This is a genomic window from Sporosarcina sp. P25 (genome assembly GCF_002743235.1).
Classification (GTDB): domain Bacteria; phylum Bacillota; class Bacilli; order Bacillales_A; family Planococcaceae; genus Sporosarcina; species Sporosarcina ureae_B.
Genome location: NZ_PDYV01000006.1, coordinates 1 through 115,343, shown reverse-complemented (window position 1 = coordinate 115,343; position 115,343 = coordinate 1). Strand labels below are relative to the sequence as shown.

The following is a 115,343-nucleotide window of genomic DNA, read 5'->3' as shown; positions in this document are numbered from 1 at the left end:
ATTAAAGACAGAAGTATGAATGTTGTCGCTACCAATCGTACGATAATAAGGTTTTTAGGATGTTTTTTATTATCCAAATTACTCTCCCCTTTTTAAAAAAATGGCCCGATTGTGGAAAGGACGCAAATCCTTCTTCAAGAATTGCGCCCGATAATCGAATACGGCTATCTTTTTCTATTCATTTGAAAGGCTGTCATGGATGCCGAGAACATCAACAAACCTCCTCCAAAATTCATTATTCTATTGCCCGTGTCCCCGAAACTATTAATCGTCAAGGAAACCATAAATACCCCGATTACCATTGCGAAAACTATTAATACCTTTTTCCACACGCCAATCCCCCCTAATATTTACGTCAGTATGCTGCAAATTGGCCCGATTGAGGCATAATTCTTATTCAACAACGGCTCCCGTTCGTTGAAGTACACACTTTCTAAAATCCTTTATTTTTCTTCGGTTTTTTAAGACTGAAGTATGCTCCTAAAATTAAACCTACCGCCGACAATCCATAGATCACAGATTTACTATCCGTATGAATATTTAAATTAGATGTAACCACAGCCAATATAAGTGAAATCAATATGAGTAAATAGAATGTAGATTTCATTTTCTCACGACCCTCTTCTACTAAAATTTGCTATTGCTAAAAAAGCCCTAACTATATTAAATTGGCCGCTTCCTTGTATACGTTGTACCACCATCACGCCATTTTCTAGCTCATCAAATTCAAATTAAAAGCACAACTTCCACTTCACATTCCCCTAAACTCATTTGGCACATGAACCAGTACATACTTTTTCGTCCACATTTGTGTTGTAACGAGTAAGGATTCACCTTCTTTTTCAAAGAAAAGGCCTGAACCCTCTTTTGCTGTAAATACCCAACCTTTGGAGCTTATCATTTCTTTAATCGCTTCATCAGCTACTGAAATTCCATCATTCTGACTTCTTGTGATATACCAAGTGAAGTCTTCGTCCGTGTCGATTTCTATAATCTTTTGATCCGAATCATTCAATTGTCCAATGACTTCTTTTGCCGATCGGTTTTCTATCGGTAGAGAAGGATAATAGGATTTATTCACAACCATCCACACAGCTGCCATAACTGCAAATACCGCTGCGATCATGCCAATCCATTTCACACGCGCTCACCCATTCCTACAAATTGTCGATACACATACACCACGTTGTGTCATTCACTTCTTCCCAACCGAAGCGTCTCAACCATTTTGCTCCTGTTTTTCCCGTTCTTCTCGCTCAAGAATATATCTCTCGTATGCATCGTTCACGCCATCGTACGCATCGACTGGAACGGTATGTTGATGTATTTCCTTCAACAACCAAAACGACCTGAAAATCACTCCGACAATGATGGCAGCTAACACATACCAACCTAAAGGTCCTATAAACGCCAAAACCCCTAAAACACCCGCCACCAAAATACATCCTACCAACTTCATACTCTCTCTCCCTTACTCTGCAAACAACATCAGATTTTCTACCACGATCATCTCATCTATTTTCATAATCCCATCAACTGAATATGCGTTTCCTCATCGTCTTTAAACACTCGCATATATTCATACGTCCGATCCAATGTAATGGTGTATAACTTATACTCGTCTTTTGTCGGTCCATCATTCTGATTCAAATAAATCTGGAAAGAATCTTCATCCGTTCGTATATCCAAATCACCAAATCCTTTTCCACTATCCAAGAAATCTTGATTCAGATACACATATCGTTTCATTTCTTTTTCTGAGAACATATAGATGCCGTTGCCCTCAGCCTCTTCAGACGTTTCTATGCCATCAATGAAACTTTTCACATCTGCATTGACTTGGTCGATGGACACTTCAGAATAGGTTAATTGCTTCTCACCACACTCTACCAACACACCCATAACCAGCAGCAACACGAATAATTTCTTCATGTTATATACGCCTCCTGTCAGTTTAATGCCAAAACCATCGCATAAATACTTCCAACAAATATACCATTATTTCCAAAGATTACATATAGTACGTTTAATATTTTGCAATAAAAATTCAGAAGACGTTTGATAATTCGCAATCTTCTACTCCGATATGGTAAAATGGAAGTGAAGTCAGATTCTCTTTCTTGAAAAGCATACTAGTTTTTTATTATAAGGAGGAATGGCAAATGACTAAAGATGGTAGACAAGAGATTATTAAAAAGAACGAAATGCGGTCGAAGGAAATTTCCAAAATGATTGGCGAAGGCGGAATCGGAGCGGAAAAGTATTACGATATTAGAAAAAAAACGTCTACAGAATATGTATCAGAAGAACATAAAGAGAATGAATCTGACGGCAATAAATAATCTAGTTAACTGCTACAGAATTCCTTAGTACAACCAACGCGCTACTTTCCTATTTCATGGAAAGTGGCGCATTATTTTGTGTGAAGACAAAAAAGACTTCCACAGTACACTATCGAGTTCGGTTGCTGGGGAGAAAACATGAAAAAGCAATTAAAAATGAGACATCTATTCACATGTGAATGGGTGTCTCATTTTTCGTTGTCATATCAATATATTAACAGTTTTAGAAGATGAATTAATACGTCAATTCCCACATAAATTTATGTGGTGTTGCAACAACCAGTCTTATACAGATGAGGGATAAGGAAGAAGTTCATTAAACCCAAAAATCACAATGCCGAAAAGGTAGATTAGCTCATATTAGAACGTGCGTGAAATATTTTAAAAGGTTATAAATATTCCAACTTCAATGCTATTATATACTTATCACAAGGAGGTACTGCATGAATAAAAGTTTTGCCATTTTATTGATACTAGCTTTATCTTTGTTTTTTACCGAAACAATTTATGCTAATGAATTTACAACACCATCCGGCATTCCATTATCCAATGTAGAACGTTTCGTTGACGATTATGTAAATGAATATATTGGTGAAACAACTGCCGGTGCGAGCATTGTTATTTTGAAAGATAATAAAGTTGTTTTATCAAAAGGATATGGTTATGGAGATATTGAGAATCAAATTAAAATAAATAAGAATGATGCTGTTTTTGAATGGGGTTCAATTAGTAAATTGTTTGTCTGGGTGTCAGTTATGCAATTAGTCGAACAAGGGAAAATCGATTTAGATGAAGATATAAGGATCTATTTACCGCAAGGATTCTTAACAAAACTAACCTATGATGTTCCTATCACAATGTTGGATTTAATGAATCACACTGCTGGATTCGAGGAAAATATCTTTGATTTGGGATACGCTACTGAATATCCTGTAAAATCTTTAGAAGAAGGATTGAAAATCGCTGAGCCACGCCAAATATATCGTCCAGGTAAAGTCGTTGCTTATTCTAATTATTCAACTTCTCTAGCCGCATATATAGTTCAATTAATCTCCGAAAAAGACTTCAATGAATATGCGGAAGAACATATTTTTCAAAAACTAGGCATTCTAGATTCAACTGCCTACTTGCCACTAGCAAGAAATGAGCAGATAACAAAAAATAAAGTAAATGGATATGAACTTATTGAAGAAGGAAATTTCAAACCATCGATACCATTCTATATGTCCATGTATCCTAGTGGTGGATTAAATGGAACATCTCAAGATCTAGCTAAGTTTGCAATGGCGCTTATGCCGAGTTCCGATAATGAAAACGTTTTATTCAAGGACGAAAATACGCTAGGTACAATGTTTTCGCAGAGTTATGCTATTAATGAAAACGTTCCTGGCATTGCACATGGTTTTTGGGAGTATGATGGGAAGTTTAAAGGTTTAACACATGGCGGAAATACAGTTTCCTTTTCAAGTAATTTTCATATCGTCCCTGAAGAAAATTTCGCTGTAATAATATTAACGAACCAAGCTTCAGAACTTGATATTTCCTATGGACTGATGAAGGAATTGGTTGGAGAAAAAGAGATAGATGAAGTAAAATTAGCAGACTTACCAAACTCGCAAGAAACAGAAGGAAAGTATCTTTCTGCTCGTAGGATAAAAAGTGGCTTCCTAAACTTGTACTACTACTTACTACCACTTACAGTGAAATCAATAAATGAGAATGAAATTGAAGTAAGTTTGGCAGGCATGAAAGCTAACTACGTCCAAACATATCCAAATGTTTATAAAATGACAACAGGTAGTAATATGTTTATTCTCACAAATGTTCTTTATTTTTCAATGAAGGACGGTGAAGTTAAACAAATTTCTACATCGATTTCAGATTACCTCCCTGTAGATAAAAGTACGTTTTGGTTAACCATAAGTGCTGTATTATTCATTTATTGTTTAATATACTTTATCGCTTCACCATTTGTTTTAATCGTAATCAGTATTTTAAATCGAAGAAGAAAAATACCCTCTGTAAAAATAAAAAAATGGGTTTACCTATTAAATATTGTTGGTACAGCATTTATAGCAAACCTTTTTATATTAGTAGTTAGGATGTTAAATAATAATGCTCGAAGTTATTCTGAAGTATTCCCACAAATAGTTGTCAATTATATTTTGACTATTACAAGTGCTGTTTTCATTGTTTTCATTCTACTTAATTGGAAAAAGGAAACTTTAATGAAATTCCAAAGGGCTATTTATCTTCTATCAATCGTTACTATTGTTATATTAATCTTTTTACTTATAACATGGCAGTTTTATTCTTAAGTAATACTCGCAATAAATTATTGAGTCACTTTTTTAACTACGAGAAGAATTTCACTTAAACTTCCATCAAAATTAAAAAACGCTCAGATTTCTGAGCGTTTTTTCTTGCCATCTATATTGTCGATTTGCGGTTGAAACTGATGCTGATGCTTTGGGGTTCATCCTATTTGTTTACGAAAATAGGTCTTGATTCTTTTCAGGAGTTTAACTTGATAGCATTACGTTTTGGCATAGCCTTTATATTAGCCGGCGCTGTATTCTACAAGCGTTTAATACGTATAGATCTCAAAACAGTGTTTTATGGATTTCTACTAGGGTCCATCTTGTTCTTATTATTTACTGTTGTTACTATCGGATTAAAATTCACGTCTATTTCAAATGCAGGGTTTTTATTTAGCCTCTCAGTTGTATTTGTTCCATTGTTACTAGCAATCATTTTTAGAAAAAAACCTGAAAACAAAGTGATTTTTGGTGTGGGCATCTCCATTACCGGGATTGCTCTATTGACGTTAAATAATGATTTGAGGATCAATTCCGGAGACTTCCTAATCATTTTAGGTGCATTATTTTATGCCATTCTCATCATTGTGACAGACAGGTTGACGAAAAACGTTGATTCTATCGCACTCGGGATTTTACAACTCGGCTTTACTGGGGCATGGGGGCTGCTATTTTCATTATTTCTCGAAAGGCCACGTCTTCCTGACACAACAGAATCATGGGTTTCTATACTAGCTTTAAGCATACTTTGCAGTGCAATTGGATTTATTGGTCAAGCATGCGCACAAAAGTATACTACACCAACAGATACAGGTCTTATATTTTCATTAGAGCCCGTTTTTGCAGCATTATTTGCTTTTATTTTCGTACATGAAACACTACAAGCTACAGGATATGTAGGGGCAATTCTTATCTTAATAGGCATCTTAACCGCTAAGTTTAAATTTAAACGGCCTTTCAGAAAAAAATTCCACCAAACAGTTGATGGTTCTGAAGTCTAGCCTACTATCCACGATTACCATGGTAAAGGATATGCAATGGCATGTAATTATTCATTGCAAGAGTCCGGCTAGCATCTTTAGTGTATTGTGAGATATTGCACCTTAGTATACGTGCAGTATCTCACATGCAACATGTTAGTATTCACGTAAATACGCAACATCGCTTAGGTTTCTTCCTTCATAAAATATCCCTTTATAAGAAAAATAAGCGCTATTCTTTATTACAGAATAGCGCCCGATTGAGGAACAGATATAATATCTTTACAAACCCGCAATTCACTTTTTTTGTTTCTTTAATTCCTTTTTAATTCCTGTTAGGGTGACACCGATCCATATGAGTAGCACCAGACTAATGGGAAACCCAAAATAAAGAACATATGCTATTGTATTTAAGGCTTCTTCGCTTGAAATCATATACATTTATTCACCCTCCTCTATTCCGTAATCTGGCCCGATTGTTGAAGATGAAGTGATATAAAACCTTATTCTGTAAATTCCCAAGCTGGATTCCAAACTACTTCCCACAAATGTCCGTCTGGGTCTTGGAAGTATCCGGAGTACCCTCCCCAAAAGGTATCGTGTGCCGGAACTGTAATAAATGCACCAGCTTTCTTTGCCTGTTCCATTACCATATCGACCTCTTCCTTACTCCCAACATTATGACCAATCGTAAATTCGGTAGGACTTTTTGGCGTCTGATTTATGCTTGTGTCATGGGCAATATTCTTACGATTCCAAATGGCAAGTTTTACTCCTGATTGTAAATCGAAAAATGCAACTGCACCATACTCAAATTCTTGGCCTACTATTCCTTCTGTTGGTAGTCCAAGTCCATCCTGATAGAACTTCAATGACCTTTCCAAATCATCTACACCCAATGTTATAACCGAAATCCGTGGTTTCATCTAATGCCTCCTAAAAATAATATTTTGTACGTTTTAATATATTGGAGTTAACAAATAACATATTTATTGAATGAAACTGCCCCGTTTGTTGAATAAGTCGACTTCTTATATCTCCATTTTATCCAAAAATTATTTGTTCCCTTCAATGTAATCAGTTATTTCAAATACAATGTTCGAAACTCCTATTAGCCGTGCAATTAGCAGGGGCACATAGATTTACGTGTTGCTGTTTATTGGTTTACCAATTGCGTTGTGATTTTTTGCTGATAACCGCTTTAAGTATTGATATAGGAACAAAAACAGGGACACTAATTCATATAAGAATTGTGTCCCCTATTGGTATGCTATTTACTGCTTTCTCCTCGTGTTCCGTACCCATTAACACTACACGGAAGTCACTACTTACAATATATACTTATCAATCTTCAAAACCAATTCTGCAATTTCTGGCTTACTCACTTGGTCGTCCGCTCCAACACTTTCCCCTTTATGTTTCAAGTCATCTGTGATGAGTGAAGAGAAAATGATAATCGGCAGCTCGGTAAGTTTTGGCGTCTCACGAATACGCTTCGTGAAATGATGGCCGTCCATTTGTGGCATCTCGATATCTGTGATAACCAACTGGACTTCCTTCTTCACATCGATGCCATCCGCCACTAGCGTCTCCAAATAATCAAATGCATCTTTGCCGTTTTCATAGAAGTCGAGATTCGCGTAGCCTGCTTCACTGAGTGTGTCATACAATAACTTCCGCAATAACGGGGAATCTTCCGCAATCAAAATGCGTTTATCTGAACGCTCACGCTTCCCTAGCTTCTTCACTTGCTCCACGTTAATGCCTGCATCCGGATTAATATCCATAATGATCTTTTCGAAATCGAGCAACAGCAACATATCACCATCGAGCTTAATGACGCCAATTACCTGAGAGTTTTCTGCCGCATAAATGCCAGACGGTTTCTCGATCTGATTCCAAGAAATTCGGTGGATCTGCGTCACGTTATGTACGCGGAAAACGACCGTTTGTTTATTGAAAGAAGCGACGATATACTTTGCATCTTCTGGGTGGCTTGAAGGGGCCATTCCTAAGATTTTTTCCATACTGACAACTGGTAACACTTCACCACGCAACTGAATAATTCCTTCCACTGCAAAATGGGCATGGGGAATCGGTGTGATCTTCAATGGCATGATAATTTCCTTCACTTTGATTACGTTAATGCCATAACGGTTACCTTGCATCTCAAATCCGACTATCTCCAGCTCATTTGTGCCGCTTTCCAATAAAATTCCTGAATCATTGGACACATTCTTCCACCCTCTCAGACGATATGGTCTATTGCTAATATATGTATTCATGGAATATACAATTCCTTGGTGCGATAGAACTAGTATATCACACCAATTGACTATCAATCTATGACAGGTTAAATAAATCTTGTAGTGAAATGAGGTTAGGGATGTACCAATCCTTGCTTATCGGACTCCGCCAACCAGTTTTCGAACTGCGGCACCGTCAATGGTTTTGAGAAATAATACCCTTGGAAAGTCAAATCCGATTTCAAATCAAGCAAGAATTCCACTTGTTCCATTCTCTCTACTCCTTCAACGACTACCGTAAGATCCATTGAACACCCCATCACAATGATCGCATTCAACACCGCACACTTCTTCGCTGGCGCGGGTACTTCATCCGTAAAGGATTTATCGATCTTCAGCGTCGAAATGGGCATCTGCTGTAAAAAGGATAATGACGACACGCCTGTCCCGAAATCATCAAGCGCGATCGAGAAGCCATAACGCCTGAATCGCTTCATTGCGGCAATCGCTTGGGTAGTGGACTTCGCCGTACTCGTTTCCGTCATCTCCAGTTCAATACGACTTGGATCTAATTGGTACGTATTGATTTCCTTCCATAATAGATCGAGTAAATGTGGTTCGATCACGTATTCGCCGGGAATATTAATCGCTACTTGCGGTACATGAATACCTTGCGAATCCCAGTTATGAATCTGTCTGCACACTTCGCGAATAACCCAATCCGTCACTTCCCCCATTCGCCCTTCTTGCTCCAGAATGGGAATGAACGTCGCTGGGGAGATCGCTCCAAGTTTCGGATGCGTCCAACGAAGCAATGCCTCCACCCCGACGAACTCATGGGCAGCCCCTTTGACTTTCGGTTGATAGACGAGATAGATATGTTTTTCATCCAACGCTTCGGAAATATCGCGCAAGACATCTTGCTCATAAGACATGCCATGGATGGCAGGATCGAACGTCAGCAATCCCCACTCATGTGAAGCCGCCGCTTGTTCCACCACCATTGACGCTTCTTTATATAACGTCTTCACAGATTTGTTCTGATCAGCCTTCGCTAATCCACATATATAGCGCATCTCTTGGTTTTTAATAGGGAGTAGTTGATCGATATCACGTTGCATGACAACTAAGTTTTTATAAAAATCTACTGTGCGTCCCGTTTGATCCACAAAAAACAAATAACGATTTCCACTAACACGATACAAATGTGCATACGAAGGTTTCCACTTCGCAAGCAACTCACCAACTTGCTGCAGAATGATATCTCCTTCTGAGTAGCCATATAGTTGATTGATACGCGGTAGATCAGGGAAACTCCAAATCGCCACATCTCCGGCTGCGACTTCATCGGTCAAACAACGCTCCCAATTTCGGCGATTCGGTAGCTTCGTCAGAACATCGAAATACTTCAGCCAATAATCGACATAGCCGTCAATATAGGAAGTCAATAACATGCCAAGAAGCAACAGCCCAACTCCGACGCCGATCAATGTATTCATCACTTGCATATGCATAACGGACTCACGTAACGCTTGTCCGTCTTCTATATAATAGTCGGTACCGATTATGACAAAATAATGCATCGCTAACGTACCTACTGTCAAATACAATGTAGCAAACACTTTCGATATACCGCCTTGCTTCACCTGATTCACACCGCGAATCGCTAAGTAGGCAAATAATCCACCTACTATATTACTCGCCACCACTAATTTCCAATCAATGCCGATATAAGCATCCAGCTTGATCGCTTTCATGCCAAGCAAATGCATAGTACTCATCCCGATCGCAATAAGGATCGCAGCCATGATATGCCGAGAGCGTGCTTTCAACGGACTTTGAACGAGTTGAAACGTCAGCAACATCGCAAGAAAGATAGGAAAGATACAAATAATGGCCCAACCGTAATGGACATGGATTTCAATAGGTAGCAATAGCGAATTGATCGTCAGAAAATGAGTCGACCAAACCCCAAATGCCAACGACAAGGAAGTGAGTACGAGCCATACTCCCCGTTTGAAGATGCTTGGTTTTTGCATGCGTTCATATAATACGAGTGTGGTATAGGAAGCGAATCCCATCACTAAAAACGACAACAACATCATCTTCAGTGAATACGTTCCGAATATTTGTGTGTATTCTTGGTAGTCAGTCATCGAAAACATCCGCTTCACCTCCTCAGCCTATGCGATAGGAAAATTCATACTTTATCATGTTTCTAAGTACTTACAACTGACGTAGTACAAAAGACAGTACTTCCTATTTATTATTTACTATTTGCCTATGGTAGTCAATCGTTTTTGAGTTACTTAGGATATAAGTCTACATAAATCATAAACAATACGATAATTATATACTGTTTTCTGATAATTATATAATCATACCCTCTATGTTGGAACAGAAAACGTTGGATTATGGTAGAATAAAGCAAATTACGGAATTGAAGGAGAGATACATATGCCCGTCTATAACAAACTCGTCCGCGACCTCATCCCGGAGATCATCGAGGCGGATGGAAAGACTTGCGTGACTCGCTTACTGAACGATTCAGAATACATAGCTGAAATCAATAATAAGATGCACGAAGAATTGGCGGAGTACGAAGAAGCGACTAACGCGGAAGATGCTGTCGAAGAACTATCCGATTTACTAGAACTGATTCATGCAGCGGCTGCCTATCATGGTGTGACGGTAGAGGAACTCGAAACCGTACGCGCGAAAAAAGCTAACGCACGGGGTGGATTTAATGAAAGAATCTATCTAGCGGAAGTAACGGATGACTAAACTGCGCCTGCTGACGAAAAACTTGTTGGATGACTTGAAGCGGCTAACTGCGGAGGCGGATACGATTTACTGGATGACAGCGTTCATGATGAAGTCTGGAGTGAACGAAGTACTCCCCGCTTTACGTGACGCCTCTATGCGTGGTGCCGATATCAAAATTCTGACCGGTGATTATTTATCCATTACACAACCCGACGCCCTGCAAATATTGAATGAAGGATTACCAACTGCCGAACTTCGCATGATCGAAAGTGGCGGCACTTCTTTTCATCCAAAAGCGTATCTCTTCAAATCACAAACTAGCTCTACCGTCATCATAGGATCGTCCAACTTATCGCGTTCCGCTTTGACGAATGGAATCGAATGGAACCTCTACGCACCATCGACAGTAGACGAAGACATTTTCGAAACGTCTGCGAATGAATTCATGAAACTGTTCTTGTCGCCGAGTACGGTACCCATCAACAATGAACAAATCGATTTATATAGAGCACGATACGAAGAGACGAATCGGAAACTCCCCTTTAGTTCGGTATGGGAACCCAAGACGGAAATTGAAATGACATTTGGGGCAACTGAACAAGAACAAAGCAGCACCGTCGATCCAACAGCACCTTATCAATCATCTGTCTTAGATCCACGACCTGCACAACAACTGGCTCTTACTGCGCTCAATCAAACCGTTGAAGCCGGGTATGAAAAAGCACTCGTCGTCCTTGCGACAGGACTTGGAAAAACGTATCTAGCTGCTTTCTTTGCAGAGTCATACAAGCGTGTCCTATTTATCGCGCACCGTGAGGAATTACTCACACAAGCACAAGCTTCATTCGTACGCGTCTTTCCAAACCGTACAAGCGGAATTTACAACGGCCAACAAAAGGACGCAGATACGGAAATCATCTTTGCATCAATCCAGACACTGGCAAGACAATACCATTTACACCGATTCTCAAAGACTGCGTTCGATCTGATTGTCGTGGATGAATTCCATCACGCGGCCGCCACTACATACGAACGGGTACTCGAATACTTCACACCCGAATTTCTGCTCGGTCTAACCGCAACACCCGACCGACTCGACAACAAAGACGTCTACAGTCTATGCGACGGCAATGAAGCGATCTCGATCCACTTCCTTGACGCCATCCGGCAAAACTGGCTCTCCCCTTTCGTCTACTACGGCGTGATGGACGAAACGGATTATAGTCAATTGAAGTGGCGCAATAATCGCTACGATGAAGAAGAACTATTGCGCTTGCAACTACGTGACAGTTACGCACAAGCGGTACTTGATGCATGGAATGCAAACAAACAAACCCGCACGATCGGATTTTGTTCTTCCATTAAACAAGCTATTTACTTAAGCGACTATTTCACAAAAGCCGGCTACCGATCACTTGCCTTACACGGAAATACGGATCGGCAGACACGCACCCATGCACGGAACTTGCTGGAAACAGGCCAACTCGACATCATCTTCACTGTCGATCTATTCAATGAAGGCGTCGATATCCCGAGCGTAGATACACTCCTATTCGCCCGCCCTACCGAATCACTAACTGTCTTCACCCAGCAAATCGGACGCGGCTTGCGTTTAGCTACCGGCAAAACGCATTGCGTAATCGTCGACTTAATCGGGAACTACCGCAATGCACGGAAGAAGTTTGAAGTCTTTAACGAAAATAAAGAATTGCCCGCGAAAATCAGTAGCGAAACATTTAGCGAATCCGGCTATTTCGAGTTCTATTTCGAAACGACCCTCATCGACTTGCTGGAAGCGATGAAACAAAACGAACCGATACAACAACGACTCATTAACGCGTATTTCGATTTAAAAGCAGAACTTGGCCACCGCCCGACGTATCTCGAATATCATTTGAAGGCAAACGAAGATGCGAAGGCTATTCAGCAGAAGTTTAAGACGTATCCTGTTCTGCTAGATCACGCCAAAGAATTGAGTGCCACGGAGAAGGAAGTACTCGCACAACATAAAGACCTTCTCATTGAAATCAATAAAACCTTGATGAATAAAAGCTATAAGATGATTCTACTCAAGTACATGCTGACAAGAGGAGCAGCTGATTGGTATAAACCGGTGACACCAAATGAAGTAGCCCCCTTCTTCCATACGTATTTAATGGAGAAACCTTATCGCCGTGATGCGGACTTATCGGATAGACAAGGTCAGTCACTTCGAGAATATGATGAAGGTCAGGTTGCGAAGTTGATTGCTACCATGCCGATGACGAAGTGGAGTGGATCTTCGAAAGGTTTGTTTGTATTTGAGGGTGGTGTGTTTGGAACGCAGATAGCAATTGAAGCGCAGCATGAGGATGTTTTGTTTGGTTGGGTACGGGAGATTTGTGAGTATCGGTTGCATTGGTATTTTGAGAGGAAGAGTTTTAATTAAAGAAGGCTGAATAAATACTAAAGAACTTGCCTCAATTGAAGAAGTAAAATTTTATAAAAAAACGTCCAATTTCTCTAAAATCGGACGTCTTTTTATTGAGTAGATTCTCACTTGATATTTACGGCTTTTGTCCAACGAACTGGATGACATGGGACAGTCCTTTATGGAGGTCGCCTTCATGGCGTGTGACCTCTCCTATAAAAAAGTGAATGATTCGCCAATCACTGAATGCGTCTAGAAAGTCTTCCGGTCGGTAGAGAAAATCCAGCTCTTTGGGGCCTCCGCTTTGATACGGGATTTGGTATTGTGAATAGACTTCCGCTATAAAATACCCTCCAGGTTTTACGGCTTCTTTGACTCCATGAAGGGTTTTCAGTCGGACTTCTTCTGGGAAGTGGCCAAAAATATTCACAACGCCATCCCAATGATTCTGCTGCCACTGTGCTTCTGCCAAATCGACCAGTTGCGTGTTCACCTGGACACCTTGTTTTGCTGCCAACTTTTTCGCCTTATCCAATCCGGATTCGGCATTGTCCCATGCTGTGACGTGCAGCCCCTGTCTGGCCAGGAAGACGGCGTTTCTTCCTTCCCCTTCCGCGATGGTCAAGACCTCCCCAGATAAATTCCCCTGCATATCCTTTAGAAATACATTCGGTTCGGTCCCATAGATGTACTTCTCGTCATTAAAGCGTTCATTCCAGTTCACCATTGTACTGCCTCCTTAGTTTTGGAGTATATTCTGCAACTCCCAACAACGGTGAGTTTGCGATCGGCATTGGGCGAGCAAGTCCTTTTGCATCAAATGATTTATCTGTCTAAATCATTTAAATCCCTCTATACTGCGCAGTTGTTCGGGCCCGTCTCCATTTCCTTCGCTTCTTCAGGCGGTGGATTAATCTTGCCCATATTTGTCTGTCGGATTTCTTCATATGCATTCGGCTGATCTTTGAGACCTTCCGTTACCCGCTTGATAAACTTTTCTTCATCTTTTATCTGCAGGCCTTCATTGTTCTGATAAAGAACAGACAGTTTCGCTGACACACTACCGTCTTCATTGAGCTCACTGACATCCGAGTAATGAGCCGGAAGCACAAGCAAATCATCAGCCAATTTTTTGTAGCGGCTGTAGAGGGTTTCGTACAGATCTTCTGCCCAGTCGCCCGCTTTACCGGCAAGATCTGGGCGGCCGATGGATTCTACAAACAGAATGTCACCCGTGAGCAAGTACTGATTGTCGACCACGAATGTCGTGCTGCCTATTGTATGCCCTGGAGAGTATACAGCTTCGATCTCTGCGCTACCGACTTGAAGTTTCATGCCGTCAGTGACTGGTTCAAATTTAAAAATAACTTCTTCCGCATCATCTGGCGGCAAGTAATAGGTAGCATCCGCTGAACCCGCCAGTTTTTTACCGCCTGAAATATGGTCCGCATGCAAATGCGTATCCATGACATGTGTTATCTTCAGACCTTTTCCCCGCGCAAACTCTTCGTAGGTTTCTGTCATCCGGCTAGCGTCAATAATTGCCGCTTCCCCGTCGGATTCGACCATATAGGATAAGCATCCTTTGCCAAGTCGCACAAATTGATAAAGAGCGCCTCCAGGCAATTTACCAATTTCGACTGCTTCCAGCTGTTCACTCCAGGCTGCCATGCCGCCTTCAATCGAGTAGACATTGTCAAAGCCCTGGTCTTGCAAATAGGAAGCCGCTTTTTGGGAAGTGTTCCCTCTTGCACAGACTGTATACACGTTCTGGTCCTTCGGCAAATCCTCCAGACTCGTTGAATTGGGATCACTCAGCTCCTTGAAAGGAATGTTGATGTATTTGACTTGATCTCCTTCAATCTGCCAGTCAGCCGCTTCGTCTTTGCCCCGTACATCCAGCACATAAATCGGTTCTTTTTGAAACACCTGATTCGCCACTTTCTTTGGTGATACTGATTTAATTTCCATAAATAATTCCTCCATACCATAAACTCTTATTTACCGTCTGAGGTATACTGTACGGTAAAAAATAGCTTAAACTGTCTTATCAATACAGCCAATCAATCTTTTTTCAATATCCACCGCAATTTCCTTCAGCGAGTCGTTATTAGTCATTTCTATCAGCGCACTCGGTTTCGGCATGCCTATTTTTGTTGTACCTTCCTCTTCAAAGATAACAATTTTGCATGGAAGGAAATACCCAACGAGCAGATCTTCGGACAATACGCGGTTTGCTTCCTGCGGGTTGCAGACTTCAAGAATCGTATATGGTGTATCGAAATCAGTGCCTTTTTCCTGTAGTTTCGCAGTCAAATCGAAATTCCAGAGCACACCGAATTTTTCGTCCTTCAGATTCGCTTCCAGATCCTTCACCGCTTCATCCTTGCTCTTGCTTGTTTCCACTGTGTAATCAAACATTTGTATTGCTCCTCTCTTGTGTACTCATTCTCTTCTTAAACTTCCCGTATTAATCCCGCCAAAACATTTCTTCTGGAAATAAGCCTCTACTACTTAGTGAAAATAACAAAGAACAAACGCGGTCATCACTTTATTTGCTATTTTAAGATGGTGTGTTTTGTTTGGTTGGGTTCGAGAGATTTGTGAGTATCGGTTGCATGGGTATTTTGAGAAGAAGAGTTCTGTATAATACACAAAGAAGTTGCGGCTATAGCCACAACTTCTTTGTGTTCGGTGTTTGTTTAAACTCTTTAATTACTTACGAAAAGATTTGTACATGTAATGCTCAAGTTTCTAAATAAGCATCTTTTTTCAATCCACACTCCCAGCAACGGGAGTGACGTTGTATTGTAATACCTCACTCCAGATGGGCATTATTTCAATCCACACTCTAAAAAACAGAGTGACAATGAAGCTAAACAATAAAAAACATCTTTTAATTTATCTAAATATATCATATCGCACCTCGGAAAGCGAACGTACATACCCGTAAAATAAAACTTTTGTCTACAGTCTAAATTCATGATTTAATAGCAAGTACAATAACTATCTTCTGATTAATTGTATTTTCAAAAACTGTAATATTTACCCGCATTCAACTTTTTTAGTTGTCCTATATCCACTTCATAGGTACTTTTATATGTCCTTGCAATTTCTTCAACAAGTGTTTTCGATCCATAGTATAGAATGTGGAAATCATTATCGCGGTAGTGGACAACGAACACGTCATCGAACTTCTCAAATGTATTTTTATTAAATACTATAAAACCATTACTTTGTTGCGCAGTCGTTTTCACGCTAATCAACCGCCCTTGGCTCACTACGTCGAAACCATGCTGGTTCGTCTGGCGGGCAAGATGTCCATTTGTCATCATGGCACAATACAATTCTCCAATCCTTCCAATTAGATGGCGTAACTCTGTAGGTTGGCATGACAAAACATGTAACTCAAAACGCAGCACTCGAATATATTCTTCGTACAGTTGTTTAATCTGATCAGCACTAATCGTATCGTTGTCCTGCATTTCAGCTGGATAGATGGTTTTCACGCCCTCACGCCATTCCCCGATCACTACTTCTTCCTGCGTACTTTTCGACTTATGAAAAATCAGCCCTGTGTATGTAACATTTTCACCAAGATACTTATAGGTACTCTTTGTAAGATACTCGAATAGATGTTTAGTAAATGTAATACCAGTATTAAAGCGGTTATAGCAAAAATCTGATGGAATCACGCTTCCCGGTTTTGTACCATGCAATGATTGAAGTTGATGTTTCAAATCACCTGCGGTAATGAATTGAATTCCATCGGCTTCTCACAACTGGGTAGACGTCTTCGGCAAGTGCCGACGGAATTCTTCCAGGCCATTTTTCTCGATTCGGTGTCACAGATCCATGAAGCGATGCGGAAGCTTGGTGCGCTGGTATCATTAAACAAATATTTTATCAAACGGAGCGCCTTCTCTCATATAAAACATAATAAAAGAGACAATCATTATGTATTTGGAACTGCATCAGAAATGTGCAAAACAATTACTAGTATTAATAAAGCCAATGTCTTACGTTATTCGATAATCTTCAGGGATCAAGCGTTCGAAGAAGTGAGTCAAGAGTACCCACATGTGGAGACGGCGAGCTATTCGGTGATATTTCAACAGATCTAAGCGCAGCACTCGCTGGTGAAATGGGACTGTCTACAGAAGCGAATATCAATCCTGAAAAGACATACCCTTCCACATTCGAACCGATTCACGGATCCGCCCCCAATTACTGCAGGTTAACATATCGGGGACGAATCCGTTGTCTACGATTTGATCAGTTAACCAAATGTTTGATTTCTTCAGGTTAGCAGACTATCGACCAGTTACCTAGAAAAAGTACCTAATCCCCTACCCTACTAAAACTTCTCATCCTTCGAATTTTTCAATACGCTGCCAATCCAGTTTTTCTTTTTTAGGTAGTAATATAAACCCCACGTAGATAGACCGATGACGATGATTGCTCCCAAATAGCCGTATTTCCACTTGAGTTCTGGCATGACGTCGAAGTTCATTCCCCATAAGGCGCCCCAAGCTGCTACAGGGGTGAAGAACATCGTGATGACGGTCAACGTCTTGACGATTTCATTGCCCCGGTGGGAGGATATGATGGATTCCAGATCAATCAGATGTCCTATTTCTTCGTTGTATTCTCGGATCGTCTGGTGGCATCGGTTGATACGCCGACATGTCCGCTTGTAGAAACTACCTTCTAAAATGGTTTCACCGAACGCCTCCACTGTCGCTTCTTGGATTTCCATGAACGGAATGACGAGATTTTTCCAAACCAGTATTTCGTATCGATTATCCATAATCTGATCAAAGACTGGTTCATCATTCTTTGCTTTGATGCTCCACAGTAAATCATGCATCTGGTCTTCAAAGTATTCAATTTTTCGCAGGAACACGCTAGTGATTTCTCCGATGAGAACCATGAATCCTTCGATGGCATTCTCTGCTTTGTCCATGTATTTCAGCACTTTCTGTTCGGAATCCTTAAAGAACGACGTATCCATGCCGTATGTCAGTAGAGTATCTTTCGTGAGATAATAATGAAGCATCTTTTTTTCGCTACGGATTTCAACGTTCTGGGAGTAGACGATGGAACCCCACATCGCTTCCTGTCCTTCTTCACTCGCGTCCATTTCCAAATTGCTGTTTTGATGTCCAGATAACAGCATTGCCCAGCGTTTGCTAGCAGATGGAAGATCCGGGAACTCGGAAATCTCCTGTTGTGTGGCTTCATCCATACGGACCCATGTCCAATTCTTATTTGCACGAATAGGTTCCACTATCTGACTACCTCCTTTTCCTGTTGCCTTTAACTTTCCTTGTCTAGAAACAAATTAAACATGTTGGAACAGGTAGCAGGTCTCCCACACCATTTATTTCATAGCAACTAAATAAAGCTTTTCAAAATAGCCGGCAATATCACCAATCCATTAGCTTTGAGTTCTCTGAATTTGAAGACCATAGAAAGCTTTTGTTGGATTCAATTGAAGAGTTATTAGTGATGAAATCTGTTTTTGACTCCTGATTTTGCTGGTAGTGCTTCTATAAGTGAGGTTGTAAATGCGATAGTGACATTAATTGAATCCAAGTAGGCGTAAGGATCAATCTTTTACCTATTAAATCAGCACGCTATACTTGGTCTTAAATTGTACTTACCAACGAGCTGTAATCTTTTCCCGAATTCAATTTTTTCAATTGTCCTAAATCCACTTCATACGTATTTTTATAAGTCCGCGCAATTTCTTCAACAGGTGTTTTCGATCCATAGTACAGAATGTGGAAATCGTCATCGCGGTAGTGGACAACGAACACGTCATCGAACTTCTCAAATGTGTTCTTATTAAATACTATACAACCATTACTCTGTTGCGCAGTCGTTTTAACGCTAATCAACCGTCCTTGGCTCACCACGTCGAAACCATGCTGGTTCGTCTCGCGGGCGAGATGTCCGTTTGTCATCATGGCACAATACAATTCTCCAATCCTTCCAATCAGATGGCGTAACTCTGTTGGTTGGCATGACAAAACATGTAACTCAAAACGCAGCACTCGAATATATTCTTCGTACAGATGTTTAATCTGATCGGCACTAATCGTATCGTTGTCCTGCATTTCTGATGGATAGATGGTTTTCACTCCATCACGCCATTCCCCAATCACTACTTCTTCTTGTGTACTTTTCGACTTGTGATAAATTAGCCCTGTGTATGTAACATTTTCCCCAAGATACTTATATGTGCTCTTTGTAAGATACTCGAATAGATGTTTAGTAAATGTAATACCAGCATTAAAGCGGTTATAGCAAAAGTCTGATGGAATCACGCTTCCCGGTTTTGTGCCATGCAATAATTGAAGTTGATGTTTCAAATCACCTGCAGTAATGATATCTCCTTCTCTTCCTTCAAGCACTTGCTTAATCTGGTCATAAATCTTCAATATATTCGCTCCCTACTAGTTTTTTGTAAGCATCTTTTCGTTGAGTAGATAGTGACTGTGTTTTCTCCTCTATTCTATAATAGTTGGCCTGCCTACCGAACAGGTGCGGTAAGTAGTACGTCCATCTCCTCTTTATTCCGCTCAGCCAATTCCTCTAATAACCGGTTCCTTATCGATAAGTTCAGAAAAAATAGCGTAGATTGAAGCGTCCGAGTGCAAACACCATTCATCTTCATTCAACAAACTAGACAGATTATTGAACAAAAAAAACGCCGCGGCATCTACATACCACGACGTTTCATTTCTTCTTCAAGAAGTTTAATAAATGCTGGCTCTACACGTATTTCCTTTGTACGCTCATAGGCCTCGAGCAACGCTGCGTTTGATAAATTCAACATAAGGCACCTACTTTCTTGTTTATTAACTTTGTTTGCTTACCAAACGCCTTACATTGGAACAGGTACCAGGTCCCCGTACAATTACTCTACCCACATCTACCTACTGCGTGAATAGTGTTTTTTGGCTATTTCTTGCTTGAATCCTCTTTTGAATATTTCCTGCACGTTGTTGATTGTGACATACGCATCTTCATCTATATGCTGTAAAATGCGTCTGAGCTGAACGAGTTCTGATTGGTTGATGATTAAATATAGAATATCTTTCTTTTCCAATGTATAGCCGCCACGCCCCTCTAAGATGGTGACACCTCTTCCCATCGTAGTGAGTAGCTCCTGTCGAATTACTTCCTGGTGATTGGAGATAATCATTACGGCTTTTCGATCATCTGCTCCATCAACGATTTTATCAATCACAATGGCGCCAACATAGACAGCAACCAATGTATACATAGCCTTTTCTTTTCCTATCACGTAAACCGAGAGTAAGATAACTACAATATCAATGACGAGTATGGATTTACCTACACTCCAGCCAAGTAATTGAGACATGAGTCTCGCTAAAATCGTTGTTCCTCCGGAAGTTCCACCTACTCTAAAAACAATTCCAAGCCCTCCGCCAACGAACACTCCCGCGAACAGCGCAGCTAAAAACGTATCATGGCTGAATTGCACTCCCCAATTGACGGTCAGTTGCAAAAATATCGACATGAATACTGTCGTGATTAGTGTATAGATAAACGCCTTTCTGTCTAAAAACTTATATCCTACTAAAATTAAGACCAAGTTCAACACAAGACTTGCTACTGCCGTTGACCAATTGAATACATAATGCGCGATAATGGAAAGGCCAATTACACCGCCTTCAGACAGCATGTTCGGAATAGCAAAGTAGTTAATTCCAATTGCAAAAATAAGAGATCCTAAAATCAAGGCTGCGTAATCAATCCACCTTTGTTTCATTTCTTCACCCCTTCTACTTCATCATATAATTAGTACGCTTCATGCGGATAAGCTGCTGTGAACATAAAATAGTCCCCACCTATTGTTAGATGAGGACCATAAGATGATAGATGAATTTCTCGGATCAAGACAAGAAGTGTTCTTTACCCTTTACTATTCAATAGAAGATAATTAGTTGTTGTGGTTAAATAATGAAATGACACAGTATTGCACTCATTAAAGGATATTTTCGCTATCATATTCATCTCTTACCTACTGACTCATCAATTAATACTTTTGGAAAACGACAAGACGGATCGCATCAAAAGTTCCATTCTAGGAAGGAATGTATCTAATTCCATATACTCATCGACCGCGTGCCAGTTGCCGCCCACAGGACCCATTGCACATATAGTAGGGATTCCAATTGATGATGCAAACCCTGCGTCTGCTGCTCCTTTAGTTTTCTGCTCAGTTATATTCAGTGACATTTCTTGCGCACTTTTTTTCACAATTTCATAAAGATGTGCTATGCCATCGTTATATTCCATCGGTAAAATACTCACTCCACCTGATAAAGTGCTTTTTGTTCCTGGAATATAGGATGTATTTACAATTTCTTCAATTCCTTTATACAGTTCATCGAAATCTTCCGTTTTCCAAAATCCTGAATGGATCGTAGCTGTAGCATGTGGCGATACCATATTATTGCTGACACCGCCCTTAATGATACCAATATTAACGGTTACATCTTTATCATTCTTCATTAGTTCTTTGATTTTAATCATTTTCAATGCCAGTTCATCATTCGCGCTAATGCCGTTTTCAATAAATGCGCCGGAGTGAGAAGCTTTTCCTTCTATCTCAATCTTTAGATGCGCAGAACCTTTTCGCGCGGTTACAACTGAACCATCGGGGCGTCCTGCTTCAAGGTTGAAGACAGCTAATGCATCTTTAGCTCTCTCTTCAATAACTGCTCTGGAGATCGGAGAACCGATTTCCTCTTCCGGTGTAAATAAGATTTCAATATCGCATAAATCCTTTGCTGCAAACTCCTTAAGCGCTGTTGCTGCATAAATCATCGTAACTAGGCCTGCTTTCATGTCTGACACTCCAGGCCCGCGCAGAAGATTACCCTCTATGGCGAAAGGTCTTTCTTTTGTCGTTCCATCTGGATGAACGGTATCCATATGACCCATCAATAAGATTTTTCCATCTTTCGAACCTTTAATCGTAGCAATTATATGGTTTCCAAATTCCTCATTTTCTCTTACTTCATAAGGAATTCCTTTGCTATCTAGCAATCCCATAATCTTCGAAGCCACATTATTGACTCCTACTTTATCGTAAGAAAAACTATCAGTGTTCACAATAGACTTTAGAAAATCCAAAGCCTCTTGTTCATTTCCTTCTAGATATTCGGTAAGTTTTGTCATTACTTGAGTGCTCATCGTTCAATCACTTTCCTTTGCTAGTTTCCTTGCTAACGTATACTTTTTAAATTCATTAAATATAATTTTTCCAAAAACGAGGATTGTGATGATTAAAATGACCGCACTTACTGGTCTAGTGAAGAAAATACTCAAGCTTTCTTGGGACAATAACATAGACCTTCTGAAGTTCGTTTCTGCAATAGGCGCTAGAATCATTGCTAACAGTAGAGGTGCTAATGGTAATTCGACTTTTAGCATCACATATCCCAATAAACCAAAAATCAGCATAATCATTACATCAAACATTGAATTTGCGATAGCATATGAACCTAGTACACAAAGAACCACAATCACCGGCATTAAAATCCCTTCAGGTATGCGTAGTAACTTAGGGAATATCTTAGTAGCACCAAGCCCTAATACTAGCATGAAGATATTCGCTACAATTAAAGCCATGAATATCCCATATATCACATCTGCATTTGTTGTAAATAGCATTGGTCCTGGCGTTAGCCCTTGAATCATCAATGCACCAAGCATTACAGCTGTGATAACATCACCCGGTATACCTAATGTAAGTAGAGGTACTAATGCTCCACCTGTTACTGCACTATTGGCAGATTCAGTGGCGGCCAACCCATCTACGTTTCCTTTTCCAAACTTCGTTTTGTCTTTCGAAGCACGCTTCGCTTCATTGTACGCAACGAAAGAAGCCACACCTGAACCTGTTGCTGGAATAATCCCTATAAAAGTTCCAATCACTGAAGAACGAAGTAGGTTAAACCAGTTTCTTTTTAAATCTGATATTTTCAAGCCGATAGAAGTAGATCCAATTTTACTCCTGAGCTGTTCGCCCTTTCCTTCCACCCTTGTCAGAACTTCTGAAATCGCAAATAATCCAACCAACGCAGGCACAACATTAATTCCATTTAATAAATCTACACTGCCAAACGTAAATCTTTCTGTTCCTTTTACCGGATCTAATCCGATAGATGCAATGAATAAGCCTATTAAACCTGCAATCACGCCTTTTAATAATGATTTACCTGAAACACCTGCCACTATCGATAATCCAAATAGTGCTAAAGCAAAGTATTCAGGCGGTCCGAATGTCAGGGCGAATTTCGCTAATTGCGGTGAAACTAGGATTAGTACCACGCAACTGAATATTCCACCGATAACAGATGCTACTGTTGTCATAGTCAAAGCCTTTTTTGCTTCGCCATTTTTAGTCATGGCTGGTCCTTCCAACAACGCTGCCGCTGCTGCCGCCGTTCCAGGTGTTCCTACTAGGATCGCAGTGATTGATCCGGCGTAAACAGCACCAACATATACCCCTAATAAAGCACTAAATGCGACTACAGGTGGTATGCCAAAGGTGAGCGGTATTAATAACGCAAGACCCATTGTCGCTGTAAGTCCAGGCAATGCTCCAAATACAATCCCCAGTGCGACTCCTGCTAAGTTAGCAAGGAGCGCGGCTGGCGCCAAAGCGAATAGTAATCCTGCAAGAATTTCTGGGGACACATAATCCCCTCCTTTTTAAAGTTTAAGGTAATGGAATTTTGAAAAGGAAAGTAAACACAAAATATAAAACAAAAGGTAATAGTATAGATGTTCCGATCAAAACGGGAATCTTCCGAATTCCAAATAACCATTGCCCAATAAAAAGGAATATGATGGTAGATATAATGAACCCCGCAAGAAAGAACAACGCAATATAACCAATTAACAACAGAATGAAGAAAGCAACACCAAAAATCATCTTTCCGCTAATCGTTATTATTTCTGTACTGCGTTTGAACCTCAGAATTGCGGTCAAAAGTAAGAGCACAGCTGTAATCATCAATAGAAAAAATATTAATCTCGGAAAGAAATCGGGTCCATACTTAGTCGTAGAATCTACTGCTAACTTCGCTGAATAAAAATAACCAATCACAGAAAACAACAATAGAACAATACCTGTAGAAATATCACTAACTTCTTTTTTCATAGATTCCATACCACCTATGTCGTGTTATTTTAATTTAACGACTGAATTACTTTTGCGTTTTTTTCGTTTTCCACTAGTACTTTTTCTTTAAACTCATCAGAGTTTAGGTATTTAATTGGAAGTCCTGCATTTTCGAATTGCTCTTTAACCTTGTCATCTTCCAATGCCATTTTGATAGCCTCATCCAACGTATCTACAATTTCTTTAGGTGTATCTTTAGGTGCCATAAAGCCAAACCATGCACCTTGGCCGACCAATTCATATCCTAATTCTTTGAATGTAGGAACGTCAGGTAAGCTTTCCAATCTCTCATCTGTAGTCACTGCTAGAATTTTGAGTGCATTACTTTCCGCGTGTGGAATAATCTCAGAAATAGTATTAACAGCCGCGGTGATATGATTACCAAGTAGCGCACTAACTGCTTCTGCTCCTCCATCGAACGGGACATGCTCCATTTCCACATCCGGGAGTTGGTTCAAGAAATCTGACGTAACAACATGTTGGTGAAGTCCAGCTCCTGTTGTTCCATAAGTTGCTTTACCAGGGTTCTCTTTTGCAAAGTTCAATAAATCGTCCAATGATTCAATACCGGAATTTGTATTAACAGCTATGCCATATGGAGCTTCCGAAACCTGTGCTATCGGATAAAAATCTTCCGATACGTTATATCCAACTTCATTTGCATTTGGTGTCAGTGTTGATGGTCCTACTGCTGTCAAAATAATAGTATAGCCATCTGGTTTAGAACCTTTCAGTGAGTTCATACCTGTTGCACCAGCTGCCCCCGGCTTAGATACGACATTGACCGTTTCACCAAGTTGTTTTTGAAGGGATTGACCGATCAAGCGTGCTTGTACATCCGCACTACCTCCCGGGCCATATGGTATTACCAAACTAATTGGACGTTTCGGGAAATCCGAACCATCCTTTGAAGCGCTTTCATTTCCCGCCTCTTTAGTACAAGCAGTCAGAATAACAAGTGCCAATGCAAGGAATAGCACGGTGAATCTTTTACTATTTTTCATCATATATTTCCCCCTTATTTTCATTTTTAGTTTAATATTCTACCTTTTCCGCCATGAATTCCTCATCGAGCTTTCAGAAGATTTAAACATAGTGTTATACTATATCTATATCTTATAAATGTAAAATATATATAAAGTGTATTCTATATACTTTTTCCCTATATATAAATAGAGGAGATTATTGACTATGAATATTCAAAAACTAAAATATTTTATAGCAGTCGTTGAATATGGAACTATTTCAAAGGCTGCCATAGCACTCAATATCACTCAGCCACCATTAAGTGCATCCATTAAAAGCTTCGAGGAAGAACTCGGCGTTGATTTATTCAATAGAGTGGGTAAAAGAATGCATCTCAACACTACTGGAGAGTTGTTGTATGAACGCGGGAAAGAGTTATTAGCCTCTACAGAAGTAATTACTCAAGAAATTAACGAACACCACCAAGGCCAACGAGGCCATGTCACAATAGGTTGTTCAACCATTGCTAATCTCACTATTATTCCTGAGGTAGTCCATTATTTTAATGAACATGACATTCCTATAACCATTCATGTCAAAGAAGGGAATGCCGCTTATATTTTAGACCAATTACGTCACCATAAAATGGATATTGGTATATTACGTAATGTCTTCAATAAAGAGGATCTACATACAACAGCTTTACTATCGGAGCGATTGTTAGTCGCCCTCCCCCCATCTCATCCTCTGTCCAAAAACAAATCGGTTACATTGGAAGAATTAAAAGACGAAAAGTTCTTTTTGCAGCATACGACTTTTGGTCATGGAATCTCAGACGATATCTTGGAAGAATGTCATCTTCGTGGATTTAGTCCTAACGTCATTTATTGGGGAACCGAAACACTACCTATGCTCAGTATGGTAAAGAGAGGCATGGGCATAGCTTTTTGCCCGGAAGCCTTCTCGAAATTAGAGGGATTCAACCCTCCCCCACTTTTAGAGTTATCCGATCCCATTATTCACACAAAACTAAATTTGGTCATATCAAAAAATAGCGTAAAGAAAGCGGCAACAGAACATTTCATTAAAGTTACAAAAGAAATACTAAATGGTTTAGATACTCAGTAAGACCTTTTACATTAAGTGTATGTAAAAGGTATCGAGGTAACATGAATATACAGTCCCCTTTTAAAGTTGTAGTTTTAAAAGATTGTACGATTACACAGAAAAGAGTAGAGAAGAATATACGTTTGTGGAATCAATGGAATCAAAATACGTGTAACGTTGAATTACTCCCCGAAAGACCTATTTTCAGTTAAGTGCTAAAAAAGTGGATATACTAAGTATTGGAAGATGTAGTGGGTACATGATATTCAACAAACGGACACTAAGATTGTATATATGTCCACTTGTATACACTACATACAAGAGTGAAAAGGAGAGAATAAAATGATTAATAAAATTGGTCAAATTATGTTATATGTAGATAATCAAGACGAGGCAGTAGATTTTTGGACGAAGAAAGTTGGCTTTACCGTAATTTCAGATGAAGACAATGGTCAAGGAATGAGATGGATTGAAATAGCTCCAACAGAAGAAGCTGAAACGAGCATTATACTTCACAACAAGGCAATGATTGCTGAAATGCAGCCAGAAATGAATCTTGGCACCCCTTCTTTGATGTTTTTCTCGGACAATCTCGAAACGTTACATCACACGCTGTCCAATGAACATGTTACAGTCGGAGAAATTGTCACGATGCCTTCCGGAAAAGTATTTAACTTTGCCGATCCTGAACAAAATTATTTTGCGGTTATGCAAAAGAGTCAATAACTAATCGAAACGTGTTGCATGAAAATACTATACGTTACATTCATGTAATTCTGAACAGCTTGCGAGTAGAAGATGAGTCCAGAAAAAATAGCGTAGGTTGAAGTGCAAGCACCATTCATCTCCGTTCAACAAACCGGACATATTATGGAACAAAAAAACGCCACGGCATCTATATACCACGGCGTTTCATTTCTTCTTCAAGTAGTTTAATAAATGCTGGCGCTACACGGACTTTCTCTGTGCGCTCATAGGCTTCGAGCAACGCTGCGTTTGATAGATTCACCATTAAGGCACCTCCTTTTAGTTATTTGAACTTTATTTGCATACCATACCCTTTGCATAAAGTATTTAAACCATTTTGCAACTTTTTTATTTTTTAAAGTGCGGCATGAGGAGTGAGTCTTTGCTGTCGAAATATGGTGTAATGCTTCCGACGCACAAAGTACATTAAAGGTACTGAAATTTCGAATAACTGTCAACCAATATAGCCATAAAAGTGTATAATAGAACTAGTTAAAATAGAACTTGTAATATGGAGAGGAGTTTTTATATCACGCAATCAGTCGATACTGACGGGAAAATGGAAATTACTAAAGACATCGAATCCTTACTAGTAGGTCATGTGGTGTATACGTACACAGACAACAGCAAATATATAGAACATGCTACTTCATATGTAGCGGAAGGATTGGCTAAAAATCACATCATTCTGTATGTGGACCAACCTACGAATTTTGCTTCCGTTAAAGAAAATCTTAGAAATGCAGGTTATTCGGAAGAGCAAATGGCCAATATTTATTTTGTTGATACCGACATGGCCTATGAAACGCATGAAGATTTTAATGCCGAGGCTGTTTTAAACAATTTGAATGACTTTTTCGATCCGCATGTGAAAGAAGGAAACATACTTCGCGGGTGGGGATTGGTGACTTGGCGTCCTCAAAGTAAAAAAACGTTAATTCCTTCTGTCGCTTTACACGAACAAAATTTTGACGACTTTTTCTCTAGAGTAGCGAATATCACAGGCAATTACATTAATATATGCGCGTATGATAGTTTATCTTTATCTGGTTCACTGTTAATTGAGCTTTTGCAAACGCATGAATACCATATGACGGATACGCATTTCCTACCTTCTCATTTATATCAAAAAGGGCCTGTTCCTTTTACAGGAGTAACAAAACAACTCCAGTTTGAAAATGAACTACGAAACCATGATACGCGTAGAGATAAATTAGACATAACCGGGAAATTGGCTTCCATCATTGCCCACGAACTTCGCAGCTCCCTTACTGTCATTCAAGGGCGTTTACAATTATTGGACTTAACTACTGGTGATTGTAGTGAAGCCAGTCAAACACAATTTGATGGCATCAAAAAAGGTTTAGCAGAAATAGAACAAATCGCATCTAAATTTTTATCGTTAGCTGAAACACATGTAGTCAATCTAAAAGTGATCAATATTACGGAATTAATCGAAGTGGTGAAGGTTCAAATGGAATCGGATATGGATATGAAAGCCATTAAGATGCATGTAAAATCGGATAATACTAAGATGACCATTTTTGGTGATGAATTAAAAACAAAACAAGTATTTATTAATTTAATCAAAAATGCAATAGAGGCTATGGAAACTGGAACTATCACGCTTCAAGTGAAAGACGATCATGATCACGTGACTATTGATGTTTCCGATAATGGCCCTGGTATCCCTGATGACATCCTAAGTCAAATAGGTGATCCCTTTATGTCATCAAAAGTGGATGGAACCGGGTTAGGATTGTTGATCTGTGAAAAAATCATTAGAGATCATAATGGTAACTTATTATTAAATACCGAGATGGGAAAAGGGACAACCTTTACAGTTAGTTTGCCGAAATTATAACTAGGCGTATAACGTTGAATGGTCCCCTTTTAGAAAGTATTTTCACACATTCACTTAGTTGATTGAAGCGAAAAAGAAGCTGAAGCCAGATCGGGCTCCAACTTCTTTTTATTTTGAAGTTTCGAGTGAGGTGCAGTCATCACTAGAACATTGGAGGGGAATATTATACGAAATCGTCAATTTGAGATCGTTCTCTATTTGCTGAAAGTGAAAAAAGCTACTCATAAAGAGTTGGCAGATACATTTGAGGTCAGCATTAAAACCATTCAAAGAGATATTGATAAGTTATCTATGATGGGTATACCCGTGACGTGTAAACAAGGAAATCAAGGAGGGATATATATAGAAGAAAGCTATAAGTTATCCAAAAGTTTTTTGACTAATGAGGATCTACTAACGATTACATTTGCGTTATCTATGTATGATAGTATCTCCACAAAAAAACATAAGGATCGTGTGATGAAAAAGCTGGCGCTTATTTCACCTGAGTTAGTCCATCTATTCGAAAGTGATGCGGACGATTATTTGGTTGTGGATCTTGTAGAAGAAAAGATTGATATGACGGAAAGTATCTATGAGAAAATAAATCATGGTCTGGATGAAGAGACATTTCTTACGATTGAAGTGAATGAACAGCAAATGATGGTTGCGCCTATTAGTTATGTATTACGGCCGGAAGGATTATATTTATATGGTTTTGCGAAAGAATATGTACTGATTAAGATCTCTACCATTATGCAAGCGGAAATCACTGACATGGAATTTGAAAGGAACTTTATCCCGTATAAAAATAATAAAGAGATTATTCTCAAATAAGACATTAGGTGTCCTATTTCAAGTGTTATGATGAAGCTCGGAGGGATACATGATGAACAATACTATATATGAGAGCCAATCAGTAAATAAATTAATTATGACATTCTCACTTCCAGCCATATTTTCTTTAATCATAGAAACGATGACTTCAGTTGTGGATACATCCTTTGCGGGACATTTAGGAAGCCAAAGTGAAAGCGCATTGACTGCGATGGGATTATTATCCCCACTTCTCGCTGTGTTTGTTGCCCTTCAAACACTTTTTGCGATTTCTACAGCCATTATGATTTCCAAATATTTGGGTCGGAATGACCGATTGAAATTGAACAATTATTTCAAGAGCGGGTTCATCATGACGCTCGTTGTCAGCATTAGTACGTCCTTACTTGTTTACTTGTTTATGGATTCAATCCTATCCGCTCTTGGTGCTGAAGCGGAAGTATACACTCTCGCTCAGGACTATTTGAAAATTATTATTGTAAGTAATATATTCAGTGCTGTTGGCTACACACTGACAAGTACCATACGGGCATTTGGAAATCCAAAAGCCGAAGCCATTATTATTGTTCTTTCTGTAGTGATCAACATCGTATGTAACGCAATCCTCACATTCGGCTTTCAGTTAGGTATGGTAGGCATTGCGCTAGGGACTCTCATTAGCGAGTTGGTATGTGCTGTACTGGCAGTCATGTATCTTGTGAAGAACAAAAATTGGTTTACATCGAATCGATTTTCCGTTCGAGCGTTCGTCACGATGTCGTATAACATGTTTAAAATCGGATTTGCTCAAACCACTATTCAATTGTTGGCAGGAGTCACTGCATTTATTGTGAATTACCAGCTACTAACGGTTGGCGGCAATTCCCACATCGCATTGTGGAATATTGCCAATAAAATGTACTTGCTCATGTTAATGCCGATCATAGGGATTACACAAGCTGTGCAAACCATTATTGCTTATTTCAATGGAAAAGGCGATGAAGTGAAAAAGCTGATGGTCGTGAAGAAAACTGTACAATATTGTTTCTTTTACGGTATCGGCATTACGGCAATAGTTTTCTTGTTCGGAAAGTATATCCTCTTACTATTCACAGGTGATCAAGAAATTATAGAATCAGTCATGTCCATTATCCAAGTGATTTTCATCACGTTCCCGGTACTTGGCGTTACGTATACCATCATGACGTTGCTGCAAGTTACAGGAAGCGAAATGAAAGCAGTGATCATCGGGATGACGAGACAAGTCGTTTCCGTTATTCCATTAGTTGTGCTATTACCATATATATTTGAGAAATATGATATTTTCAATATTACTCCTTCATTTTCTATCTTCTTTGCGATTCCGCTAGCAGATATATTGACGCTTGCTATTGCTTTACTATTCTTTAGGAAAGCTAAAAAAATCCCATATGTAGATCATGATAGGTAAATAGTGCGTGAAAAACTGTACACCAAAAGAAGTTGAAGCCATTCGTGGCCTCAACTTCTTTTGTGTGTCGGGGTCTTAAACTGTCATCACTTTCATTCCAACTAGTCATTTCAAAGAATACTGTTCAACAGTATACTTAACGTCACAATACTAAGCAGTGTAGATAGTAAAGTAATCATCGAAACCAGTTCCGGCTCGGTATCAAATTCAATCGCATACATAGTCGTCGTGGCCGCTGTCGGCATTGCTGAAATAATGATGAGGACGGTCCCTACTAGAGGATCCATACCTACGAACAGCACGAAAACAAACGCGAGTATAGGCGCAATGACCATTTTCAGTACTACGCCTGAAATGACCACTTGCCAATTGGGCTTCTTACGGATCACTGTTCCTAGTTGCATGCCTAGCATGATCATCATGACCGGAATCGCGGCATCCCCGACCATGGACGTCGTAGACATAATCGATTCCGGCACTGTAATGTTGAAATACTGGAAAACGAAAGCGAAAATCGCCGCATACGTTGTCGGCATTTTAAAGACCATTCTAATAGATCGACCTATGCCGCTCGTACTGCGTGACGCGTAATATACACCGAAGAAATTGTTTTGTAGTGATTGAATTACCATGATGAATATGGCATAAGGCAGTGCTTTTTCCCCTAAACTGAATAACACGACCGGCAAACCATAGTTTCCCGAATTCATGAAACCTGTGGCCAGTATAGAAGCACTTTCTACTTTTTTATCCCATTTAAAGATTTTCGCAATGATTTTATTGAGTGCAACCATCGCATAAAAAAGTGCAAACATATAAATCAGGATCGTCATATAACTTGCATTAAAATCAGCCTTATATAATGACGAAAAGACAAGAGCAGGCGATAGTATGTAAATCGAAAGTGAAGAAATTGATTTAATGTGTAGGCTTTTGACTCTTTGTAAAATGAATCCTACTATGAATACTGAAATAATCGGTAAAATAACTGTGAAAAATAATCCCATTTATACACCTCTAACGATCCTATCATCTCACTAGCTGGATGAGACGTACGTGTCTTGGGTGAACTTCCAAAACACCTTACAGATTCCATACTAATAGTAATCTTGTAGATTGTCTCCTTATATGAAATATTCATGAGAAAACTACATACAAAAGAAGTTACCGCTCTGTTTGAGGTGTAACTTCTTTTGTGTACTATAATGACATCAAATTTACTACGACGTAGCAGATTTCCATCATCCCTCTGCTATAAGTCTGTCATAGATTGCTTCCAACTCGTCGTCCCCCATCTTCTCTACGTAACTCATCGAATAAGTTGAGCGCAAGCAGATCACCAAGATCAGCACTCCGCGTTCTTCCACGGTCATGCACCCACCTCCACCAGATACAGCACACACTCTCCTGCTTTTGCATGGCCCACATATGCGGGGTAATTCATGATTTCTTTCTTATGCTCATACAGGCATTCCTCGGCGCCCGTTTCCATAAAGGTCATGCGTTTGATCATCAGTCGGTCCGCTCGTGTGATATTGCGTTGTGGTTCGCGAAATAATTCTTCATGTAGTCGGTAGACATCCAATGAATGCTCTGCCAAATAAAAAGCGTACCAGTCATCGGGACCGTCCATGACGAATAATTTTATGTTGCCGATATTCAAGTCGTTTTTCTCCATCATTCGCTTAATTTCCACTTCGTCAAATTCGATTGCTTGTAGTTTTTTACTGTCATCCTGGAATGTCACTTGATCTTTCAGTAAAGCCCAGTAGATGCTGTGCGCTAAGTGGGATAAGTCCATTTCTAGTGCGTAGTCGAACATGTCTTGAACGGTGATCATCTGTTTTCTCCCCTTTTGTAGTACTCTGTATCGACATCATATAGCTTGCCAGTTTCTTTGCTGTAGATGGCCGTGATCGTGCCGGTCGGTCCATTGCGGTGTTTGGCAATATCAATTTCCAGTAGATTTGTTGGCGCTTTGTCTTTTTCGTAATAATCTTCACGATGGAGAAGCGCAATGACGTCGGCGTCTTGTTCAATATTTCCTGAATCGCGCAAATCACTCATGACGGGATGTTTGTCGTGCCGCATTTCAGACGCTCTTGATAGCTGCGATAAGACGACGACGGGACAGTCGAATTCTTTTGCCATCGCTTTTAATTCATTGCTGATCTGTCCGATTGCTACCGTTTGATTGTTTACATTGCCTTCAGGACGGATGATTTGTAAGTAATCGATGAATATGATCGGCCGTTTCGTCGGATTGGTTTTGATGATATATCGAGCTTTTGCTTTGATTTCTCTGACTGTCATACTGCTTTTGTCGTTGATGTGGATCCCCGCACCGTTCAAGTAATTCAGCGTTGGCGTCCATCGATCTTTTTGTGGTTCGGTAAAATATTCATACGGGTCACGCATTCGTAATCGATTGTATTCACCTGTCGAAGCGATCATTCGGTCAATCATTGTGTTACGATTCATTTCAAGCGAGAAGACAATCGGCATATGTCCATCTCTGCTAGCTTGCAGTGCGAAGTGATTGAGCACGTCCGTCTTTCCCATAGATGGCCGACCCGCGACGACGATGTACTCACAGTCTTGGAAGCCGTTCAGGATTTTATCCAAATCGATTAATCCTGTCGATATGCCAGGTTCTGTTTGATCCGGCAAGAACGGTCTTTCGAATTGAGTAAGTAGATAGTCCGATAATATAGTCACCTCTCTACCGCTATTCAATTCATCCAGTTCTTCCAAGGCATGCACTACGTCATCCGTGCTCCAATCATGTTCAATCGCTTGCTGTAATATCCGTGCCGTTTCTTGCTTTTTCCATTGGTCGATGATCATCTCTTCGTATTCGTCAAAACGTACGACATTCGCAAATCGTTTGAGTCCATATACGTAATTGACTCCTCCTAGTTCGCTCGGTTCTCTCCTTGTCAGAACGGTAATATAGTCTACCGGTTTCCCTTCTTGCGCCAATTCCCGCATGACCGTGTAGATCGTTTGATGGACATGCCCTTGGAAGAATCTCGCTTGCATGTGGCTATCAAGAATTAAATAATTTTCTTCAAACATCGCACCTAGCAAGCTTTTTTCAGCAAATTCGTAACTCATATTCATTCTCTCCCTTTTCGAAATCTAATGTGGGTGACGCATAGGCTTCCAATCCGTTCGATCGAGCCATTTCAGATGGAGCTTCATTTAAGTAATTCTCAAATTTCTCTGCTTTGAATAATGTGGACGGTTGCAAGTAATTGTGAAACTGCGGATGATGTAGCCACTGCGCCGCCTTGGTATCGATCACTAGTTTGAAATCGTCCAGTGTGTAGCCTTCTTCGATCCGCTCATGGAGAAGGTCCATCGTTGTATTCGTATGATGCTTGAATCGCTTGAACGCTTTTTTGTTTAAATACTCAATGACAGAAGAAATAGTGGCGAGATCTTTCTCGCTATATCTTTTTTTCTTTGTAGTCTGTTTAAGTTCTTTGGTTATTGCTGGGAGCGAAATGTTCTCCTCAGACAGACTTTTTTGTTCAACTCGATCGACCGTTTCTGTCTGCTCGAAGGGTACAAATTCGCCGCACGTCTGTGACAGCTTTTCGTAATCAATGCGATACCATTTCGTTCGATCCATCGGCATTTTGTTGTATGCAGAAGTAATGATCAGTTGGTCTGTTTCCAATTTTTTCACTAGCCTCTTTACGACGTGCATCTTCCAACACGGGAATTCACACGTCCACTCTTCATACGTGTTATACACCCATCTGTGGCCTTCTTTGTGGTTTTTAGATATTTGCAATCGGTAATGCAATTGCTGGAGAAACAGCGCTTCGTTCGTACCGACTATCGCTGCAAACTGTGGCGAAAATGGTATTTTGATATCTCGGCTATGTTGTTTCATAATTCCGTGCCTCCTGTTCAGTTGCTTGATGATTTGCCCTTTCATTAGTCATATAGAAGAATTATTCAAAAAGGATACTGATTTTTTATTTTTATTTTTATAAAGTTGAAAATTACACACAAAAAAGAAGTTACAGCTCGTGTTTTGAGCTGTAACTTCTTTTTTGTATGATCTTTTGACTACTTATAGTATGTACTGAACTTTATTTCCAATTCACTGTTGGATTTTTCGTTACGCAATCTATATGCACATTCGTTTTAATCTTTCCACCAAATGTATGATTGGACCCAAATGCGACGTGAATCGTTTCATAGGCTTTTTCATCTTCAAGAATATTGCCGGTTAAACGAGCTGCGTGATTTGTTCCAATGCCTAGTTCGCATAAGTATCGTCCGTCTCCATCGCCTAGCAATTCTAGTAATTTCTTTCCATCCTGTCCACTAGCGTCGATTAATCGGCCTTTTTCTATCGTTAACACAATAGGCTTCGGCACTAGCCCAATACCTGAAATCGATCCATTTATCTCGATTGTTCCTTCCGCTTCACCTTCAAGCGGTGCAATATATGCTTCACCAGATGGGAGATTGCCAGATGCGGCTTTTCCACGGAATACCCCTGTACTTGGCACTCCATTACGACCGTTTACTGGAATGACTAGCTCATGTGCAGCTCCCGTTTCAATAATGACCGTATGGGCATCTGTTAATTTGTCTGTCATACTAAGCGTTTCTTTTTCTACACGGCTGTAATCTGCAGACATTGCACCATTTAAGAACATATCTTCTGTAATACCTGGCATCGTGATAACGCTGATTCCATGAGTGTTAGCATTCTTTCTAGCGACTGTATGAGTCAATGAATGTTTCGTTAAACAGAACACTAAATCATATTTCAACATTTCATCTGCAGCTTCTTGCGGTGGTTCCTCTCCAGACCTAGTACGATCTTCCATAAGATACGTGCGTACTTTCCAGCCATCCTTTTGCAACGCATCTGAAAACTTCTTACCCAACTCCTCAGTACTCATATCCATCAGCACCAAAGCATTAATGTCTTTTGTCACTTCAAAGTTATTTACCATTAACGTAGAAACTGTTTCTTGAAAGCTTTTCAATCTGCTACACCCTTTCTTTTTGATAAATATACACTATATAACACAAATACTAACGCAATAAACGTTCCCGCTCCTACTGGCTCATGCAATAGGAAATAGCCTAATAAGATCGTCGTAATAGGCATTAAATACGTAATCGATAGTGCAAAAATTGCTCCACCTGACTTTACTATATAATAAAACAATAAATTCCCTATACCAGAGTTGACCCCGCCTAGTAACAGAAACCAATAGACGTTTTGGCTGTCTGTAAATCCTTGTAGACTGTTAGCATCCACCGCCAACATAATAGGACCTGAAAAGAGAATACCCGCTGTCATGGAACAAAGAGAAATCGTCACGACTGAGTACATCTTTAAAAACTTCCCTGTCAAAACAGACGATAATGCATAAAAACTTACCGCTAAGAGTAGTACAATCGCACTCCCTATTTGGAAGCTCTTCGTCTCCGCCGAACCAATTGCAAAAGCTATAAAAACTCCTGTAAATCCAACTATGACACTAATAACAGCTGGCTTTTCTACTCGTTCTCTTAGTAAAAATATAGTGATTAGCACGCCAAAGATTGGGCCAGTGGCATTTAATACAGCACTGATTGTCGTGTCTAAGTTCTGCAGACTGATGCTCATAAGTATCCACGGAATTCCTGCACTTAGTAAAGGGATGCCCAATAGTAAAGGAACCTTATCCCATGTAAACTTTCCTTTTCCTTTTTTCGTTAGATAGAAAGGTAATAACGTCAGCGCACCGAATAAGCAGCGGTAAAATACAATAGACACAGGATGGAAGTCCGGCAACAATAGCTTGGTAAAATAGAACGTCGAGCCCCATAGTATGCTGAGCATGAATAAAGCGATAACCGGCATGTTACTCCCCCCTATGAAAAATAGACCCGGAAAAACCGGGTCTATCCAGACAGATACTCAGATAGGACTCGCGCAATCAAAGTACGAGGTAAGATAACCGGTAGCCCACTGTTCTCTACAGCATCCAATTTATGCTCCTCATTGTATCCCATGCAATCAAGCACAATCATATCTACCCCTTGTTCTTGCAAGGCGCGAGCAGCTCCTGCAATATCACTCTTTTCATAGGGGGATGCCACTTCAGCAAACAATTTTAGTTGTTGCTGATTCCACTTTGCTAGTAATTTCTCTCGTTGTTCTTCTAATGGAATGATCAGCCCAAGTGAACCTGTTGGTAACATGGCGCTAACCATATGATTTAGCACTTTATCGGGATAAATAATAGGTTGTGTCGTGTGCAAGGTTGGGAAATCACCCGTACATAACATCAACGTGATATCCGTTTTACTCTCCAGTTCGGTTAATTCTTTTTGCAATAAAGGAAGGAGTTTGCTTTTCCCGATTTTTACGGACTGACCATTTCGCATTCTGGAAATATAGATTGTATCAGTGTCATCGGGTTGGACAGAATGAATAGTTTCGTCCGTCAAGCTGTCCAATCCTCCACTTTCTATAATGGTGACGTCTGATCCCATAACGATTTGAATAGTTGGCGTCACATCTGTTCGCGGCGACTGTCCGATTGTCAAGACACCTACGACTTTCTTTGTCATTTCCCTTCACTACCCAGTGTTTGAAGATGCTTCATGGAACCATATAGCATTTCCAGACGCTCGAATTCTTTTTTATCGTAGAATTCGATTTGACCTCTTGTAAATTCTTTAGCAATTTCGATTGTAAATCGGACCGCTTGCGCTATGTCCACTTCATGACTTGCACCCGTTCCGCTACCTGGCACAGCCGTTTTTGCAGTGATTGCCAGTCCCACAACGGGTGCATCAGTAGCGACTGCAGGCTGTAGAATACTGTTGATGTGATAGACATCATTCCCGTAAGGTGTAATATCCTGTGTAGTCACTGCAAATGTTACAGGTAGATCCCCTGTTGTCATTTCCATGATTCGAAGTAACTCATCACTGAATTTCAGTACATATCCAGATTTCACAGTGGGTGATAGCGCAATACCCCGATGGTTAAATACGCGATTTCCTTTTGTCGTATCGATGGAAACTACCGCTTCCATCTCGGGAACTACTTCATATTGATTCATCGTCAAGATATCTACTGGCGATCCCATGAAATCAACTGGTTCGTGTGGTTGTGTAGGGGCAGTTGGACAAATGTGTGTAGTGATAATGACGTCACCAGGTAAACGATCGCCTTTTATTGACATATTAGCAAGTTTGACGCCAATTGCGACCGCAGCTGCTGCTCCATCTCCATCTGATACAAATCCTATTCTGTGAGGACGGGCACCTAATCCCCCTAAACGCCCAACGATTCCTAGTGTTTGTGCTTTTCCACCGCTAAGTTTACCTTCCGTTCCTTTGATAACAATTTTTACGAAGTCTGTAGAACCTTCAACTCCTGTAACTGTTTCATAAGAGGCGTCACAATGTTCAAATCCCTCAAATAAATCGACTACTCGTTTTCCGCTGGCGTTGATATCATCTAAGACTTCCATAACGTCCATTGTATATTTTAATGACATAGGTATACATCCTTTTCAAATAATATTTTTATTAATAATCGGTTCAATCACACGTAATAATTTTTCATTAAACATCGTCGAGCTTAATTTCAAATACTCTTTCGGTACTGAAATGACTGCGATCTTCATTCCTTCTTCTAGCTCTGCACTGACAACAGGCATGCCGGTTTCTGCGTTAAATGTCATAATGAGGTCAGGGAACGTACCTTTTCTTTCCCCATTCATTTCCACTGTCATGTATTCATTCCAAAACGTCACTTCAAGATCATCTACTTGTACGAAACCAACGTCAAATCCATTTACTGCTTTTAAATCAAATTTGCTGATGGTACCTGAATGAATGACCCGTCCTTTTAAATGGGTAGCTACCGCCTCAATACGGTCAGGACCTTCTACCGAAAAGAAGACTTCACCAAGTTCTATAGCTTGTGAAATGCCACCGACCGCGGCATGTTCTTTAATATGACGAATAGATACAGGGTTTCTGCAAACCCCTACCATGCCACCTGCTTCTACCGAGACTGACCGCACAACGTTGGATGAAATGTCTAGCGTACTAGAGATGACACCTTCTACTCGTCGATCGCCTTCTCCGCCCGCAAATGATTGAATGGATACGTAGCCTTCCTCTTCCGATAAATTTAAAGATCCCATGGAACCCGTTGGATGGGCTCTACCGTTACATGGTGCATCCAAAAATGGAAGTCCCGTTGCAGCTGCTTGGAGCCAGCCGTTGATAGTGGTAGCCGCTCCGTTTTCATTTGTCATGAGTGCTTTAATTGGTTCTGAAAACTCTTGCTGGACTCGTTCTACTGTTGAGACAAGCTGTTCACTATTGATATACACATCTCTTGCGGATGGTGCGCCAACTAGTGATACACATGCTACATAATCTCCATCCTCTAATTCATCTATGGTAATAAGTTGTGGTGAACCAAGAGTAAAGGCTTGCTCTGTTTTTTCTAAGCCATCTGATATCCAGCCACCGCCACCCCCGCCTAAAATACAGCCTCCATAAACTCCATTAATTGCATCATCTTTTGTAAGTGTTCGTATAGTCATAATTGTTCCTCCATTACTTTACTTTCCATAGTGACGTAAAGAAGCTGTAGATCGCATCCCCAGCGATAAATCCTGCTGCCATGGTGTACATTGTAGATTCTGCTTCTGGACCTTTTACCTTCAATACAATAAATCGAATGGTAATACCAGCAAGTACCGCCCAGCCGGCGATTGGATTAATAATCAATAGACCTGTCGCGAACAAGATACCCATTTGTCGTTTAGGACCGCCGATTAATTGGATGAGCGCGCCTGGAATTGCCCATAGAAGAAGTAACATGCCAACATTTCCGCCCAAGCCACTTTCAATCGTAGTGGCATAGACAAGATCTACTGGCGGTACAAGATCCTGTGCAAAGAAGGAATCATGGAAAAGTGCTACCATGACAATCGCTACACCAAAACCGATTAATGAACTTTTTAATTGTTGTCTACGACCAAATAACTCAATTGCTTTCTTTTCGTGACTACGCAAGATCGCACCTGACTTAAAGTCATAACCTAAATCAGCAAATGCTGGACCAGTTGCAGCTGTAAAACCAGTAAGTAGTGCAAGTGCAATCGGTGGGAAGCCTAACATCATACCGATAAGCAAGGCAATCAATGTCACCGCGAATGCCGGGAACCAACCGGAATGCATGGCTGCAATTCCGACGATAATTTCACTAGCTAATGCAGCAAATGCCGCGAACAGTACAAACATAATTGTTTGTGTTACTGACATGTCCCCGATGATACCGCCAATAACCGCTAAAATAAGAGCCGCCACTAAATACAGTAGAAAACCGATACCAAATCCTTTTTTCACATCATTGTCTGAACGTGTGTAGCTATAGTCGCCTTTCTCTTCACGCTGTGTATTCTTTTGTTTCTTCGCCTGCCAAAGCGTGATGACAAATTGTAGTAAAGCAACTGAGCCCGCACCAATCATCATGCCGTGTGGAATATAGAATTCATTTAAATCTACACCAAACATCGGTATGGAATAGCCACGAAGCAATAAGCCAATACCGAACATAAGTAACGCCCAAATATTTCCGATGAATGCCACGCCAAAAGCCGACATCGCGATACCAAAGTACGATCCGATTAAGCCAACTCCAATACCGATACCAAGGAACTTTGCTTTTGAACCACCTTGGTCTCCAGCTTTTAATGCCTCAGCTGTCGCAATACCAGGTGGCCATGCTTCGTTGGCTCCAAATAATTTCGAATCAAATACTTTGTAGAGAATGAATACATCGATGAACAAAGCAAGACCCGCACCGATCAGCATCGGTGTAATTAGTTCTGGCATTCCCATTACAAATGGAAGGCCAATCGGAATGAGCAAACTATTCGCCGCTCCGAATGTTGCCGCTGATATGGAAGTCTGGATAAGATTTTGATTCTCTATGGAACGATACTTATAAAACATCTGCATTGGTATTCTAGCGATTAGCATCGCAACCAATGCACCGATAATCGATGTATTCGGCGTGATTCCTAAAGTTGTAATCAACTGCATCCCGATTATTGCACCAAATATTGAAATGATAATCGAAAAAATAACAAATGGTAAATCAAATGTTTTTGTCTTTGTATTCATCCCTTACCCTCCTTTGTAAATTGCTTATATACGAATGCCTGCGCTTCTACCAAATCAATGATTGGTATATGGATTTCTTTTGATAAATACTCTTTAAGTCGGATCGTAGAGAACCCTGTACAAGCAAACAATATGACATTTGCCCCCCACTTCACTGTTTCATTCGCAAGTGCTAGTAATTCTACTTTTGCTTGTTCTGTAAATAGATCTGTAGTTTTTTGTAAGTTTGGCGAATATGAATAGGTATAAAAGCGGTCACCTAATTCATCGATGATATTTTTCGGAATCGTATTCGTAATTCCTATCACTGCGACTTTTCGCCCTGCTTGCATAGCCGCCTTTGCTCCACATTCACCTGCACCCATTACATAAAAATCTACTAACTCCTTTAACTCTTGTAACGCTGGATCGGCTGCACAACTAATCGTTATTGCGTCCACGCCAGGTTCTCTGATGAGTTCTTGAGCGAGAGAAATGATCTTTGGCACAGCTTCTGCTAGCGTCGTAGGATCGTAAATGCCATTTGGCTGATCTTGAATACAGCGTGTAATCGTTTGAATTTGATCTGTTTCCCACATGTGTCTTCCATGCTCGAGCAAGATCTTTTCATCATCTATCGTGAGCACTCGAATGATTCCCAACATTCCCACCACTCCTTTGACCAACTATAAATAATTAAACTATTCAATGTAATGCCAGTAGTGCGCAATATTCAGTCAACTATATTGCACATAATTTACACAATAAAAAATAGACGTTCTAAGACGCCTATCTATTTAAAGATTTTATTCGCAAACAAAAGTTCAAAATAAAACGATTTTCTGCTTCATCAATATTCATTTGCAATAGTTCTTGTATTTTCTGCAGTCGGAATGTCAGTGTTCTTCGGTGTATGAACAATTTTTCCGATGCCTTTGTAACATTACCATTTTCATTCAAATATACTTCTAACGTATGTAGTAACTCTTTATTTTGATCGACAAATAATGGTTCTAAAATACTTTTAGTATAGTTTTTCACTACATTTTGAGATGTTAAATTAATAAGAATTTCATATATACCTAATTGATCATAGGTGTAGAAGGTCTCTTTTTTTCTAATAAGTCGTCCGATTTCCATGGTTTTATCCACCAACCGAATACTATCCGCCAACACGCGATTGTCTTTTTCTATCGGAGCTACTGCAATTGTCAATGAGTGGATACTATCTGCAATCACTTTTTCAAGTGTTTTCATAACAGATACATCCTCATTTTTTGCGCGATCTACTAGTGCATAGTAGTGCCCATGCTTTTCGAACAATGTAAAAGAGCACTCTGGAATGTCTTCCATAATAAATAGCAACTCTTTCAATACTATATTTGAATAATCAATGACATAATGCGTTAGTGTATCATGTTTTTCAAACCAGCTTGCATGGAAGCGAATAATGAAGTGCTCTTTCATTTGAAATTCTTGCTCATCCGCTTGGTTGAATTGCTCCAGACGTTTAAGATGTTCAATTCGCTTTTTTTGTAGGTAGAGCTGTTCATTCATAAATAACTCTTCTATCTTTTCCACGATCTCTTTCAGATTTTCGATTGGACTATTGCTGGCTTCTAGTTTTTCAGTATACGGTATATGAAGCATTCCAAAGATATATTTGTTAGATAGTAACGGCATGATCAAGATATTGCGAAAACCATCTATTTTTAGCAATGTTCCACCAGTTTGTATAAGTGATGTCTTTAATTCTTCGGAAAGCTCTTCATAATTCGTATGGATTGGTTTAGAAAATAGGGTGTTGGAATTGCGCCAACCATTCGGAAGAAATTTTCTTGTGCAATAGAGCAGAGAACACTGTACATCTTCTATATATAATGGCCCTCCAATAATTTCACTCAATTCTTCCATTGCTTTTGAAAGTGAGGCAAAGGATTTGGATTCAAAATCTATGAATGGTTGATAGGAGTTTTCCTTTAGCTGCTTCTCTTTGTATAGTCGCTCATATAGGGGGGCCAGTACATTGATATACGAAACGTTTTTAGGTATAACAATAATAGGAAAGTTTTCTTTGTTTGCAATAGCCAACATTTTTTCAGGCAATGCATCTACGAATCTACCCAGTTTGATAACAATTCCTGCTGCATTTTTATCAATCAATGTCTGAACGATTTCAATTTGCTTTTCTATATCATTTTTAATCGAATAAAATGTTGTCATCACTAATATCCCCGATGTAACCCAGCTGACTACTTCAGGAACTTCCATTACTTCGATGGAGGTGATTTCACGTGTTATACCTTCGGATCCAGCAATAGTTATACTTTTCGTCAAGTCACCAATCGTTAGCGCTTCTTGAATATTCATCTGCATCCCTCCTAAGTTAATAGTATACAATATACTGTAGATTATAAGCATAGGTAGAGAATTAGTATTTTTTATATTTTTATTCTTTATCTAACAGGAATTTTCATAACATATCTATATCATTTTTCTGCTACTTCCGTTCTTTCATATACGTTTCAATTTTATTGCACGATGTATCATAGCAATTAACGAATTGAAATTTCAATTAATCACAAGTAAACGCCTACCCATCTTTACGATAGGAAGGCGTTTTTCCTTCATGTATACTGTAGGATATAGCCTCACTTCTCACCCGCAATAATATCAAATATAATATCCGCATGATCGGTATTATCTAACAAACCTGTAAAACGCTCTTTGGATGGTCCATAGGCATAAACCGGTACGTCTTCACCTGTATGTCCACTAGTTGTCCAACCCGTATACGAACGTTTATCGATGATTTGCTTGATCGCTGTTTCGATAGCACTTGCCTCTGTACCTGCTGCTTGAATTGCTTCTATTTCCTTCTTTTCTAATGGCAAACTTTCTTGATCGATGTAGCGTTCCAATGTCTGTCCTACCTCGTTACCATTCGCGATTTCTTGTGCAATGAAAGCAGGTGTACGTTTCACGGCTTTGATGACATCGGCAGACCAGTTATAGACGCCATCCGCTCCTATGGAAAATCCGCCAGTTGAGTGATCCGCCGTTGCAACGACCAATGTGTGGGGATCGTTTTTCGCAAACTCGATAGCTGCCTTGAATGCTTTCTCGAAGTCTTCCATTTCACTCATCGCACCGACCACATCATTGTCATGTCCTGCCCAATCGACTTGGCTTCCTTCTACCATGAGGAAAAATCCGTCTTCATTTTTCTTCAATCGGTCAATCGCTGCTTCTGTCATTTCTTCCAGTGAAGGAGTTTCTGCCGAACGGTCAATCATTTTTGACATGCCGCCATCTGCGAACAATCCTAGTATTTTATCGTGCTTATTGTTCAATAATTCTTCTTTTGTTGTGACATATCCATATCCATCCAATTCGAATGAATGCGCATGGCTCAAATCTTCTCTGACGAAGTGTTTTTTCCCACCGCCTAGAAGGACATCGATGGTATGCTCGCCATTGATGCGTTCATTGTAATAATCGTCGGCGATCTCGTCCATATTCTTTCGACTTTCATTATGGGCACCGTAAGCGGCGGGAGTGGCATGTGTAATTTCAGAAGTGGCGACAAGGCCTGTTGACTTCCCTGCTTCTTTTGCCGCTTCAAGGACCGTTTGCACGCGCTCTTTCTTTTTATCGACCGCAATGGCGTTATTGTATGTTTTGACACCGGACGACATAGCCGTTGCTGAAGATGCTGAATCGGTGATCGACTCCTCATCGTCATCAGGATAGGTCATTTGTTGACCGACCAAATATTTATCGAACGCTGTTAACTCGATCTCAGGAGTTTTCGGATCATCTTTAAAGTAACGATAAGCGGATGTGTAGGAACTTCCCATGCCATCCCCAATCAAGAATATGACGTTCTTGATTTCTGTAGTGTCTTCCTTTTTCACTTCGTTAGCTGAACTCGTTGAATTATTCCCCGTCCAGATGGCACCACCAATTAATGCAGCAGATAGCATGACTACGGGCACGACTGTCTTCTTCAACAATAAACAACCTCCTGTATTTGTAATCAACTATTACTCTACCGGAAGGTTATTAATATACGGAGAAGGCTATGTAAATGTTTGGTAAGGAAACATTTAACTTCCTCCTATAACAGCCTTTTTATATAAACTTGTCTATATACCATTATAAATGTATACTAATTTAAAAAAGTGCATATATTTGAATTAGGGAGGTGTTTGTATCATGACTTACGAAAAATTGAGTACGCTTTTTTATAAATTGAATCCGGATTCTTTTGAAGAAGAATATTTGAAGCGAATCACGGGCTATGGAAGTATGAACACACTATTACCTATTCGTGCATTCAGGAAAGGCAGGCTAGATCGAGAGCATTTTGAACTGTTCTATGTCATGACGCCTGAACTTATTAAACTGAACAATGAAGCCCTTTTGAATAGTGGTAAAATCCTATCATTAGTTAGTAAATTGCCTGCATTTGCAGCAGAACCTTACTTCCAGCGCTTGATTATTAATGACGCCCAAAGTAATAATGAAATCGAAGGTATTCGCAGCACAAAGAAAGAACTGAGTCATGTGCTACAACGCCTACAAGAACCGAATCCAAAAATGAAGCGTTTTATGGGTATGATGAAAACCTATATGCATATTGAAGATATTGGGCCTTTTCGAGCTCTAGAGGATTTCCGGACGCTTTACGATCATTTGGTTTCTGATGAAATTTCTACGAAGGATGCGCCAGATGGTCGTCTGTTTAGAAAAGACGAAGTGGAAGTGACTGATGGCTCAAGAATTACACATGTCGGCTTGCAAACAGAGGCAAAAATTGAAGAAGCTCTCTTTCATCTCATTCAGTTCTTACAAGATGATACGCATCCAGAGTTGTTCCGATATTTGATAGCACATTATTACTATGAATATATCCATCCTTTTTATGATGGTAACGGTCGAACAGGTAGACTATTGGTCGGTAGTTACCTTGCCAACTATCTGGAACGCTACTCAGCAGTAACTTTCTCTTACGCTATTAATAAAGACAAAGCGAAGTATTATCAGGCTTTAGAAGAAGTTCCTTCTCCTATGAATAAAGGAGAATTGACATTTTATTTAAAAAGTATGCTGGAGTTATTGATTGCTGGACAACATAATATACTAGAAGATTTATCCATTAACGAAGCAAAACTAGTTCGTATACAACAATTCTTGACTCATGATTCTAGGGAATTAAGAAAAGAAGAGCAAGAGATTCTTTTTTACTTACTAGTATTGACCGTTTTTGGTTCCAACGAAGACATATTGGTCAGCCGCCTCATTTCCCTCTCTGGCTATTCACGGTACAAGGTCAAGCAGGCTCTCGATAAAATGGAAGAGGAAGGCATCGTCTCACTACAACAACTTCGTCCAATTTCATATAGTCTGACTTCTGATTTTCTATATGACACATTAAAAATTTAAAAGAAATTTAATATCTATCCGTACAAATGACCGCTGGTTTCCCGTAGTTAAACTAGCGGACTATATTTATCATTTCACCATCTACTACCTAGCCAACAGGCGGTACCGGTTTATTCCGATTCCTTATAAACATCTCCAAAGAACCAGAGCCGAAGAGGACGCCTGCGACAATAAATACCAACCCAATAAAGTGAGCGGGATAAATGGATTCCCCTAAAAATATACTTGCACCTATCAGTGCGAAAAATGTATTGAAGTTCAAAAAGATTGAAGCGCGTGCTGCACCGATTGTTTGAATGGCTGAATTATATGCCATGTGACCAACAGCGGTCGCGATCAAGGCCGAGAATAGGAATACGCTCCAGACAGTTGGGGTTCCTTTACTTAATTCGGCAAAACCACCTGGTTCTTTTATCAGTGCAATGATGACTAAAATGACGGAACCGATTAACAGCATGTATCCTGTCAGTAGCCGCGCACCCATTGTGCTGGACGCTTTTTTAATTAGCATAAAACTAATGGCTTGAGATAAGATCGATAAGAAGATTTCGACATCTCCAAATGACAGTTCTCCTACTTTTCCACTGCCTCCAAGTACGACGATACTGACTCCTATTCCACCGAACAGAAAGCCCAAAGCCCGTACGCCGGTGACTTTTTCTTTCAAAATAAAAACAGCTAACGTCGCGGTCAATAGCGGACCAAGCCCTAGTATTAATCCCCCGTTAGCGGCACTCGTTCTTGATAGTCCTTCCGCTAGAAAATAATGATGCATCACGACGTTGGTTGCGGCGCCGCCGACGATATATAGCCATTCCCTATTTCTAGGCAAGCGAATTTTCTTCAGAAAAAACAAAATGACAAACACTAGAACGGCAGCGGACATAATACGCATCGACGTCATAGTAATCGGATCGAAATAGGTCACAAGATATTTGAGAGCGGATACGTTAATTCCCCATGTCAACATAACGAGCACCAATGTAATAAGTACTTTTAGATCTTTCATCGTCCACTAGCCCTCTTTACAGATTATTTTCGTATGGGGCTAATTATAAAAGGTACATCCACAAAGTCAATGTTCCCAAACTCGCACTTCCCTCCTGCATACGTTTATGTGTATACTGAATAATAAAATTGGTTAACTATTATACAGTTCAGAAAAGGCGGGTTTCTATGATCAAACTACGTGGGCACCATATCTTTTGTTTGCTCGGGTACCGTGGAATGGGCTATTCAGCAGAGTACACGGAAAATATGACGAAAATTCATGATGTGTTACGGGAACGGCCTGACACGTTGATTCAAATCATAAAAGGCCCGGATTATTTATGTGCAAAGTTTCCTCAAGGGCAACCGTATCATTGTCAAGATGACGGAATTTATGAACGCGACGCGGTGATTTTACATAAGCTCGGATTGAAAGTCAGTGATGTGCTACCTTGGCGCGAAGTCGAGCGAAGGATTCGGCTACATGTCGTGCCCGAAGATATTGTCGTAGTGTGCGAGACGTGCTCTTGGCGTTCGTATGGGTTTTGCCAAGAAGGTGTCGATGATGTGTTGGAGTCGAGAGGATTACGGCAAGTTCTTCAGGAAAAATAAACTTCTCAGAACAATAGCCCAAGTCGAAAGTGCATGATATGATAAACACATAGAAATGAAAGCGTATTCATATACTTTCATCATGTACTTTATTATAAGGAGGAGATTTCGTTGAATATGTCTCTCCAACAAAAACAAGAACTCAGTTTACGGATGACGACTGAACTCCGTCAAGCAATCGAGCTATTACAACTATCGACCTATGATCTGGAGCTATATATACGAGAAAAAGAGTTAGAAAATCCCGTGATTGAGATACAAGAAGCTGAACCAATGGATTCATTCCAAGAACGACAGCCCCTAAACTACACAAGTCAGGAAACAGATTCTACAGAATGGGTGAAGCAGCAAGACGTCAGTAAACGTGACCAAATGCTTCGACAAGTCGAGTTCGATTTCCACGATGTCAAGACGAAGCAATTACTTAAGACGTTGATTCATAGTTTGGATGATCACGGCTATTTATGTGCAGATGCGCACGCTATAGAAAATGTAGAGGCCGGTATTGAATTACTACAGCAAATCGGTCCGCCCGGCATAGGTGCTCGGACGCTGCAGGAGTGTTTGTTGCTTCAAGTTAGAAGCTGCGAAGAGTGTCCCGAGTTAATCGAAACGTTCATATCGGAGTATTTGCCTTATGTGGCTGAACGTAAGTGGCAACAGATCGCCAATGGTATGAATATTACGATGGCACACGTAAACGAACTGCATGAATTCCTGCTGACGCTACATCCGAGACCTTGTCCAGAACTCGGTCACAATGAAACAGAATTCATGATGCCTGACGTGATCGTTGAAGAAAAACACGGGAAGTTATCATTTCATTTGAACGACCGGGACCTTCCGAAAATCGGACTGCGCAAAGAATATGTATCTTCTCTTACAGGTACATCCGAACTTTCTTCCTATTTGCGCGACTATCATAAACAAGCGCAATGGTTACTAACAAGTATCGAACAGCGGCGCAATACGATCATTCGCATCGTGACGGATCTTCTCGAAAAACAAGACGCATTTTTCCGCTATGGAAAGAAAGCTTTGCAGCCCATGACAATGAAAGAAGTGGCAGATAGTATTGAGATGCATGAGTCGACTATTAGCCGTACCGTTTCCAATAAAGTAATCCAAACGCCTGCCGGAACGTTCGAAATGCGCTCTTTATTCACATCCAAACTAGCTGCACAGGATGGCGACAATGTATCTCAATCCGCTGTGAAAGCATCGATCCAGTCACTGATTGCGAAAGAAGATAAACGGAAGCCGTTATCCGATCAAAAGATAGTGGATTTGCTATTGAAAGAACAAGGAATCACGATTTCGCGCAGGACGGTCAGCAAGTATCGGGATGAACTCCACATTCTGTCGTCTAGTAAACGGAAATCGATTTTATAAGCCGTACTTCTTCATCTTCTTCACTACTGCGGATTGGCTGATGCCAAGCACTTGAGCCACTTTCCGCGTAGTACGGAAGGTCTGCAGTTTCTCCAGTATGATTTTCTTTTCAATTTCTTCAAGTGTCGCTTTCAAAGAATAATTCTCGCTCAAATCAGGCTGGTCGATGATGAAAGGTAAACTACTCCAGCTGATTTCGTCTTGTTCAGCTGTGACGACGAGGCGTTCAATCATGTTCTCCATTTCACGGATATTGCCTGGCCATTCGTATTGATGTAGCAATTCAACGAGCCCAGGTTGGAAGTAATGCTCGAGTCCATATTTACGATTTGTCCGGTTCAATACTAGATGAGCCAGTTGCTGAATGTCTTCGGGACGTTCTCGCAGTGGTGGGATATGAATGGGGATGATATTGAGTCGATAATAAAGATCTTCGCGGAAGTCTCCTTTTTCAATAAGTTCTTGTAAGTTTTTATTTGTAGCAGAAACAATGCGCACATCGATTTTAATGTCTTTTGTGCCACCGATTCTCCGGATTTCGAATTCTTGCAGGACCCGCAGGAGTTTCACTTGCAAATCCATCGGCATGTCCCCGATTTCATCTAGGAATACGGTACCACCATTCGCGGCTTCGAATAACCCTGCTTTCCCTTGTTGGTTAGCACCGGTGAACGCACCTTTCTCATAGCCAAACAGTTCTGATTCCAGTAAATCACGCGGTATAGCGGCACAGTTGATTTTGATGAAAGGAAGATCGGCCCTTGCGCTGTTTTCATGAATCAGCTTCACTACGACTTCTTTTCCGACACCCGACTCCCCTAAGATCAGTATAGAAGAGTCCACCTTAGCAACTCGTGCAGCTAATTGCACGACTTGTTTCATTTTAGGACTAGCCGAGATCACATCGTCCGAATGAACACCTGCAACATCTATAGATGAGACTTTAGGCGTAACGCTTTGATGTTTTCTTCGCAACGCTATAGATAGTAAAACGTCCAATTTCAAATTATTTAACTCAGATATATCTCGCACATTTAAGACGACATACTGAAGTTCACCTTCGGAAGTAAGTACAGGATTGCCTGTCACAAGCACTTCCAGACCTTGTATACTGATGACATCAGTGACAGGCTTCTTCGTTTGGATAATACGATTCGTAATTGATTTGGAGATATAGCCCTTTTCAATGGCATTCTTTGTCGTTTCCCCTACGAATTTCTCTTTAGTGAATCCCGTAATACGCTGCCCCGCTTGATTGATCGCCAGTCCTTTCCCTTCATGATCGAACACACAAATCCCATCGAAATTATGCTGAAATGCCTTTTCGTATATACTTTCCATGCCATTCACCCCATACTCGCTGTTTGAGTTGTTTTCGAATCAACAGCTTTCTTACTATTCTAACATAAAAAAAGAAAGGATTCTTCAGCAGAAGAACCCTCTCTCATTTCTATTCTATATTCTTTCCACGACGATGGCAGTTCCCACTCCGCCACCGCCACTAATCGCAACGAGTCCATACTTCCCGTCTATCCTATCGAGTTCATCCAAAATCGTTGCAAGCAACATACCGCCTGTTCCGCCGAGCGCATGCCCCATCGAAATTGCGCCGCCATTGACGTTTATTTTCGTTGAATCAATCTTTTCATCCCGAATAAGTTTCAGAACCGTTGCCGCAAATGCTTCATTGTATTCAATCAAGTCCATATCATTGAAACTTAAACCAGTTTGCGCCAGCACTTTATGACTCGCTGCCTGGCCACCTGTTAATAAGTATGGACTGGCCGATGTATTCGCTACTCCCACAATGCGAGCACGTGGTTTCATACCGAGTGCTTCACCCGACTTTTCATTCGCAACGACAAGCAACGCCGCTCCGTCTGCGAGTGAAGGTGAGTTTCCCGGATGGTGCATATGCTCAATCGCTTCAAGCTTCGGAAACGCTTCATAGATCTGCTCTTCCGCTGGTCCAACTCCCCATTTGATGAATGATGGCGTCAGTCCAGCAAGACTATCGACCGTACTTTCACGGATTAGCTCATCGTTAGCAAGTAATAACGTACCTTTTTCGTCATAAACCGGTACGATGGACGAATCAAAATAACCATAATCCCTTGCATAGGCTGCGCGTTCTTGCGACTGTACCGCATATTCATCAAGCTCTTCCCTTGTGAATCCTTCAAGGGAAGCGATAATATCAGCAGATACCCCCATCTGGACAAACCCCGTTTTCTTACTGACGTCAGGATCCGAAAACCATGCACCTTTATCCGACAACATTGGAACACGGGAGACGGATTCTACGCCGCCTGCTAGTACAACTTGCTCGAATCCCGCCTGTACTTTTGCCGCTGCCATACCAACAGCATCCAGGCCAGAAGCACAAAACCTATTGATCGTTACGCCACCTACCGTTTCAGGTAATCTGGCATAGAGTGCGGAAATCTTCGCAAGATCCGCACCTTGATCTTTCACCTGCGTCACACAGCCGAGCACAAAATCTTCAATCAGAGCCTTATCGAATGAATGACGCTCCTCCAGTGCGTGAATCAGCGTGGAAATTAGTTGGATAGGTGGTACTGATGCCAATGCACCCGATTCTTTGCCTGCTCCTCTTGGCGTACGAATTGCATCGTAAATATATGCTTGCGTCATTTCTTCCACTCCTTCGTTCAAGCTTCTTGGCGTTCTTCCGCCGAATCCATTACAAGTTGCTTCAAGTGAAACTTCATAATCTTTCCAACCGGATTACGTGGCAACTCTTCGAGGAAGTGGATATACTCAGGAATTTTATAAATTGCATAATCATGGGCTTTAAAGTACTGGATAATTTCTTCAATTGTTAGTGTTTCATCTGCATTTTTTAGTACTACACAAGCACAAGCTTTTTCTCCCATAAGCTTGTCAGGCAAACCTACGATTGAAACGTCTGCCACTTTGGGGTGTGATTGTAACAGGTACTCTACTTCTCCAGGGCTGATATTGACACCACCACGAATGATAATTTCCTTCGTGCGGCCGACAAAACGATAAAATTTCGCTTCCCCATCTTTTTCGATGATTTCAAATAAATCACCTGTACAGAAGAATCCGTCTTCATCGAAGATTTCATGGTTTAGGTCTTCCTGTCTCCAATAACCTGGGAACACACTTGCTCCTTTAATACGCATCTCGCCAGGCATACCTGTTTTTGTGATTGTTTTACCGGTTTCAGTGTCTACGATCTTGCTTTCGAAGTAGTGAGCAATTCTAGTCGTCCATTCAAGCCCCCGCACTCCTAATCGGGGGAAATAGTTGGCGCGTTGTTCTGCATCTGGAATATCCCGTGGATCACTAATGAATGTTGCACCTTCATTTGAGCCGAAGTAGTTGATAATCGATATGCCGAACTTTTCATTCCAACCTTTGACCATCCAAGGTGACAATGGTGTAGAACCCGAGCCGATTGCACGCATCGATGAAAAGTCCGTTGACTTGAGGATGTCTTCATTATTAAGCATTGTATTTAACAATGCAGGTGGAGCTAAAGTATAAGTCGCTCGCTCTGTTGCAATCTGCTTAAGGAAAGTTGGCAGATCGAACGGGTGATGCATGATCAGTGTGCAATTTTTCAATAACCACGGTACGAACATGCCTGCAATTCCTGCCATGTTCACCATCGGGAATGTATTCAGTAGTACTTCATCTTCTGTGAATGCACCTGCATCAACAGAGGCATAAGCCGAAATAATCCATTCGTTTTGTGTACGCGGAACTCCTTTTGGTGTACCTTCCGTTCCTGATGTCCAACAGATTGTGAAGATGTCATTCGCTGTATTCTTATTACTGGCGCAAATTTCATTCGCCAGTTGGACGTCTTCATGTGACATGTCCAAGTCATCAAGTGAAACTGCATCTTCCGGTAGATTATCTCCCCATGCAAAAATCGTATGGAGTGAAGATACCTCTTGCTTTACATCAACAAAATCCTTCGCTGTGTCATGTTTCAGAATATGGGTCATCGTGATGACCGCCTTTGCCTCCGTGAAGTTCAAGAGGGTACGATATTCATGCTTTCTATATTGCACAGGAAACGGTGTAGCAATGGCACCGATACGTAAAATCGCTAAGTATGTCAATAGCATTTCAACAGTGTTCGGCAACTGAATTCCAATAATATCGTCTTTGCGAATACCATTTTTCAATAAGAAGGCTGATAATTTTTCAACTTTTCCTTGCAGTTGTCCATATGTGAAACGCTGAGGCGCGCCCGAACAGATTGCTTCTCTATTGAGTGGATCCACCGCAGCAAGTGCAGTCGGTTTATTACGAACGTTCTCCAAGAAAAAGTCGTACAGTGTTTTCGTTCCCCAATATCCCTTAGCTGTATATTCATCAATCTTTTTCTGATCTGCTAGTATCATCTTTCCGCCTCCTTGTTTTCAATACGCTTTTATGCTTCTGAACCATAGAAGTTTTCACCTGAAATCCAAGTTGCATGGAAGCCCATAGGCACGCGGTGTGGTAATGCGATGCGTGCGACTGGCCCATTGCCAAACTGTTGGCCGTCCAAGATAACGAGTTCTGATTTATCAGTCAACACATTATGTGTATAGCACACGACATACCCTTCGTCTTCAGATCCCGCATTCTTCTTAGGCGCGAACGCTGCTTCAGATCCGTAGAAGTGATCGTCGAACATATATTTTTCATTTTGCCCTGTCCAAGTATCGTATTTTACTAAGCCGGTAAACTGTAACGTCTTCGCTTTATCGATATTAACGTTATAAGAATAACGACCTTTACGTCCCATATAATTAAGATTAATTACAGGAAACTCGGTATTCATATCGTCAAGCAAACCTTCCTTTACTTGACCTGTCTTTAAGTTCAAGCGCCAGTAATGAAGTTTGGCATCGAGTTGAAGAAACTGCATCATGCGCTCGATATCACTTTCTGTAGAACGTTTCGGCGGCTCTGGCTGATCAACACGGCAGCCAACAAGTACAATTTCGTCGCCTTCTTCCCATGCGTTGATGGAATGATAGATATAGCATGGATCTGCTTCAAACCAGCGAATATCATTGGAATTCCCGTGACGTGGAATAACGCCAAAACGGCTCGGAATATGTGAATGGAATTCCACTTTATATCGCCCCTTCGCCAGTGCTTCCGTATTCGCGAATAATGGCAAATCCATTAAAACGGAATAATTTTCAGTGATCCACATATCATGCGGATTACGTGGTCCTGGTAGGTCGATTGGTACGCTGTGTACGTCTTTCCCATCAGCCGATACAACACCATACATCATATATGGATACGAGATTCCATAATCGAAAAATATAAATTCTCCTGTATTCTCATCTACTTTAGAGTGCGCAGAGACGTTTACCTTTAATTGATCATTGAAGTTTTCTACTCCAACTGTTTCAAGTGTTTTTGCATCGATCCGATAAGGCTCCCCTGATTTATACCAAAGGCTCAAGAGATTATCATTGTGGAAAACAATGTCCGTGTTAGATGTGTTTTTCAGACGTTCAAAAGAAGGATTTTTTTTAGGATTGTCCCGAAGTCCCACCCATTCCGACTTTTTTGTCCCATCCTCGTACTCATACCCCTTTGTATGAACGTAGCGATTACGGTAGCTCACTTTACCATCCTTAAAGTAGACAGCGTGCAACATGCCATCTCCATCAAACCAATGATGACGGCCAGTTGGCTCATATTTGGGGTTCGGGCCGTTTCTGACGTATACCCCACTAAAGTCTGCTGGTATTTCACCTTCGATTACCGGTAGTTCTTCCACGAATAGTTCTTCTTCAGTTGGCGCATATAACGCGTCTTGCAAGTATGGGTTTACTTCCGTTTGCATATTTGTCATTTAACTTCCTCCTTTACTGTGCTCCATGGATTGTTGTCGATGAGTTGTTGTTGCGCTTGTTCGTACTCTCTATGCAACTGCTTAATAATGTCCGCTGCCGACTGTATATGTGTAATGGATTCAATTCCATGGCCAGCTGACCAAATATTTTTCCAAGCTTTCGTTCCCGCTTGCGGGTCGCTGAAGTCAATTTGTGCTTTTGGCACCAGATTGTCTGGATCAAGTCCTGCGCGTTCGATACTCGGGCGCAACATATTGGCATGAACCCCAGTGAAAGCATCTGTCATTAGAATATCGTCATAGTCGGAGTCCACCACCATATCCTTATATTCCGATTGCGCCATACTTTCTTTTGCTGAAATGAAAGATGTCCCCATGTACGCAAGATCTGCCCCAAGCGACTGCGCAGCAAGAATGCCGTTGCCTGTAGAGATACCTCCAGCCAAAATGATGATGCCATCAAAGAATTGTCGAACCGCTTCTACAAATGCAAAGCTATTCATCCTCCCTGTATGACCTCCTGCACCTGAACTGACAAGAATTAATCCATCGACGCCTGTACCGGCAGCTTTCTTTGCAAATTTTACGGAATTAACATCCGCAAACACGAGGCCATCATAGGAATGGACTGCTTCTATAACAGTCAATGGACTACCAAGTGCAGTAATAACGATTGGCGGCTGATAGCGTTTGATCAATTCCACTTCTTCATCTAATCGGATATACGTGCGATGCGTCACCATATTAAGTGCCCACGGTGCTGTTTTACCGATTGCGCTATGTTCTTTTAATGAAGTGGTTATATGGATCATCCATTCTTCTAGTTGCTCGATTGTTCTCGCATTTGGCGCTGGAAACGAACCGATGACACCATTTGTACAGCATGCAGTAACAAGTTCTGGACTCGACACAAGAAACATTGGAGCGGCTATGATAGGTAATACCGCATTATCTGAAAGCGTTTTCAAAACTCGTTGTTTATTATTCATTTAAATCCCCCTATGAAATAGTTTTACTACGTGCTGTGCTTATGTATATTGCAAGTACCGTGCCAACTTGGAAAATACGTAGGTATCGATTTATCTTCATTTTTTCGATTCGAAAAGTAATCAAACCAAGAGAATGGTGAGTGTAATAGTAATCAGAATATCGGATCTAGGACAAATTGAACCTATCAGTACGCGGAAGCAGATGTTGGTATGAAACTTGCAAAGTATGTAGAAGAGATAGTGGACAAATAGAAAGGTGGAAATATCTTATGTTATTTTATATTCGAGCATCCGTGCAGCAAAAAGAGTTATCTACTGATGAGTTATGGGCTCTATGGGAGAAAGAAATCTCTGTTGGCCGTAAAGCACTTGAAACCGGGAAAATTGTTAGCGCATACAAAGTGGCTGGACGTAAAGAAGTGATTTTAATTTATGATGCAGACTCGCATGATGAGCTTGATCGCGTATTCACAGCGCAACTTCCGTTGGCTGATTATCTGACAGTAGTAGAAATGACACCGATTCGTCCATATGTAGATTTTGGAGACGATGTAGTAAAACGTTGGAAACATTGATAATAGAAGGAGTTGACCGGAATGAAAGCAGAGCATATTACATTTACGAGTGAAGGCACGAATTGTAGTGGCTTATTATATAAACCTCAAGGCAAAGGTCCATATCCTGCAGTCGTCATGGCACATGGCTTCAGTTTAGTAAAAGAAGTGTTTTTGCCTCAGTATGCCAAGAGATTTGCTGAAGCCGGGCTTGCGGTATTAGCATTTGATTACCGAAATTTTGGAGAAAGCGAAGGTGACAATCGCCAGCACATGGATCCCGCAATGCAGATTGAGGATTACCGCAACGCGATTTCGTATATGGCATCTCAGGACTTCATTGACGGAAACAGAATCGGGATTTGGGGTAGTTCATACAGTGGCGGACATGTACTGCAAGTAGGTGCGATGGATTGCCGCGTTAAAGCAATCGTTTCGCAAGTACCTACTATCCGTGGAATACTTGGCATGGAAAAGAAAATGGGCAAGGAAAACATCGAAATTCACACTCAACATCTAGCTGATTACCGTCAGGCACGTTACGAAGGTGCACCGGTCGAATACATCAAAGTTGTCAGTGAAGACGGCAAAAACTGCGCACAAACCCATCATGAGGCCTTTGAATGGTTTACGAAAAAAGCGCAAAAAATGGCACACACATGGGAAAATCGTTTGACGCTTGAATCAATGGAGAAATATATGGAGTATTATCCTGCATCGAATGCCGACTTGATCTCCCCTACTCCATTATTGATGGTCGTAGCGATAGAAGACGGCATTACACCTGCTACCCCTGCCATTGACATCTTCAATGAGAAAATCAGCGAACCGAAGAAACTGGTCGAGTTGCCAAAAGGTCATTTCGATTTATACGACGGCGACACATTCGAACGTGCACAACAAGAAGCAGCGGATTGGTTCGTGGAACATTTAGGAAAGGAGCTAAGTCAATGAGCGCAGATTATATTACACCCAACATGGAAGAATGGGTTAAGAAGTTTACGTTCGAAAGCTATTGTAAAGTGCGTGTATGTGAAACTGATCTCTATGCGCATGTTAACAATACGAGCTACGGTCCTTATTTCGAACAAGGGCGTGCCGATTACCTAGAAGAACTAGGGTTCTACAAAGAAAAACTCATGTTTGTCGTCGGGGACTTGTACTTCCGTTTCCACAGCGAAGCTTACGCGCGCGAAGAACTCGTCATCAAAGTACGTACGTCCCGCTTTGGTACAAAATCATTCACAATGGAAAGCGTCATTCAACGCAAAGCCACAGGTGATGTGATTGCAACAAATTGGACGACACTCATTATCATGGATAGCGAAACGAAAAAATCAATTGTGATTCCTGAGTGGGTCAAGCAACGGATCCAAGACTATGAAAAGACGTTGCAACTTTCCTGATTATCGTTCTATGGATAAAAACAGCTCATCACCAGTCGAAACTAGACAGGAATAAGCTGTTTTTTTCTTTCTCTATACTTATTTCTCTGGTGCCCGCTCCAAAGTCTTGATCACAAGTTTGTATCTTTTTTGTGTTTCTTCAAATTCTTCGCGATATACATCCATTACGAGAACCGGCTTGGGACCCAATTTCGTACGCACGGGGACGATATCTCCTTTTTGAATCGGTTCTTCCCTTATCTTTTTCGGTATATGCCAAGTAAAGAATTTCTCTGTGTTGAGTTTTAAAACCCCGTCTTCATTTCCAAGTACATGAAGCGCTTTAATCGTATTATTCGTATCCATGCAGTCATTCTACTCCTTTGTCAAACGTCATATACTGTGGGTCTAGCATAAATTCATGCTATTGGATGAATGAAATTCATAACACTTTCCACAATCGCTCTTTGAAAGTCGGTCGGTTTAGTAGGTACGATAGGAATTTACACAAAAAACGTGCAATCCATCCTAATCGGTGGCTTGCACGTTTCTTTATTCAATTCACAAACGATGTGAAGCCATCCGAAGAGTTGAATTTCACTTTGAAGCGTCCATAATCAGAATCCAAGTTGAATGTATATTGGTCAAATGTGTACTTGGCATCTGTTACCGGATCTAATTCGACTTGCTGGGTAGTTGTGATATATTTAGCTACAATATTTTTATGGCCATATGTTGCATACTCGGCTTCCAATATTTTTTTGGCTTCATTGATCGTCAGCTGGAAGTTCTTCGTACCAACCTTCGTATACTTTAATGAATTCATCTTCCATTTGCTGTCTTGTTTTTTAAATTGATACGCTACATAACCGCCAACAGAATAGCCATTTTGGAATTCCACTGTGTTTACATTCAGTGTATTGGAATCGGGTTGTGTAAACTCGAACCGTACTATTGGCTCATTATTGATATATGGCAAGACGTTAGAGTAGCAGTCCTCGCATTTAGGATTGTAGTAACCTTTCAGATCGCCATCCACAAACGCTTTTGTCGCACTCATACGTAGAGTAGACTCAATGTCCGAATACTTCCACTGATTCATCCGCGCATCGCGCATAGTCTTCTCCAGTTCAAACGTTCTGCGATTGACGAGATCCCATGCTTTGCCTTTTGTTACTTTATCAGTCGCCGGACGAGCTTCCTTCACCTTGATGGCTGCGTATAAGAACTGTGCATAGTGCGCACGCGTTACAGATTCATTCGGCATAAATTCACCACTAGAATAACCGCTCGCAACACCACTAGCTTTTAGCGCGTTGGCATGGGTATAGCCCCAATGTTCAACATACACATCATAAAATGAATTTTGTTTCGTCATATACAAATCAAATGCGATATCCAATACTTTCGCCATTTGAATCCGTGTAATCGGTGCTTCCGGATTGAAGTAGCCATCTGTTCCGCCACTGAAAATGCCGGCTGCAGTCAATTTCATGATGGAGGCATAGTATGGATGATTTTTCGGTACATCATAATACGTCACTGCAGTTGTCGCTTGTGGTAATTTCAGTGCTTGGTCCAGTAACTTCGCTACGTGTTTACGCGAGATGTGTTCCTGCGGTCGGAACGTGCCGTCTTGATAGCCCCCTATAAAGCCTTTATCCTGTAAATACTGGATCGCTTCATAGTTCGGGTGATTTTTCGACACGTCCTTGAATTCTGTTGTTGCGGCTTGCGTAGAACTGAATGATACAAATGAAAGCATAACGAGCAATACGGTCCAAACGAAAATCCGACTAGGCTTGTTCATAATCTTTCCTCCTCAGTAAATTATTTTGTCGGCTGTAGGTTACTTGTTATTATTATTCTACCAACTTTCAAATGATTCGTATATATTTATTTTCTAAATATTGCAAATATTTTAGAGCTTGGTTTATTTTAATTTTTCATTATGGTAAAAATGACATTTGACCTATCGTCAGAAGTCTGTTAGCATGAAAAGATTGTTATCCTTTCGACAAACTTCGATTATGTTTAATGAAATGTCATGGGATTTATCATGCTACAATGAATACGTTCTTAGTTCCGAATCTCCCGGTAAAACAATTTAACATGTTACTGAGGATTATTTCGACTATAACGGTCTAGACTTCATTAACGTACAAAACTTATTTGTTGTGAGAGTGAGGAATTTCGCTCATAATAGTGGATACAACCCTACTGCAATAGTCGGTGCACTTGCCTATCGTACTGCGGAAGGCATTCAGAAATACCAGTAACAAGTTGGATCTTTCGTATAAATGAAGCAGAAAGGATGGATGGATCATGAATATAGCAGCAATCGGTGTACCTGGGCTCATTATTATCCTTGTGATTATTTTGATTCTTTTCGGACCTCGTAAATTGCCTGAAGTCGGCTCAGCAGTCGGTAAAACTTTAGCAGAATTCAAAAAAGCTACTAAAGATATTATGGGCGATGATGAAGAGAAAGAAAAAACAACTGTTACTCCTGCCAAAACGATTGAAACTGATAAAAAAGATATTAAATAAGTAGGTGAAAAGATGGATCCGTATAGTGATCAAAACCGGAAAAACCAAAGCCCATTAGACAAAAAAGCAAATGATGAAGAAACCGCCCTGCCCGATCACTCTGCGGAGACTTCTTCCACTGAACGGGCTGTACCAGAAGAACTAAAACCAGAACCACAACCAGAAGAACCAAGAATGCCTCCTAAACAACCTGACGATGAAAAGACTGATGCAGATCCTGCGTTAATCGAGCATCTCACGGATCTTCGGAAGCAGCTCATCAAAAGTGTCGTCGTGTTTTTGGTTTTCTTCATTGCCGTATTCAGCACGATTAATCTATGGTTCCCATACGTTACGCGGGGCTATAAGCTGATCGTTTTGAGTCCGCTTGAGGTCATTTCATTTTATACGACGATTTCCGCTGCGATGGCATTTGGTTTGTCCGTCCCGTTCGTCTGTCATTTCCTCTGGCAGTTCGTCAAACCGGGTCTGACGCAGAAAGAAGGACGTTTCCTAAGTCTCTACTCCCCTGCCATTCTGCTCTTGTTCGTCGGTGGTCTGGCATTCGGGTACTATGTAGTCAATCCACTGAGCTATAACTTCTTAGTGAAGCTCGGTAAAATGAATTTTGATGTCATGATCACGGCAAAAGAATATGCACGTTTTTTATTAATGACCACCATGCCGATTGGTTTGCTCTTTGAGCTTCCAATCGTCGCACTATTCCTTTCCGCTATCGGTATTCTGACATCTGAAACTATGAAAAAAGTGAGAAAGTGGTCGTACGTGATTCTCGCTGTAGTGTCCGCATTGATCACACCTCCTGATTTCTTGAGTCAGTTGATCATTCTCATTCCAATGATTGCTTTGTATGAAGCCAGTATTTTCATTGTCATGAAAACTGAGAAACGACTAGTACCAGATGCAGAAGCATCATAATGAATAAGAAAAAGCGTTCCACTGTAAAAGTGGTACGCTTTTTTCTTGCGGAAATATACGTGAAGAAAGCAACCGCGCCCATACATCCAGGCAAGCGCTCTATGTTGCCCGATATTCGCTCTATATGCCACGTCAAGCGCTCTATTCAAATCCAGATTCGCTCTATACGCCACGCCAGCCGCTCTATCGAAACCTGGATTCGCTCTATATACCACGTCAAGCGCTCTATCGAAGCCCGGATTCGCTCTAGACACCCCGCTAGCTGCTCTATCAAAACCCAGATTCGCTCTATATACCACGTCAAGCGCTCTATCAAAACCCGGATTCGCTCTATATGCCACGTCAAGCGCTCTAGCGAAACTCAGATTCGCTCTATACGCCTCGCCAGCCGCTCTATCGAAACTCAGATTCGCTCTATACACCACGTCAAGCGCTCTATCAAAACCCAGATTCGCTCTATACGCCTCGCCAGCCGCTCTATCGAAGCCCGGATTCGCTCTATACGCCACGCCAGCCGGCTCTATCAAAACCCGGATTCGCTCTATACGCCACGCTAGCCGCTCTATCGAAACTCAGATTCGCTCTATACACCTCGCCAGCCGCTCTAGCCAAACCCGGATTCGCTCTATTACGCCACGCCAGCCGCTCTAGCCAAACTCAGATTCGCTCTATACGCCACGCTAGCCGCTCTAGCCAAACCCAGATTCGCTCTATACACCTCGCCAGTCGCTCTAGCCAAACCCAGATTCGCTCTATACGCCTCGCCAGCCGCTCTATCGAAACTCGAATTCGCTCTAAACACCCCGCTAGCCGCTCTATCAAAACCTGGATTCGCTCTATATACCACGTCAAGCGCTCTAGCGAAACTTAGATTCGCTCTATACACCTCGCTAGCCGCTCTATCAAAACCCGGATTCGCTCTATACGCCACGCTAGCCGCTCTAGCCAAACCCAGATTCGCTCTAGACACCCCGCTAGCCGCTCTATCGAAACTCAGATTCGCTCTATATACCACGTCAAGCGCTCTATACACCATACCAAGCGCTCATACTTCGCTCTTCCAAGCTCTTTAAAACCACGGATCCTCACACAGCAATTTTAATTTATTTAAAACTGTTTGACAATTAGTCCACTTAGCTTTATTATTAGTAAAAGTTATTTAAAAAAATTAAAGGTGGTTATTAATATGACAGAGATGATTTATGGCAATACTCCATGTATGTTGGGGGCTAAAAATATATCAGCAACAAAAGACTTTTCGGATGTAGACGTTATTGTATACGGAGTTCCTTGGGAAGGCGCGGTTACATGGGGAGATTACACAGGCTGCGAACTCGGGCCAAAAGTCATGCGCTTATGTTCTGCACGCTACTCGGGTTACCTTCCTGAAATCAATGACATGGATGTTTTCGAAAATGTCACACTAGGTGATGTGGGAGATATCGACATCGTGGCTGCTGATGTCGACGAAACGATGAAGCGAATTACCGATTTCACTTCCGAGTTATGGAAAACAGGCAAGTTCGTCATCGGTCTTGGCGGCGATCATGGTATTACGTACCCGGTCGTGAAAGCGATTGCAGAGCAGGATAAAAAAGTGGGAATCATTCATATGGATGCTCACTATGACAACCTTCCATCTCACAACGGTGACCAGTTCGCTCGTTGTAGCCCATTTGCTCGTTTATATGAACAAGAAGGTGTGCGCAACGAAAGTATTATCCATACAGGTATCCACGGCCCACGCAATAAACCTGAAAGCGGACGCAATGCGAAAGCAGCTGGCGCAGTGACCATTACGATCAATGAAATCCGTGACCGTAAAGATTTAAAAGAGATGGCTAGAGAAATTTATGCACAAGCTTCAAAAGACGTAGATTGCGTGTACTTGACGATTTGTAGTGATGTATTGGACTTCGCATTCAATCCAGGTGGTCCAGTAGATGGAAATGGCTTAACTTCTTATGAATTACTGACATTGGTACATGAAATTTGTAAATTAGGCGTAATCGGTATGGATTTCGTGGAAATTTATCCGCAACAAGATCCTAATCAATTTTCTGCTCACTTTGCGTCTACTCTGATCCTGTATGCACTAGCAGGAAATATCCTTCATCATCAGCAAAAAGAAGGAAAATGAGCTACTACTTCTCAGACTACTAAACCTTTCGATTGATAATAGTCGATTTTTCCTTCTTGGTATAGGAAAATAAGGAAGAGTATTTAATCTGAGGAGTGTTAGAAGCTATGAAACAAAACCAATTGATTTTCGATTCTTATATACGAATGGCTGATGCCATATATAGTGTGTTCAATGTGAACTGTGAAGTTGTAATCCATGATGTGACGAAAGTAGAATCCTCTTTAATTTATTTAAAAGGAGATGTCACGGGCAGAGCGGTTGGAGCCCCTACTACGGAAGTCATTTTGAAGGAATTGAAGAAGAAGCACGAGGATATTAAAGATTTGAATGGCATCATCACGAATACGACGCGTGGGAAGATTATTAAGACTTCCATTGTATTCATTAGAGATTTGGATGGCAAAGTGATTGGTTTCCTTGGGATCAATTTGGATATCACGGAAATCAATCGTCTACAGCAAGTGATCGAAGAAATGATTCGACCTGACACAAGCTATGATGGACAGCATTTCGATGAAACGTATGCGACGCATATTGATGAAGTGTTCGACAATATTACGAAAAGCACTATCGTGGAGCTTGGAATAGATGTTGAAAACTTGCAACGAAAAGATCGTATTACGTTTGTTCGACGGCTGGAAAGTAAAGGAATTTTTCTAATTCAAGGATCTGCTGATCGAATTGCGGATTTATTAGGAGTATCCAAACAAACCATTTATAACTCACTCGAGGAAAAGTGACTTTTCTTTTCCTCGCCTATTCAGTGAGGACAATTAGGGGAGGAAAAGAAGATGGTCGCTAACGTACCCGTTACACAGCAAGTTAAGAAAAAAGGGTTACTTTCAAAGATAAAATCGATGGGGCCGGGAGCCATTATTACTGCTTCCTTCATAGGTCCGGGTACTGTCACTACCGCCACTCGCGCAGGTGCTGGATTTGGTTACGCCATTTTATGGGCAGTAGTCTTCTCTATTATCGCAACTATTGTTCTTCAGGAAATGTCTGCACGACTTGGTGTTGTTTCAAAAAAGGGATTGGGTGAAGCGATACATGACCAATTCAAACAACCTTTACTGAAATTCGCTTCTATATGGCTCGTCATTATATCGATCGGTGTTGGCTGTGCTGCATATATTTCAGGTGATTTGATGGGAACGTCCCTTGGCGTCTCTACATTGACGAATATTCCAGCACATATTGTAAGCCCTTTCATTGGCGTGGCGATCCTAATCTTGGGGTTGTCGGGCAGTTATAAATTAATCGAAAAGTTAATGATTTTCCTCGTCATCGTCATGAGTGTGACGTTCATTACGACAATGATTGTTGTAAAACCTGATATTGGCGCGGTATTTGCCGGGGCATTCATCCCAAGCATACCAACCGGATCGATCATTATTATTATCGCATTGGTCGGAACAACAGTCGTCCCGTATAACTTCTTCATCCACTCTTCTATGGTGCAGGAACGCTGGACTCAGGTAAGTGATTTGAAAGAAGCAAGATGGGATACGATCATTTCAATTTGTGTGGGTGGATTAATTACCGCGGCCGTTTTGATCACAGCAGCGTCCACGATGATGGGCATGGAAGTGACGAGTGTAGCTGACCTTTCTGTCCAATTAGAGCCTTTATTCGGTTCATGGGCGAAAGTATTTATCGCGATAGGCATTTTTGCAGCTGGTTTCTCATCCGCTATCGCAAGTCCACTTGGTGCAGCAGTCGCAATCAGCAGTGTCTTAAAGTGGGAAGGCGGAATGAAAAATAAAAAGTTCAAAATGGTATTCTCCGGTGTGATCGTCATCGGGATTATCACATCCGCCATTGGCTTCAGTCCACTCGATGTATTGCTGGCGGCACAAGCATTGAATGGTATTTTACTTCCGATTGTTGCGGTATACTTGTTTGTGATCATGAATAATAAACAATTACTCGGAGATCAGCGCAACTCTACTTTCCTCAATATCATTGGAGCGATCGTCATCTTAATCGCGATTTTCCTTGGTGGATATAGTTTGGTTGATGCAATTCAAGTATACTTGTAACACTAGTTGCATAAGGAAAAGCGTTCCACTTTTATGGTGGAACGCTTTTTCGTGTATCTTGGGGGTTTCTATTTCATTATCCGCTCATTACATACTAAAAAGCGCTCTATACTGCTGCTTATCCGCTCTATCGAGTCGCGTTAACGCTCTATCACGCCCCACGACCGCTCTATGCAACGGTGCATACGCTCTATCCACTTCATTATCCGCTCTAAAAAGCGCTCTGCCAAAACGGCTGAGCGCTAGTATGGTTAGGTTATGACTGCTTACTAGTAAGCCAAGCCATCGTCTGAATTCACAAGCACTGTATCTCGGCCATCTTTCGTGTCTACAGTAAATTTATACTCTGTAAATGGATATTTTTCTTTCGTGACAGGATCTTCACCCGTCTTTTTCGCTTGTGAAACGTACGTTATTTTAACATTTGAAGAATACGCATAATTCAATTTCACAACACGCTCTGCTTCAGCTTTAGTCAGTTCAAAATTCTTTTTCCCTACTTCTGTCCAATCAAAGTGATCCATCTTCCAACTACCCGATTCTTTCTTAAACGCGTAGTCAACAAAGCCGCCACCCGTTAGTTGATTGCTAAATGAAACGGTTTGGATACGAAGTGTATTGGCGTCTGGCTGTTTATAGTCGAAACGCATGGAAGGTTCAATTGTTAAATACGGGAATAAAAACGAATCACACTGTGTACAGACGCTCGGATAATCTTCTTTTAACAAGCCATCCACAAAAGCTTTTGTAGCGTAAGGTAGCTGCTTTGAACGAAGCTGATTATACGTTTGATTATCCATTTTCCCTTGGATGCGAATCCCTTCAATGACAATAGGTAAGCGCATAGTCAAATCTACCGCTTTTTCTTTCGTTACACTAGTACCTGAAGGTGATTTCCCCACTTTCATCGCACGATACAAAAACTCCGCATAGTGCGCACGTGTAACAGGCTGATTCGGAAGAAACTTCCCTTTATCTCCCTTAGTAACTCCATTGGAATACAATGCACTCGCATGTACGTATCCCCAGTGCAAGAAGTGAAGATCTTCAAACTGTGTCGGTTCCTTTATATTGAACTCAAATGCCAAATCTAGCATCTTTGCCATCTGAATTCTTGTGATAGACGCATTCGGATTGAACTTCCCGTCCATTCCACCACTGATAATCCCCTTGTTGTATAACTTCATAATTGGCTTATAATACATATGGTTTTTCGGCACGTCCGTAAAGACCAGTTTATCGGTAGGCGGTTGCGGGAACTTCAACACTTGATCAAGTAAAGATGCCACGTGCTTACGACTGACCGGTTCACTTGGACGGAATGTTCCGTCTGGATAGCCATTAATATAACCCGCTTTCTGCATTTCTTGAATCGCGGTGTAGTTTGGATGCTTCTTCGATACATCCTTAAATTCTTTCGCAGACGCTTCATTGAAATCTGCAAAAACAAGCGATAAAGTCAGTACCAATGCTGTCCATACTAGAACTCGTAAAGTAGTCTTCATACACTTTCACTCCTTTGTTAGGTAGTAACGTTCTACTCTCATAGTATCAATAACTCTTCTGAAAGTATAGGAACATTTGTATAATAAAGGAAGCAATTTATACTTCGATAATTCGTAATGCCAATATTTACTGACATCAACTGGTCACCGATTATGGATGACCATTTACACTTTTCACTCTTTACAGCTATTAAACTCCCAGATGAATTGACATATAACACTTTATTAGATAGAATTGCCAGATTATCTATTTAATATTAAAATTGTTTTCAACAACTTAGGAGGATGGAAAATGGCCGATAAAAAAGATATGAAACCTGGTGAGTCTAGTGCCAAACAAGCACCAGATGCAAGTCGCCGTCAATTTATGAAAAATTCCGGTTTGGTTGTTGGAGGAGTCGCAGGTGGTTCATTACTTGGCGGATTACTGACTAACCAATTTAAATCCGATAAAAGCGCGCCCGTAAAAACGGAAGATCAAAAGGTCGAGTTGACAGAAGCGCGTATGTTCTTTGAGAGATACGAAGATTTTGTCGTTCTAGAACAAGCAACTGAACGTATTTTACCGAAAGACGATAATGGTCCCGGTGCGATTGAATTGGGTGTTCCTTATTTTATCGATAAACAAATGGCTGGATCATGGGGCATCAATGGGACGGATTACAGACAAGGTCCATTTTTAAAAAATGATCCACCAGTCGATCAAACGAGTCTGAACAGAGGCCAAGTGATCATTACGGGCATTAGAAAAATGAATGAAGAAAGTAAAAAACGTTTTGATGTAACATTTGATAAAGCAGAAGAAGAGCAGCAAATTGAAATTTTACAAGACTTTGAAAGCTCTAAAGTAAAACTTCGTGGTGTAAATGCGGGTAGTATGTTCCAGTTACTTCGTGAATTAACAATGGAAGGTGCCTATTCCGATCCATTATATGGCGGTAACCGCAATATGGCTGGTTGGAAAATGCAGGAGTTCCCAGGCGCTGTGCCTTCCTACGCTGATATTATCGAAAAAGAGGAATTCGTTAAAAGAGATCCAATGAGTCTAACAAGTTATCAACAAAAATCATAATTTAAGGGGTTACTTACATGGCTGAAAAATTAGATAAAGTCGACGTAGTCGTCGTTGGAAGTGGTTGGGCTGGAGGTATAGCCGCTGCTGAACTAAGTAAAGCGGGTTATAAAGTAGTCTGTTTGGAGCGAGGTAAAGAAAGATCGACAAAAGATTTCGTCGGATCAAAAGATGAACTTCGTTATACAAAGCGTCATGAATTGGCTCAGGACTTAACGAAACAAACGATGACTTTCAGAAATAATGTGGGTGAAGACGCTATTCCCATGCGCAAACACAATGGCTATCCAATCTACGATGAAGGTACAGGCGGCACGTCCGTACACTGGTCAGGTTGGTCTTACCGTTGGCTTCCATTTGACTTTGAAATTCGTAGTAAAATTATTGAAAAGTACGGTCAAGAGCGCATCCCTAAAGATATGATCGTTCAAGACTGGGGCGTTACATATGATGATATGGAACCTTACTATGATAAGTGGGAGAAAACAGCTGGAATTTCTGGTGAAGTGAATCCTTTAGGACCTCCACGTTCTGACGAGTATCCGAATCCGCCAATGAAAGAATCTCCTGCTATTCGGTTATTCGCGGATGCTACAAAGAAATTAGGCTATCATCCATTCCGCATGCCGGCTGCAACCGTCTCGCAACAATATGTAAATCCAGATGGCGAAACTATCAATGCGTGTGTATTTTGTGCATTTTGTTCCATGTACGGTTGTGACTTTGCCGCTAAAGCAGACCCGATCGTTACGGTTCTTAAAACGGCACAAAAGACAGGAAACTTTGAAATTCGTAACAATGCACATGTAAAACGCATTCTACATGACGGCAGAAAAGCAACGGGCGTATTGTATGTCGATCCTCTTACACTGGAAGAATTCGAACAACCTGCAGATTTGGTTGTGTCGGCTGCATTTTTCTCAGGAAACAATCGCTTAATGATGTTATCCGGAATCGGAGAGCAATATAATCCTGAAACTGGTAAAGGAGTCATCGGTAAAAACTTCACTTCCCATTACACAGGAATCGGTGGAAATGCAGCGACTGCTTATTTTGAAGATAAGAAATTCAACACATTTGCGGGAGCCGGCGCACTAGGTTGTGTAATTGATGATTTCAATGGAGACCATATCGATAATACCGATACAGACTTCCTTCATGGATTCAACATCAGTATTTTCCAAGATGGAGCTGCGGCCATTGCGAATAACCGTGTTCCACAAGGCACGCCTTATTGGGGTAAAGAGTTTAAAGAAAAATCCGTTCATTATGCGCACCGTTATTTAAATATTGGTGGTATGCAAGGCACTATGCCGTATACGCACAATTATTTGGACTTGGATCCAACGTATAAAGACGTCTACGGAGATCCTCTTCTTAGAATAACAGCTAAATTTACGGATCAAGAACGCAATATGGCAAAAATGATTGCTGAAAAATGTGCAGAAATCGCTGAAGAAATGGGTGCGGATATTATCGATACTCCACCTGTAGCAGACGATGTGGAAATGACTTCATCGAGCGTCAATACACATGCGGCAGGCGGTGTGATTATGGGTGTAGATCCAGAAACGTCGGCTGTTAACACGTATTCACAAGTTTGGGGAATGGAAAACGTATTTGTGGTCGGTGGATCTTCATTCCCGCACTTTGGTAACTCCAATCCAACTGAAACCATTGGTGCATTTGCTTACCGTGCTGCAGAAGGTATGATTAAATATCTTAAGGGCGATGGCGGTTTACTAGTTGAAAGTAAGACAAGTAAAGAAACGGTTTAATAATAGGAAAAAGCGTTCTACTTATTTATTAAGTAGAACGCTTTTTTCAGTTAACTATAGATCATGATAAGATGCAAAAGTAATATACAAACCCTTACCCTTCTATATCCCGATTAGTATACCGATTGATCCCGAAAACAAGCAATACAATTGCCACGGTCATCAATCCACCAGCATGCAGCCAATTCATGTCCTCAATCGGCAACTTGGAAACAAAGCCAAACGGTGAAAGCTTTTCCATCCATTCAGGAAACTGAAACAAACCACCTAAATATAACGTAATGAATCCGTAGAATAAATAGAGCCAAACGAAGCCCGTTGCTTTTTCCGCGATGCCAATCAAACATGTGCTGACCGCAATCATCACAATGACTGCCGGAAAATGAACGATACTAGCTTGCCATACGGTGAAGAACGGGAATGGATCTTCCATTGACGTGGTGCCGGCTACCCATAAACCGAGTGCTGAGAAGCTCAGCATCACAAATCCGGTGAACAACGCCAACGCCAAATAGGAAACGAGTAGTTTCTTTCTTGAAACTGCCCGCCCAAGCAAATGATCTAGGCGTGATTTCCGCTCTTCGCCCACTACTTTATGGATGACGAGCAACGCGGGAATCGTACTAATAAATGCCAGTACCGCCATCAGCATCGGCAGGAATTGCGCAGTCAATGAACTGTTTTCATCTGCTATAATCATCGAAGCGAGCAGGTCATTATCTTGAAAAAACGAATCTAAATCTCCGAGGACCGAACCGTAAGATAACCCAAGCACTAGCATACCCATCGCCCAAGAAATGAACGCGGTTCTTTGCAGTCGCCAAGCGAGCCCCATCGGATGCCGCAACCAAATCGAAGCATGTGCTCGACCGCTTCGTGACGGAAGAAAACCCGAGCCCATATCGCGTTTGCCTTGCAGAACCACAGCCAACACACACAATAGTAGACTTGCGACTAGTAATCCCCCTATCGGCACCCAGTTATCATCGCTGTACGGCTGAACTTGCGTAAGCCAACCGAACGGTGGAATCCACTCCGTAACCGATCGCAATACATAGCAGCCAATCATCACCGTAAACGACAGACCGACTGCCCCCCGTGAACTTTCCGAGAGTTGTGAGCAAACCGCCGTAACACTTGAAAAAAACAAGCCGACCGCACCAAGCGATGCGCCGTACATAAGTGATCCATATAGTCCCATACTATCCAATGAAAGACTATACAGGCCTATACCGATCAGCAATGCGAGTAATAAATTGACAACGAACAGCGTAAGCATCGAAGCCGTCAGTTGCGAATGCCGCGCAATCGGCAACGAACGTAGTAATTCGGCCTGCCCATCTTCTTCCTCTGCTCGCGTATGGCGCACCATCAATAAAATATTCATGATGGCGACTGCGATGGCGGTCATCAATAGCATCTGATGCGAGACCATGGCGCCCAGCGTGTAATTCGCGAAATCTCCAGGACCTACCATTGCCTCCATCGCCGGATTTTTCATCGTTTCTGCCATGATGTTACGATCTTGTTCGGTCGGATATAATTCATTGAAAGCCGGTGGTACGATCAGCGTGATGGCGGTGATGCCAACGAGCCACCACAAATAACGCATACGATCTTGCCTGATAATGAATCGGGTGAGACGGAGAACACCTACAAATGGAGCCCCCTTCATCACAGTTCCTTACTTTCCGCAGTTTCTTCATAATGCCGCATGAATAAATCTTCTAGCGTAGGCGGTGCACTTTCGATTTTCCGTAGACCATGCGCGCTTAGCTTCTGCATAACTGCTTCCATTTCACCTGCATCCGCATGAAATGTCCAGCCAGTTTCTGTCTGCGCTACATCATGGACACCTTGCCACGAAACGAGCGACTCAATCGGCTTTCTAGTCTCCACCGTCAACTGCATCCGCGTCAAATGCCGTAGTTCATTCAACGTCCCGCACTCGATCAGACGCCCTTGCCGGATGATGCCAACGCGATCGCACAGCTTCTCGACTTCAGACAAAATATGGCTCGACAGCAACACCGTCTTCCCTTCTGCCTTCACTTCCGCCACACATTGCTGAAACACCTTTTCCATTAACGGATCGAGTCCAGATGTCGGTTCATCTAGCAAAAACAATTCTGCATCGGAGGCAAACGCCGCCACCAAAGCGACTTTCTGACGATTCCCTTTCGAATACGTTCGGCACTTCTTCGTCGGATCTAGCTGAAAACGCACAAGTAATTGTTCACGCTTTTGTTCATTGATTTTCCCTTGTAAGCTCGCGAATAAATCAATAACTTCTCCGCCTGTCAATTGTGGCCACAAATTTACGTCCCCTGGTACATACGCAACACGTCGATGAATGTCCACCGCATCTTGCCACACGTCCTTGCCGAAAATCGTTGCCGTACCGTTCGTAGCATGAAGCATACCAAGCAGAACCCGAATGGCCGTCGACTTCCCTGCCCCATTCGGTCCGATAAAACCGAACACCTCGCCGTTCTTCACTGTTAAATCCAGTCCATCCAACGCCTGATGCGTACCGAAAACTTTCGTCACCTGGTTCATCTCAATCACATTCATCTACATGCCCTCCTTAGTTCGTGTCAGATTATTTCATTAATTCCAGTGTAGCATAGGACTAGACTACTCGAGATACTTTTTTACAAACACCAAAAAAGCAGACATGCGATCCATGCCTGCTTTGTTCATTTATATTCTATTAATGAAAAATCATATCATCTTCGTCACTAACCGTTGCGTCTACATGCAGGTAAGGGCCCAATTGACTGACTCTCACTCGGATGCCATCGTAGATCCTGTGATTTCCCTGTGACACTCCTTTAGCTTCTGGGAAGTCGACAAAGAAATCTCCTGGCTTCTTCGGTGTGATTCGGAACACATTCGTCCCCGGGTCTCTTGTCACCGTCGCAATCTGTTCACTTCCTTTAGGCAGCACATGCTTGCCCAGTTTAGCGCCTTCCCAGATGCTCAGCACTTCATTCGGTTTGATTGGCGTGACATGGACGGAATAATAAAATTGTTCTTTTACTTCAGTCGATGAGATATAATAACGTATTTTCTCACCGTCAGCATACGTAACCGTCGCAATAAATTCGCCCGGCTGATCCATTTGAATGGTATTACAATATTGCAACAACTGATTTTTGCATCGCTTAAACCCTACGCGATCATTCACCAGTTCTCCTTCCGCTGTCGAAAGAGTAATCGTCGTAGCATCTATGAACGGTTCGTTATTTTCTCTTCTTTCATAGTGCTTCCAAAGCTCTACAGGTGTGGAATAGATATCTGCCGTCTCTTCCAATGAAATATCCCATGCACCATTCACTTTTTTGACATGTACATAGTATTTTCTATAATTTTTATCGGATGTCTCGGATGAAGCTGTACCCGAAAAAGTCAGTGTAGACGTTCCTTCTTTCTTTGGAACAATATGAACTTTTGTTTTCAAATTGGGCTGGCTTGGGATTTCACTGTCTGCCACTACATCAAATACATTCGAATTCGTTTTGCTGACATTATCGAATCTCTTCCATTTAAAATCTTTCGCATGCATCGTTAGAATCCCAGGCTTCACATCTTCCGCCGCTTTTAGTAATTTCGCTGCTTGACCTCTTGTAATGGAAGCGTTTGGACTAAATGTCGTAGGAGACGTCCCTGTCGTAAGCCCGAGTTGATACAGGCTATATATTCCCTCACGGTGGCCATTTTTATGCGCCACATCCAAAAATCCATAATCCGGATCATGATACAGTGGCAATTCAAACGCTTTGATGATGATCGAAGCCATTTGCGCACGCGTAATCGAATCATTTGGTCCGAATCGTCCGTCGCCATAGCCGTTGATGACTCCTTTTTCCGCTAGTACCGCAATCGCTTTATAATAGCCATTTGCAGTCGAAACGTCTTTGAATTTTGGATCTTTAATAGTCGTAGTAGGAAGTTTCGTCATCTTCACGATAATGGCAGCCGCCTGCCCTCTCGTGATAGAGTCATTTGGCCGGAACGTACCGTCTGGATAGCCTCCAATTATATTACGTGACGCCAAGTCATTCACCGCTTCCGCGAAATGCTTCGAATCTGGAACATCGGGAAATTTCGAATTGCCTGCAGCAGCGCTTGATACAGGCACACTACATACTAGCAAAATCGCACCGAGTACCGCCATGATTTTATTCTTCATTGCACTACATCCTCTCCATAGTCTAGTAGTTTGCCGTACAGACGTAGAATTACAGAAATAGTTTCAAAGTTTTTCGAATTAATTTTTCTCTAGATTAATGCACTACTTAATAGAAACTGACGGATTTTTGGATTATCAAATAACACGTTGTATAGTCATACCAATACAAAGGAGGGTCTAGAATGGATAAGAAACGTTTTGCAATCATCGAAAAACAAGGCAAACTGCAGCAATTTCAAGTGATCCGCGACAATGAAACCGGTGTACTTTATATGTCACAAGCTCAAGGTTACGGCCTAGGCATGACAGTCCTCTTCGATGTAGAAGGAAAACCACTCGTGGATCAAGAGTATGTTAGATCTGGTAAGTACACTATGTAGAAATCCACACTCTATCTCTCTCGCAATTAATCCATTCCTTTCAAAGACATATTGGCCAACAATAGATTACCAATATGGGCGTGTGAATAGGATATTAATTTGCGAGGATTAGAAGATAATACGAAGTAGATTAACGCATTGAAGGGTATTCTCCTTTGACTCTGAAAGCCGGTCTAATCGATTGCGGCAGTCATTTAAAGCGAATCAACATGTAAGATGCTTTTGGCGACCCGTGGCTGCTTACTTGTGAAATACTAATAGGAAACTAAAGCAAACGGGTGCGATTGTGCAAGAAGGATTTGGGCATACGTCTAATTAGTAATTAACCCATTAGAACTGTATAATATAAGGTAAGATTATACTGATAAAGGGGTGGTTTATATGAAGGCATTGGATCTTGACTCAAAAGAATTTAGACGAGTGATGCATAATCTTCATCTCGAAAATTTAAAAATTTCTTCTGATATGCAGGAAAAAGTCTTAGAACTCATAAATACAAAGACTTCAATTACCCCTACTTTAATTAAGGATATATTGCGGCATGGGAAAGTATAATGATAAAGAAAATGATGATTACCTAATAAAACACAATTTATTGGAGATTAATTCTCATAAAGAACTCGAAAGAGCAGAAGCATTGGCATTTTCTCTTCGTGCAATGGCACTAGAACAAAACGATTTCATATTATCACTCCAACGCTGAATCCCTTCAAATAATGTCCCGGATACATTCGCATTTCCCTTGCCTAGCCCTGAAAAGATATAATCCAAGTGTAAATGAGGATCCGCATAAGGTGGCAACACTAAACGACCTTTTAAATCAATCACTTCATCTGCGCTACCTACATCATTCCCTATTGTTTTAAACTAACCATTTTCCACTAAAAATTCATGGGAATGTGGGTCACCATATATATTCGCATTGATAAATTTTTTCATAAAACACATTACTCCTGTATCCGTTGTACTAGTACTGAGTATAGAATTTACAATAGACTTAAAAATATTCTTGCTCTCCACACGACATGATCGACCTATTCTTCAAACATCCAGCTCGTATTCAAGTGTTAATTTCTCTTCAAACGTATAAGTTGACATCGTAAAATCCCTATTATATGATTACCTTGAATTCGAGATAAAAGGAGAACGTCATGGACAATCAAAATATAGATCGTTATGAAGAAGATTTGTCTCTAAAGGCATTTATAGTTTTAACTCGAGCAATGCAATCCATTAAAGTACGCGTGGAAGACGATATCAAACGCTCAGGTTTAAATACAACAGAATTTGCTGTTTTAGAATTAATTTATAGTAAAGGTGATCAACCGATACAAAAAATCGGTGAGCAAGTACTAATTGCAAGTAGTAGCATCACGTACGTTGTCGATAAATTAGAAAAGAAAAACTTAATCAAAAGAAAACCGTGTCCTAAAGATCGACGTGTAACACATGCGTCCATAACAACCGATGGGACGGAACTGATGAATGAAATCTTTCCCCCTCACAAACAAGCGATAAAAGAAATTTTTAGTGGGTTAGATATACAAGAAAAAGAACAACTCATTACACAGGTAAAAAAATTAGGTTTACATGCACAAAATATGTAATGTGAGATCTAGTTTTTTTAATATAATATCTCGAATTCGTAACATATCAATTCATTATAAGTAAAAAGGGGTTTGAGCACATGACAACCGAATTACTAGGAATTCACCACGTTACCGCCATGACAGACGATGCCATGAGAAACTATGAGTTTTTCACAAACGTACTTGGCATGAGATTAGTTAAGAAGACAGTCAACCAAGATGACATCCAAACGTATCACACATTTTTCGCAGATGATATCGGTTCACCAGGAACAGACATGACGTTCTTCGACTTCCCGAACAACCCGAAAGGTACACCGGGGACAAACTCGATTTCCCGAACAGGACTTCGAGTGCCTAGCGACGCCGCACTTGAATATTACGTAGAGCGTTTCAAAGAGTTCGGCGTAGAAAATGATGGCATTCAAGAGCTCTTCGGAAAAAAGGTACTGCCTTTCCAAGAAGAGGACGGGCAAAAATATCAACTGTTCTCTGATGAGAATAATGAAGGTGTCGCACCAGGTACACCTTGGAAAAATGGACCCGTACCTGAAGATTACGCAATTTACGGCTTAGGACCGATTGAAATCACAGTTAGCTATTTTGAAGATTTTAAAAAAATGCTAACGGAAGTGTATGGTATGAAGCCAATTCTTACGGAAGAGAACGTCACATGGTTTGACGTAGGCGAAGGTGGCAACGGAGGACAGGTCATTTTACGATATGATGATACAACACCAGGCCGCCAAGGGTATGGACAAGTCCACCATGTATCGTTCAGAGTGAAAGACCATGAAGCGGTCAAAAATTGGGAAGCAAAATATGATGAAATGGGAATACAACATTCCGGTCATGTAGACCGCTTCTACTTTGAAGCACTCTATACACGCGTCGGTCATATTCTAATTGAGCTATCAACGGATGGCCCAGGTTTCATGACAGATGAACCATACGAAACATTAGGTGAAAACCTATCACTTCCCCCATTCCTTGAACCAAAACGTGAATATATTGAATCTCAGATTCGTCCGTTCGATACAACACGTTCATAATCGGTATAAAAGGAGTTTTGTAAATGGAAGCCATGAAAAGAATCCACCCTATTACAGCCATTGGTAGAACGATCGGATATTTATTTAAAGGAGTGGTAGAACAGTGAACTATCTGTACAATGAAAAGAAAAAAGGTGCACCCGTATTTGTATTGCTCCACGGCACAGGTGGTACAGAAACAGACTTGGTATCTCTTGCCGAACTACTACATCCTGATTACAACGTTTTAGGCATCAGAGGAAATGTGCAGGAAAATGGAATGAATAGATTCTTCAAACGGCACGGTGAAGGTCAGTACGACTGGGAAGATCTTGAATTTCGCGGCAATGAACTGTATGAGTTCATAGTCAAGAAATCAAAAGAATACGACTTCAAACCGGAAGATGCAATTCTTGTCGGATTCTCAAACGGTTCAAACATCGCTATTCACATGATGCTTAAACAACCAGGAACTTTCAAAAAAGCCGCTTTATTCGCACCACTGTATCCAGCAGATATAGCAGAAACACAAGACTTCAGCGATGTAGAGGTGTTTCTATCACTAGGGGAAGGTGATCCGATTGTGCCGGAATCTGAAAGTAAGCGAGTCATCCGTCTCTTTGAAGAAAGAGGTGCACATGTCACCACAGCTTGGGTTACGGGACATAGCCTGACACAGGAAGTCGCGCATCAAGCGAAAAATTGGTTGAATTCGACACATAACTAGGAGTGATCATGACGGAGATCATCCGGAAGAACCTTTAGCAAAAATGACGATTGTCTTGAAAGGTCCAAAGCAATTCATTATTACGCATATATCTCACAAAAAAGGGTAATGAATTCGTAAGAGGTGCTAGTAATATGCTTTTAAAAAACGTATAAAATGAAGCCATCACCTGATTACTCGTTTCTCAGATTCAAAGGAAAGTTCATCTAGAATAGACTGCATCGTACTACATTTTAAATAAAAACTATTAATTATTGGAGGAGATTTACATGACAAAAGCAATATGGAATGTTGACACAGCACACAGTACAGTAGAATTTTCCGTACGTCATATGATGATTTCAAATGTAAAAGGTACATTTAACGAATTCCAAGCGACCATCGAAGCGGACCCGCAAGATTTAACAGATGCATCGATCGATTTTACAATTGATGCAAACAGTATTGATACCCGCAAACCTGATCGAGACAATCATTTACGTTCAGCTGACTTTTTCGATGTAGAAAACTTTCCAAACTTATCGTTTAAAGCTACCGCTATCGAGAAGACGTCAGATAATACGTATGACATAACAGGCGATTTCACTATTAAAGATACAACGAAGCCTGTCACATTCCAAGTAACGTTTGAAGGCATAGCTAAAGACCCAATGAGCGGAGACGAAGCTGCTGGATTCACAGGTCATACGAAGATTAACCGTAAAGAATTCGGTTTAACATGGAATGCTGCACTTGAAACGGGCGGTGTCGTCGTAAGCGATGAAGTGAAAATCAATATCGAAATCCAATTACGTAAGTAAGCTGTATAAAAGTGAGTGAATTAAATAGTTAATTACGTGCAGTATATACCAAGCCCCTAAAGTTAGATTTTCTCTTCTAACTTTAGGGGCTTTTCAATATAGAATACGTCTTATCGCCAACTACAGTGCTAACTCTTTCTTCATCTCAATATGCGGTATGCTGTCTTCCATGAAGATATCAGAAGTGGTTTCGTATCCAAGTTTACGATAAAACTCTTCTGCATGTGTTTGTCCATGCAATTTCACCCAAACCAATCCCTTGTCCTTTGCGATATCCTCCAACCCTTGAACAATTACCTTCCCAATGCCTAGACTCCGATGAGAGACTAACACACAAATGCGTTCTAACTTCCCCATCCCATCTACTACTCTCAATCTACCAGATGCGATCGCTTGTCCTTCATGTTCCACTAAAATATGCTCGCATACTTCATTCAGCACATCGAATTCATCAAACTCGTCCTCTTCCGGAACAAGTTGTTCTTGAACAAATACAGCTTTTCGTATGTCGAAAGACTTTTGAAGATCTTCTTCTGTAACTATTCTTTTACTATTCATTATACATCTACTCCTTTTTCTACTTTTTATTCAGTCGGCCAAGCAAAAAGTAAGAAACTTCCTCAGACGATTTCTCCGTCTGTGGAAGTTCCTCGTTCTATTTCACATTTCAAAAATACATAGCCGTCTTTTTCGAGAGTTTCATTCATTTTCACGGGAATACGTTCCTTGAAAATAGGTCCATCGACAACAACCGTATGGAATTCTCCGGACTCACCGCAGCTATCGATGCCGAGTGCTTCGAGTTCATCCAATAATTCAAGTGTGAAACGTCTACCGAGAAATTCGGCTGGCATCATCTTTGTATTGACGACGACCACATAGGCTTCAAAGCCTTCTGCGATGAATTCTTCAAGTAGCTTACGTCTCGGTTCTTCCCAAAGTGGATGATATGTGTCCATACCCACTTTGGCACACATCGACTGTACCCACAGCAAGTGATCTTCTAAATCGATATCTCCAAATACTGCTTTGTGAATACCATGTGCTTTCGCAACGCGCATCGCATCTATAAATTGTATTTCATAGCCAGCCCAGTCTGCTTTTCGGATCATCAGTGGTATATCCATTTGCTTTGCCTGTGCTTGAACAATTTCCAGTGGTAATGCGTGTGATTTGGAATGCGGCTGATCTAACTCGAACATTGTCCACAGCATCGCTGGCGTATTTCCCTCTTGGATCGCGCGATATGCGGCGAGCGCAGAGTCTTTACCGCCACTCCATGATGTGACGAACTTCACGCCCGTCATTGTCCGTCCGCCCATGAGATGCGTGCATCCACTGTACGCGCCATGCGAATCATGTACGAATGGAATCCGAGCTTCGGCCAGAAATAGGATGCCAAATGATTCGCCGTCAACCAATCCGTCATAACATATTTATAACCTGCATTTTTCATTTGAGTGAAACTGTGGTTCGCAATCGATTTACCAATACCTTGTCCACGCAACTCAATATTTGTCGTCGCCTGTACAAGCACGGCCGATTCATCCGGCGTTGTCATAGCATGGCGCGCATCTGTCGGTGTAAATAGATGAAAAGCTACAGGTACATGATCCTGCTCAGCGACCCAGCTGCGCGTACCTTCTTTTCCTTCATACGCCGCAAACACATCGCGCTCCGCATCCAACGCTTCTTGAGTAATCGGTTTCCACGCGGGAGCTTTCGCTTGATGCAAACTGTTCCACGGCGCCATCTTGTGCAATGTTTTTTGCTCTTCCCCTACCAGTTCCTTCATCTTGACGAGACTATTCTCTCCTGGCTGTGCACGATAGTGTTCAAGTGACAACGCCGCAAAGCGCTGTTCGAAATGAAACGACTGCTCCAGCATTTCAAGAATTAATTCATCATTACCGACCGGTATATCCATCACATGTTCAAAGTACCCATTGCGGACCCATTCCGCTCCCACTTCGGTATACATCAATCGCGCTAATCTTGGGTGCTCGTCTTCATGAATGACGAATGACGGATACCCCACATAGACAGTACGACCCCGGGTAGCATCTTGACGATATTCGTATAATAAATAGCCGATGACATCTTCGTCACGCAACGTCACGAGTCCTCCTGTATACGGTTTCTCCAATTCTTCACGCAAACGTTCTTCTGCGTGTTCCACGTCCTCAAAGCGCTCCTGCAAAAATGGAAAACGTTGTCGTTCATCTGCATGTCTCGCCGCTAATAACGAGGCCATCTTCGGTATATACTGCTCTTCGAATTGTACAAAATGAATCATCAGAATCCCCTCCTGCCTAATTTAACTAAATTATACCACATGCTTTTAGCTTGCCAATGAAATGAATGGATGTGATGCTTTTTTGGGGGATGGACTGTTGGTGCAGCGCGGATAGGCTTCGACATTGAGCGCGTACACTCCCACATAGAGCGCTCAACCACAGACTATGAGCGAGTACGCGCGGACATAGAGCGGATGCGTGGGTTCATTGAGCGGGTAACGTGAAACTATGAGCGGTTGTAGATGGTGAGTGAGCGGATAACGCTACGCATAGAGCGCTTGCGGGGCTACATTGAGCGGATAGCGTGATTCATTGAGCGGATGCCGCGAATGCCAAAGATTTGGATGGCGCGGCGATAAAATCTGGGAATGTAAAGTGTAAGGCCGCGGACATAGAGCGGATGCGTGGGTTCATTGAGCGGGTAACGTGAAACTATGAGCGGTTGCGGATGGTGAGTGAGCGGATAACGCTACGCATAGAGCGCTTGCCGGGCTACATTGAGCGGATAGCGTGATTCATTGAGCGGAAGCGGCCAATGCCAAAGATTAGATGGCGCGGCGATAAAATGTGGGGAGGTAAGGTGTAGGGCCGCGGTCATAGAGCGCAACACAAAAAACTGCAGATCCCACTCCCATTAAAAAGAGTGAATCTGCAGCTTATACAATCAATCAAGCAGGCATTGGAGTATCTGTAGGTTTCGCATACTCTCCGTTGCCATATTCCGTATCAATCGCATCACGGATTTCTTTCATCGACTTGCCGTCTTGCTTCATTTGCACGGATTTCACTGCAATCTCTAGGCAAACTAGGCAACGTGTGCCGTGATCATCCCAGACAACGGAGCCGTCTTCGCGTACTTCATCCAAGAAACAATTCATATTACTCTTATGTCCAGCACTGTCTCCGCAACCGCAATAGCAAGGCATGTATTCCAAAATGTCCGTTGCGTTGCCTGCCACTTGATAGACCATGCGCATGTCTTCCGGCTTATCATCAAGGAATGAAGGCAGGATATCCGCTGAAGCGGTCACTTCCTGCAAATCACCGTTCGGCAAATGCTCTCCGTGATCATGTCCTGCTTCTGCCTGTGCATCTTGTGGATTTACTTCAGCAGGCTTTTCTGTAGCGTCGTTTCCACATGCAGCAAGCATCAATGTCAGCGCCGCCAGCCCTGCAAGTAACTTCTTTTTCATGTATATTCCTGACTCCTTCGTATAGAGGTTATGTCATTAGTATACAAGATTTGCAGGATAAACAAGCGCACAAATTCGTGACAATTATGAGTTGCCAGTCATCTTGCTTGGGTCTACATATTCGTCAAATTGTGCTTCTGTCAATAAACCAGTAGAAAGTGCCGCTTCTTTCAGCGTTGTACCTTCTGTATGAGCCTTCTTCGCAATTTTCGCCGCATTTTCATAGCCGATATACGGATTCAATGCTGTGACTAGCATTAAAGAGTTTTTCACTTTATTGTCGATTTCTTCACGGTTCGGTTCAATCCCTACCGCACAGTTATCGTTGAAGCTGATCATACCGTCAGCAAGTAATTTCGCTGATTGTAGGAAGTTGTAAATAATTACGGGTTTGAAGACGTTCAATTCAAAGTTCCCTTGGCTCGCTGAAAAACCGATTGTTGCGTCGTTCCCCATTACTTGTGCCACAACCATCGTCAACGCTTCACTTTGTGTCGGGTTCACTTTACCTGGCATAATTGAGCTGCCTGGTTCGTTTTCTGGAATCGTAATTTCACCGATACCTGAACGAGGACCGCTTGCCAACCAACGTACGTCATTCGCTACTTTCATCAAGTCCGCAGCCAATGCTTTCAGTGCGCCATGTGTATAGACGACTTCATCGTAGCTCGTCAATGCATGGAATTTATTCTGAGCAGACGTAAACTCGATACCCACGGACTTCGAAATTTCTTCCGCTACTTTTTCGCCGAAGCCAGCTGGTGCGTTAAGTCCTGTTCCAACTGCTGTACCGCCGATTGCGAGTTCTTTCATCGTCTCTACACTAGTTTTCAGCATGCTGTGCGTTTTCTCTAGCATTCTGTGCCAACCGCTGATTTCTTGTCCTAAAGTCAATGGCGTCGCGTCTTGTAAGTGCGTACGTCCAATTTTAATAATATCTGCAAAGTCTTCGGATTTTTTCTGAAGTGTGGCAGCTAATTTATCGATTGCTGGCAATACTTCGCGCTCAATCGCGATAACTCCCGCCACATGCAGTGCTGTCGGGAATGTATCGTTGGAACTTTGGGATTTATTGACATCATCATTCGGATGCAGGCGTTCTTCCTCGCCCCACTCCTCAAGCAACTGGTTCCCACGGTTAGCGAGTACTTCGTTCATGTTCATGTTCGACTGCGTACCGCTTCCTGTTTGCCAAACGACCAACGGGAAGTGCTCGTCCCATTTGCCTGCAATGACTTCTTCTGCTGCTGTTTTTATAGCTTTCATTTTAACTTCGGACAGATTGCCGAATGAATGACTTGCGATCGCTGCTGATTTTTTCAAATGGGCAAAGGCTTGGATTACACCAAGCGGAATGCGTTCCCCGCCGATTTTAAAGTTGTGCTTACTGCGCTGCGTCTGCGCGCCCCATAACTTATCCGCTGGTACTTGTATTTCTCCGAACGTGTCGTGCTCAATACGATATTCCATCTTTACATCCACCTCTCAAAATAATAATCAGACTCTCTATCTCTATCATGCCCTATTTTCGAGCAGATTTGAATTAAAAAGGGTTAGGGAGAGTTGCTTAGTGAGTAGGAGGTACTTAGATCACTCATTGTAGGTAGTGTATACATTATTGTTTTGTCTTAACTTATTTTAATTTAAGTACTGAAGTTCGAAAATGTATTACAACATTTACTTTAATGTGCAACAAACATCCAGATATCCCGACTAAACGCGCATAATACAGAAGCGATTGCATACACTATGAGCGTTATGACGAGCGGTTTCCGTCAGGCTTAATTGGACAAGCGATGTCGAAGCGTTTAGGTCATCCGCCACAATCGGCAAGCTCGGTATAATGAAGCATTCATATGTACAAAACTCTTTTTTCTATAGAATTTATTCAATATAACAAAAAAGCAACCGCATTTTATTGCCTTTCTACCATATGGAAAGTAGTGTTCCGCCTAGCGCCCCAACTAACACGACGATCCACGGAGGCATCTTCCAAAAGGTCAGCATACTGAATAAAATCGCTGCCAATGCAAAGTCCTCTGCCCGTAAAATGGAGCTTGTCCAGATCGGATTGTATAACGCCGAGAGTAAAATTCCGATAACCGCGGCATTGACACCCATCACTGCTCCTTTGATTTTCGGATGATTGCGTAAGACGTCCCAAAAAGGCAAGGCTCCGACAATCAAAAGAAAGGCGGGCAAGAAAATCGCAACGGTCGCAAATAATCCACCTTGCCAACCGTTCATCACTGCACCGAGATAGGCAGCAAACGTAAACAATGGTCCCGGAACCGCTTGTGTCGCACCGTAACCTGCTAGAAACGACTCGTTTCCAATCCAACCCATTGGCACCAATTCCTGCTCCAATAAAGGCAAGACGACGTGACCGCCTCCGAATACGAGCGCACCAGCTCGATAAAAGCTATCGAATAATGCTACCCAGTACGCCCCTGTTAGTTCCCGAAGCAATGGCAAAATACCGAGTAAAGTGAAAAACAGTGTAAGACAAATGATTCCCATTTTCTTTGATACGAGGAATTTGGTTGAAACAGAATCTGACACATCATGGGCTTTAAACAGCCATAACCCCACTAATCCCGCTAGAATAATCACGCCGACTTGCGTAAAGGCCGCTTGCCATAAAAGTGTGACGACGAGCGCAAATAACGCAATGGCCTTTCGCTTGACGTCCGGTGTTAAATTCTTCGCCATTCCTAGTACTGCATGCGCAACTATCGCCACAGCCACGATCTTCAAACCATGCAACCAACCAGCCCCACTAATATCTGAGCCTGCCAGAAGCGTAGCAAACAAGATCAACGCTACAACGGATGGCATCGTGAAACCTAGAAAGGAAATCAGTCCGCCTAGCACTCCTGCCCGTGCCACGCCGATACCAATCCCTACCTGACTACTTGCTGGGCCCGGTAGAAATTGTGCCAACGCGACTAAATCTGCATAGCCTTTTTCATCCATCCATTTACGTTTTCGTACGTACTCTTCATGGAAATAACCTAAATGCGCGGTAGGACCACCAAAGGAAGTCAGCCCCAGTTTAAGAGATACGACAAATAGTTCTACTAATCTTTTTACAGAAGAAGCCATGTGATTCAACGTTTCTATCTCCTTTCCATTTATATAATCCTTTACTGCGATCATCTCATGTCCACATTTTTTTTCAACAATTCTTATACATCTTTACAATAACTTAACAATATTCCACCAAATAAAGCTCTGATTAGATTTACTAAGTTTTCTTAAGGGACCCCACCTAACTTTCGCGCAATTTCTACACTATTCGCTATCTTTTACCACACGTTTTTTGTATGATGTAATAACTATCGATGTCAACAATAAATGGAGGAATTCAAATGCTAGGTCCACGTAAACCCGATCCATTTTTTACAGCATTATTAGACATTGCGAAACATGTGCAGGCATCTATGCACTATGCGAACGATTCTAAAGTCCATTCTGTGTCAGACCTGAAAGAAATTAGTATTCGAATGAAAGAGTATGAAACGGCAGGCGACACGCTGATTCATGAATTGATAACCAAACTAAATACGTCGTTCATGACACCTATTGAACGGGAAGATATTTTGAATATTGCGATTGCCATGGATGATATTTTGGATGGCATGGAGCATTTCCTTGCGAATCTTGAGATGTTCTCTCTCATCGAAATTGATGAATACATGCAGAAATTCATCAATAACATTATGAAAAGTACCGATGAAATCGTTCTTGCGATGGAATTGCTGACGAAGAAAAAGTTAGTTGAGATGCGCTCGCATGCTGTGCAAATCAAAGAGTACGAACGTATTTGCGATGAAGTTTTGCGAACTTCCATCAAGCAAATGTTCCTTCGCGAAAAAGATCCGATCCGCATCATTCAACTGAAAGATTTGTATGAACTACTTGAAGATACCGCAGACTTTTGTCAAGACGTGGCAAATAATATTGAAACAATCATCATGCGCAACGCATAAGGAGTCCTGACCGATGGATACGATTCTCATACTAACCATTCTCGTCGTGATATTTGCCTTGGCGTTCGACTTCATCAATGGTTTCCACGATACAGCTAACGCGATCGCTACATCTGTATCGACACGGGCATTGAAACCTCGGACTGCGATCATGCTGGCCGCCTCGATGAACTTCATCGGAGCGCTGACATTCACAGGCGTAGCGAAAACCATTACGAAAGATATCGTAGATCCATTCGTATTGGAAAACGGATCGCTCGTCATTTTGGCAGCACTCGTTTCCGCGATCATCTGGAACTTGGTCACGTGGTATTTCGGAATCCCTTCCAGCTCTTCGCATGCACTGATCGGCTCCATTGCCGGCTCGGCGATTGCGGCAGCGGGTTTTGGCATTCTGAATTACAGTGGCTTCATCAAAATCATCCAAGCACTGTTGCTATCTCCTATCATTGCACTAGTTGGTGGATTTCTTGTCATGACCCTATTACGGATGGTATTAAAGAACCGTAATTTATTCAAAGCGAACCGCCGTATCCGTTACATGCAAATCGGTACGGCTGCGATTCAATCGTTCACGCATGGTACGAATGACGCGCAAAAAGCGATGGGTATTATTACGATGGCTTTGATAGCGGCAGAATTACAGACAACCGATGATATCCAGCTATGGGTACGAATTGCGGCGGCTACTGCGATGGGTATCGGTACGTCAATCGGTGGTTATAAGATTATCAAGACCGTTGGCGGCAAGATTATGAAAATCCGGCCGATTCACGGGATTGCGTCAGACTTGAACTCCGCAGTCATTATTTTCGGTGCCACACTTCTTCATTTACCTGTCAGCACGACGCACGTAATCTCTTCTTCTATTATGGGAGTCGGTTCAGCGCAACGCTTAAAAGGCGTGAAATGGGGAGTCGCACAGAAGATTGTTTTGACGTGGATTATCACGATGCCAATCTCTGCATTAATGGCTGCAGTCGTCTATAAAATATTCACACTTTTCCTATAATGACATGAAAATCCAAACAGTCCTTCCTTTGTACTAATCTTTCCACTTGCTATTTCTGACTTTTCTTGTTATGATAAAGAAGAATTATTTTTGTTCGACGTTGGTCTACGATTTATCTCGACCGTTTTTTAGAAATTGAGCAAGGATAGTAATACAATGTGTACACGAGTGTGCACGAGGAGGAAACAAACATGGAACAAGGTAAAGTAAAATGGTTTAACGCAGAAAAAGGTTATGGCTTCATCGAACGTGAAGATGGCGACGATGTATTCGTACACTTCTCAGCTATCCAAGGTGATGGCTTCAAAACTCTAGAAGAAGGTCAAGACGTGTCTTTCGAGATCGAACAAGGACAACGCGGACTTCAAGCAACTAACGTTACTAAAAACTAATTTACCTATACAAACCACTTCCTAAAAGGAAGTGGTTTTTTTGTGCACTTTTTCCATATTTCCATAACACTTCTCTATATTTCATTGTTATGATAAGCATAGACAAGTGAATAATGGACTTGATTCACAGAGTGAGGAGGAATGACATTGCAACGTTTTGGGAAGTTTGTAACTCAATCATATAAATGGATTTTCACGTTTTGGCTTTTGCTATTTGGTGTGATGGCGTATTTCGCTATTCAGTTACCCGGCTTGCTTGCAGGAGATGGCTTCCGCGTAGACGGTGAGCATGAACAGGTGATGAAGATCGTTTCGGAAGACTTCGGTTTACCTGCTGAGTCTTTATTTTTAGTATTTGACGGAAAATCCGATGCAGAAATCGATGCGTCACTTGATCAGCTGGAAAAACTCGGGGTCGTGTCGGATATCGTATCCCCTCTTACTGAAAAAGAACAGTATTCAAAAGACTTATCCTATGCCCTGCTACAATTCGATAAAGCGCCTGATGATATGCCGCGTGTCGTGGAAGATATCCGCGACGAGATGGATGGTCAAAAAGGTGTAACACTCACAGGCGGAGGAGCATTTGAACACGATGTCAACCAAGCTAGCCAACGTGACTTGATGACAGCTGAAGCGATCGGTTTGCCGATTGCGATCATCGTGCTACTGTTTGCGTTTGGTACGATCGTTGCTTCATTCGTTCCATTGATCGTCGGAATCGGCACAGTCGTTTCTACTCTCGGCATTTTAGCACTGCTCGGCAATACGGTGGACCTATCCATCTTCGTACTGAATATCGTACCGATGCTCGGTCTCGCCCTCTCTATCGACTTTGCGTTATTATTCATTAGTCGTTATCGGGAAGAACTTACTAAACGCAGCGTGTCAGATTCTATCATTATGACGATTCGCACTGCAGGCCGTTCGATCATATTCTCAGCTATTTGTGTGTTCATCGGACTCGGTGCGATGCTTCTTATCAAAGTGGATATTTTCATGAATATCGCACTTGGGGGAATGATTGTCGTAGGTATGGCAGTCGTTTCTTCACTTACTCTGTTGCCTTCCGTTCTGCTGATGCTTGGCGAACGCATCCATAAAGGACGTCTGCTGAAAGAGCGTAGCGAAGAGGCAAACGGTTGGAGAAAATTTGCGCATTATGTGATCAAGCGTCCCGTGACGATTGCAATCGTTGCGTTTGTGTTACTCGCAATCGCTGTAATTCCAGTAAAAAATATGGAATTGACGATTCCACAGATTGATTCATTGCCGGAATCATTTGATACACGTGTAGCCTTTGAACAACTTGAAGATGAATTTGGTTTAGGCGACGAGAGTACCGTGTTCCTGATCGCAGAGCGTGACGGCAGCTGGAAGACGACAGAAGGTCTCGGCGATATGATCGCATTACAGGACCAGTTAACGAATGACCCATTAGTCAAAGATATTTCGACTGTCTTTACGATCAGTGGAATCGATAACGTCTCTGAATGGGAGCAAACTTTACGTATTCCACAAATGTACGACCAACTCAATCCCGTGCTGAAGAATTTCACCGATAGTGGTAACCGTTTATTCATTCCCGTGACATTAAACGCTGCCGGCAGTTCGAACGAAGCACAAGACTGGGTTCGTGACTGGTCAGAGAAAGATACAGGCTTTAACATTTTGCTTGGTGGCGAACCGCGATTCAACCAGGAAATTTTCGATGAAATAGCGGATCAAATCATATACGTGTTGCTGATTATTATCGTCTCTACTTTCTTCATCTTGATGTTCGCGTTCCGTTCATTAATTATTCCGGTGAAAGCGATTCTGATGAATATTCTCGGATTGTCGGCTACATTCGGCATTCTCGTCTATATATTCCAGTACGGCCACTTCGGATTAAATCCAGGTACCGTAGCGCTCATCATCCCAGTCATCGTCTTCAGTCTAGTATTCGGCTTAAGTATGGACTACGAAGTATTCCTCATTTCGCGGATGCAAGAAGAGTTCGCGCAGTCGTTCGATAATGATAAGTCGACGGTTGAGGGATTGGCCACGACAAGTAAAGTCATTACGTCCGCCGCGCTCATCATGATCGTTCTGACAGGCGCTTTCGCGTTTACAGACGTCATGCCAGTGAAGCAAATCGGCGTAGGTATCGCAGTCGCAGTGGCGATCGATGCGACGATTATTAGACTATTGCTCGTGCCAAGCTTAATGAAACTGTTCGGCAAGTGGAACTGGTGGCTACCGTTTGGCAAAGGCCTATACCGATCAACTAGTCAGCAAAATAGCATCAAGAAATAAAATGAAGCCGCGCAAGATTCCGTCCAGGTTGACCGGAATACTTGAGCGGCTTTTTTCATTTGCTGAGACGCGTCGGCGATGGTACTCGCATAACCACTAACTCCACACGATGAAAAACTGCCAGGAATAGTACATCCCTGGCAGTCATTCTACTTTTTATTGCCAGCCAAACGTACCGATTTCGGTATACGACTGGTTGTCCATTGATTGATGATTTTTTTGTGTAGGATTACTTTTGAAGGTAGCTTGCACCATTAACACGACGCCCACTACCGCCACAATCAACACCACGATCATCCAAATCGCAACTGTTTTACCCTTCATTCGATATCACCCCTGTAGCTGTTATTTCGTTTTGACGGAAAAGCCTTCTTCTTTCAAATAACTTGCCGCCTCACCGTAATCTCCGAAGCCCTCTTCTAAGTTGACTTCATGATAAATATTAAAGAAGCCATCTTCTTCAAGAAGCGTCAGCATTTGACCATTGGAATTTTGCCAAGTCTCTGCGATTGTTTCAGGTTCTTGCACCTCTGTCGCCAATCCTTCAATTGCCGCGCGGATCACTGCACGGAATTCATCCGCAGAGTAATCGCGTACATTGACTAGACCGCGGTCATCTGCTTCATAACCTTGAACATCTGCCACGTAGACAAATGCATTACCGTTCGGGTGCAAATGCTGCACGACTACCGTTTTATCATACAACGACTCTTCATAATGATAGTTCAAGCGTTTCATAGACACTTCTTTTTTCACTAACTCCGGGAACTCTTCTATAATCTGTTGTTTTTCTTCAAATGTTAACATATTTTTTCCTTCTTTCTAATGAAATTCATTCTTCATCTTGTTCGCCATTCCGTAATCAGGACAATCAATATGACGACTGCAAATGCGACTATATAAAACCAGGAAGGTACACTGCTCACGCCACCGAACATGCCATCCACTCCTTCCAAACTTCCATTCTTTTTTTAGTATACCCTTTTTCCTGCTACTCTGTAGGAAAATTTTCAACATTTCATAGTTACCACTGTATTGCTGAGGGTGAAACAGAGTATAATATGATGGAGGAGTGGGTTTCTTATGATAAAACGCCTGTTTCAGTTACTCTTTCTCGCAGTACTACTCTACGCCTTCAAGCCTTTATGGGAAGGCCCGGTATCGGAATACGTGGACTTATCGTTTCTCGAACCGCTTGATGCCAAAGTAGAATCCGTGCTGAACGAGGAAGTAGTTGGATCTGCGCTTGACTATACAAAAGAATCGATTGTCAATTTTATTACATTCGTTTCCGATAAAGCTGTCGGAAGCAAGCCCCCAGATGAAGTGGCCCAACCTGTGCTCGATGCACCGGCAACAGGCATTATTTCCATCCACAATATCGAAATCGGCGCAACCGAAGCGCAAGTGAAGGAAAAGCTCGGTGAACCTATGCGAAAATCCGTCAATGAATATGGAACGGAATGGCTGACGTTCCATGACAATTATCAGAACTTCGTCATGTTGTCATACGATATCAAACGTCGCGTCAATGCGCTCTATACAAATGATCGCCTCATCGCTTCATCCATCGGCATCGAGTACGGTGTGCCGAAAGCGGAAATACGTGAAGGTCTCGGCGAACCGATCTCTGAAATACGTAAAGGGACAAACATCTATAAGTTGCAAAATGATGAAGGCATGGATATCTTTCATTCCGACGGTCTCTATATCTACGTCTTTTATGATCTGCATAAGGCGAATACGGTAACTGCAGTACAATTAATAGCCGATTCGCTAGAGCAAAAAAAGTCCGCGCTCTATGCCCCTCAAAACGATGCGATGCGTCAAGGCTTTGAGATGCAACTATTTGATTTGACGAATGCGGCAAGAGTTCGACATGGCCGCTCCATTTTAACATGGGACGAACTTGCATCCGAAACAGCCCGTCTGCATAGTACAGATATGGCAGTACAAGATTATTTCAGTCATGAAAACTTACAAGGCGAGTCCCCTTTCGACCGGATGAAAAAGCAAGGAGTAACGTTCGTCAGTGCGGGTGAAAATCTAGCTTACGGTCAATCAAGTAGTATTTTCGCACATGAAGGGCTCATGAATTCAAAAGGCCATAGAGAAAACATATTAATCCGTGACTACCAGTTCCTTGGGATCGGTGTAGACTTTAATGACAAAGAACAGCCATTTTATACAGAAAACTTCTTCGCCAAGTAAGGGAATTTCCTTTCATTACGATCAGTTATCCAGTAAAATAAAGAGAAGGGCTTTGGTAAATCCAAGACCTTCATTACAGCACTAAAGGAGATTTTCAATTGAAAAAATTTGCTGCATTTTTCCTCGCTGCGACATTGATTTTGTCGCCAATCGGGAACATCATCTTCCAAGATGAAATTACTGCCGAAGCACGTGGCTATAAGTCCGGTAAGAAGAGTTTCAGTACACCAAATCGTGTGCAACCGAATAAAGCAGAAAAGAAACAAGACACCAATCAAAGTAATGATAAAGCAACAGCAGGTAACACAGCGAAGAAGCCAGGCGGAATGGGTGGCGGCTTGATGAAAGGTCTATTCGTCGGTGGACTTGCAGGTCTATTATTCGGTAGCTTGTTTGCGAATATGGGTATGCTCGGCTCCATTATGGGCTTGATGATTAACGTGTTAGCGATTGTCTTCATCATTTACATGGTTCGCAAGATTTTCGCGATCTTCAAAGAGAAAGAGCGTAAACGCAATGAGGATATGAATCAATGGAACAACAGATAATCTACGAACAAGACGTAGTGAATGCGGTTTGTGTCTTAATTGCAAAAGAGTCACGTGCAATGCCAGACGACGTGGAAGTCGAACTTGCTTACGATGACGACACTGGGTTTTCAGCAGATGCAGAGCTTAACGGCAAAATGCATCACTTGGACACTTCCCGTCTCGTCGAAGCGCTTCGCCTTTGGATTGAGCAGTATCTCGATCAAGATCCGATGGCAGCAGGCATTCAGCTAAAGCTGGATGATGAAGAAGGGATTATCGCGATCGTTCGATAATCAACAGGACGCCCCTTTCCGGGAGGGCGTTCTTTTTTTCGTCTGTGGGAATGAAGAGACCGTTAGAAAGAAGGATGGTGATATGCATTCTTCCATTTTATCATTAGGATCGAAACCCCTTGTAAATACAGATTATCCAGTTCTTATATATTTCGATTAAGACTTCGTCCACGCGAAAAAAGGATGCCCCACACCTCGGGACATCCTGCCTTACCTCTTACTTCATATTCTCAGATGTAATCTCTGCACAAGCAAATGGTGTTCCTGAATTGCCTGCTGGATCGGTAATGTTATCATCTGCGCCTTCATGGATAATCAATGCACTTCCATCTTCATCCATTAACGAATTTTCTTTTCCAGACTCAAGCGTAACTGCATCTGTCGTCACAGTAACTTTTGCGTTACCTTCTTCATCCGCCACAAGATTCTCCAAATCTCCTGCGTGGTGTCCTTCTGGATTCTCTAATCCATGCTTTTTATCTGTTGGGTTGAAATGACCGCCAGCAGACTCTTTAAAGTCCGGTGCAGTACAGACGCCCGTTTCATGGAAGTGCATACCGTGTTCTCCTGGCTCAAGGCCGGATACATCGATATCCATTGCTACTCCAGATGGCCCTTGCGTTAGCGTTACAGAACCAATTTCTTCTCCATCCACATTTATAACCGGTGCCATCACTTCAGGCTCCACTGTCTCCTCTTCTACAACTGGATCACCCGTGCCGTTCACCGGTTCTTTTTCTTTTTCATTTCCTTCATCCGTAGCGCCCCCGCAAGCTGCCATCAATAACGCTGAGCTCAATGCAATACTTGGTAATTTCCACATCATTAAATTCCTCCTTGTATAAGTTATGTAATTCATTGTTCATTACTGATTGGATAATGAACTCATAGTGTGTAGTGTACCCCATTTCTCAAAATTCTAACATGTATCTATCATTTTAAGAGCGGATTGCGGACTGGATAGAGCGGTTACCCTGTGACATTGAGCGTTTACCGCTGGACTTTGAGCGCTTTACGCCCGACATAGAGCGTTTACACAGACACATTGAGCGCTTAACGACAAACATAGAGCGCAACCGCATCCCCCTTCCAACAAATAAATGAAAGCCGCAGACAGATTAAAGTTTCGCTGATAGAAAAGGCCCTTTCATTAGCTAGAATTCACTACCGCACACTGGTGATAAAGCAAACTATGTATCGCCACACACACTGGTTGCTAGTATAGGAAATATAAAAAACCGGAAACATTTTTCGTTTCCGGTCAAATTTTATGAGAATAATATCTTTTCTAATTCCATTGGTTCAATATATGTATCGCCTCGATAAACGCGCATATTGCCTCCTGAAATTTCATCGATCAACATGATGTTGCGCTCAGGATCGCGACCGAATTCCAATTTGATATCATATAGTTCTAAACCTTTTTCCGCCATCTCTTTTCGTACTACTTCAGAAATTTGCTTTGTTAATTCTTTAAGTGTCGCATATTCTTCATGCGTTAAAATGTGAAGTTGTGCCAAAGCATCTTCCGAAATAGGTGGATCTTGACGTTCATCGTCTTTCAGCGTCACTTCCACGTAAGCATCCAGTACTTGTCCTTCTTCAGCGTATGCACCGAATCTGCGCAAGAAACTTCCGACCGCACGGTATCGACAAATCACTTCTAATCCTTTACCAAAGACCGTAGCAGGCTTCACCGTCATCGTCACTTCATCCAGATCGGCATCGATGTAATGTGTCGGTACGTTTTGCTCCTCCAATTTCTCGAAAAAGTATTTCGTCATGCGAAGTCCAGACTTCCCGGCACCTTCAATCGTCAGGCCTACTGTGTTGGCACCTGGATCAAATACACCATCTTCCCCTGTTACATCATCCTTGAATTTCAATAGCACGTGGCCATCTTCCAAGCGGTAGACGTCTTTCGTTTTACCAGAATAGGTTAATTTCATCCGTACGATTCTCCTCTATTCATAAATGTGTACTACCTATTCAGTATAAAGCACTTTGACGAGAAGAAAAAGTATTGTTTGACAAAAGTTGATGGACGTCCAGGTCATTTTCACAAAATAATCTTATACGTAGGATAATTAATACAAGTGAATTGAGGTAAATGAATAAAATAGTTTGACGCAATCATCTTCTAATTTTTATGAAGAAACTCTTTTCATTCTCTCACACACATGATACGCTAGTTCTGAAAATGAAATATTTTGACCATTAGGGGAATCCTTTACAAGGACTGAGAAAAGAGTGTGGCTCTGAAACCCTTATTACCTGAACAGGTTAGCACCTGCGGAGGGAAGTGGCGAGTCGTTCCGTATGTATTTCTGTCGACACATCCACCACTTTCCGATTCGGGAAGTGGTTTTTTCTATTGGAGGGGCATGAATGAAATTACTTGGCGTGACCGATGACCGTCTTTCGCTTGATGAACTAACACTTCACTTGCAACAGACAATACCGTTTCTGGATGCTATGATCTTGCGTGAAAAGTCCAAGACAGATGAACAACTGATAGATGTGATTTCACGTCTTGCGAATAGTGGATTCCCACTTGAAAAGCTCATTATACATGCCAGACCTTACGTAGCCAGCAAGCTAAACCTTTCGAACGTGCAGTTGCCGGGCTATGGCATGAGTGTACGGGATGCACGTCGGAAGTTTCCCGAGCTAACATTCGGCTGCTCGATTCATTCAATAGAAGAGGCAAAAAAAGCTACGACAGAAGGAGCAGATTGGCTCTTATACGGGCATGTTTTCGAAACAAAATCAAAACCCGGCCTACCAGCACGCGGTACCGACGAATTGTTTTCTATTGCGAAGTATAGTTCGATTCCCGTATATGCAATCGGCGGAATTCAGCCACATCATTTGCCTGATTTGCAGCGAAACAACGTAGCAGGCGCGGCTGTATTATCCCCTATGCGGTCACTAAACGTTTTACAGAGTTATAGAAAAGGAGAGGCGTTTAATGGAGAAAATGATTGACTTGAACGGAAAGTCGTATTCAGTCGTTCCGGAAGTAAGGACGATTCAGCAGTTACTTGAGCATTTAGGACTTGGTGATCGTATTTTGATTGTGGAGAAAAACAAAGAAATTTTGCAAAAAGAGTACTACGATGCACCGATTATGGATCGAGACCAAATTGAAATCATTCATTTTGTAGGAGGCGGATGAAGATGTTAAAAATTGCAGATAAAGAATTCTCTTCACGTTTATTATTAGGTACAGGGAAATACCCTTCATTTGATATACAAAAGCAGGCAGTCGCAGAATCAGAAGCAGACATCCTCACATTCGCGGTACGGCGCATGGATATTTTTGAAGCATCGCAGCCTAATTTTCTAGAGCAATTGGATTTAACTCGCTATACATTGCTTCCAAATACTGCAGGTGCAAGCACAGCAGAAGAAGCCGTACATATCGCGCGTCTCGCAAAAGCATCCGGACTTTGTGACATGGTAAAGGTTGAAATCATTGGGTGCAGCCGTTCATTGCTGCCAGACCCTGTAGAAACATTACGTGCTTCTGAAACGCTATTAGAGGAAGGCTTTATTGTATTGCCTTATACGTCAGACGATGTAGTACTCGCAAAAAGACTATGCGAATTAGGCGTTCATGCCATCATGCCGGGCGCTGCGCCAATCGGTTCAGGCAGAGGCATTCTGAACCCGCTGAATCTGTCATTCATCATTGAGCAGTCCAATGTCCCCGTGATCATCGATGCAGGCGTTGGCTCACCAAAAGACGCAGCATTCGCGATGGAGCTCGGAGCAGACGGTGTCTTGTTAAATACAGCAGTGTCAGAAGCGGCAAATCCTGTCATGATGGCAGCCGCAATGAAGATGGCGATTGAAGCGGGACGTCTCGGTTATAAGGCAGGACGTATGCCAGTACGTGACTATGGTGTAGCTAGCAGTCCCACTGAAGGACTTGTGACAAATTGATTGGTAAATATTCTCGGCAAGAGCTGTTTACACCGATCGGACTGGTTGGGCAACAGCGTATTCGTGAAGCAAAAGTTTTCGTCTTAGGAGCGGGTGCACTCGGTTCTTCTGGAGCGGAGATGCTAGTCCGGGCAGGTGTCGGTGAACTGACGATTGTCGATCGCGATATTTTGGAATGGACCAATCTCCATAGACAGCAATTATACACGGAACAGGATGTCATCGATCAATTGCCAAAAGCAATTGCAGCGGAAAGCCGATTGCGCGCTATCAACAGCGATGTGAAAGTGCGTGGGATTGTGGCGGATGTGACGCCAGAAAACATCCTCGAATTATTCGAAGGCCATCAATTCATTCTCGACGGCACAGATAATATCGAAACTCGATTACTGGCAAATGACGCCGCATTACAACTGGGCATCCCTTTCTTCATGGGTGCTTGCGTCGGGAGCTACGGGCTGACGTTTCCTATTGGTGTAAAAGAAGGCTCACCCTGCTTGCATTGTCTGCTCGAAGCGTTACCGCCACAGTCATTGACATGCGATACAGTCGGCGTCATCTCGCCAATCGTCGTCACGACGGCCGCCCGTCAAACCGCCGAATTGCTGAAGTGTATAACGGGCGCGTCGATGGAACCGCGTCTAGAATCCGTCGATCTTTGGACAGGCGAACGTGCTGCAATGGACGTGCAAAGTATGAAGAAACCCAGTTGTCCAAGTTGCTCAGCCACTCCTGTCTACCCTTATCTGTCTGCCAATGAAGTCATTCGGACTGCCGTGCTGTGTGGACGCGACACTGTACAACTAACCTGGCCGAAGCACCGACAAGTGGAACTATTACCATTCGCCGAATCGATTCGCGGTATTGTTTCTAATTTAAAGCAAAATCCATATTTGGTTTCCTGTGAATACAACGATCATCGACTCGTATTATTCCGTGATGGCCGGATGTTGGTGCATGGAACGAAGGATATTATGGTAGCCCGGAAGATTATCTCCGGTTTATTGGGGTAATGCTTGGGGTTTAGAGCGTTCGTGAATGGGCTATGAGCGGTTTGCACGTTTGATAGAGCGGCTAACATGTGTGATAGAGCGGTTACCCATGGACTATGAGCGGATAACACGTGTGATAGAGCGGTTAACACGTGGTATAGAGCACTCACCCATGGACTATGAGCGAATACCACGTTTGATAGAGCGCTTAACACGTGGCATAGAGCACTCACCCACGGACTATGAGCGGATAACACGTGTGATAGAGCGGTTAACACGTGGCACAGAGCGCTTCCCCCGTGTATAGATCACTCACCCCAATTTCATGAGCATACCCAATAAATCCTCCAATAAAAAACGCTTCGGAAAGCCATAAATAGCCGTCCGAAGCGTTTATTTTTATTATTTACCGAGCTATTCCACTCACTCATTTAAATCCGTCTCAGCCACACTCTCCAGCCTTAACACACCATCCGTCATCTTGTACACCTTATCCACGTACTTAATCAACCGCACGTCATGTGTCACGACAATGGTCGCTGTCTGATTGGTCTTCGTTTCATTACGCAATAACTCCATTACCTCGAACGCCCGATCCGAATCAAGTGAAGCGGTAGGCTCATCTGCCAAAAGAATTGCTGGCTTACTGAACAACGCTTTAGCAATCGCCACACGCTGCCGTTCACCGCCCGATAAATCAGAAGGATAATTTTTATGCAACTTGGTAATACCCAAATCCTCGTATAACTTACGTTGCTCGTCTTTCGACATATTGCCTCTCTTTACTTTATTCAGCAATTCAAGTTGCTCGTCGACAGTTAGAAACGGCACGAGGTTGGAAGCCTGCAATATAAATCCGATTTCCTGTAAACGGATTTTTGAACGTTGCTTTTCATTCAGTTGCGATAATTCTTTCCCGTTAATGATGACTTGGCCTTCGCTTGGAGATTGTAGACCGCCAGCCACTGTCAGGAACGTACTTTTTCCTGACCCTGATGGACCGATGACTGCCACCAATTCACCACGCTCAACTACGAAATTTGTCTCTTTCATCGCTTCTACTAACGTATTGCCTTCACCGAACGTCTTTTTTGTATTTCGTAATTCCAGTACCATCGTTTACCCTCCTATCGCTTCTAGCGGATCAATTCGGATAATCGTCCAAACCGAAATGACTGCTCCGAGAATTGCCACTACTATTAAGACCAAACCATAAATTATCATGGTAGGTATATCAAACATGATAGGAACTGCATTTGGCAGGAAGCTTCCCGCAAGCAACGTCAGACCGAACGCGAGGACTACTCCGATCAACGCAAGAATGAACGTCTGCGCGATTACTGATCTTGCCAAATAAGCACTGGAAATTCCTTGCGCCTTCATCAGACCAAACATGCTGATTTTTTGTACTGTCAATACGTACAGGAAAATCGCAACGATAGCAGCTGAAATGACGAATAGGAAGTAAATCATATACGTTAACGTCAAATTTTGCTCTGTATAACCTGGCAGATTCTCAATAAACGTTTCCGTTTCAATGATTTCCGTATTGTCAGGCAAGGAAAGTGTATCCCAGTCTTTGTCTTTGATGACAATCGCATTGACCATGTCTTTATTCATTGTATAGGCGTCTCCATATTTAATTTTCTGCATATCATTTAACTTCATATAGAGAATAGGCGATGCATTGAAACGAGCCTTTTCTGTAAAGCCGACAATTGTCAGTTCCGTATTAGATGAAGATAACTCGAGTGTGTCCCCGATCTTAAAGCCTTCATCTTTCAACACATCAGATGCCACGACACCGTTTTGAACATAAAATGTCGGGTCTCCTTCACTGACTTCCGGCTTGATGAACTCTTCTCTATCAATACCGAAGAGCATCACATTTTGCTTGGTGGCACCATTGTTTGCGATGGCACCCATTTGACTGACAACAGCCGTTTCTTTCGCATTCAACTCTTCGGCTACTTCCTTGTTAAGTGCCGATTCATACAAACTCTTATCAGATTCCTCTGTCAGTAAAACGGCATCGACTTTCCATGTATCGATCGCTTCTCTGTTCATGCTGGCTAATCCATTTGCCAGTCCGGATAGGAAGAACACGAGGAAAGACACCAATAGCAAAATCGATGTAATGAGTAAAAACCGTAATTTATTCTTTTTTATTTCGCTCCAGGCTAAAAACATGCAGACTCACTTCCTTTTATAGGACATTTATCGCTTCTTCCAACTCATAAGAAGTTGAAACGACTTCTTTCGATACATCGCCAATTGATGTAATGACGCCTTGCAAATTTTTCATATGATCTGAAAAATGCTGGATATCGTCAATCGTCAAATGAACCGTCTCTGTTATGTTCCGAAATGTTTCTCTAGTTGTTTCCGTTTCTTTCATGCCCATATCCGCAAACTTCGTGACGGTATCTATCGCATCATGAACGGCTCGCGTCTTCGCCTTCGACTGCGCGACGAGTTGTGCAATATTTTCTGTCGAACGTTTCGTCTGATCAGCTAGATTTCGGACTTCATCCGCCACAACCGCGAAACCTTTTCCATGGACACCCGCACGTGCCGCTTCAATTGCAGAATTCAGTGCTAAGAGATTGGTCTGATCAGCTATATTTTTCACTAACTGAACGACTTCTTCAATTTGAATGGATGAACGATTCAGTTCTTCAATTAATGCCGCCATGCCTTGTGTTTCCTTAACGATCGTCTCCGAAGTGACCACCATCTGTGCCATCTGTTCGATTCCAGACTGCGCTTGATCTACTGAAGTTTCGGAACGGACAATACTTTCTTGAATTTTCCCTTCGAGTACGGTAGATTGCTCAATCAAATCGTTGACGACTGCATATGTTGACTCGGACTTCCCTTCAATCTCCAGCGCAATACTACCAATTTGTTGCTTGACGCTATTTTTCACTTGTTGCTGATTTGCATGAATTGCGTCATTCGTACTCTTTTCGAATGCCTCAAGAACCAACTGCTTCTCGAAATTCAAAATCTTACTTAACGCCACAATCATTTCATGCTCTTCTGCACGATCTAATTCTAAATCAAATAATATATCGAGCATCGTTGAATGCAAGTTTTGAAAAGCCGCGATATACCATTTAGGTTCCAAACCAATGCGTAAATGAGCACCAGCTACTTTACTTCGATTGATCAAATAGGCTTCATTAATCACACCGTCGAATAATCCCGCGAGATGTATAGCTAGCGTCTTACGTAAATAATCGGTTGTACTGTACTTTTTAATCATTTGAGACAATGTAGGAACGGCTATCACACTAGAATAAAATGCTTCTACAATTTCATCCATCCGGTCGTTCATCGGGCCTTTTAACGCACGTAAAAGTTGTAAATCTCGCTCACTTAATTGAATAGCATCTAACTGCAATTGAATCTCTTTAGTAGGTACTTGCAAGTTGATAGGAACAGCGGAAATAGATCGGACTAGTGATGGGGTTTTGCGTTTTTTCGTACTCCACATATTGGAATTCTCCTTTTCTTCCACTGGCACGAACAAGCTGCTGGCTTCTAAGTTGTTAATACTTTGTACAATGTTTAGTTTACTTGATTATACATAGATCTACCCATAAACACTAGAATAATTGATGGGTATAGACTTATTTTATACTTTTTGATTTCTTGCTGATCAAAACTCCTACGAAGAAACCATAGACAGCGTGTCCGACCATCCACCAGAACAAGGAAACCATATTCGTGACAGGGGGCGTACGATCAGAAAAAGAAGTTGTCGGATACAATAATAATCCGATGGCTATATTCACTAGAAAAGGGAACAATATCGCATGATTACGAATGAAACCACTACTCTTATCATACAGAATCACCAATATGATACAGAGAACAATTGAAACAATCAGATGGAAAAACACTTCAATCACTTCTGGAAATGCATACTCTTTTACGATAGGTATGTAATCAACATTCAATAACAAAGTATATACTTTGTGACCTGTAATTGACTGCATAAATTTTAAGAACATAGCGAGAAAAACACCAGTTAAGAGGCCAATCCATATACCTTGTACAATATATTTAGTTTTCATCTAGACACCTTCCTACACTGTAAAAATAACAGATTTGACTTAACTCGTCAAATCTATGTATAATGTTAGACATGTAGAATCGGGCGATATTGGATCGCTACTTATAGTATATAGAAAGGTTGATCACTTTGAAGCCATCATCTGAAGCCCCTACGTATACAATTAAACAGGTTGCAGATCAAACAGGCTTGTCGCGGCAAGTTTTGAGGAAGTGGGAAGAACGTTATGACATCGTTATTCCACAGCGACTAGATAATGGCTATCGAATTTATCACGACGAGGATATCCGGTTATTTTTGCTGATGAAACGTTACGCAGAAGATGGTTTTGCGCTATCGCAAGCAGCCGAAATGGCGAAATCCCAGAAAAACTCCACACTTCCATTGAATCCAGAAAATACGTATGTAGAGGATACATTGAGCGACTTATTGCGCCACGGTAAAAATTGTGATGAACTAGAATTAAACTTCTCCTTGCAAGCCGCCTATCATAGATTAGGACTTGAACATTATCTTCAGCAAATCGTCATTCCATTTTTGCAGGAAGTAGGCGATCTCTGGGCAAGTGGTGAATGGGACGAATATCAAGAAGCCTTGTCGAGTCTGGTTGTACGCGATCAACTCGTCCAGCTACGGCGCAACTTCCAATACCGAGAAGACTCGCCCATACTGCTTGGCGCTTGCCTCCCTAATGAATCACATGAAATTCCGGTGCATATTTTTTTACTGCAACTGATGCTAAAAGGTTGGCGTACAGCGATGATTGGATCATCGCCGGCTCCGGGCGCGATCCAGTCTCTTATAGAAAAGATCAAGCCTGTCAAAGTGTTGCTGTCGGCATCCACTACGTTTCCATTTGAAGAGAATCCACAGATGATACAAGAGTTAGACGAGTTTGCAGGCCAACATCCTCATACCGAATTTTATCTAGGTGGATACGGAGCGTTCATTTGGGCTGACCGGCTGAATTTACAACATATTCATCTGCTTGAATCTATCGATGAAATTTAAGAATTTTTACATGTATCATACGCTGCCAATGCACGGGCACGGGCAGCTTGGTGGTCCACAATCGGAGCCGGATAGGATGTACCAATCGTTACTCCTGCTGATTCCAAGACATCATTCGGTGCTTCTGCCGGTTGAAATACATACTTTACTGGCATGTCCGTCAACTCGGGCAGCCATTTTTTTATATACCGCGCCTCTTCATCAAATTTCTTAGCCTGAAGGATTGGGTTAAACACTCTAAAGTACGGCGAAGCATCAAAACCGCTGCCCGCCACCCATTGCCATCCCATCGCGTTGTTCGCTAGATCCAAATCCACCAGCGTCTCTTCAAACCACTCCATACCTTCACGCCAGTCGATCAATAAATGTTTAATCAAAAAGGAAGCTACGACCATTCGCACACGGTTATGCATATAGCCTGTTTCCCATAATTCACGCATTCCGGCATCGACTAACGGATAACCGGTACGTCCTGTTTTCCAAGCCTCCAGCTGATCATCAGCTAGTTGCCACGGAAATTTTTCAAACTCTGGTCGCACAGGTTTCGTCAACATCTCTGGAAAGTACAGTAGCTGGTAATTATCGAAATCCCGCCACGCCAATTGGCGAATAAACGCTTCCACTTGTTGATCACCGACGTCTTCCGCTGCAACTAACGCGCCGTGCCATAGCGAACGTACGCTTACATTCCCCCAAGCCAAGTAAGGCGACATTCGTGAAACACTAGATTGGGCGGGGAGGTCCCGTCCTACTAAATAATCGTACAAGCCACAGTCTCGGAACGTTTCCCAACACTTCATCGCGGCTCTTTCTCCAGGTTGCCAATGATTTGCGAGCTTGTCATACCAACGAACATCCGATAACAAACCCCATTCATCGGAAGGCAATGACTGAAGTTCAGCAGTAGACGGCATGAGTTCAGGAGTCGCGAGCGGTGTCGCTATCAGTTCTTGTCGCAGTCGCTTCCAAAACGGTGTAAATACTTTATACGGCTGATTGGTTTTATTGAAAATCGCATCAGGCGCAACGAGTAATGACCCTTGGAATGAACGCACTTGAACACGTCTTTCCTCACAAGCCTCCGCTACTACACGTTCTGCTTCCCGGCTTTCGGGATCATATAATTCATTGAACACAAGCTGATCGGCTTCGCTTTCATCTAGCAACTTCATCAGCTGTTCGACATGTTGCCCTTGACGCACCACGAACTGAATTTGTTGCTTCGCAAAGCGTTCGATTATTTCCAGCAAGCTGTGATGCAGCCACCAATCGGATGCTGCATAGCGCGTTTCTGGCAAAATGAAAACGGGCAACACTTCACCATGCGCTGCCGCCTCCACCAATGCAGGATGATCATGCAAACGTAAATCTTTTCGGAACCAAACTATTGTTTTACCCACTCTATTCACTCCTTTTACTTATCTTAAAACGCACCCGATCCACCGCCTCCACCACCTGTTCCGCCTCCACTGCTACTGCTACTGTCACTACTTGGAGCGTTGTTCGATACATTGGTCGACGCTTGATTGAAAGAACCTGTTAGGAATATAGGATTGTAGACAACACCGCCATAATAGGAATTTCCGTACTGTGCGTCTGCCGTATCCTGTCGATGTCTTTCATCATAACGAGTGCGATGTTGATCAAGCTGCTTTTGGACACTGACGAAGTCCTTGTAATACGCGTCCAGTTCGGGATGCTTTACACCTACTCCATAAATTAATACACGGAATCGATCATCAAGCGATAAGCCTTCCCATTTCTTCGTATCCAGTTCCTTCATCCATTGACTTACTCGCTCCCACTCAAGTTTGAGCAAAGTCCCTTCATAATTACACGGACTGTAAAACAATGCGAATCCAAATGCACCTAACGTCAAAATCCCTACTAGAACTAGTTGCAAATATAACGCATAATAGATAAAAAAGATGGCCAATCCAATTCCAAGTGTACCGATTAAACTTAGGATTACGCGTTCTTTTATAGTCTTGGCCTTCACTTTGTATTCATTCAACTCTGTTTTTAAAAGATCTTTCCACATGATAAATTTCTTATCAAATGCTTCATAATTCTTCTCTTCTTTCGTGTAACTTTTCAACTTGCCCAATGTGAACTTTTGATCCTGGCCGATTTGGAAAAATAGCAGCTGAATTAATTGCTTCTCGTGTTCTAATTTTACGTTCGCATCGACCAATTCAAACTCCTCATCGGATAGTTGTTTCACATTCCCTTTACGAACGAGATCAAGCAATGCGGCGGACATTAGCTCGATGGAAGCTGCTCCATTCTTGAAAAGAAGTACAGCCGGTAAGCTCATATCATTCGTGGGAACGTAAAAGCCATTCGACTCCATTTGATAGTGCGCTTCCTTCCTATAGCTTTTCCTTCTCGCATTCGCGAAAAAGCCAATCAAACCGACTCCAAGAATACCCGCTGCTGCACTCACACTACCCACAGTGCCTACAATCTTTTGACTCTCAATGAATTTCTCATGTAGCATAGCTACCATTTCCTGATCTTTTTTGACCGTTGGGCGAATGTCGGCATCTACCGCGGTCATGGCTGGAAATAAAGACGGTTCATAGATCACGCGAATATCACCATTGTTTCCCGCATGGACTTTTCCCAATGAAAATACGACCGTTCCATTCGCTTGTACTTCCCCTGTCTCTTCCGCATTGTCATAGCCGATGAACATTACGTCAGACGCTTTACTAGGAGGGATGATGGTAATCGTCATATTGCCATAATCCGTTTCATTACGACGATCAAAAAATGGCCAATAGAACTGCGCGCCATCTGTATATTTTTCCATTCCATTTCTAATCGTGTACTGCAAATCAAAGACTATGACTTCGCTGTCTCCTTTGCGGTGTACACGATATTCCGTGTCACGCTTCTCAATCTCTAACTGTTTACCCTTTTCAGAGGCTTTAAAGTCTTCAATTGAAGCTTCATTTTTCGGTTGCATTTCTCGAATAATTCCGTTAAATCCACTGTCAAAATCATACGTATGCTGCTCGTTAACCTGAACGGTACCATCCGCTTCCAACTGCGCGTTGATTTTTACGTCCGAAATGCTGAAATCTACTGCCCCAGCCGTTGTCGGCAGAACAAAGAAGGCTAGTAAAGAGACAAATAACAGTTTCCATTTCATAAAAAATCACCTCTTATCAGGAGTATACGATAAGAGGTGATCAATAGATTCGTTTATTGGCAGAATGTTAGGAATACATTTCAGGCATATTCTATAACTTTAGTACTTTATACAAATAGACACCCATCGAACCAAATAATAGTGCAAGTATCGTGATGAGCAAAGGCATGTTCAATGATCCGATTCGAGCCAAAGCGATATCGACCGACTGCCATATGAGAAAGACAAATAGTAGTGTCGAAATGTTTTTCATGACATTCATGAATAGCACGCCATAGCGGTACTGGATTTCTACGTTATCAGGACGCAAATTCAAGTAGTTATACGTATGCGGATACTTCTCCAGCTTCCACATCCCTACCCACATAACGATACCAATGACTGGTAACAGCAGTAATTCCATTCTCGAACCGTAACGGTCCACTTCCCCATTCGCTCCAAAATGCGCAGGAATACGATCCGGCAATTGATTCCACTGCAACACTAAATAGACGAGAGCAGCAGCGAATAAAGCGATAACCAACACATCGAACGCTTTTGCAACAGCAGGTTTCTCTATGTCTAGCTTCGGTTTTTTCGTCTCCATACTCTCGCCACCTAACTTATGATTCCGTTGCGCTCGTCATTTCAAATACATCAAAGACGTTCTCTTTAATATTGAGCGACATGATCTTGCCTTGTTTCTCATAGAAATGAATGGATCCTCTGCGGTCTTCCAGCATCTCCGTCCAGCCCCATTCTTCGATCGTACGCAAATAATGATCTGGCGGATTGCCTTCCGAGTCACCGATGCCTTTCAACTTATACTTCGCCGATTTAGTAATTTCCCCTACGCAATCCTCTGCTTTCACTTCATAAGCTTCTTTTGGAACAGGGAACCCTTGATTGATGATCGCCATGCGGTAGCCGTCTTCCTCGCTATACACATTGGAACAGCCAGTTAGTACCAAGACAGACAGCACAGCCAACAGCGCAAGTACTCGCTTCATATGTTTACCTCCCGTTTCACGACTTCATTGAATCCATCGTACTAGGAAATATTGACATTGTCACTCTACTTTTTGTGACGAATTAACGCAACTTCTGCACAATAACGACTTTTAAATAATTAAATTCAGGATAATCACGCGGCGTACGGAAGTCTCTTGGTAATGACGATTCTTCGAGTACTTTATAGCGCATATCCGTCTCCTTGAAAGCTTGCTCAATGAAGCCTTTGAACTTCTTCATACTAAAGCTCGCGTTATTTGTGGAAGCTACGATAATACCGTTCTTCTCCGTAACCGCAATCGCTTCTTTCATCAGCATAGGATAATCCTTCGCTGTACTAAACGTATACTTCTTCGAACGCGCAAAGCTCGGCGGGTCCAGTACAACTAGTCCGAATTTCATGTCATGACGCTTGGCATAACGGAAATAGTCAAAGACATCCATCACTTTAATATCCTGCTGCTCGTAATCGATACCGTTGACACTGAACTGCTCGATTGTCTTCGCGACACTACGCTTCGCCAAATCCACATTCGTCGTTTTCTTCGCGCCACCTAAAATAGCAGCAACCGAAAACGCTCCTGTATAAGAGAACGTATTCAACACTTCGCGACCTTCCGCATAGTTGTCGCGAATCGCCTCACGTACATCGCGCTGATCAAGGAAAACTCCCGTCATCGCACCATCATTCAAATCAATCGCAAAGTTCATGCCATTTTCCTTGACGATGATCGGAAAATCTCCAGGCGTCCCTTGAACGAAATCATCCTGTTCCACATACTGCCCTTGTGAATCAAAACGCTTCTTCTCGTAAACCGCTTTGTAACCCCCACGCTTATCCAACACGTTATACACGTGATGACGGAACGCATAAATCCCTTCACTATACCAGCTGACCATATAATAGCCATCGAAATAATCGATCGTCACGCCACCAATTCCGTCGCCTTCTCCATTAAACAAACGGAAAGCCGTCGTATTCGGATCTTTCATATACGCGTCACGACGCTCAAACGCAGTCGCCATTTTCTGATCGAAGAAATCAAAGTCAATCTCTTCTCTCTCATTCGAAGTCAGCACCCAGCCAATTCCTTTATTTTGAATTCCATAATAACCTGTAGCCAAATATTTATGATAACGATCCGTCAGACGAATCAAACTACCTTCCTTCGCCTGAATCTCACTACTCATCACAGCATCCTTCAAAATCAAAGGATACCCCTTCTTCAAAGCCACCGTGCCCTGTGCATTTAACTGTATTTCAACTAATTTACTCATATCGTCATCCTCAAAGTGTATTTTCTCTATTATCGCATGGATGAACCAAAAGTGAAAGCGGCTCGACAGGATCGGCAGGCATAAGACGGGCTGGACTTGAGGCGCCTTTTGCCTCACGACCGGCACGGCTTATGACCCGAGATCCTAGCCGCTTGAACTAGATGAACCAAAAGTGAAAGGTGGCGTTTAGAGTCGGCAGGCATAAGGCGAAGGTGCGAAGCGGCGCTTTTTGCCGCACAGCAGCTTTGACTTATGACCCGAGACTCTGCCACCTGCAACTAGATGAACCAAAAGTGAAAGCGGCTCGACAGGATCGACAGGCATAAGACGGGCTGGACTTGAGGCGCTTTTTGCCTCACGACCGGCACGGCTTATGACCCGAGATCCTAGCCGCTTGAACTGGATGAACCAAAAGTGAAAGGTGGCGCTTAGAGTCGGCACCTCAAAAAAAAACACCTACTTTACGACTTTTCCTCACCCTTCACTTACAATAAAAGTACGTAAATAACCAAACAGGAGGAATTCACATGAACATCATCCCTTTAGGCATCTGGGGCGGCTACCCGAAAGCAAACAGCGCCACCTCTTCATTTCTCATCGAACACGAAGGATTCCATTGCCTGTTCGACTGCGGAAGTGGCGTACTATCTTCCCTGCAAAATCATATCGCACTGGAACAGCTCGACGCGGTCGTCATCAGCCACTATCACGCAGATCACATCGCAGACATAGGAAGCTTGCAATATAACCGGTTGATTCAGTACTACCTTGGACACCCTTCCCCTCCACTGCCGATTTACGGGCACGCGCAGGATGAAGAACAATTTGCGAAGTTGACGTATAAAGAGCAAACACAAGGTATTGAAATTCAAGAAAATCAATCCGTTCAAATCGGCCCGTTTACCGTAACATTTTGTCCAACTATCCATCCCGTCTACTGCCTAGCCATGAAGTTCACAGTAGAAGGCAAGTCTGCGGTTCTCACTGCCGATACGGAATGGTCGGACAAGCTCGTGGCATTCTCGCAACATGCCGACATCGTATTCTGCGAGGCCAATCTATATGAAGAACACCTCGGCAAATCACCAGGTCACCTAGCAGGTAGCCAAGCAGGTGCACTTGCACAGCAAGCCGAAGTCGGGCAACTCGTCCTCACCCATCTGCCACATCACGGGAATATCCATGAGATTTTGAACGAAGCAGAGAAAACGTTCAGTGGTTTGGTGGAAATTGCAGAAGTAGGAAAGAGGTATACAGTAATTTAAAGCCGGAACAGTAAACTGGTGAGTATGAAGGGGTTGCAACTCCAGATAGGGGACGCTTTCCCATGGGCCCAAGCCATACCCGCAGGAAAGCGTCCCCTCCGAAGCGCAAATCCCCTCCCTATCCCCGTCAACCTATCCTATTTCATTCCACATAAAACGACCTCTGCAAATTCTGCAAAGGTCGTCTAACTTCTTATAAAAACACAATCATTGCCAAGATCGCTGCCAGCACAATACGATAAATTGCAAACGGCATCAACTTGACCTTCGAAATCAACTTCAAGAAGAAGCGAATCGAAATCAGCGCGAATACAAACGCACTCAAGAAACCAACCACATAGAATCCTATGTCATCCATCGACATATACTCCCAGTTCTTCAACACCGACACAAGACTCGCACCCATCATAATTGGAACCGCCATGATGAACGTAAAGTCAGCAGCCGTCCGGTGATTCATCCCAAATAACACACCGCCTGAAATCGTCGCACCCGAACGTGAAAACCCTGGCCACAATGACAAACACTGAACCAACCCCACTGTAAATGCCTGTTTATATGTAATCTGATCCAGCGTCTGTACACGTGGATTTTTCGGTCCAAATTTATCCGCTGCAATCATCAACACCGCACCTGCAACTAGCGCAAAAATAACCGTTTCTACACCGAATAAATAATCATCAATTAAATCTTTTAGTGCAAAACCTAAAATAACAGCCGGCAACATACCAACGATTACGTGTAGCAAATTGAAACGCTCGCTCATCTTGACTCCGCTATCTACTTTATACAAACCGACTAAACTAAATAACCGTTTCCAAAACACAACGACTACAGCCAAGATCGAACCGAGCTGAATCACTATTTTAAATGTAATCGCGGGATATTTCCCAAGGAATTCTTCTGTCTTCAGCCACATATCATCGACAATAATCAAATGACCCGTCGAAGAAACAGGCGCGAATTCCGTCATACCTTCTACAAACCCTAAAATTAGCGCTTTTATTAAATCAAATAATTCCATATGACTCTCTTTCCGCGAAGGTTTCCCTTCTGCTATTCTATTTTCTTTTACCCAGTCTACCATGACGTAACAAATAGTGGATAAGTTTCCGGCGGAATATTTTTTATCCACATGTGCATACTTTTTCGTTTTCGCATAAAACTGAATACTTATACACATAGTGCGTGGATAGATTGTGGAGAAGTCCGTGACTTCAGACTATTCTAATTAAAAATGCTGTTTATCCACAGTTTTATCGTCTATCTACTACTATGTTGAAATTTTTACTAATAGACTATCAAACCGTTAATTTGTTTTGAAACGCATAAATAACCGCTTGAGTGCGGTCTTGGACTTCCAATTTGGATAATACATTACTGACATGGGTCTTAACCGTTTTTAACGCAATGAATAGTTCATCCGCAATTTCCTGATTAGATTTACCTTTGGCCAATAATAATAATACTTCTAGCTCACGATCGGTTAAATCTTCATGCAAGGCATGTGTCTGGGCACCGCGCATTTTTGTCATCATTTTAGATGTCACTTCGGGCTCGAGTACCGTTTGCCCTTGCATAGTTTCCCTAACAGCATCCGCCACCCGTTTCGCATTGGATGTTTTTAAAATATAACTGACAGCACCTGCTTCAAGTGCGGGGTATAATTTATCGTCATCGAGGAAACTCGTGACGATGATGACCTTCGCTTCCGGCCAGTTAGCGATAATCGCAGCCGTCGCCTCGGCGCCATTCATGACAGGCATGACCATGTCCATCAAAATAATATCCGGACGCAAATCCAGCGCTTTCTCAACGCCTATCTGACCATTTTCCGCCTCCGCAATCACTTCGATATCCGGTTGCATTTGCAAATACGTCGATACGCCAATGCGCACCATTTCATGATCATCTACCAACAGCACTCGAATCATCTGCCAGCTCCCCTTTCAAAATCGGTAATTTCACTTCTATGATCGTTCCTTGAGAAGGTACCGAGACAATCTTACAACTGCCACCGATCTCAATCGCACGTTCCTTCACATTCTGCAGACCATAAGATCCACCTTTACCATCATCCTGCTTAAATCCAACGCCATTGTCTTGCACGCGCAAAATCGCCAATCCATCACGTTCGATTAATAAAATTTCTACTTCCGTCGCCTGTGCATGACGAAGTGTATTCGACAATGTTTCTTGTGCAATTCGGAATAAATGATCTTCCGCACCTTTAGATAGCTCGATATCTTCTAATCGATGTGTAATATCAAACGTCACTTTTTCCTGCAATTCACTCAATAACTCTTCGAGACCTTTCGCAAGCGTTTGATTATGCAATGCGGCCGGACGTAAATGTAGAAGTAAAGCTCGCATTTCTAATTGCGCTTGTTGAACCATTCTTTCTACTTGCAGTAACGGCTTGCTTATCGGACCTTCTTCCGCTTGTTCCGCAAGTGCCGACAACAACATAGATGCCGCGAACAATTGCTGGGACACAGAGTCATGCAGTTCTCTCGCCAATCTTTGGCGTTCTTGAATGATCCGTTCCTGAATGATTTTATCTTGTGTCTCGACACGCTCATCAGTAATCTTACGCAAACTGTTCCGCTGTGCTTCGAGTACTTCATAAAGCTGTTCAATGGAACGATTCGTCTGTTTTTTCATTTTATTTGAGCTCGTAAATTCCTGTTTAGCATATAAATGCTGCAGTTTTCCGGTAATAATATTTTCTTTCATCCTACTGTTCAAGCTGACCCAGCTAGCAATTCCTAAACCGATGATGAAAATTGTTGTGAACAACCAAACGAGCAACGGCATATCCGCCGCTTCTGTATCGAGTAGCAACCTTTGATATTCCGCAATCGATACATCAATGAACAAATAGAAAAAGACCGCGACGATCAAACTAAACATCAACGTCAAGAAAATGGTGCGACCAATGATTGCCTTCATTTTCTACGCACCTCCACATCGCCGATCCAAGTAAATACCGAAATAATCAACTCGGGATCATTCGGCCGCTTCGTTTCATAGCCATCATGTTCTTGTAAGGTTTCATTGAACAATTGCTTTTGGGCCTTGCCTAAAATATTCGCTTCACCGTACAGCGTGGCATAATGAATTCGCACTGGGATATCATAAGGTAGTTCAATACGCACTTTACCAAAAATTTGCCGAACCGAAATAAACGAAGCCCCTTTAGGCAATACCGTATCGGTCACATCGACATGCACGTCACCGAAAAACCCTTGCATATGAATATCTTCCCACTCATACGTCGCGAACGGAGTCGATTGGATCGAAAATAAGCGGTTTCTCCACATACCTTGCGATCGTCTAACTCGAGGCTTTTGTAAATCACCAAACACTTCACTAGCCGGTATGCCTTTCCATAGCTTCATTATAATATACAAGACAATGGCTAAAATCAGCAGCCGCACACTCCATAATGTCAGAAGTGCAATTACGATAAAGACAATTCCTGTGATCGCTGTCCATTTCCCACGTTTTCGATAACCGTAATCGAGAAATCCCCAACCGAGAAGGAGGAAGATGAAATTACCGTTTGAAAACACCATGGATTCGACGAAAGCAATCGTCAAAAGAGCAAGCACATATACCGAAACTTTAGTAGAATCCTTCTTAGCCATTCCATACTCTCCCTTCTCGATAGAGGAAGCGCGATGCTTCCTCTTATAGTTTACACAATATCTTGAGATTTTGCGTTAGATTTCTCTAAAGAATCTAGACGTTGCTCCATTGACGAGTGCGTTTGCGGCGTTCTCGTTCTTCCACCCAGATTTTCGATGTACGAATGCAAGTCATCAAGCGTAGAAAATGACTGATCGGGCTTAACGAATCGATCCATTTTTTCTTGCGCGCGTGTCACATTCTCTTTGCCCATCAATTGTAACTGGCGAACACGCATATCCTTCACGCGATGCTTCATCTCTTCAAATTTCCGTTCCAATGACAGCAATTCTTTCGTAGCGTCTTGGATACTCGTAGACAAACGGGCAACTCGTCCTTCATATGCTTCTACTTCTTCTTGAGCGAACGCGATCAACTCTGCATCTCCTGTCACTTCAGCAAGTTCTAGCTGACGACGACGTTTCATCGCCATCAAATCCGCGTCCTGACATTCGGTTTCTAATTCTTCTTTCAGTCTTCCTTGACGTTCAAGCAACTTACCGATTTCCGCTGTTTGCTTTTGCGCATCTAGGAAATACTGATTCAGTAACTCCAGCGGATTTTCTTTCTTCTGCGGCTTTTCCATCAAACCATTCAACTCTTCTTGTACTGTATATTTCAATTTGTGCCAAAATGCGTTCATAGTGCATCTCTCCTTTTATTTTGTCAGTTCATTCCACTGGCGTTCAAAGTTTGTGAACGGGTCATTAGATATGACGTTCGGGTTTACATTGCGGTCTTTCCATTTGCGATATACATAATAGACTCCAATCAACGCGATGATCCCGATGAATGCGCCGATATTTGAAATCGAGCCGATAACACTAATGATCAAAACCGTCATCCAGACTACTTTCGCGAACATCGACTGGCTCTTTCTCCAGTAGTGGTAGCTAACCAGTGCGATCGCGCCTGTTACGGCTAAAACAATGATTGGACCTACGTTTAGCGCTAGAATTAAACCTGCTATAATGCCTAGTAAAACTAATCCAAGTTTCTTCATGTTGATGTCCTCCCTTCATTTGTATCCTTAGTTTATAATGAATTCCCACTTTCTCCGACGGTCCCATAGCGGATTTCTTACTCAGACTTAAGGCTGAGTGTGAGTAGGTACAGAAGCCAGGATATTTTTTTGGCAGAAAGACTAACCCACTCCATATCCTGTTGGAAGTGGGTTGTGCGTGGCTCGACTGGTTGTTGGGTACTAAAATTAGCGAGGGTATGCTTTCTGGACCCGCGCAGGCACGTGGGGGATTGCCTCCAGCCCTGAGCCAGCTGGCGATAGTGCCCGCCAGTTGTCTCAGGGCCACGGCCTACCCCGCAGTTGTGCCTGCGCTACTGTGGGAAAGTGAATTAGTTTGTGTT

At 42.0% G+C, this 115,343-nt stretch carries 116 protein-coding genes and 1 riboswitch; of the genes, 43 read left to right on the top strand and 73 right to left on the bottom strand.

The annotated features are described in order from the left end of the window. Window positions 1-433: 433 nt before the first annotated feature. The 4 genes from CSV70_RS16460 to CSV70_RS07520 form a co-directional block, all read right to left on the bottom strand. Window positions 434-607, bottom strand: coding sequence for a hypothetical protein (locus CSV70_RS16460; protein ID WP_158232395.1), 174 nt, complete (start codon window positions 605-607; stop codon window positions 434-436). Between the two features lie 144 nt (window positions 608-751). Then, window positions 752-1,141, bottom strand: coding sequence for a hypothetical protein (locus CSV70_RS07530; RefSeq protein WP_099660982.1), 390 nt, complete (start codon window positions 1,139-1,141; stop codon window positions 752-754). A gap of 78 nt (window positions 1,142-1,219) precedes the next feature. After that, window positions 1,220-1,459: an ATP-dependent Lon protease gene (locus tag CSV70_RS07525; protein ID WP_099660981.1), complete on the bottom strand. Its 240-nt coding sequence runs from the start codon at window positions 1,457-1,459 to the stop codon at window positions 1,220-1,222. A gap of 62 nt (window positions 1,460-1,521) precedes the next feature. Beyond that, window positions 1,522-1,932, bottom strand: coding sequence for a hypothetical protein (locus tag CSV70_RS07520; protein ID WP_099660980.1), 411 nt, complete (start codon window positions 1,930-1,932; stop codon window positions 1,522-1,524). 230 nt (window positions 1,933-2,162) lie between these two features. Here CSV70_RS07520 and CSV70_RS07515 point away from each other — a divergent pair, with 230 nt between their 5' ends. The 3 genes from CSV70_RS07515 to CSV70_RS07505 all read left to right on the top strand — a co-directional run bounded on the left by CSV70_RS07515 (window position 2,163) and on the right by CSV70_RS07505 (window position 5,661). After that, complete coding sequence (locus CSV70_RS07515) at window positions 2,163-2,342, top strand: hypothetical protein (protein WP_085132549.1); 180 nt, start codon at window positions 2,163-2,165, stop codon at window positions 2,340-2,342. Between the two features lie 443 nt (window positions 2,343-2,785). Further along, on the top strand, window positions 2,786-4,660 hold the full coding sequence (locus CSV70_RS07510) for a serine hydrolase domain-containing protein (protein WP_099660979.1): 1,875 nt from the start codon (window positions 2,786-2,788) through the stop codon (window positions 4,658-4,660). A 140-nt stretch (window positions 4,661-4,800) separates the two neighbouring features. Further along, window positions 4,801-5,661: a DMT family transporter gene (locus CSV70_RS07505; protein ID WP_099660978.1), complete on the top strand. Its 861-nt coding sequence runs from the start codon at window positions 4,801-4,803 to the stop codon at window positions 5,659-5,661. Window positions 5,662-5,937: 276 nt separating this feature from the next. Here the strand turns inward: CSV70_RS07505 and CSV70_RS16455 are convergent, their stop codons facing one another. The 4 genes from CSV70_RS16455 to CSV70_RS07490 form a co-directional block, all read right to left on the bottom strand. Then, window positions 5,938-6,081 (bottom strand): hypothetical protein, encoded by a 144-nt coding sequence (locus CSV70_RS16455; protein ID WP_157111251.1) that lies wholly within the window; start codon window positions 6,079-6,081, stop codon window positions 5,938-5,940. A gap of 62 nt (window positions 6,082-6,143) precedes the next feature. Beyond that, entirely contained in the window at window positions 6,144-6,566 is a 423-nt protein-coding gene (locus tag CSV70_RS07500) for a VOC family protein (protein ID WP_099660977.1), read from the bottom strand. A gap of 402 nt (window positions 6,567-6,968) precedes the next feature. Then, window positions 6,969-7,874 carry a chemotaxis protein gene (locus tag CSV70_RS07495; RefSeq protein WP_085132545.1) on the bottom strand — a complete coding sequence of 302 codons (906 nt, stop codon included), beginning with the start codon at window positions 7,872-7,874 and terminating at the stop codon, window positions 6,969-6,971. Window positions 7,875-8,020: 146 nt separating this feature from the next. After that, window positions 8,021-10,051, bottom strand: a complete 2,031-nt coding sequence (locus CSV70_RS07490; RefSeq protein WP_099660976.1) for a bifunctional diguanylate cyclase/phosphodiesterase — start codon at window positions 10,049-10,051, stop codon at window positions 8,021-8,023. A 292-nt stretch (window positions 10,052-10,343) separates the two neighbouring features. Here CSV70_RS07490 and CSV70_RS07485 point away from each other — a divergent pair, with 292 nt between their 5' ends. Next, the gene (locus CSV70_RS07485; RefSeq protein WP_099660975.1) at window positions 10,344-10,670 is read left to right on the top strand and encodes a nucleoside triphosphate pyrophosphohydrolase; all 327 of its coding nucleotides are present in this window, start codon (window positions 10,344-10,346) and stop codon (window positions 10,668-10,670) included. Next, window positions 10,663-13,080 carry a DEAD/DEAH box helicase family protein gene (locus tag CSV70_RS07480; RefSeq protein WP_099660974.1) on the top strand — a complete coding sequence of 806 codons (2,418 nt, stop codon included), beginning with the start codon at window positions 10,663-10,665 and terminating at the stop codon, window positions 13,078-13,080. Before CSV70_RS07485 ends, CSV70_RS07480 begins: the two co-directional genes overlap by 8 nt. A 118-nt stretch (window positions 13,081-13,198) precedes the next feature. Here the strand turns inward: CSV70_RS07480 and CSV70_RS07475 are convergent, their stop codons facing one another. The 4 genes from CSV70_RS07475 to CSV70_RS07460 form a co-directional block, all read right to left on the bottom strand. Beyond that, window positions 13,199-13,789 carry a class I SAM-dependent methyltransferase gene (locus tag CSV70_RS07475; protein ID WP_085132541.1) on the bottom strand — a complete coding sequence of 197 codons (591 nt, stop codon included), beginning with the start codon at window positions 13,787-13,789 and terminating at the stop codon, window positions 13,199-13,201. Between the two features lie 125 nt (window positions 13,790-13,914). Continuing rightward, on the bottom strand, window positions 13,915-15,033 hold the full coding sequence (locus CSV70_RS07470) for an MBL fold metallo-hydrolase (RefSeq protein ID WP_099660973.1): 1,119 nt from the start codon (window positions 15,031-15,033) through the stop codon (window positions 13,915-13,917). A gap of 66 nt (window positions 15,034-15,099) precedes the next feature. Continuing rightward, the gene (locus CSV70_RS07465; protein ID WP_085132539.1) at window positions 15,100-15,483 is read right to left on the bottom strand and encodes a DUF302 domain-containing protein; all 384 of its coding nucleotides are present in this window, start codon (window positions 15,481-15,483) and stop codon (window positions 15,100-15,102) included. A 608-nt stretch (window positions 15,484-16,091) separates the two neighbouring features. Next, entirely contained in the window at window positions 16,092-16,802 is a 711-nt protein-coding gene (locus CSV70_RS07460) for a DUF7225 domain-containing protein (RefSeq protein ID WP_233191771.1), read from the bottom strand. 404 nt (window positions 16,803-17,206) lie between these two features. Between CSV70_RS07460 and CSV70_RS16885 the strand changes: the two genes are divergently transcribed. Then, window positions 17,207-17,371: a hypothetical protein gene (locus CSV70_RS16885; RefSeq protein WP_369822345.1), complete on the top strand. Its 165-nt coding sequence runs from the start codon at window positions 17,207-17,209 to the stop codon at window positions 17,369-17,371. 48 nt (window positions 17,372-17,419) lie between these two features. On the opposite strand, the gene CSV70_RS07450 is transcribed toward CSV70_RS16885, so the two are convergent. The 8 genes from CSV70_RS07450 to CSV70_RS07415 form a co-directional block, all read right to left on the bottom strand. Then, complete coding sequence (locus tag CSV70_RS07450) at window positions 17,420-18,352, bottom strand: magnesium transporter CorA family protein (RefSeq protein WP_099660971.1); 933 nt, start codon at window positions 18,350-18,352, stop codon at window positions 17,420-17,422. Between the two features lie 361 nt (window positions 18,353-18,713). Then, window positions 18,714-19,508, bottom strand: coding sequence for a DUF7225 domain-containing protein (locus tag CSV70_RS07445; RefSeq protein WP_099660970.1), 795 nt, complete (start codon window positions 19,506-19,508; stop codon window positions 18,714-18,716). 281 nt (window positions 19,509-19,789) lie between these two features. Beyond that, a complete protein-coding gene (gene sda / locus CSV70_RS07440; RefSeq protein ID WP_099626985.1) occupies window positions 19,790-19,906 on the bottom strand; it encodes a sporulation histidine kinase inhibitor Sda in 117 nt (38 codons plus the stop codon). Window positions 19,907-20,002: 96 nt separating this feature from the next. Further along, window positions 20,003-20,866, bottom strand: a complete 864-nt coding sequence (locus CSV70_RS07435; RefSeq protein WP_099660969.1) for a YitT family protein — start codon at window positions 20,864-20,866, stop codon at window positions 20,003-20,005. Window positions 20,867-21,129: 263 nt separating this feature from the next. Beyond that, window positions 21,130-22,281: a M20 family metallopeptidase gene (locus CSV70_RS07430; protein WP_158232394.1), complete on the bottom strand. Its 1,152-nt coding sequence runs from the start codon at window positions 22,279-22,281 to the stop codon at window positions 21,130-21,132. Between the two features lie 18 nt (window positions 22,282-22,299). Further along, the gene (locus CSV70_RS07425) at window positions 22,300-23,805 is read right to left on the bottom strand and encodes a tripartite tricarboxylate transporter permease (protein ID WP_099629063.1); all 1,506 of its coding nucleotides are present in this window, start codon (window positions 23,803-23,805) and stop codon (window positions 22,300-22,302) included. 22 nt (window positions 23,806-23,827) lie between these two features. After that, window positions 23,828-24,271: a tripartite tricarboxylate transporter TctB family protein gene (locus tag CSV70_RS07420; RefSeq protein WP_158232393.1), complete on the bottom strand. Its 444-nt coding sequence runs from the start codon at window positions 24,269-24,271 to the stop codon at window positions 23,828-23,830. A gap of 29 nt (window positions 24,272-24,300) precedes the next feature. Further along, on the bottom strand, window positions 24,301-25,299 hold the full coding sequence (locus CSV70_RS07415) for a Bug family tripartite tricarboxylate transporter substrate binding protein (protein WP_158232392.1): 999 nt from the start codon (window positions 25,297-25,299) through the stop codon (window positions 24,301-24,303). A gap of 184 nt (window positions 25,300-25,483) precedes the next feature. On the opposite strand from CSV70_RS07415, the gene CSV70_RS07410 reads away from it, so the two are divergent. After that, window positions 25,484-26,386: a LysR family transcriptional regulator gene (locus CSV70_RS07410; RefSeq protein WP_099629066.1), complete on the top strand. Its 903-nt coding sequence runs from the start codon at window positions 25,484-25,486 to the stop codon at window positions 26,384-26,386. A 321-nt stretch (window positions 26,387-26,707) separates the two neighbouring features. Beyond that, the gene (locus CSV70_RS07405) at window positions 26,708-27,091 is read left to right on the top strand and encodes a VOC family protein (RefSeq protein WP_099660967.1); all 384 of its coding nucleotides are present in this window, start codon (window positions 26,708-26,710) and stop codon (window positions 27,089-27,091) included. Between the two features lie 169 nt (window positions 27,092-27,260). Here CSV70_RS07405 and sda (CSV70_RS07400) read toward each other — a convergent pair whose 3' ends face one another. Next, window positions 27,261-27,377 carry a sporulation histidine kinase inhibitor Sda gene (gene sda / locus CSV70_RS07400; RefSeq protein ID WP_085132525.1) on the bottom strand — a complete coding sequence of 39 codons (117 nt, stop codon included), beginning with the start codon at window positions 27,375-27,377 and terminating at the stop codon, window positions 27,261-27,263. 339 nt (window positions 27,378-27,716) lie between these two features. Between sda (CSV70_RS07400) and CSV70_RS07395 the strand changes: the two genes are divergently transcribed. From CSV70_RS07395 to CSV70_RS07385, 3 genes are all read left to right on the top strand, one after another. Beyond that, window positions 27,717-28,976 (top strand): ATP-binding protein, encoded by a 1,260-nt coding sequence (locus CSV70_RS07395; RefSeq protein WP_158233201.1) that lies wholly within the window; start codon window positions 27,717-27,719, stop codon window positions 28,974-28,976. Window positions 28,977-29,126: 150 nt separating this feature from the next. Further along, window positions 29,127-29,792 (top strand): helix-turn-helix transcriptional regulator, encoded by a 666-nt coding sequence (locus tag CSV70_RS07390; RefSeq protein ID WP_255407162.1) that lies wholly within the window; start codon window positions 29,127-29,129, stop codon window positions 29,790-29,792. A 52-nt stretch (window positions 29,793-29,844) separates the two neighbouring features. Further along, complete coding sequence (locus tag CSV70_RS07385; RefSeq protein ID WP_158232389.1) at window positions 29,845-31,221, top strand: MATE family efflux transporter; 1,377 nt, start codon at window positions 29,845-29,847, stop codon at window positions 31,219-31,221. 110 nt (window positions 31,222-31,331) lie between these two features. On the opposite strand, the gene CSV70_RS07380 is transcribed toward CSV70_RS07385, so the two are convergent. The 14 genes from CSV70_RS07380 to CSV70_RS07320 form a co-directional block, all read right to left on the bottom strand. Continuing rightward, window positions 31,332-32,228: an AEC family transporter gene (locus CSV70_RS07380; protein WP_099660963.1), complete on the bottom strand. Its 897-nt coding sequence runs from the start codon at window positions 32,226-32,228 to the stop codon at window positions 31,332-31,334. 234 nt (window positions 32,229-32,462) lie between these two features. Continuing rightward, complete coding sequence (locus CSV70_RS16745; RefSeq protein WP_255407161.1) at window positions 32,463-32,594, bottom strand: hypothetical protein; 132 nt, start codon at window positions 32,592-32,594, stop codon at window positions 32,463-32,465. Further along, window positions 32,591-33,061 (bottom strand): hypothetical protein, encoded by a 471-nt coding sequence (locus tag CSV70_RS07375; protein ID WP_099629072.1) that lies wholly within the window; start codon window positions 33,059-33,061, stop codon window positions 32,591-32,593. Before CSV70_RS07375 ends, CSV70_RS16745 begins: the two co-directional genes overlap by 4 nt. Next, the gene (locus CSV70_RS07370; RefSeq protein ID WP_158232388.1) at window positions 33,058-34,338 is read right to left on the bottom strand and encodes a replicative DNA helicase; all 1,281 of its coding nucleotides are present in this window, start codon (window positions 34,336-34,338) and stop codon (window positions 33,058-33,060) included. The genes CSV70_RS07375 and CSV70_RS07370 overlap by 4 nt, the downstream gene beginning before the upstream one ends. Continuing rightward, window positions 34,319-35,125, bottom strand: coding sequence for a conserved phage C-terminal domain-containing protein (locus CSV70_RS07365; RefSeq protein WP_158232387.1), 807 nt, complete (start codon window positions 35,123-35,125; stop codon window positions 34,319-34,321). Before CSV70_RS07365 ends, CSV70_RS07370 begins: the two co-directional genes overlap by 20 nt. 202 nt (window positions 35,126-35,327) lie before the next feature. Further along, a complete protein-coding gene (locus CSV70_RS07360; RefSeq protein ID WP_233191770.1) occupies window positions 35,328-36,239 on the bottom strand; it encodes an aminopeptidase in 912 nt (303 codons plus the stop codon). Then, window positions 36,236-37,105, bottom strand: a complete 870-nt coding sequence (locus tag CSV70_RS07355) for a DMT family transporter (protein ID WP_099629075.1) — start codon at window positions 37,103-37,105, stop codon at window positions 36,236-36,238. Before CSV70_RS07355 ends, CSV70_RS07360 begins: the two co-directional genes overlap by 4 nt. A gap of 41 nt (window positions 37,106-37,146) precedes the next feature. After that, window positions 37,147-37,818, bottom strand: coding sequence for an AroM family protein (locus CSV70_RS07350; RefSeq protein ID WP_099629076.1), 672 nt, complete (start codon window positions 37,816-37,818; stop codon window positions 37,147-37,149). After that, a complete protein-coding gene (locus CSV70_RS07345) occupies window positions 37,815-38,756 on the bottom strand; it encodes a DUF1177 domain-containing protein (RefSeq protein ID WP_099629077.1) in 942 nt (313 codons plus the stop codon). The genes CSV70_RS07350 and CSV70_RS07345 overlap by 4 nt, the downstream gene beginning before the upstream one ends. A gap of 15 nt (window positions 38,757-38,771) precedes the next feature. Beyond that, window positions 38,772-39,818, bottom strand: coding sequence for an S-methyl thiohydantoin desulfurase domain-containing protein (locus tag CSV70_RS07340; RefSeq protein ID WP_085132514.1), 1,047 nt, complete (start codon window positions 39,816-39,818; stop codon window positions 38,772-38,774). A gap of 13 nt (window positions 39,819-39,831) precedes the next feature. Then, the gene (locus tag CSV70_RS07335; RefSeq protein ID WP_085132513.1) at window positions 39,832-41,406 is read right to left on the bottom strand and encodes an OPT/YSL family transporter; all 1,575 of its coding nucleotides are present in this window, start codon (window positions 41,404-41,406) and stop codon (window positions 39,832-39,834) included. Further along, the gene (locus tag CSV70_RS07330) at window positions 41,403-42,050 is read right to left on the bottom strand and encodes an aspartate/glutamate racemase family protein (protein WP_099629078.1); all 648 of its coding nucleotides are present in this window, start codon (window positions 42,048-42,050) and stop codon (window positions 41,403-41,405) included. The genes CSV70_RS07335 and CSV70_RS07330 overlap by 4 nt, the downstream gene beginning before the upstream one ends. A gap of 124 nt (window positions 42,051-42,174) precedes the next feature. Then, the gene (locus CSV70_RS07325) at window positions 42,175-43,755 is read right to left on the bottom strand and encodes a PucR family transcriptional regulator (RefSeq protein WP_158232386.1); all 1,581 of its coding nucleotides are present in this window, start codon (window positions 43,753-43,755) and stop codon (window positions 42,175-42,177) included. A gap of 281 nt (window positions 43,756-44,036) precedes the next feature. Beyond that, a complete protein-coding gene (locus CSV70_RS07320) occupies window positions 44,037-45,371 on the bottom strand; it encodes an alkaline phosphatase (RefSeq protein WP_099629116.1) in 1,335 nt (444 codons plus the stop codon). Window positions 45,372-45,603: 232 nt separating this feature from the next. On the opposite strand from CSV70_RS07320, the gene CSV70_RS07315 reads away from it, so the two are divergent. After that, complete coding sequence (locus tag CSV70_RS07315; RefSeq protein ID WP_099660960.1) at window positions 45,604-46,833, top strand: Fic family protein; 1,230 nt, start codon at window positions 45,604-45,606, stop codon at window positions 46,831-46,833. Between the two features lie 88 nt (window positions 46,834-46,921). Here the strand turns inward: CSV70_RS07315 and CSV70_RS07310 are convergent, their stop codons facing one another. After that, the gene (locus CSV70_RS07310; RefSeq protein ID WP_099660959.1) at window positions 46,922-47,842 is read right to left on the bottom strand and encodes a DMT family transporter; all 921 of its coding nucleotides are present in this window, start codon (window positions 47,840-47,842) and stop codon (window positions 46,922-46,924) included. A gap of 167 nt (window positions 47,843-48,009) precedes the next feature. Between CSV70_RS07310 and CSV70_RS07305 the strand changes: the two genes are divergently transcribed. Next, complete coding sequence (locus tag CSV70_RS07305) at window positions 48,010-48,435, top strand: DUF1284 domain-containing protein (protein WP_099660958.1); 426 nt, start codon at window positions 48,010-48,012, stop codon at window positions 48,433-48,435. A gap of 117 nt (window positions 48,436-48,552) precedes the next feature. Continuing rightward, window positions 48,553-49,827 (top strand): RNA polymerase factor sigma-54, encoded by a 1,275-nt coding sequence (gene rpoN / locus CSV70_RS07300; RefSeq protein ID WP_099660995.1) that lies wholly within the window; start codon window positions 48,553-48,555, stop codon window positions 49,825-49,827. Here the strand turns inward: rpoN and CSV70_RS07295 are convergent. The 5 genes from CSV70_RS07295 to CSV70_RS07275 all read right to left on the bottom strand — a co-directional run bounded on the left by CSV70_RS07295 (window position 49,822) and on the right by CSV70_RS07275 (window position 56,679). Continuing rightward, on the bottom strand, window positions 49,822-51,168 hold the full coding sequence (locus CSV70_RS07295; RefSeq protein WP_085132507.1) for a sigma-54 interaction domain-containing protein: 1,347 nt from the start codon (window positions 51,166-51,168) through the stop codon (window positions 49,822-49,824). The two genes, rpoN and CSV70_RS07295, sit on opposite strands and share 6 nt — an antisense overlap. Window positions 51,169-51,282: 114 nt before the next feature. Continuing rightward, the gene (locus CSV70_RS07290) at window positions 51,283-52,482 is read right to left on the bottom strand and encodes an acetyl-CoA C-acyltransferase (RefSeq protein WP_099660957.1); all 1,200 of its coding nucleotides are present in this window, start codon (window positions 52,480-52,482) and stop codon (window positions 51,283-51,285) included. Between the two features lie 17 nt (window positions 52,483-52,499). Further along, entirely contained in the window at window positions 52,500-54,230 is a 1,731-nt protein-coding gene (locus tag CSV70_RS07285; RefSeq protein WP_099660956.1) for a class I adenylate-forming enzyme family protein, read from the bottom strand. 29 nt (window positions 54,231-54,259) lie between these two features. Further along, entirely contained in the window at window positions 54,260-55,690 is a 1,431-nt protein-coding gene (locus tag CSV70_RS07280) for a carotenoid oxygenase family protein (protein WP_099660955.1), read from the bottom strand. Next, on the bottom strand, window positions 55,687-56,679 hold the full coding sequence (locus tag CSV70_RS07275; RefSeq protein WP_099660954.1) for an NAD(P)H-dependent flavin oxidoreductase: 993 nt from the start codon (window positions 56,677-56,679) through the stop codon (window positions 55,687-55,689). Before CSV70_RS07275 ends, CSV70_RS07280 begins: the two co-directional genes overlap by 4 nt. Window positions 56,680-56,948: 269 nt before the next feature. On the opposite strand from CSV70_RS07275, the gene CSV70_RS07270 reads away from it, so the two are divergent. Genes CSV70_RS07270 through CSV70_RS07260 form a run of 3 tightly spaced genes read left to right on the top strand, consistent with a single transcriptional unit; the run spans window position 56,949 to window position 58,639 of the window. Continuing rightward, window positions 56,949-57,254, top strand: a complete 306-nt coding sequence (locus CSV70_RS07270) for a muconolactone Delta-isomerase family protein (RefSeq protein WP_099660953.1) — start codon at window positions 56,949-56,951, stop codon at window positions 57,252-57,254. 21 nt (window positions 57,255-57,275) lie between these two features. Beyond that, window positions 57,276-58,187, top strand: a complete 912-nt coding sequence (locus tag CSV70_RS07265; RefSeq protein WP_099660952.1) for an alpha/beta hydrolase — start codon at window positions 57,276-57,278, stop codon at window positions 58,185-58,187. Further along, on the top strand, window positions 58,184-58,639 hold the full coding sequence (locus CSV70_RS07260; protein WP_099660951.1) for an acyl-CoA thioesterase: 456 nt from the start codon (window positions 58,184-58,186) through the stop codon (window positions 58,637-58,639). The genes CSV70_RS07265 and CSV70_RS07260 overlap by 4 nt, the downstream gene beginning before the upstream one ends. 78 nt (window positions 58,640-58,717) lie before the next feature. Here the strand turns inward: CSV70_RS07260 and CSV70_RS07255 are convergent, their stop codons facing one another. Then, the gene (locus tag CSV70_RS07255; protein WP_099660950.1) at window positions 58,718-58,984 is read right to left on the bottom strand and encodes a DUF5839 family protein; all 267 of its coding nucleotides are present in this window, start codon (window positions 58,982-58,984) and stop codon (window positions 58,718-58,720) included. 190 nt (window positions 58,985-59,174) lie between these two features. Beyond that, on the bottom strand, window positions 59,175-60,428 hold the full coding sequence (locus tag CSV70_RS07250; RefSeq protein ID WP_099660949.1) for an S-layer homology domain-containing protein: 1,254 nt from the start codon (window positions 60,426-60,428) through the stop codon (window positions 59,175-59,177). Window positions 60,429-60,943: 515 nt separating this feature from the next. On the opposite strand from CSV70_RS07250, the gene tatA reads away from it, so the two are divergent. The 5 genes from tatA (at window position 60,944) to CSV70_RS07215 (ending at window position 66,271) form a co-directional block, all read left to right on the top strand. Continuing rightward, on the top strand, window positions 60,944-61,168 hold the full coding sequence (tatA, locus tag CSV70_RS07245) for a twin-arginine translocase TatA/TatE family subunit (RefSeq protein WP_158232304.1): 225 nt from the start codon (window positions 60,944-60,946) through the stop codon (window positions 61,166-61,168). Between the two features lie 12 nt (window positions 61,169-61,180). Then, window positions 61,181-62,086: a twin-arginine translocase subunit TatC gene (gene tatC / locus CSV70_RS07240; protein WP_099660948.1), complete on the top strand. Its 906-nt coding sequence runs from the start codon at window positions 61,181-61,183 to the stop codon at window positions 62,084-62,086. A 1,186-nt stretch (window positions 62,087-63,272) separates the two neighbouring features. Beyond that, window positions 63,273-64,226, top strand: a complete 954-nt coding sequence (locus tag CSV70_RS07225) for an agmatinase family protein (RefSeq protein WP_099660945.1) — start codon at window positions 63,273-63,275, stop codon at window positions 64,224-64,226. Window positions 64,227-64,333: 107 nt separating this feature from the next. Further along, entirely contained in the window at window positions 64,334-64,969 is a 636-nt protein-coding gene (locus tag CSV70_RS07220; protein ID WP_099660944.1) for a helix-turn-helix transcriptional regulator, read from the top strand. A 51-nt stretch (window positions 64,970-65,020) separates the two neighbouring features. After that, a complete protein-coding gene (locus CSV70_RS07215) occupies window positions 65,021-66,271 on the top strand; it encodes an Nramp family divalent metal transporter (protein ID WP_099629092.1) in 1,251 nt (416 codons plus the stop codon). 269 nt (window positions 66,272-66,540) lie between these two features. On the opposite strand, the gene CSV70_RS07210 is transcribed toward CSV70_RS07215, so the two are convergent. Continuing rightward, the gene (locus tag CSV70_RS07210) at window positions 66,541-67,776 is read right to left on the bottom strand and encodes an S-layer homology domain-containing protein (RefSeq protein WP_085132491.1); all 1,236 of its coding nucleotides are present in this window, start codon (window positions 67,774-67,776) and stop codon (window positions 66,541-66,543) included. 292 nt (window positions 67,777-68,068) lie between these two features. Here CSV70_RS07210 and CSV70_RS07205 point away from each other — a divergent pair, with 292 nt between their 5' ends. Further along, complete coding sequence (locus CSV70_RS07205) at window positions 68,069-68,848, top strand: gluconate 2-dehydrogenase subunit 3 family protein (protein WP_233191769.1); 780 nt, start codon at window positions 68,069-68,071, stop codon at window positions 68,846-68,848. A gap of 17 nt (window positions 68,849-68,865) precedes the next feature. After that, the gene (locus CSV70_RS07200) at window positions 68,866-70,626 is read left to right on the top strand and encodes a GMC family oxidoreductase (protein ID WP_099660943.1); all 1,761 of its coding nucleotides are present in this window, start codon (window positions 68,866-68,868) and stop codon (window positions 70,624-70,626) included. Window positions 70,627-70,720: 94 nt separating this feature from the next. On the opposite strand, the gene CSV70_RS07195 is transcribed toward CSV70_RS07200, so the two are convergent. The 3 genes from CSV70_RS07195 to CSV70_RS07185 all read right to left on the bottom strand — a co-directional run bounded on the left by CSV70_RS07195 (window position 70,721) and on the right by CSV70_RS07185 (window position 74,821). Next, a complete protein-coding gene (locus tag CSV70_RS07195; protein ID WP_233191768.1) occupies window positions 70,721-72,238 on the bottom strand; it encodes an ABC transporter permease in 1,518 nt (505 codons plus the stop codon). A gap of 62 nt (window positions 72,239-72,300) precedes the next feature. Further along, entirely contained in the window at window positions 72,301-73,200 is a 900-nt protein-coding gene (locus CSV70_RS07190; protein ID WP_099660941.1) for an ABC transporter ATP-binding protein, read from the bottom strand. Between the two features lie 139 nt (window positions 73,201-73,339). Beyond that, window positions 73,340-74,821, bottom strand: a complete 1,482-nt coding sequence (locus CSV70_RS07185; RefSeq protein ID WP_099660940.1) for an S-layer homology domain-containing protein — start codon at window positions 74,819-74,821, stop codon at window positions 73,340-73,342. Between the two features lie 182 nt (window positions 74,822-75,003). Here CSV70_RS07185 and CSV70_RS07180 point away from each other — a divergent pair, with 182 nt between their 5' ends. Together CSV70_RS07180 and CSV70_RS07175 are read left to right on the top strand one after the other, a co-directional pair. Continuing rightward, entirely contained in the window at window positions 75,004-75,201 is a 198-nt protein-coding gene (locus CSV70_RS07180; protein ID WP_099629096.1) for a DUF6440 family protein, read from the top strand. Window positions 75,202-75,582: 381 nt separating this feature from the next. Further along, window positions 75,583-75,756, top strand: coding sequence for a Zn-dependent hydrolase (locus tag CSV70_RS07175; RefSeq protein ID WP_233191767.1), 174 nt, complete (start codon window positions 75,583-75,585; stop codon window positions 75,754-75,756). Window positions 75,757-75,810: 54 nt separating this feature from the next. Here the strand turns inward: CSV70_RS07175 and CSV70_RS16565 are convergent, their stop codons facing one another. Further along, a complete protein-coding gene (locus tag CSV70_RS16565) occupies window positions 75,811-76,029 on the bottom strand; it encodes a hypothetical protein (protein WP_199171602.1) in 219 nt (72 codons plus the stop codon). A gap of 323 nt (window positions 76,030-76,352) precedes the next feature. Between CSV70_RS16565 and CSV70_RS07165 the strand changes: the two genes are divergently transcribed. From CSV70_RS07165 to CSV70_RS07150, 4 genes are all read left to right on the top strand, one after another. Next, window positions 76,353-76,808 (top strand): MarR family winged helix-turn-helix transcriptional regulator, encoded by a 456-nt coding sequence (locus tag CSV70_RS07165; protein WP_099629097.1) that lies wholly within the window; start codon window positions 76,353-76,355, stop codon window positions 76,806-76,808. Between the two features lie 80 nt (window positions 76,809-76,888). Then, entirely contained in the window at window positions 76,889-77,842 is a 954-nt protein-coding gene (gene mhqE / locus CSV70_RS07160; RefSeq protein WP_099629098.1) for a ring-cleaving dioxygenase MhqE, read from the top strand. Between the two features lie 103 nt (window positions 77,843-77,945). Beyond that, window positions 77,946-78,548 carry an alpha/beta hydrolase gene (locus CSV70_RS07155; RefSeq protein WP_099629099.1) on the top strand — a complete coding sequence of 201 codons (603 nt, stop codon included), beginning with the start codon at window positions 77,946-77,948 and terminating at the stop codon, window positions 78,546-78,548. A gap of 269 nt (window positions 78,549-78,817) precedes the next feature. Next, complete coding sequence (locus CSV70_RS07150) at window positions 78,818-79,348, top strand: YceI family protein (RefSeq protein WP_099629100.1); 531 nt, start codon at window positions 78,818-78,820, stop codon at window positions 79,346-79,348. Between the two features lie 120 nt (window positions 79,349-79,468). On the opposite strand, the gene CSV70_RS07145 is transcribed toward CSV70_RS07150, so the two are convergent. From CSV70_RS07145 to chrA, 6 genes are all read right to left on the bottom strand, one after another. Further along, the gene (locus tag CSV70_RS07145) at window positions 79,469-79,906 is read right to left on the bottom strand and encodes a GNAT family N-acetyltransferase (RefSeq protein WP_099629101.1); all 438 of its coding nucleotides are present in this window, start codon (window positions 79,904-79,906) and stop codon (window positions 79,469-79,471) included. A 62-nt stretch (window positions 79,907-79,968) separates the two neighbouring features. After that, window positions 79,969-80,655 (bottom strand): Dph6-related ATP pyrophosphatase, encoded by a 687-nt coding sequence (locus CSV70_RS07140; protein ID WP_099629102.1) that lies wholly within the window; start codon window positions 80,653-80,655, stop codon window positions 79,969-79,971. Further along, the gene (locus tag CSV70_RS07135; RefSeq protein ID WP_233191766.1) at window positions 80,652-81,644 is read right to left on the bottom strand and encodes a GNAT family N-acetyltransferase; all 993 of its coding nucleotides are present in this window, start codon (window positions 81,642-81,644) and stop codon (window positions 80,652-80,654) included. The genes CSV70_RS07140 and CSV70_RS07135 overlap by 4 nt, the downstream gene beginning before the upstream one ends. Before the next feature lie 669 nt (window positions 81,645-82,313). Then, entirely contained in the window at window positions 82,314-82,838 is a 525-nt protein-coding gene (locus tag CSV70_RS07130; protein ID WP_099660939.1) for a PCYCGC motif-containing (lipo)protein, read from the bottom strand. 84 nt (window positions 82,839-82,922) lie between these two features. Beyond that, window positions 82,923-84,308, bottom strand: a complete 1,386-nt coding sequence (gene fumC, locus CSV70_RS07125) for a class II fumarate hydratase (RefSeq protein ID WP_099660938.1) — start codon at window positions 84,306-84,308, stop codon at window positions 82,923-82,925. A 456-nt stretch (window positions 84,309-84,764) separates the two neighbouring features. Continuing rightward, complete coding sequence (gene chrA / locus CSV70_RS07115) at window positions 84,765-85,943, bottom strand: chromate efflux transporter (RefSeq protein ID WP_099627729.1); 1,179 nt, start codon at window positions 85,941-85,943, stop codon at window positions 84,765-84,767. 266 nt (window positions 85,944-86,209) lie between these two features. Here chrA and CSV70_RS07110 point away from each other — a divergent pair, with 266 nt between their 5' ends. The 4 genes from CSV70_RS07110 (at window position 86,210) to CSV70_RS07095 (ending at window position 90,532) form a co-directional block, all read left to right on the top strand. Next, window positions 86,210-86,830 (top strand): DUF47 domain-containing protein, encoded by a 621-nt coding sequence (locus CSV70_RS07110; RefSeq protein ID WP_085132471.1) that lies wholly within the window; start codon window positions 86,210-86,212, stop codon window positions 86,828-86,830. A gap of 13 nt (window positions 86,831-86,843) precedes the next feature. Further along, window positions 86,844-87,842 carry an inorganic phosphate transporter gene (locus CSV70_RS07105; protein WP_085132470.1) on the top strand — a complete coding sequence of 333 codons (999 nt, stop codon included), beginning with the start codon at window positions 86,844-86,846 and terminating at the stop codon, window positions 87,840-87,842. A 191-nt stretch (window positions 87,843-88,033) separates the two neighbouring features. After that, window positions 88,034-88,234 (top strand): cold-shock protein, encoded by a 201-nt coding sequence (locus CSV70_RS07100; RefSeq protein WP_009766462.1) that lies wholly within the window; start codon window positions 88,034-88,036, stop codon window positions 88,232-88,234. Window positions 88,235-88,375: 141 nt separating this feature from the next. Further along, window positions 88,376-90,532: an MMPL family transporter gene (locus CSV70_RS07095; protein ID WP_199171601.1), complete on the top strand. Its 2,157-nt coding sequence runs from the start codon at window positions 88,376-88,378 to the stop codon at window positions 90,530-90,532. A 156-nt stretch (window positions 90,533-90,688) separates the two neighbouring features. Here the strand turns inward: CSV70_RS07095 and CSV70_RS16450 are convergent, their stop codons facing one another. Beyond that, window positions 90,689-90,856 carry a hypothetical protein gene (locus tag CSV70_RS16450; protein ID WP_157111248.1) on the bottom strand — a complete coding sequence of 56 codons (168 nt, stop codon included), beginning with the start codon at window positions 90,854-90,856 and terminating at the stop codon, window positions 90,689-90,691. A 21-nt stretch (window positions 90,857-90,877) separates the two neighbouring features. Beyond that, window positions 90,878-91,339 carry a hypothetical protein gene (locus CSV70_RS07090; protein ID WP_085132468.1) on the bottom strand — a complete coding sequence of 154 codons (462 nt, stop codon included), beginning with the start codon at window positions 91,337-91,339 and terminating at the stop codon, window positions 90,878-90,880. Window positions 91,340-91,615: 276 nt separating this feature from the next. Between CSV70_RS07090 and CSV70_RS07085 the strand changes: the two genes are divergently transcribed. The 3 genes from CSV70_RS07085 (at window position 91,616) to CSV70_RS07075 (ending at window position 93,566) form a co-directional block, all read left to right on the top strand. Further along, window positions 91,616-92,743, top strand: a complete 1,128-nt coding sequence (locus CSV70_RS07085; RefSeq protein WP_099660936.1) for a CAP domain-containing protein — start codon at window positions 91,616-91,618, stop codon at window positions 92,741-92,743. A gap of 98 nt (window positions 92,744-92,841) precedes the next feature. Then, the gene (locus CSV70_RS07080) at window positions 92,842-93,291 is read left to right on the top strand and encodes a hypothetical protein (protein ID WP_099627716.1); all 450 of its coding nucleotides are present in this window, start codon (window positions 92,842-92,844) and stop codon (window positions 93,289-93,291) included. Beyond that, a complete protein-coding gene (locus tag CSV70_RS07075) occupies window positions 93,276-93,566 on the top strand; it encodes a DUF2653 family protein (protein WP_099627715.1) in 291 nt (96 codons plus the stop codon). The genes CSV70_RS07080 and CSV70_RS07075 overlap by 16 nt, the downstream gene beginning before the upstream one ends. Before the next feature lie 217 nt (window positions 93,567-93,783). On the opposite strand, the gene CSV70_RS07070 is transcribed toward CSV70_RS07075, so the two are convergent. After that, window positions 93,784-94,392, bottom strand: coding sequence for a superoxide dismutase family protein (locus tag CSV70_RS07070; RefSeq protein WP_099660935.1), 609 nt, complete (start codon window positions 94,390-94,392; stop codon window positions 93,784-93,786). A gap of 442 nt (window positions 94,393-94,834) precedes the next feature. Further along, window positions 94,835-95,515, bottom strand: a complete 681-nt coding sequence (locus CSV70_RS07065) for a phosphoribosylaminoimidazolesuccinocarboxamide synthase (RefSeq protein ID WP_099627714.1) — start codon at window positions 95,513-95,515, stop codon at window positions 94,835-94,837. A gap of 260 nt (window positions 95,516-95,775) precedes the next feature. Continuing rightward, a riboswitch (TPP riboswitch) is annotated at window positions 95,776-95,884 on the top strand. Window positions 95,885-95,954: 70 nt separating this feature from the next. Between CSV70_RS07065 and CSV70_RS07060 the strand changes: the two genes are divergently transcribed. The 4 genes from CSV70_RS07060 to CSV70_RS07045 are packed head-to-tail and all read left to right on the top strand — an operon-like array spanning window position 95,955 to window position 98,527. Beyond that, window positions 95,955-96,554 carry a thiamine phosphate synthase gene (locus CSV70_RS07060; protein WP_099660934.1) on the top strand — a complete coding sequence of 200 codons (600 nt, stop codon included), beginning with the start codon at window positions 95,955-95,957 and terminating at the stop codon, window positions 96,552-96,554. Beyond that, window positions 96,538-96,744, top strand: coding sequence for a sulfur carrier protein ThiS (thiS, locus tag CSV70_RS07055; RefSeq protein WP_085132461.1), 207 nt, complete (start codon window positions 96,538-96,540; stop codon window positions 96,742-96,744). Before CSV70_RS07060 ends, thiS begins: the two co-directional genes overlap by 17 nt. Next, complete coding sequence (locus tag CSV70_RS07050) at window positions 96,741-97,514, top strand: thiazole synthase (RefSeq protein ID WP_099660933.1); 774 nt, start codon at window positions 96,741-96,743, stop codon at window positions 97,512-97,514. The genes thiS and CSV70_RS07050 overlap by 4 nt, the downstream gene beginning before the upstream one ends. Continuing rightward, window positions 97,511-98,527: a ThiF family adenylyltransferase gene (locus CSV70_RS07045; protein WP_099660932.1), complete on the top strand. Its 1,017-nt coding sequence runs from the start codon at window positions 97,511-97,513 to the stop codon at window positions 98,525-98,527. Before CSV70_RS07050 ends, CSV70_RS07045 begins: the two co-directional genes overlap by 4 nt. A 402-nt stretch (window positions 98,528-98,929) precedes the next feature. Here CSV70_RS07045 and CSV70_RS07040 read toward each other — a convergent pair whose 3' ends face one another. The 4 genes from CSV70_RS07040 to CSV70_RS07025 form a co-directional block, all read right to left on the bottom strand. Continuing rightward, window positions 98,930-99,622: an ABC transporter ATP-binding protein gene (locus CSV70_RS07040; RefSeq protein WP_099660931.1), complete on the bottom strand. Its 693-nt coding sequence runs from the start codon at window positions 99,620-99,622 to the stop codon at window positions 98,930-98,932. 3 nt (window positions 99,623-99,625) lie between these two features. Next, window positions 99,626-100,696: an ABC transporter permease gene (locus tag CSV70_RS07035; RefSeq protein WP_099660930.1), complete on the bottom strand. Its 1,071-nt coding sequence runs from the start codon at window positions 100,694-100,696 to the stop codon at window positions 99,626-99,628. Between the two features lie 16 nt (window positions 100,697-100,712). Continuing rightward, window positions 100,713-102,005, bottom strand: coding sequence for a globin-coupled sensor protein (locus CSV70_RS07030; RefSeq protein WP_099660929.1), 1,293 nt, complete (start codon window positions 102,003-102,005; stop codon window positions 100,713-100,715). 136 nt (window positions 102,006-102,141) lie between these two features. Beyond that, window positions 102,142-102,588, bottom strand: coding sequence for a hypothetical protein (locus tag CSV70_RS07025; RefSeq protein WP_099660928.1), 447 nt, complete (start codon window positions 102,586-102,588; stop codon window positions 102,142-102,144). A gap of 128 nt (window positions 102,589-102,716) precedes the next feature. Between CSV70_RS07025 and CSV70_RS07020 the strand changes: the two genes are divergently transcribed. Continuing rightward, window positions 102,717-103,598: a MerR family transcriptional regulator gene (locus tag CSV70_RS07020; protein ID WP_158232352.1), complete on the top strand. Its 882-nt coding sequence runs from the start codon at window positions 102,717-102,719 to the stop codon at window positions 103,596-103,598. Here the strand turns inward: CSV70_RS07020 and CSV70_RS07015 are convergent. From CSV70_RS07015 to CSV70_RS06995, 5 genes are all read right to left on the bottom strand, one after another. Further along, the gene (locus CSV70_RS07015) at window positions 103,595-104,998 is read right to left on the bottom strand and encodes a cryptochrome/photolyase family protein (protein ID WP_158232385.1); all 1,404 of its coding nucleotides are present in this window, start codon (window positions 104,996-104,998) and stop codon (window positions 103,595-103,597) included. The genes CSV70_RS07020 and CSV70_RS07015 overlap by 4 nt on opposite strands. Window positions 104,999-105,021: 23 nt before the next feature. Then, the gene (locus CSV70_RS07010) at window positions 105,022-106,755 is read right to left on the bottom strand and encodes a DUF2207 domain-containing protein (protein WP_099660925.1); all 1,734 of its coding nucleotides are present in this window, start codon (window positions 106,753-106,755) and stop codon (window positions 105,022-105,024) included. 91 nt (window positions 106,756-106,846) lie between these two features. Continuing rightward, window positions 106,847-107,341 (bottom strand): DUF1648 domain-containing protein, encoded by a 495-nt coding sequence (locus CSV70_RS07005; RefSeq protein ID WP_099660924.1) that lies wholly within the window; start codon window positions 107,339-107,341, stop codon window positions 106,847-106,849. Window positions 107,342-107,357: 16 nt separating this feature from the next. Continuing rightward, window positions 107,358-107,744 carry a hypothetical protein gene (locus CSV70_RS07000; RefSeq protein ID WP_085132450.1) on the bottom strand — a complete coding sequence of 129 codons (387 nt, stop codon included), beginning with the start codon at window positions 107,742-107,744 and terminating at the stop codon, window positions 107,358-107,360. 82 nt (window positions 107,745-107,826) lie between these two features. Further along, a complete protein-coding gene (locus CSV70_RS06995; RefSeq protein WP_099627704.1) occupies window positions 107,827-109,023 on the bottom strand; it encodes a class I SAM-dependent rRNA methyltransferase in 1,197 nt (398 codons plus the stop codon). Between the two features lie 527 nt (window positions 109,024-109,550). Between CSV70_RS06995 and CSV70_RS06990 the strand changes: the two genes are divergently transcribed. Continuing rightward, entirely contained in the window at window positions 109,551-110,288 is a 738-nt protein-coding gene (locus CSV70_RS06990; RefSeq protein WP_099629591.1) for an MBL fold metallo-hydrolase, read from the top strand. Window positions 110,289-110,481: 193 nt separating this feature from the next. On the opposite strand, the gene CSV70_RS06985 is transcribed toward CSV70_RS06990, so the two are convergent. The 6 genes from CSV70_RS06985 to CSV70_RS06960 form a co-directional block, all read right to left on the bottom strand. Then, entirely contained in the window at window positions 110,482-111,312 is an 831-nt protein-coding gene (locus CSV70_RS06985; protein ID WP_099660994.1) for an undecaprenyl-diphosphate phosphatase, read from the bottom strand. Between the two features lie 277 nt (window positions 111,313-111,589). After that, window positions 111,590-112,222, bottom strand: a complete 633-nt coding sequence (locus CSV70_RS06980) for a response regulator (RefSeq protein ID WP_099660923.1) — start codon at window positions 112,220-112,222, stop codon at window positions 111,590-111,592. Next, window positions 112,197-113,240: a sensor histidine kinase gene (locus tag CSV70_RS06975; RefSeq protein WP_085132446.1), complete on the bottom strand. Its 1,044-nt coding sequence runs from the start codon at window positions 113,238-113,240 to the stop codon at window positions 112,197-112,199. The genes CSV70_RS06980 and CSV70_RS06975 overlap by 26 nt, the downstream gene beginning before the upstream one ends. Then, on the bottom strand, window positions 113,237-113,938 hold the full coding sequence (gene liaF / locus CSV70_RS06970; protein WP_085132445.1) for a cell wall-active antibiotics response protein LiaF: 702 nt from the start codon (window positions 113,936-113,938) through the stop codon (window positions 113,237-113,239). The genes CSV70_RS06975 and liaF overlap by 4 nt, the downstream gene beginning before the upstream one ends. 50 nt (window positions 113,939-113,988) lie before the next feature. Beyond that, complete coding sequence (locus CSV70_RS06965; protein WP_085132444.1) at window positions 113,989-114,621, bottom strand: PspA/IM30 family protein; 633 nt, start codon at window positions 114,619-114,621, stop codon at window positions 113,989-113,991. A 15-nt stretch (window positions 114,622-114,636) separates the two neighbouring features. Beyond that, complete coding sequence (locus tag CSV70_RS06960; protein WP_099629587.1) at window positions 114,637-114,981, bottom strand: lmo0954 family membrane protein; 345 nt, start codon at window positions 114,979-114,981, stop codon at window positions 114,637-114,639. Between the last annotated feature and the right edge of the window lie 362 nt (window positions 114,982-115,343).

Bases quoted from the DNA above. Each gene is read 5' to 3' on its own strand.
- CSV70_RS16460 (WP_158232395.1), bottom strand. From the start codon at position 607: ATGAAATCTACATTCTATTTACTCATATTGATTTCACTTATATTGGCT.
- CSV70_RS07525 (WP_099660981.1), bottom strand. From the start codon at position 1,459: ATGAAGTTGGTAGGATGTATTTTGGTGGCGGGTGTTTTAGGGGTTTTG.
- CSV70_RS07520 (WP_099660980.1), bottom strand. From the start codon at position 1,932: ATGAAGAAATTATTCGTGTTGCTGCTGGTTATGGGTGTGTTGGTAGAG.
- CSV70_RS07515 (WP_085132549.1), top strand. From the start codon at position 2,163: ATGACTAAAGATGGTAGACAAGAGATTATTAAAAAGAACGAAATGCGG.
- CSV70_RS07510 (WP_099660979.1), top strand. From the start codon at position 2,786: ATGAATAAAAGTTTTGCCATTTTATTGATACTAGCTTTATCTTTGTTT.
- CSV70_RS07505 (WP_099660978.1), top strand. From the start codon at position 4,801: ATGCTGATGCTTTGGGGTTCATCCTATTTGTTTACGAAAATAGGTCTT.
- CSV70_RS16455 (WP_157111251.1), bottom strand. From the start codon at position 6,081: ATGTATATGATTTCAAGCGAAGAAGCCTTAAATACAATAGCATATGTT.
- CSV70_RS07500 (WP_099660977.1), bottom strand. From the start codon at position 6,566: ATGAAACCACGGATTTCGGTTATAACATTGGGTGTAGATGATTTGGAA.
- CSV70_RS07490 (WP_099660976.1), bottom strand. From the start codon at position 10,051: ATGTTTTCGATGACTGACTACCAAGAATACACACAAATATTCGGAACG.
- CSV70_RS07485 (WP_099660975.1), top strand. From the start codon at position 10,344: ATGCCCGTCTATAACAAACTCGTCCGCGACCTCATCCCGGAGATCATC.
- CSV70_RS07480 (WP_099660974.1), top strand. From the start codon at position 10,663: ATGACTAAACTGCGCCTGCTGACGAAAAACTTGTTGGATGACTTGAAG.
- CSV70_RS07475 (WP_085132541.1), bottom strand. From the start codon at position 13,789: ATGGTGAACTGGAATGAACGCTTTAATGACGAGAAGTACATCTATGGG.
- CSV70_RS07470 (WP_099660973.1), bottom strand. From the start codon at position 15,033: ATGGAAATTAAATCAGTATCACCAAAGAAAGTGGCGAATCAGGTGTTT.
- CSV70_RS07465 (WP_085132539.1), bottom strand. From the start codon at position 15,483: ATGTTTGATTACACAGTGGAAACAAGCAAGAGCAAGGATGAAGCGGTG.
- CSV70_RS16885 (WP_369822345.1), top strand. From the start codon at position 17,207: ATGGGACTGTCTACAGAAGCGAATATCAATCCTGAAAAGACATACCCT.
- sda (WP_099626985.1), bottom strand. From the start codon at position 19,906: ATGTTGAATTTATCAAACGCAGCGTTGCTCGAGGCCTATGAGCGTACA.
- CSV70_RS07435 (WP_099660969.1), bottom strand. From the start codon at position 20,866: ATGAAACAAAGGTGGATTGATTACGCAGCCTTGATTTTAGGATCTCTT.
- CSV70_RS07430 (WP_158232394.1), bottom strand. From the start codon at position 22,281: ATGACAAAACTTACCGAATATCTAGAAGGAAATGAACAAGAGGCTTTG.
- CSV70_RS07420 (WP_158232393.1), bottom strand. From the start codon at position 24,271: ATGAAAAAAGAAGTTAGTGATATTTCTACAGGTATTGTTCTATTGTTG.
- CSV70_RS07415 (WP_158232392.1), bottom strand. From the start codon at position 25,299: ATGATGAAAAATAGTAAAAGATTCACCGTGCTATTCCTTGCATTGGCA.
- CSV70_RS07410 (WP_099629066.1), top strand. From the start codon at position 25,484: ATGAATATTCAAAAACTAAAATATTTTATAGCAGTCGTTGAATATGGA.
- CSV70_RS07405 (WP_099660967.1), top strand. From the start codon at position 26,708: ATGATTAATAAAATTGGTCAAATTATGTTATATGTAGATAATCAAGAC.
- sda (WP_085132525.1), bottom strand. From the start codon at position 27,377: ATGGTGAATCTATCAAACGCAGCGTTGCTCGAAGCCTATGAGCGCACA.
- CSV70_RS07385 (WP_158232389.1), top strand. From the start codon at position 29,845: ATGAACAATACTATATATGAGAGCCAATCAGTAAATAAATTAATTATG.
- CSV70_RS07380 (WP_099660963.1), bottom strand. From the start codon at position 32,228: ATGGGATTATTTTTCACAGTTATTTTACCGATTATTTCAGTATTCATA.
- CSV70_RS16745 (WP_255407161.1), bottom strand. From the start codon at position 32,594: ATGACCGTGGAAGAACGCGGAGTGCTGATCTTGGTGATCTGCTTGCGC.
- CSV70_RS07375 (WP_099629072.1), bottom strand. From the start codon at position 33,061: ATGATCACCGTTCAAGACATGTTCGACTACGCACTAGAAATGGACTTA.
- CSV70_RS07370 (WP_158232388.1), bottom strand. From the start codon at position 34,338: ATGAGTTACGAATTTGCTGAAAAAAGCTTGCTAGGTGCGATGTTTGAA.
- CSV70_RS07365 (WP_158232387.1), bottom strand. From the start codon at position 35,125: ATGAAACAACATAGCCGAGATATCAAAATACCATTTTCGCCACAGTTT.
- CSV70_RS07355 (WP_099629075.1), bottom strand. From the start codon at position 37,105: ATGCCGGTTATCGCTTTATTCATGCTCAGCATACTATGGGGCTCGACG.
- CSV70_RS07350 (WP_099629076.1), bottom strand. From the start codon at position 37,818: ATGACAAAGAAAGTCGTAGGTGTCTTGACAATCGGACAGTCGCCGCGA.
- CSV70_RS07345 (WP_099629077.1), bottom strand. From the start codon at position 38,756: ATGTCATTAAAATATACAATGGACGTTATGGAAGTCTTAGATGATATC.
- CSV70_RS07340 (WP_085132514.1), bottom strand. From the start codon at position 39,818: ATGACTATACGAACACTTACAAAAGATGATGCAATTAATGGAGTTTAT.
- CSV70_RS07335 (WP_085132513.1), bottom strand. From the start codon at position 41,406: ATGAATACAAAGACAAAAACATTTGATTTACCATTTGTTATTTTTTCG.
- CSV70_RS07330 (WP_099629078.1), bottom strand. From the start codon at position 42,050: ATGTTGGGAATCATTCGAGTGCTCACGATAGATGATGAAAAGATCTTG.
- CSV70_RS07325 (WP_158232386.1), bottom strand. From the start codon at position 43,755: ATGAATATTCAAGAAGCGCTAACGATTGGTGACTTGACGAAAAGTATA.
- CSV70_RS07320 (WP_099629116.1), bottom strand. From the start codon at position 45,371: ATGCTATCTGCTGCATTAATTGGTGGTGCCATCTGGACGGGGAATAAT.
- CSV70_RS07315 (WP_099660960.1), top strand. From the start codon at position 45,604: ATGACTTACGAAAAATTGAGTACGCTTTTTTATAAATTGAATCCGGAT.
- CSV70_RS07310 (WP_099660959.1), bottom strand. From the start codon at position 47,842: ATGAAAGATCTAAAAGTACTTATTACATTGGTGCTCGTTATGTTGACA.
- CSV70_RS07305 (WP_099660958.1), top strand. From the start codon at position 48,010: ATGATCAAACTACGTGGGCACCATATCTTTTGTTTGCTCGGGTACCGT.
- rpoN (WP_099660995.1), top strand. From the start codon at position 48,553: ATGTCTCTCCAACAAAAACAAGAACTCAGTTTACGGATGACGACTGAA.
- CSV70_RS07295 (WP_085132507.1), bottom strand. From the start codon at position 51,168: ATGGAAAGTATATACGAAAAGGCATTTCAGCATAATTTCGATGGGATT.
- CSV70_RS07290 (WP_099660957.1), bottom strand. From the start codon at position 52,482: ATGACGCAAGCATATATTTACGATGCAATTCGTACGCCAAGAGGAGCA.
- CSV70_RS07285 (WP_099660956.1), bottom strand. From the start codon at position 54,230: ATGATACTAGCAGATCAGAAAAAGATTGATGAATATACAGCTAAGGGA.
- CSV70_RS07280 (WP_099660955.1), bottom strand. From the start codon at position 55,690: ATGACAAATATGCAAACGGAAGTAAACCCATACTTGCAAGACGCGTTA.
- CSV70_RS07275 (WP_099660954.1), bottom strand. From the start codon at position 56,679: ATGAATAATAAACAACGAGTTTTGAAAACGCTTTCAGATAATGCGGTA.
- CSV70_RS07270 (WP_099660953.1), top strand. From the start codon at position 56,949: ATGTTATTTTATATTCGAGCATCCGTGCAGCAAAAAGAGTTATCTACT.
- CSV70_RS07265 (WP_099660952.1), top strand. From the start codon at position 57,276: ATGAAAGCAGAGCATATTACATTTACGAGTGAAGGCACGAATTGTAGT.
- CSV70_RS07260 (WP_099660951.1), top strand. From the start codon at position 58,184: ATGAGCGCAGATTATATTACACCCAACATGGAAGAATGGGTTAAGAAG.
- CSV70_RS07255 (WP_099660950.1), bottom strand. From the start codon at position 58,984: ATGGATACGAATAATACGATTAAAGCGCTTCATGTACTTGGAAATGAA.
- CSV70_RS07250 (WP_099660949.1), bottom strand. From the start codon at position 60,428: ATGAACAAGCCTAGTCGGATTTTCGTTTGGACCGTATTGCTCGTTATG.
- tatA (WP_158232304.1), top strand. From the start codon at position 60,944: ATGAATATAGCAGCAATCGGTGTACCTGGGCTCATTATTATCCTTGTG.
- tatC (WP_099660948.1), top strand. From the start codon at position 61,181: ATGGATCCGTATAGTGATCAAAACCGGAAAAACCAAAGCCCATTAGAC.
- CSV70_RS07225 (WP_099660945.1), top strand. From the start codon at position 63,273: ATGACAGAGATGATTTATGGCAATACTCCATGTATGTTGGGGGCTAAA.
- CSV70_RS07220 (WP_099660944.1), top strand. From the start codon at position 64,334: ATGAAACAAAACCAATTGATTTTCGATTCTTATATACGAATGGCTGAT.
- CSV70_RS07215 (WP_099629092.1), top strand. From the start codon at position 65,021: ATGGTCGCTAACGTACCCGTTACACAGCAAGTTAAGAAAAAAGGGTTA.
- CSV70_RS07210 (WP_085132491.1), bottom strand. From the start codon at position 67,776: ATGAAGACTACTTTACGAGTTCTAGTATGGACAGCATTGGTACTGACT.
- CSV70_RS07205 (WP_233191769.1), top strand. From the start codon at position 68,069: ATGGCCGATAAAAAAGATATGAAACCTGGTGAGTCTAGTGCCAAACAA.
- CSV70_RS07200 (WP_099660943.1), top strand. From the start codon at position 68,866: ATGGCTGAAAAATTAGATAAAGTCGACGTAGTCGTCGTTGGAAGTGGT.
- CSV70_RS07195 (WP_233191768.1), bottom strand. From the start codon at position 72,238: ATGCGTTATTTGTGGTGGCTCGTTGGCATCACCGCCATCACGCTGATC.
- CSV70_RS07190 (WP_099660941.1), bottom strand. From the start codon at position 73,200: ATGAATGTGATTGAGATGAACCAGGTGACGAAAGTTTTCGGTACGCAT.
- CSV70_RS07185 (WP_099660940.1), bottom strand. From the start codon at position 74,821: ATGAAGAATAAAATCATGGCGGTACTCGGTGCGATTTTGCTAGTATGT.
- CSV70_RS07180 (WP_099629096.1), top strand. From the start codon at position 75,004: ATGGATAAGAAACGTTTTGCAATCATCGAAAAACAAGGCAAACTGCAG.
- CSV70_RS07175 (WP_233191767.1), top strand. From the start codon at position 75,583: ATGAAGGCATTGGATCTTGACTCAAAAGAATTTAGACGAGTGATGCAT.
- CSV70_RS07165 (WP_099629097.1), top strand. From the start codon at position 76,353: ATGGACAATCAAAATATAGATCGTTATGAAGAAGATTTGTCTCTAAAG.
- mhqE (WP_099629098.1), top strand. From the start codon at position 76,889: ATGACAACCGAATTACTAGGAATTCACCACGTTACCGCCATGACAGAC.
- CSV70_RS07150 (WP_099629100.1), top strand. From the start codon at position 78,818: ATGACAAAAGCAATATGGAATGTTGACACAGCACACAGTACAGTAGAA.
- CSV70_RS07145 (WP_099629101.1), bottom strand. From the start codon at position 79,906: ATGAATAGTAAAAGAATAGTTACAGAAGAAGATCTTCAAAAGTCTTTC.
- CSV70_RS07140 (WP_099629102.1), bottom strand. From the start codon at position 80,655: ATGACGGGCGTGAAGTTCGTCACATCATGGAGTGGCGGTAAAGACTCT.
- CSV70_RS07135 (WP_233191766.1), bottom strand. From the start codon at position 81,644: ATGATTCATTTTGTACAATTCGAAGAGCAGTATATACCGAAGATGGCC.
- CSV70_RS07130 (WP_099660939.1), bottom strand. From the start codon at position 82,838: ATGAAAAAGAAGTTACTTGCAGGGCTGGCGGCGCTGACATTGATGCTT.
- fumC (WP_099660938.1), bottom strand. From the start codon at position 84,308: ATGGAATATCGTATTGAGCACGACACGTTCGGAGAAATACAAGTACCA.
- chrA (WP_099627729.1), bottom strand. From the start codon at position 85,943: ATGGCTTCTTCTGTAAAAAGATTAGTAGAACTATTTGTCGTATCTCTT.
- CSV70_RS07110 (WP_085132471.1), top strand. From the start codon at position 86,210: ATGCTAGGTCCACGTAAACCCGATCCATTTTTTACAGCATTATTAGAC.
- CSV70_RS07105 (WP_085132470.1), top strand. From the start codon at position 86,844: ATGGATACGATTCTCATACTAACCATTCTCGTCGTGATATTTGCCTTG.
- CSV70_RS07100 (WP_009766462.1), top strand. From the start codon at position 88,034: ATGGAACAAGGTAAAGTAAAATGGTTTAACGCAGAAAAAGGTTATGGC.
- CSV70_RS07095 (WP_199171601.1), top strand. From the start codon at position 88,376: ATGACATTGCAACGTTTTGGGAAGTTTGTAACTCAATCATATAAATGG.
- CSV70_RS16450 (WP_157111248.1), bottom strand. From the start codon at position 90,856: ATGAAGGGTAAAACAGTTGCGATTTGGATGATCGTGGTGTTGATTGTG.
- CSV70_RS07090 (WP_085132468.1), bottom strand. From the start codon at position 91,339: ATGTTAACATTTGAAGAAAAACAACAGATTATAGAAGAGTTCCCGGAG.
- CSV70_RS07085 (WP_099660936.1), top strand. From the start codon at position 91,616: ATGATAAAACGCCTGTTTCAGTTACTCTTTCTCGCAGTACTACTCTAC.
- CSV70_RS07075 (WP_099627715.1), top strand. From the start codon at position 93,276: ATGGAACAACAGATAATCTACGAACAAGACGTAGTGAATGCGGTTTGT.
- CSV70_RS07070 (WP_099660935.1), bottom strand. From the start codon at position 94,392: ATGATGTGGAAATTACCAAGTATTGCATTGAGCTCAGCGTTATTGATG.
- CSV70_RS07065 (WP_099627714.1), bottom strand. From the start codon at position 95,515: ATGAAATTAACCTATTCTGGTAAAACGAAAGACGTCTACCGCTTGGAA.
- CSV70_RS07060 (WP_099660934.1), top strand. From the start codon at position 95,955: ATGAAATTACTTGGCGTGACCGATGACCGTCTTTCGCTTGATGAACTA.
- thiS (WP_085132461.1), top strand. From the start codon at position 96,538: ATGGAGAAAATGATTGACTTGAACGGAAAGTCGTATTCAGTCGTTCCG.
- CSV70_RS07050 (WP_099660933.1), top strand. From the start codon at position 96,741: ATGAAGATGTTAAAAATTGCAGATAAAGAATTCTCTTCACGTTTATTA.
- CSV70_RS07040 (WP_099660931.1), bottom strand. From the start codon at position 99,622: ATGGTACTGGAATTACGAAATACAAAAAAGACGTTCGGTGAAGGCAAT.
- CSV70_RS07035 (WP_099660930.1), bottom strand. From the start codon at position 100,696: ATGTTTTTAGCCTGGAGCGAAATAAAAAAGAATAAATTACGGTTTTTA.
- CSV70_RS07030 (WP_099660929.1), bottom strand. From the start codon at position 102,005: ATGTGGAGTACGAAAAAACGCAAAACCCCATCACTAGTCCGATCTATT.
- CSV70_RS07025 (WP_099660928.1), bottom strand. From the start codon at position 102,588: ATGAAAACTAAATATATTGTACAAGGTATATGGATTGGCCTCTTAACT.
- CSV70_RS07010 (WP_099660925.1), bottom strand. From the start codon at position 106,755: ATGAAATGGAAACTGTTATTTGTCTCTTTACTAGCCTTCTTTGTTCTG.
- CSV70_RS07005 (WP_099660924.1), bottom strand. From the start codon at position 107,341: ATGGAGACGAAAAAACCGAAGCTAGACATAGAGAAACCTGCTGTTGCA.
- CSV70_RS07000 (WP_085132450.1), bottom strand. From the start codon at position 107,744: ATGAAGCGAGTACTTGCGCTGTTGGCTGTGCTGTCTGTCTTGGTACTA.
- CSV70_RS06995 (WP_099627704.1), bottom strand. From the start codon at position 109,023: ATGAGTAAATTAGTTGAAATACAGTTAAATGCACAGGGCACGGTGGCT.
- CSV70_RS06990 (WP_099629591.1), top strand. From the start codon at position 109,551: ATGAACATCATCCCTTTAGGCATCTGGGGCGGCTACCCGAAAGCAAAC.
- CSV70_RS06985 (WP_099660994.1), bottom strand. From the start codon at position 111,312: ATGGAATTATTTGATTTAATAAAAGCGCTAATTTTAGGGTTTGTAGAA.
- CSV70_RS06980 (WP_099660923.1), bottom strand. From the start codon at position 112,222: ATGATTCGAGTGCTGTTGGTAGATGATCATGAAATGGTGCGCATTGGC.
- CSV70_RS06975 (WP_085132446.1), bottom strand. From the start codon at position 113,240: ATGAAGGCAATCATTGGTCGCACCATTTTCTTGACGTTGATGTTTAGT.
- liaF (WP_085132445.1), bottom strand. From the start codon at position 113,938: ATGGCTAAGAAGGATTCTACTAAAGTTTCGGTATATGTGCTTGCTCTT.
- CSV70_RS06965 (WP_085132444.1), bottom strand. From the start codon at position 114,621: ATGAACGCATTTTGGCACAAATTGAAATATACAGTACAAGAAGAGTTG.
- CSV70_RS06960 (WP_099629587.1), bottom strand. From the start codon at position 114,981: ATGAAGAAACTTGGATTAGTTTTACTAGGCATTATAGCAGGTTTAATT.